The sequence below is a fragment of the Arcobacter sp. L genome, from assembly GCF_000284235.1.
Classification (GTDB): domain Bacteria; phylum Campylobacterota; class Campylobacteria; order Campylobacterales; family Arcobacteraceae; genus Aliarcobacter; species Aliarcobacter defluvii.
In genome coordinates this window covers 2,364,531-2,479,873 of record NC_017192.1, presented here as the reverse complement: position 1 = coordinate 2,479,873, position 115,343 = coordinate 2,364,531, and the positions used below count along the sequence as shown (strand labels likewise).

The 115,343-nt window shown below is 27.2% G+C and carries 99 protein-coding genes, 9 tRNA genes and 3 rRNA genes (2 of these 111 cut by a window edge); 83 read left to right on the top strand and 28 right to left on the bottom strand.

Going from position 1 to position 115,343, the window contains the following annotated elements; genetic code table 11:
• The 34 genes from fliF to ABLL_RS12045 all read left to right on the top strand — a co-directional run.
• Nucleotides 1-162 carry the final stretch of a flagellar basal-body MS-ring/collar protein FliF gene (gene fliF, locus ABLL_RS12210; protein WP_014475102.1) on the top strand. 1,557 nt of this gene lie to the left of the window's left edge, so 162 of the gene's 1,719 nt are visible here — the last part of the coding sequence; its start codon lies beyond the left edge, outside the window; it ends in the stop codon at nucleotides 160-162.
• Nucleotides 163-172: 10 nt separating this feature from the next.
• The gene (gene fliG, locus ABLL_RS12205) at nucleotides 173-1,177 is read left to right on the top strand and encodes a flagellar motor switch protein FliG (RefSeq protein ID WP_014475101.1); all 1,005 of its coding nucleotides are present in this window, start codon (nucleotides 173-175) and stop codon (nucleotides 1,175-1,177) included.
• Nucleotides 1,177-1,836 carry a FliH/SctL family protein gene (locus ABLL_RS12200; protein ID WP_014475100.1) on the top strand — a complete coding sequence of 220 codons (660 nt, stop codon included), beginning with the start codon at nucleotides 1,177-1,179 and terminating at the stop codon, nucleotides 1,834-1,836. Before fliG ends, ABLL_RS12200 begins: the two co-directional genes overlap by 1 nt.
• Nucleotides 1,837-1,911: 75 nt before the next feature.
• A complete protein-coding gene (locus ABLL_RS12195) occupies nucleotides 1,912-2,199 on the top strand; it encodes a FliM/FliN family flagellar motor switch protein (RefSeq protein WP_014475099.1) in 288 nt (95 codons plus the stop codon).
• Between the two features lie 9 nt (nucleotides 2,200-2,208).
• On the top strand, nucleotides 2,209-2,889 hold the full coding sequence (locus ABLL_RS12190; RefSeq protein WP_014475098.1) for a flagellar hook assembly protein FlgD: 681 nt from the start codon (nucleotides 2,209-2,211) through the stop codon (nucleotides 2,887-2,889).
• 9 nt (nucleotides 2,890-2,898) lie between these two features.
• Nucleotides 2,899-4,362, top strand: coding sequence for a flagellar hook-basal body complex protein (locus ABLL_RS12185; RefSeq protein WP_014475097.1), 1,464 nt, complete (start codon nucleotides 2,899-2,901; stop codon nucleotides 4,360-4,362).
• A 74-nt stretch (nucleotides 4,363-4,436) separates the two neighbouring features.
• The gene (locus ABLL_RS12180; protein WP_014475096.1) at nucleotides 4,437-6,539 is read left to right on the top strand and encodes a flagellar hook-basal body complex protein; all 2,103 of its coding nucleotides are present in this window, start codon (nucleotides 4,437-4,439) and stop codon (nucleotides 6,537-6,539) included.
• A gap of 50 nt (nucleotides 6,540-6,589) precedes the next feature.
• On the top strand, nucleotides 6,590-6,919 hold the full coding sequence (locus ABLL_RS12175) for a hypothetical protein (RefSeq protein WP_014475095.1): 330 nt from the start codon (nucleotides 6,590-6,592) through the stop codon (nucleotides 6,917-6,919).
• Between the two features lie 12 nt (nucleotides 6,920-6,931).
• Entirely contained in the window at nucleotides 6,932-8,923 is a 1,992-nt protein-coding gene (locus ABLL_RS12170) for a lipopolysaccharide assembly protein LapB (protein WP_014475094.1), read from the top strand.
• Nucleotides 8,924-9,000: 77 nt separating this feature from the next.
• Nucleotides 9,001-9,315 carry a hypothetical protein gene (locus tag ABLL_RS12165; protein ID WP_014475093.1) on the top strand — a complete coding sequence of 105 codons (315 nt, stop codon included), beginning with the start codon at nucleotides 9,001-9,003 and terminating at the stop codon, nucleotides 9,313-9,315.
• Nucleotides 9,316-9,325: 10 nt separating this feature from the next.
• Nucleotides 9,326-10,207 (top strand): FliM/FliN family flagellar motor switch protein, encoded by an 882-nt coding sequence (locus ABLL_RS12160; protein ID WP_014475092.1) that lies wholly within the window; start codon nucleotides 9,326-9,328, stop codon nucleotides 10,205-10,207.
• A gap of 3 nt (nucleotides 10,208-10,210) precedes the next feature.
• Nucleotides 10,211-10,966 (top strand): motility protein A, encoded by a 756-nt coding sequence (locus ABLL_RS12155; protein WP_014475091.1) that lies wholly within the window; start codon nucleotides 10,211-10,213, stop codon nucleotides 10,964-10,966.
• 9 nt (nucleotides 10,967-10,975) lie between these two features.
• Nucleotides 10,976-11,755 (top strand): flagellar motor protein MotB, encoded by a 780-nt coding sequence (locus tag ABLL_RS12150; RefSeq protein WP_014475090.1) that lies wholly within the window; start codon nucleotides 10,976-10,978, stop codon nucleotides 11,753-11,755.
• The gene (locus tag ABLL_RS12145) at nucleotides 11,755-12,054 is read left to right on the top strand and encodes a rod-binding protein (RefSeq protein ID WP_014475089.1); all 300 of its coding nucleotides are present in this window, start codon (nucleotides 11,755-11,757) and stop codon (nucleotides 12,052-12,054) included. Before ABLL_RS12150 ends, ABLL_RS12145 begins: the two co-directional genes overlap by 1 nt.
• A gap of 10 nt (nucleotides 12,055-12,064) precedes the next feature.
• The gene (locus ABLL_RS12140; protein WP_014475088.1) at nucleotides 12,065-12,442 is read left to right on the top strand and encodes a hypothetical protein; all 378 of its coding nucleotides are present in this window, start codon (nucleotides 12,065-12,067) and stop codon (nucleotides 12,440-12,442) included.
• The gene (locus tag ABLL_RS12135; RefSeq protein WP_014475087.1) at nucleotides 12,426-12,821 is read left to right on the top strand and encodes a hypothetical protein; all 396 of its coding nucleotides are present in this window, start codon (nucleotides 12,426-12,428) and stop codon (nucleotides 12,819-12,821) included. The genes ABLL_RS12140 and ABLL_RS12135 overlap by 17 nt, the downstream gene beginning before the upstream one ends.
• Nucleotides 12,818-13,969, top strand: coding sequence for a flagellar biosynthesis protein FlhF (flhF, locus tag ABLL_RS12130; RefSeq protein ID WP_014475086.1), 1,152 nt, complete (start codon nucleotides 12,818-12,820; stop codon nucleotides 13,967-13,969). The genes ABLL_RS12135 and flhF overlap by 4 nt, the downstream gene beginning before the upstream one ends.
• A gap of 2 nt (nucleotides 13,970-13,971) precedes the next feature.
• On the top strand, nucleotides 13,972-14,790 hold the full coding sequence (locus tag ABLL_RS12125; protein WP_014475085.1) for a P-loop NTPase: 819 nt from the start codon (nucleotides 13,972-13,974) through the stop codon (nucleotides 14,788-14,790).
• A 64-nt stretch (nucleotides 14,791-14,854) separates the two neighbouring features.
• Nucleotides 14,855-15,187: a hypothetical protein gene (locus ABLL_RS12120; RefSeq protein ID WP_014475084.1), complete on the top strand. Its 333-nt coding sequence runs from the start codon at nucleotides 14,855-14,857 to the stop codon at nucleotides 15,185-15,187.
• 10 nt (nucleotides 15,188-15,197) lie between these two features.
• Complete coding sequence (fliE, locus tag ABLL_RS12115; protein ID WP_014475083.1) at nucleotides 15,198-15,494, top strand: flagellar hook-basal body complex protein FliE; 297 nt, start codon at nucleotides 15,198-15,200, stop codon at nucleotides 15,492-15,494.
• Between the two features lie 14 nt (nucleotides 15,495-15,508).
• Nucleotides 15,509-15,973, top strand: coding sequence for a flagellar basal body rod protein FlgC (flgC, locus tag ABLL_RS12110; RefSeq protein ID WP_014475082.1), 465 nt, complete (start codon nucleotides 15,509-15,511; stop codon nucleotides 15,971-15,973).
• Between the two features lie 8 nt (nucleotides 15,974-15,981).
• A complete protein-coding gene (locus tag ABLL_RS12105; RefSeq protein WP_014475081.1) occupies nucleotides 15,982-18,120 on the top strand; it encodes a flagellar hook-length control protein FliK in 2,139 nt (712 codons plus the stop codon).
• Nucleotides 18,121-18,870, top strand: coding sequence for a flagellar biosynthetic protein FliR (locus ABLL_RS12100; RefSeq protein ID WP_014475080.1), 750 nt, complete (start codon nucleotides 18,121-18,123; stop codon nucleotides 18,868-18,870).
• 18 nt (nucleotides 18,871-18,888) lie between these two features.
• Nucleotides 18,889-19,938, top strand: a complete 1,050-nt coding sequence (flhB, locus tag ABLL_RS12095) for a flagellar biosynthesis protein FlhB (RefSeq protein WP_014475079.1) — start codon at nucleotides 18,889-18,891, stop codon at nucleotides 19,936-19,938.
• Between the two features lie 3 nt (nucleotides 19,939-19,941).
• On the top strand, nucleotides 19,942-21,936 hold the full coding sequence (locus ABLL_RS12090; protein ID WP_014475078.1) for a tol-pal system YbgF family protein: 1,995 nt from the start codon (nucleotides 19,942-19,944) through the stop codon (nucleotides 21,934-21,936).
• Nucleotides 21,936-23,240, top strand: a complete 1,305-nt coding sequence (gene fliI / locus ABLL_RS12085; RefSeq protein ID WP_014475077.1) for a flagellar protein export ATPase FliI — start codon at nucleotides 21,936-21,938, stop codon at nucleotides 23,238-23,240. Before ABLL_RS12090 ends, fliI begins: the two co-directional genes overlap by 1 nt.
• On the top strand, nucleotides 23,237-24,382 hold the full coding sequence (flgL, locus tag ABLL_RS12080; RefSeq protein WP_014475076.1) for a flagellar hook-associated protein FlgL: 1,146 nt from the start codon (nucleotides 23,237-23,239) through the stop codon (nucleotides 24,380-24,382). Before fliI ends, flgL begins: the two co-directional genes overlap by 4 nt.
• Before the next feature lie 19 nt (nucleotides 24,383-24,401).
• Nucleotides 24,402-26,513 (top strand): flagellar biosynthesis protein FlhA, encoded by a 2,112-nt coding sequence (gene flhA / locus ABLL_RS12075; RefSeq protein WP_014475075.1) that lies wholly within the window; start codon nucleotides 24,402-24,404, stop codon nucleotides 26,511-26,513.
• Nucleotides 26,514-26,515: 2 nt separating this feature from the next.
• The gene (locus tag ABLL_RS12070) at nucleotides 26,516-27,970 is read left to right on the top strand and encodes a BatD family protein (protein ID WP_014475074.1); all 1,455 of its coding nucleotides are present in this window, start codon (nucleotides 26,516-26,518) and stop codon (nucleotides 27,968-27,970) included.
• A gap of 8 nt (nucleotides 27,971-27,978) precedes the next feature.
• Nucleotides 27,979-28,686, top strand: a complete 708-nt coding sequence (locus tag ABLL_RS12065; RefSeq protein WP_014475073.1) for a hypothetical protein — start codon at nucleotides 27,979-27,981, stop codon at nucleotides 28,684-28,686.
• Nucleotides 28,673-30,379, top strand: a complete 1,707-nt coding sequence (locus ABLL_RS12060) for a molybdopterin-dependent oxidoreductase (protein WP_014475072.1) — start codon at nucleotides 28,673-28,675, stop codon at nucleotides 30,377-30,379. Before ABLL_RS12065 ends, ABLL_RS12060 begins: the two co-directional genes overlap by 14 nt.
• Nucleotides 30,366-31,547, top strand: a complete 1,182-nt coding sequence (locus ABLL_RS12055; protein ID WP_041654896.1) for an MFS transporter — start codon at nucleotides 30,366-30,368, stop codon at nucleotides 31,545-31,547. Before ABLL_RS12060 ends, ABLL_RS12055 begins: the two co-directional genes overlap by 14 nt.
• Nucleotides 31,538-31,762, top strand: coding sequence for a hypothetical protein (locus ABLL_RS12050; protein ID WP_041654893.1), 225 nt, complete (start codon nucleotides 31,538-31,540; stop codon nucleotides 31,760-31,762). The genes ABLL_RS12055 and ABLL_RS12050 overlap by 10 nt, the downstream gene beginning before the upstream one ends.
• 10 nt (nucleotides 31,763-31,772) lie before the next feature.
• Entirely contained in the window at nucleotides 31,773-32,336 is a 564-nt protein-coding gene (locus tag ABLL_RS12045; protein WP_014475070.1) for a flavin reductase family protein, read from the top strand.
• A gap of 33 nt (nucleotides 32,337-32,369) precedes the next feature.
• On the opposite strand, the gene mscL is transcribed toward ABLL_RS12045, so the two are convergent.
• Nucleotides 32,370-32,801, bottom strand: coding sequence for a large conductance mechanosensitive channel protein MscL (mscL, locus tag ABLL_RS12040; RefSeq protein WP_014475069.1), 432 nt, complete (start codon nucleotides 32,799-32,801; stop codon nucleotides 32,370-32,372).
• A 195-nt stretch (nucleotides 32,802-32,996) separates the two neighbouring features.
• Between mscL and ABLL_RS12035 the strand changes: the two genes are divergently transcribed.
• Nucleotides 32,997-35,912: a methyl-accepting chemotaxis protein gene (locus ABLL_RS12035; protein ID WP_041654892.1), complete on the top strand. Its 2,916-nt coding sequence runs from the start codon at nucleotides 32,997-32,999 to the stop codon at nucleotides 35,910-35,912.
• A gap of 12 nt (nucleotides 35,913-35,924) precedes the next feature.
• Here ABLL_RS12035 and ABLL_RS12030 read toward each other — a convergent pair whose 3' ends face one another.
• The 7 genes from ABLL_RS12030 to bioD all read right to left on the bottom strand — a co-directional run bounded on the left by ABLL_RS12030 (nucleotide 35,925) and on the right by bioD (nucleotide 45,271).
• The gene (locus tag ABLL_RS12030; RefSeq protein ID WP_014475067.1) at nucleotides 35,925-36,761 is read right to left on the bottom strand and encodes a DUF5718 family protein; all 837 of its coding nucleotides are present in this window, start codon (nucleotides 36,759-36,761) and stop codon (nucleotides 35,925-35,927) included.
• A gap of 135 nt (nucleotides 36,762-36,896) precedes the next feature.
• Entirely contained in the window at nucleotides 36,897-38,390 is a 1,494-nt protein-coding gene (locus tag ABLL_RS12025; protein ID WP_014475066.1) for a fumarate hydratase, read from the bottom strand.
• Nucleotides 38,391-38,574: 184 nt separating this feature from the next.
• Nucleotides 38,575-39,558, bottom strand: a complete 984-nt coding sequence (locus ABLL_RS12020; protein ID WP_014475065.1) for a CoA ester lyase — start codon at nucleotides 39,556-39,558, stop codon at nucleotides 38,575-38,577.
• Nucleotides 39,559-39,587: 29 nt separating this feature from the next.
• On the bottom strand, nucleotides 39,588-40,646 hold the full coding sequence (locus ABLL_RS12015; RefSeq protein ID WP_014475064.1) for a MaoC family dehydratase: 1,059 nt from the start codon (nucleotides 40,644-40,646) through the stop codon (nucleotides 39,588-39,590).
• A 10-nt stretch (nucleotides 40,647-40,656) separates the two neighbouring features.
• Nucleotides 40,657-43,176 (bottom strand): aldolase/citrate lyase family protein, encoded by a 2,520-nt coding sequence (locus ABLL_RS12010; RefSeq protein ID WP_014475063.1) that lies wholly within the window; start codon nucleotides 43,174-43,176, stop codon nucleotides 40,657-40,659.
• Between the two features lie 21 nt (nucleotides 43,177-43,197).
• Nucleotides 43,198-44,328: a CoA ester lyase gene (locus ABLL_RS12005; RefSeq protein WP_014475062.1), complete on the bottom strand. Its 1,131-nt coding sequence runs from the start codon at nucleotides 44,326-44,328 to the stop codon at nucleotides 43,198-43,200.
• A 307-nt stretch (nucleotides 44,329-44,635) separates the two neighbouring features.
• Nucleotides 44,636-45,271, bottom strand: a complete 636-nt coding sequence (bioD, locus tag ABLL_RS12000) for a dethiobiotin synthase (protein WP_014475061.1) — start codon at nucleotides 45,269-45,271, stop codon at nucleotides 44,636-44,638.
• 72 nt (nucleotides 45,272-45,343) lie between these two features.
• On the opposite strand from bioD, the gene ABLL_RS11995 reads away from it, so the two are divergent.
• From ABLL_RS11995 to rrf, 8 genes are all read left to right on the top strand, one after another.
• Complete coding sequence (locus tag ABLL_RS11995; protein ID WP_014475060.1) at nucleotides 45,344-45,643, top strand: ATP-dependent Clp protease adaptor ClpS; 300 nt, start codon at nucleotides 45,344-45,346, stop codon at nucleotides 45,641-45,643.
• A gap of 3 nt (nucleotides 45,644-45,646) precedes the next feature.
• Nucleotides 45,647-47,875 (top strand): ATP-dependent Clp protease ATP-binding subunit ClpA, encoded by a 2,229-nt coding sequence (gene clpA, locus ABLL_RS11990; protein WP_014475059.1) that lies wholly within the window; start codon nucleotides 45,647-45,649, stop codon nucleotides 47,873-47,875.
• Nucleotides 47,876-47,959: 84 nt separating this feature from the next.
• Complete coding sequence (locus ABLL_RS15225) at nucleotides 47,960-48,640, top strand: c-type cytochrome (protein WP_014475058.1); 681 nt, start codon at nucleotides 47,960-47,962, stop codon at nucleotides 48,638-48,640.
• A 505-nt stretch (nucleotides 48,641-49,145) separates the two neighbouring features.
• Nucleotides 49,146-50,663: ribosomal RNA gene (locus ABLL_RS11980) — 16S ribosomal RNA — on the top strand.
• Nucleotides 50,664-50,759: 96 nt separating this feature from the next.
• Nucleotides 50,760-50,836: transfer RNA gene (locus ABLL_RS11975), tRNA-Ile, on the top strand.
• Nucleotides 50,837-50,866: 30 nt separating this feature from the next.
• Nucleotides 50,867-50,942 (top strand) — tRNA-Ala (locus ABLL_RS11970).
• Nucleotides 50,943-51,254: 312 nt separating this feature from the next.
• Nucleotides 51,255-54,167 (top strand): 23S ribosomal RNA (locus ABLL_RS11965).
• 167 nt (nucleotides 54,168-54,334) lie between these two features.
• Nucleotides 54,335-54,450: ribosomal RNA gene (gene rrf, locus ABLL_RS11960) — 5S ribosomal RNA — on the top strand.
• Together the 16S, 23S and 5S rRNA genes with 2 tRNA genes alongside form the textbook arrangement of a ribosomal RNA operon.
• A gap of 107 nt (nucleotides 54,451-54,557) precedes the next feature.
• On the opposite strand, the gene ABLL_RS11955 is transcribed toward rrf, so the two are convergent.
• From ABLL_RS11955 to ABLL_RS11915, 9 genes are all read right to left on the bottom strand, one after another.
• The gene (locus ABLL_RS11955) at nucleotides 54,558-55,952 is read right to left on the bottom strand and encodes a hypothetical protein (RefSeq protein WP_014475057.1); all 1,395 of its coding nucleotides are present in this window, start codon (nucleotides 55,950-55,952) and stop codon (nucleotides 54,558-54,560) included.
• 11 nt (nucleotides 55,953-55,963) lie between these two features.
• The gene (locus ABLL_RS11950; protein ID WP_014475056.1) at nucleotides 55,964-60,955 is read right to left on the bottom strand and encodes a diguanylate cyclase; all 4,992 of its coding nucleotides are present in this window, start codon (nucleotides 60,953-60,955) and stop codon (nucleotides 55,964-55,966) included.
• Between the two features lie 79 nt (nucleotides 60,956-61,034).
• Nucleotides 61,035-61,832, bottom strand: a complete 798-nt coding sequence (locus ABLL_RS11945) for a YihY/virulence factor BrkB family protein (protein ID WP_014475055.1) — start codon at nucleotides 61,830-61,832, stop codon at nucleotides 61,035-61,037.
• A gap of 6 nt (nucleotides 61,833-61,838) precedes the next feature.
• Complete coding sequence (locus ABLL_RS11940; RefSeq protein WP_014475054.1) at nucleotides 61,839-63,227, bottom strand: FAD-binding oxidoreductase; 1,389 nt, start codon at nucleotides 63,225-63,227, stop codon at nucleotides 61,839-61,841.
• Nucleotides 63,227-64,225 carry a plasminogen-binding N-terminal domain-containing protein gene (locus tag ABLL_RS11935; protein ID WP_014475053.1) on the bottom strand — a complete coding sequence of 333 codons (999 nt, stop codon included), beginning with the start codon at nucleotides 64,223-64,225 and terminating at the stop codon, nucleotides 63,227-63,229. Before ABLL_RS11935 ends, ABLL_RS11940 begins: the two co-directional genes overlap by 1 nt.
• An 11-nt stretch (nucleotides 64,226-64,236) precedes the next feature.
• Complete coding sequence (bcp, locus tag ABLL_RS11930; RefSeq protein WP_014475052.1) at nucleotides 64,237-64,743, bottom strand: thioredoxin-dependent thiol peroxidase; 507 nt, start codon at nucleotides 64,741-64,743, stop codon at nucleotides 64,237-64,239.
• A 9-nt stretch (nucleotides 64,744-64,752) separates the two neighbouring features.
• Nucleotides 64,753-65,463 carry a carboxy-S-adenosyl-L-methionine synthase CmoA gene (gene cmoA, locus ABLL_RS11925; protein ID WP_014475051.1) on the bottom strand — a complete coding sequence of 237 codons (711 nt, stop codon included), beginning with the start codon at nucleotides 65,461-65,463 and terminating at the stop codon, nucleotides 64,753-64,755.
• A gap of 24 nt (nucleotides 65,464-65,487) precedes the next feature.
• Nucleotides 65,488-66,333: a bifunctional riboflavin kinase/FAD synthetase gene (locus ABLL_RS11920; RefSeq protein ID WP_014475050.1), complete on the bottom strand. Its 846-nt coding sequence runs from the start codon at nucleotides 66,331-66,333 to the stop codon at nucleotides 65,488-65,490.
• Nucleotides 66,302-67,012 (bottom strand): TlyA family RNA methyltransferase, encoded by a 711-nt coding sequence (locus ABLL_RS11915; RefSeq protein WP_014475049.1) that lies wholly within the window; start codon nucleotides 67,010-67,012, stop codon nucleotides 66,302-66,304. Before ABLL_RS11915 ends, ABLL_RS11920 begins: the two co-directional genes overlap by 32 nt.
• A 14-nt stretch (nucleotides 67,013-67,026) precedes the next feature.
• Here ABLL_RS11915 and ABLL_RS11910 point away from each other — a divergent pair, with 14 nt between their 5' ends.
• Nucleotides 67,027-67,599 carry a YigZ family protein gene (locus ABLL_RS11910; RefSeq protein ID WP_014475048.1) on the top strand — a complete coding sequence of 191 codons (573 nt, stop codon included), beginning with the start codon at nucleotides 67,027-67,029 and terminating at the stop codon, nucleotides 67,597-67,599.
• Nucleotides 67,600-67,635: 36 nt separating this feature from the next.
• Here ABLL_RS11910 and ABLL_RS14810 read toward each other — a convergent pair whose 3' ends face one another.
• Nucleotides 67,636-69,672, bottom strand: coding sequence for a di-heme oxidoredictase family protein (locus tag ABLL_RS14810; protein ID WP_014475047.1), 2,037 nt, complete (start codon nucleotides 69,670-69,672; stop codon nucleotides 67,636-67,638).
• A gap of 5 nt (nucleotides 69,673-69,677) precedes the next feature.
• Entirely contained in the window at nucleotides 69,678-71,930 is a 2,253-nt protein-coding gene (locus tag ABLL_RS14805) for a cadherin domain-containing protein (protein WP_014475046.1), read from the bottom strand.
• Nucleotides 71,931-72,292: 362 nt separating this feature from the next.
• Between ABLL_RS14805 and gspG the strand changes: the two genes are divergently transcribed.
• From gspG to ABLL_RS11840, 12 genes are read left to right on the top strand one after another with little or no spacing between them, the layout of a single operon-like run.
• The gene (gspG, locus tag ABLL_RS11895) at nucleotides 72,293-72,667 is read left to right on the top strand and encodes a type II secretion system major pseudopilin GspG (protein WP_041654891.1); all 375 of its coding nucleotides are present in this window, start codon (nucleotides 72,293-72,295) and stop codon (nucleotides 72,665-72,667) included.
• A 2-nt stretch (nucleotides 72,668-72,669) separates the two neighbouring features.
• Complete coding sequence (locus tag ABLL_RS11890) at nucleotides 72,670-73,212, top strand: hypothetical protein (RefSeq protein ID WP_014475044.1); 543 nt, start codon at nucleotides 72,670-72,672, stop codon at nucleotides 73,210-73,212.
• Complete coding sequence (locus ABLL_RS11885; protein WP_014475043.1) at nucleotides 73,202-74,416, top strand: type II secretion system F family protein; 1,215 nt, start codon at nucleotides 73,202-73,204, stop codon at nucleotides 74,414-74,416. The genes ABLL_RS11890 and ABLL_RS11885 overlap by 11 nt, the downstream gene beginning before the upstream one ends.
• A 3-nt stretch (nucleotides 74,417-74,419) precedes the next feature.
• Entirely contained in the window at nucleotides 74,420-75,082 is a 663-nt protein-coding gene (locus tag ABLL_RS11880; RefSeq protein ID WP_014475042.1) for a hypothetical protein, read from the top strand.
• On the top strand, nucleotides 75,063-75,977 hold the full coding sequence (locus ABLL_RS11875) for a hypothetical protein (protein WP_014475041.1): 915 nt from the start codon (nucleotides 75,063-75,065) through the stop codon (nucleotides 75,975-75,977). The genes ABLL_RS11880 and ABLL_RS11875 overlap by 20 nt, the downstream gene beginning before the upstream one ends.
• The gene (locus ABLL_RS11870) at nucleotides 75,974-76,369 is read left to right on the top strand and encodes a hypothetical protein (protein ID WP_014475040.1); all 396 of its coding nucleotides are present in this window, start codon (nucleotides 75,974-75,976) and stop codon (nucleotides 76,367-76,369) included. The genes ABLL_RS11875 and ABLL_RS11870 overlap by 4 nt, the downstream gene beginning before the upstream one ends.
• On the top strand, nucleotides 76,366-76,896 hold the full coding sequence (locus ABLL_RS11865; protein ID WP_014475039.1) for a hypothetical protein: 531 nt from the start codon (nucleotides 76,366-76,368) through the stop codon (nucleotides 76,894-76,896). The genes ABLL_RS11870 and ABLL_RS11865 overlap by 4 nt, the downstream gene beginning before the upstream one ends.
• Nucleotides 76,880-77,683 (top strand): PDZ domain-containing protein, encoded by an 804-nt coding sequence (locus ABLL_RS11860; protein ID WP_041654889.1) that lies wholly within the window; start codon nucleotides 76,880-76,882, stop codon nucleotides 77,681-77,683. Before ABLL_RS11865 ends, ABLL_RS11860 begins: the two co-directional genes overlap by 17 nt.
• Nucleotides 77,670-79,619, top strand: coding sequence for a secretin N-terminal domain-containing protein (locus ABLL_RS14800; protein ID WP_014475037.1), 1,950 nt, complete (start codon nucleotides 77,670-77,672; stop codon nucleotides 79,617-79,619). Before ABLL_RS11860 ends, ABLL_RS14800 begins: the two co-directional genes overlap by 14 nt.
• Before the next feature lies 1 nt (nucleotide 79,620).
• Nucleotides 79,621-81,126: a GspE/PulE family protein gene (locus ABLL_RS11850; RefSeq protein ID WP_014475036.1), complete on the top strand. Its 1,506-nt coding sequence runs from the start codon at nucleotides 79,621-79,623 to the stop codon at nucleotides 81,124-81,126.
• A 2-nt stretch (nucleotides 81,127-81,128) separates the two neighbouring features.
• Nucleotides 81,129-81,557 carry a prepilin-type N-terminal cleavage/methylation domain-containing protein gene (locus ABLL_RS11845; protein WP_014475035.1) on the top strand — a complete coding sequence of 143 codons (429 nt, stop codon included), beginning with the start codon at nucleotides 81,129-81,131 and terminating at the stop codon, nucleotides 81,555-81,557.
• Nucleotides 81,554-82,078: a type II secretion system protein J gene (locus tag ABLL_RS11840; RefSeq protein ID WP_014475034.1), complete on the top strand. Its 525-nt coding sequence runs from the start codon at nucleotides 81,554-81,556 to the stop codon at nucleotides 82,076-82,078. The genes ABLL_RS11845 and ABLL_RS11840 overlap by 4 nt, the downstream gene beginning before the upstream one ends.
• On the opposite strand, the gene ABLL_RS11835 is transcribed toward ABLL_RS11840, so the two are convergent.
• The 3 genes from ABLL_RS11835 to murA all read right to left on the bottom strand — a co-directional run bounded on the left by ABLL_RS11835 (nucleotide 82,070) and on the right by murA (nucleotide 85,151).
• On the bottom strand, nucleotides 82,070-82,684 hold the full coding sequence (locus ABLL_RS11835; RefSeq protein ID WP_014475033.1) for an HNH endonuclease: 615 nt from the start codon (nucleotides 82,682-82,684) through the stop codon (nucleotides 82,070-82,072). The genes ABLL_RS11840 and ABLL_RS11835 overlap by 9 nt on opposite strands.
• A gap of 9 nt (nucleotides 82,685-82,693) precedes the next feature.
• Nucleotides 82,694-83,788, bottom strand: a complete 1,095-nt coding sequence (locus ABLL_RS11830) for a hypothetical protein (RefSeq protein WP_014475032.1) — start codon at nucleotides 83,786-83,788, stop codon at nucleotides 82,694-82,696.
• Between the two features lie 97 nt (nucleotides 83,789-83,885).
• A complete protein-coding gene (gene murA, locus ABLL_RS11825; RefSeq protein WP_014475031.1) occupies nucleotides 83,886-85,151 on the bottom strand; it encodes a UDP-N-acetylglucosamine 1-carboxyvinyltransferase in 1,266 nt (421 codons plus the stop codon).
• A 126-nt stretch (nucleotides 85,152-85,277) separates the two neighbouring features.
• Here murA and ABLL_RS11820 point away from each other — a divergent pair, with 126 nt between their 5' ends.
• The 16 genes from ABLL_RS11820 (at nucleotide 85,278) to ABLL_RS11745 (ending at nucleotide 95,108) form a co-directional block, all read left to right on the top strand.
• On the top strand, nucleotides 85,278-86,162 hold the full coding sequence (locus ABLL_RS11820; protein ID WP_014475030.1) for a DMT family transporter: 885 nt from the start codon (nucleotides 85,278-85,280) through the stop codon (nucleotides 86,160-86,162).
• A gap of 1 nt (nucleotide 86,163) precedes the next feature.
• Complete coding sequence (locus ABLL_RS11815) at nucleotides 86,164-87,900, top strand: FMN-binding glutamate synthase family protein (protein ID WP_014475029.1); 1,737 nt, start codon at nucleotides 86,164-86,166, stop codon at nucleotides 87,898-87,900.
• Nucleotides 87,887-88,264 carry a DUF6394 family protein gene (locus ABLL_RS11810; RefSeq protein WP_014475028.1) on the top strand — a complete coding sequence of 126 codons (378 nt, stop codon included), beginning with the start codon at nucleotides 87,887-87,889 and terminating at the stop codon, nucleotides 88,262-88,264. Before ABLL_RS11815 ends, ABLL_RS11810 begins: the two co-directional genes overlap by 14 nt.
• Before the next feature lie 12 nt (nucleotides 88,265-88,276).
• Nucleotides 88,277-89,965 (top strand): TrkA family potassium uptake protein, encoded by a 1,689-nt coding sequence (locus ABLL_RS11805; RefSeq protein ID WP_014475027.1) that lies wholly within the window; start codon nucleotides 88,277-88,279, stop codon nucleotides 89,963-89,965.
• Nucleotides 89,962-90,765, top strand: coding sequence for a 3-deoxy-8-phosphooctulonate synthase (kdsA, locus tag ABLL_RS11800; protein WP_014475026.1), 804 nt, complete (start codon nucleotides 89,962-89,964; stop codon nucleotides 90,763-90,765). Before ABLL_RS11805 ends, kdsA begins: the two co-directional genes overlap by 4 nt.
• A gap of 118 nt (nucleotides 90,766-90,883) precedes the next feature.
• Nucleotides 90,884-92,722 carry a diguanylate cyclase gene (locus ABLL_RS11795; protein ID WP_014475025.1) on the top strand — a complete coding sequence of 613 codons (1,839 nt, stop codon included), beginning with the start codon at nucleotides 90,884-90,886 and terminating at the stop codon, nucleotides 92,720-92,722.
• A 92-nt stretch (nucleotides 92,723-92,814) separates the two neighbouring features.
• Nucleotides 92,815-93,285, top strand: coding sequence for a 6,7-dimethyl-8-ribityllumazine synthase (gene ribH, locus ABLL_RS11790; RefSeq protein WP_014475024.1), 471 nt, complete (start codon nucleotides 92,815-92,817; stop codon nucleotides 93,283-93,285).
• Between the two features lie 2 nt (nucleotides 93,286-93,287).
• The gene (nusB, locus tag ABLL_RS11785) at nucleotides 93,288-93,683 is read left to right on the top strand and encodes a transcription antitermination factor NusB (protein ID WP_014475023.1); all 396 of its coding nucleotides are present in this window, start codon (nucleotides 93,288-93,290) and stop codon (nucleotides 93,681-93,683) included.
• 14 nt (nucleotides 93,684-93,697) lie between these two features.
• Nucleotides 93,698-94,384 carry an orotidine-5'-phosphate decarboxylase gene (gene pyrF, locus ABLL_RS11780; RefSeq protein ID WP_041655308.1) on the top strand — a complete coding sequence of 229 codons (687 nt, stop codon included), beginning with the start codon at nucleotides 93,698-93,700 and terminating at the stop codon, nucleotides 94,382-94,384.
• An 86-nt stretch (nucleotides 94,385-94,470) separates the two neighbouring features.
• A tRNA-Ser gene (locus tag ABLL_RS11775) sits at nucleotides 94,471-94,561 on the top strand.
• Nucleotides 94,562-94,565: 4 nt separating this feature from the next.
• Nucleotides 94,566-94,642 (top strand) — tRNA-Ile (locus tag ABLL_RS11770).
• Between the two features lie 4 nt (nucleotides 94,643-94,646).
• Nucleotides 94,647-94,723, top strand: a tRNA-Gly gene (locus ABLL_RS11765).
• Between the two features lie 34 nt (nucleotides 94,724-94,757).
• Nucleotides 94,758-94,834: transfer RNA gene (locus ABLL_RS11760), tRNA-Met, on the top strand.
• 8 nt (nucleotides 94,835-94,842) lie between these two features.
• Nucleotides 94,843-94,919 (top strand) — tRNA-Met (locus tag ABLL_RS11755).
• Nucleotides 94,920-94,938: 19 nt separating this feature from the next.
• Nucleotides 94,939-95,015, top strand: a tRNA-Thr gene (locus ABLL_RS11750).
• An 18-nt stretch (nucleotides 95,016-95,033) separates the two neighbouring features.
• A tRNA-Gln gene (locus ABLL_RS11745) sits at nucleotides 95,034-95,108 on the top strand.
• A 2-nt stretch (nucleotides 95,109-95,110) separates the two neighbouring features.
• Here ABLL_RS11745 and ABLL_RS14795 read toward each other — a convergent pair.
• A complete protein-coding gene (locus ABLL_RS14795) occupies nucleotides 95,111-98,488 on the bottom strand; it encodes an ABC transporter substrate-binding protein (RefSeq protein ID WP_014475021.1) in 3,378 nt (1,125 codons plus the stop codon).
• Nucleotides 98,489-98,623: 135 nt separating this feature from the next.
• On the opposite strand from ABLL_RS14795, the gene ABLL_RS11735 reads away from it, so the two are divergent.
• Both ABLL_RS11735 and ABLL_RS11730 read left to right on the top strand, forming a co-directional pair.
• Nucleotides 98,624-99,160, top strand: coding sequence for a hypothetical protein (locus ABLL_RS11735; protein ID WP_014475020.1), 537 nt, complete (start codon nucleotides 98,624-98,626; stop codon nucleotides 99,158-99,160).
• A gap of 8 nt (nucleotides 99,161-99,168) precedes the next feature.
• Nucleotides 99,169-99,903 carry a hypothetical protein gene (locus ABLL_RS11730; RefSeq protein WP_014475019.1) on the top strand — a complete coding sequence of 245 codons (735 nt, stop codon included), beginning with the start codon at nucleotides 99,169-99,171 and terminating at the stop codon, nucleotides 99,901-99,903.
• A gap of 9 nt (nucleotides 99,904-99,912) precedes the next feature.
• Here ABLL_RS11730 and ABLL_RS11725 read toward each other — a convergent pair whose 3' ends face one another.
• Nucleotides 99,913-100,236: a hypothetical protein gene (locus ABLL_RS11725; protein ID WP_014475018.1), complete on the bottom strand. Its 324-nt coding sequence runs from the start codon at nucleotides 100,234-100,236 to the stop codon at nucleotides 99,913-99,915.
• A gap of 104 nt (nucleotides 100,237-100,340) precedes the next feature.
• Between ABLL_RS11725 and ABLL_RS11720 the strand changes: the two genes are divergently transcribed.
• Nucleotides 100,341-101,231, top strand: coding sequence for a radical SAM/SPASM domain-containing protein (locus ABLL_RS11720; protein ID WP_014475017.1), 891 nt, complete (start codon nucleotides 100,341-100,343; stop codon nucleotides 101,229-101,231).
• Complete coding sequence (locus ABLL_RS11715; protein WP_014475016.1) at nucleotides 101,232-102,059, top strand: EI24 domain-containing protein; 828 nt, start codon at nucleotides 101,232-101,234, stop codon at nucleotides 102,057-102,059.
• Here the strand turns inward: ABLL_RS11715 and ABLL_RS11710 are convergent.
• Nucleotides 102,045-102,731: a response regulator transcription factor gene (locus ABLL_RS11710; RefSeq protein WP_014475015.1), complete on the bottom strand. Its 687-nt coding sequence runs from the start codon at nucleotides 102,729-102,731 to the stop codon at nucleotides 102,045-102,047. The two genes, ABLL_RS11715 and ABLL_RS11710, sit on opposite strands and share 15 nt — an antisense overlap.
• 65 nt (nucleotides 102,732-102,796) lie before the next feature.
• Here ABLL_RS11710 and ABLL_RS11705 point away from each other — a divergent pair, with 65 nt between their 5' ends.
• Together ABLL_RS11705 and ABLL_RS11700 are read left to right on the top strand one after the other, a co-directional pair.
• Nucleotides 102,797-104,386 carry a cache domain-containing protein gene (locus ABLL_RS11705; protein WP_014475014.1) on the top strand — a complete coding sequence of 530 codons (1,590 nt, stop codon included), beginning with the start codon at nucleotides 102,797-102,799 and terminating at the stop codon, nucleotides 104,384-104,386.
• The gene (locus tag ABLL_RS11700; RefSeq protein WP_014475013.1) at nucleotides 104,373-105,080 is read left to right on the top strand and encodes a glycerophosphodiester phosphodiesterase family protein; all 708 of its coding nucleotides are present in this window, start codon (nucleotides 104,373-104,375) and stop codon (nucleotides 105,078-105,080) included. Before ABLL_RS11705 ends, ABLL_RS11700 begins: the two co-directional genes overlap by 14 nt.
• 27 nt (nucleotides 105,081-105,107) lie before the next feature.
• Here the strand turns inward: ABLL_RS11700 and ABLL_RS11695 are convergent, their stop codons facing one another.
• The 3 genes from ABLL_RS11695 to ABLL_RS11685 are packed head-to-tail and all read right to left on the bottom strand — an operon-like array spanning nucleotide 105,108 to nucleotide 107,950.
• Nucleotides 105,108-106,388 carry a TRAP transporter large permease gene (locus tag ABLL_RS11695; protein ID WP_014475012.1) on the bottom strand — a complete coding sequence of 427 codons (1,281 nt, stop codon included), beginning with the start codon at nucleotides 106,386-106,388 and terminating at the stop codon, nucleotides 105,108-105,110.
• Between the two features lies 1 nt (nucleotide 106,389).
• Entirely contained in the window at nucleotides 106,390-106,944 is a 555-nt protein-coding gene (locus ABLL_RS11690) for a TRAP transporter small permease (RefSeq protein ID WP_014475011.1), read from the bottom strand.
• Nucleotides 106,945-106,957: 13 nt separating this feature from the next.
• Entirely contained in the window at nucleotides 106,958-107,950 is a 993-nt protein-coding gene (locus tag ABLL_RS11685; RefSeq protein ID WP_014475010.1) for a DctP family TRAP transporter solute-binding subunit, read from the bottom strand.
• Nucleotides 107,951-108,239: 289 nt separating this feature from the next.
• Here ABLL_RS11685 and gltB point away from each other — a divergent pair, with 289 nt between their 5' ends.
• The 5 genes in view from gltB to ABLL_RS11660 are tightly spaced (at most 43 nt apart) and all read left to right on the top strand, a layout consistent with a single transcriptional unit that may run on beyond the window.
• Nucleotides 108,240-112,676: a glutamate synthase large subunit gene (gene gltB, locus ABLL_RS11680; protein ID WP_014475009.1), complete on the top strand. Its 4,437-nt coding sequence runs from the start codon at nucleotides 108,240-108,242 to the stop codon at nucleotides 112,674-112,676.
• Between the two features lie 5 nt (nucleotides 112,677-112,681).
• Nucleotides 112,682-114,058 carry a glutamate synthase subunit beta gene (locus ABLL_RS11675; protein ID WP_014475008.1) on the top strand — a complete coding sequence of 459 codons (1,377 nt, stop codon included), beginning with the start codon at nucleotides 112,682-112,684 and terminating at the stop codon, nucleotides 114,056-114,058.
• 2 nt (nucleotides 114,059-114,060) lie between these two features.
• A complete protein-coding gene (locus ABLL_RS11670; protein ID WP_014475007.1) occupies nucleotides 114,061-114,816 on the top strand; it encodes an inositol monophosphatase family protein in 756 nt (251 codons plus the stop codon).
• 43 nt (nucleotides 114,817-114,859) lie between these two features.
• Nucleotides 114,860-115,114 (top strand): YfhL family 4Fe-4S dicluster ferredoxin, encoded by a 255-nt coding sequence (locus ABLL_RS11665; RefSeq protein ID WP_014475006.1) that lies wholly within the window; start codon nucleotides 114,860-114,862, stop codon nucleotides 115,112-115,114.
• Nucleotides 115,114-115,343, top strand: the beginning of a protein-coding gene (locus ABLL_RS11660) for a Ppx/GppA phosphatase family protein (protein WP_014475005.1). It continues 1,240 nt past the right edge of the window; the window shows 230 of its 1,470 coding nt (coding positions 1-230); its start codon is at nucleotides 115,114-115,116; the stop codon falls past the right edge of the window. The genes ABLL_RS11665 and ABLL_RS11660 overlap by 1 nt, the downstream gene beginning before the upstream one ends.

Genomic DNA, 115,343 nt, shown 5'->3' with positions numbered 1-115,343 from the left:
AAAAGCCAAATATTAAATAATATTGAAGGTTTAGATGAAGAATCAGCTGCAAGATATGAAGTATTTATTGAAGAATTAGATAAAGAGATAAATAATAATCCTGCAGAAGTTGCAAGAATGATTGAATTATTGTTGAATGAGGGTAATAGTAATTTTAAATAAAGGCTAAAGAATGGCAGAGACAAAAGAAAATGATATTCTAAGAGGAATGTCTATGATAGAAAAAGTTGCAAGATTCTTTGTCTTAATTGGTGAAGATTCAACTGTTAAAATTTTTCAACATTTACCAAAAGAAATGGTAGAAAATATTTCTACATCAATTACTCAAATATCATCAATAAATAAAGATATTTCTTTAGCAATATTAGAGGAATTTCATTTATATGCAAGAACTAAAAGTTTTATAAGTTCTGGTGGTTATGATTTTGCAAGAGATATTTTATATAAATCTTTAGGGAAAGCTGAAGCAGATGAAGTTTTAGCAAAACTTTCAAGAATGAAGCTAGCTTCACAAGCATTTTCATATCTTGATGGTATAAATCCAAAACAATTAAGTGATTTCATTAAAGATGAATCTCCTCATACAATAGCAGTAATTTTATCACATATGGAACCTTCAAAATCAGCTGAAGTTCTAATGCAACTTGATGAAGAAATAAGAGTAAAAGTAACTATCCAGATTGCAACTATAAAAGATGTATCTCCTGATGTTGTAAGAACAATTTCTTTAGTCTTAGAGAAAAAACTTGAATCTTTATTATCATCAATTATTGATGTAGGTGGAGTAAAAGTTGTGGCTGATATGTTAAATAAATTGGGACCAAAAGCTCAGGATATACTTAAAAATATAAATGGTATAGATACTTCACTTGCAACAAAAATTAAAGAAAATATGTTTGTATTTGAAGACTTATTAAATTTAGATACAGAATATATTATGAAAATTTTACAAAATGTAGAAACAGCAGATGTTGTAATTGCAATGAAGAATGCAACTGAAGACGAAATGGAAAAAGTTACAAATTCTATGTCTCAAAGGGCTAGAGATAGATTTAAAGAAGAGTTTGAAATGTCAAATAAAGTTAAAATCAAAGATATTGAAGCCGCACAAAGAAAAATGTTAGATGTTGCTCAAAAAATGATTGAAGACGGATTAATTGATAGAGAGAATAACTAATGGCTGATAATGTATACTCAAGTGCAAGAATAATAAGTAAAAATGATGATGTTCAAAAATATGAATTGGGAAATTTTATTAACAATAATATTGAAACTAATACAGTAGGTAATTCTAATGCAATTTTGGATGATAGAGAAATAAATGGTAAAGTGGATCCTTTATTAATTGAAGTTAGAAATTTAAGTGCAAAATTAAATGAAATATCAGCAAAAGTTACAAATATAGAAAATGATGGAATTAAGGGCAAAGATATTGATGCACAAGTTGTTCAAGCAATAAAAGATCTAAAAAATTATGCTGCATTTTTCGAACAAGCAACTTTTCAAATGGAAACTAAATTATTGAAAACTTCTATTTCTATTGCACAAAAAATTATAAACATAGAAGTTGGAGAAAATTCAGCAAAAATTGCAAAACAAACAATAAATCATTTACTTGATAAAATAAAAACTGCATCAAAAGTACAAATACATCTAAACCCAAAAGATTATGAAATATTAAAATCACAATTAAATTTAGAACCTTTTATTGAACTACATCAAGATCCAAATGTCATAGCAGGTGGGGTAGTAATTGCAAGTGATTTAGGAAATTTTGATGGGAATATTGAATCAAAAGTCGCTTCAATGTTAGAGTCCTTAGATTTAGTTATATAATTAAAATTGTTTGATTAATAAAAATAGTACAACTTTATGATATAATTTAGTAAAATAATTTGGTAAAGTATTTAAATGGAAATTAGTGAAAGAGATTATGATTTATTAGTAGATACTGAGATAGTTGTTGATGTGATGTTAGGCAATACAAATATAACTATTTCAGAATTTCTTAAATTGACTGATGGAGATATAATTTCTTTACATAAACCAGCAGGTTCTGGTGGAGAAATATATGTAAATTCAAGAATCATAGGTACAGGTGATATAATAGTAATTGATGATAAATTAGCTGTTAGAGTTCAAGATTCTATGGATTCAGATAATGTTGTTAGATATTTCTTTGAAGAACATATGATATAGGAGAATAAAATGGCAGAAGTTTCAGTTAGTTCGGCAGTTGGAGTTGATGGTAATTCTTATACAACTTCAGTTAGTAATGATCAGTTGACAAGTAATGATTTTTTAAAATTAATGATACAAGAATTAAAATTACAAGATCCTACAAAACCTATGGATTCAGCACAGATGTTATCTACTCAAATGCAAATGTCAACATTGAATACGAATCAAGAAATGATAAAAGCAATGCAAGAGATGCAAACTGCATATTCTCAAACGGCATTATCAAATGCAACAGGAATTATAGGTAAAAATATAGAAAGTGGAAATGTTGGAGAAGATGGAGTAACTAAAGCATATACTGTAAGATCAATTGAAAATGTAGATGGTGAAATACAAGTAAAAGCTCAACAAATCTTATATCTAGAAGATAAAGTTATTTTAAAAGATCCAGCTGATTCTTCAAAAAATGAAGTAGTAAATTATAATATAAATGGTGAAATATTAGATGAAAATGGAGAAAAAACAGGTAAAAAAATAGTTTTAACTGCTCCAGGAACACCTTTAGTTAGTGATGGAAAATTAACATTACTTGATGAAAATAATGAAATAATAGCTGAACATAACTATGCATTAGCTGGAGTTTCTACAGCAGTTTATTCGGATGAATTAACAAGTTTACCTTTTTCATCAATAACAAAAATATTTTAAGGATTTTAAATGATAGGTGCATTATGGAATGGTATGTCAGGTATTTCAACTTATGACAAAGCAATATCTGTTGAATCAAATAATGTATCTAATGTTAATACTGTAGGTCATAAATTAGACAATATAACATTTGAAGATATGTTATATAAATCAGGATATGGAAAAGGTGTTGGAACTCAAAGTATTGATAAGCAATTTACACAAGGGAATATTAAACCAACTAATGTTAACTTAGATGTTGCTATAGAAGGAGATGGTTTTTTTGTAGTTTCGCAAAGAACAAATGGAGATATCTTTTATACAAGAGCTGGAGATTTCCAACAAGCAGAAGATGGTTTACTTGAAACTCAAGATCATATGAAAGTTTTAGGATTAACTCCACAAAATAGAACAGTAATTTCTTCTGATGTAGCTGATAATATATTTTCTAATGAATTTTCAAAAAATTTAGCATCAATTGATGTTAATTCAAATAAAACGGTTTATAATATAAATGCTCGTGCAACAGATTATTATACTTCAGCAGTTGATGATACTGAAAATGGTAATAATTATAAAACAGCAAGTTCAAAAATAAATGATGTTGAAATGATGATAAGTGATTATGTAGAAAAATTAAAACTTTTTCAATCTAATCCAGATGCTCAGTCTTTATCTTCAACTACACAATCTTCACAAGTAAATTTTTCTTCACAATTAACTCAATTAGTAGATGAAAATGATTATTTATCTGTAACAATAAATAATAGTCTAATAAGACAAAATTTTGATACTGATATTGAAACAACATTAAAAAAGTTATCAGATAAAATATCTAATATACAGGGATTAACTTCAAATGTTGATTTTAATTCAGGAGTTTTAAATATACAAGGAATGGTTCCAGGTAAAGAATTTAATTTAGTAGATGCAACAGTTAATAATGAATTTGTCAATGTAACAAAAGTTCAAAATGCAATTTTAGGATCTGGATTATCAATGGTTGAAAGTTCAAGAAACGCATTAAAAACAGCAATTGAAAATGCAGGAGCAAAATTTTTAGAAATTTCTAATATTTTAGCTTATGGAGATAATTCTGTAATAGGTAGTAATGAAATTAATCTTAGATTAAATGCATTAGGATTAGTTCAAGATGTAAAAGGAGATATTTCAATTTCTGATGATGGATTTGTCTATGTATCGAATAATAATAATGATTTTTTAGTAGGGAAAATAGATACAGCTGGTTTCAAAAATGTTCAAGGACTTAGTGCTGCTGGCGGTAATAATTATAGTGTGACAAAAGAATCAGGAGTTGCTTTTAATGCAAATGATTTAAATAAAGTTATACCTAATTCTTTAGAAAATGCAAATGTTAATTTTGGTAATACATTAAGTACTTTGTTAATCTATCAAAAAGCATTTGAAGCTAATTCTAAATCAATAACAACTTCTGATGATTTTATAAAAACTGCTATTGATATGATAAAGTAGTGTTTTTATATTAGTACTATTACTAGTATTAATATATGAACATAAGTTCATTAAACCTTAAAAAAGGATAAGATATGATAGGCGCATTATGGACAGGAATCTCAGGATTATCGTCACACCAACAAGCACTAGATAATGAAGCAAATAACATAGCAAATGTAAATACAATAGGATATAAAGCCTCAAGAATATCATTTGCAGATCAAATGTATCAAAATAAGATAGGTAAGGGATCAATCGTACTAGATGCAGAAAAATTGTATGTGCAAGGTGGGACAAAAACAACAGGCGTAGACTATGATATGATGTTAGAAGGTGATGGATTTTTTACAGTAATAAATAAAAATACGCTAGGAACAGCAGAAACCTTCTACACAAGAGCAGGAAACTTTAGAATGGGGGATAATGGAACCTTACAAGATTCTGGTGGATATGAAGTACAAGGTTGGATGATGAGTCCAATAGATAGCCAAAATGATGTAACAAGCACAAATCCAAATGTTAGTTTATTCACAAATGATTATACAAAATTATTGGGAACAAAAATCATAAGACATGGAACGTATATAGAGACAATAACTGCAAAATCAACAGATTATGATTTGACAGCAAAATCTGACTCAACAACAGTATTTAGTGGAGATGGAGCAAAAACAAAATCATCAAAATTATCAGATATTGAAGCAGCAATAAAAGATTATACAAGTTGGTTACAAAAATTAAAAGAAGAACCAGATGCTTTTTCTTCTGCATCTACAGCACAAGTTTCACAGGTAAACTTTAAATCAGGAACAGATTCTATAATTGGAAAAGAGAGTGACCAAGTATATGTAGTAATAAATGGTAATAAATGGTCACAAAATTTTATACAAACAAATTCAACACAAGCATTTAGAGAAGATTTATGGAATTCAATGAGTGCAGCAGATAGAACTGCAGAAGGATTAACTGATCCCGCAACATTAATTCCTGCACCATCTCCAACAACACCAGCATATGAAGCAGCAATAGCAGCATATGATAAAGCAGCAGGGAAAATAGCAACATATAAAGCATTAGCAGATGAAATTTCGAATAAAGAGCCAGGATTAGTAGCAACAATGGCAATAGATTCTGGGCATGCTGATGTGTTTAATACGACAGAGACATATACTGATTCTACAAATTTAGCAGATATGTTAAAAGGGATAATTCAAATAAAATCGTTGATACCTGGAGAAGAATTTAAAATAACAGAAATAGGAGAACAATCAGGAGAGACAACTATACAAGGTAATTTTCAATCAACTGGATTAGCAAAAAAAGGTTCAGGTATAGCAGGATTAGAAACATCAAAAGATGCATTATCAAGATTGATAACAGGAAAACAACAAGATGTTTATACTCCTCAAGATTTGAAAATAGGAACAGCAACAGATTTTACATATGGAATAACTATTTATGATAAAGAAATAGGACAAAATATACCTATTCCTAATGATGGTGCAACTCCTCCTCAATCTCTTCCAATAAACTTTACAGGTGTAGCTACTATTGATGATATTATTACTGGAATAAATTCTGATCCAAATTTATCAAAATATGTAGAAGCAAGAAATGTAAATGGAAATTTAGTAATACAAACGCTTGATTCTAATTATGATGTTGAATTTACAAGTATAATGAAATATGATAATGCAGGTACTTTAACACCAATAGATGTAAATGCAAATTATTCTGGAAGAGAAGGAGCTGGAGCAGAGTTTATAGAAATTATAAATAAAGTAGACCAGACAGCATCAAAGGGAAGTTTACAATTAAGACTTGACACATTGGGATTAACTGATTCAGCATTTGGTTCATTTTCTGTAGATAGTACAGGATTAATAACAATGAAACAAGATGGTGTAGAGTTTGCAATAGGACAAATTGCAATAGCAAGATTTAATAATAATCAAGGATTAGAATCAGTAGGTAACAATCTATTAGCAAAAACGAATGAATCAGGAGAGCCAGAGTATAATTTAAATAATAATAAAATGGCAGAAGTAAGAGGAAAAACATTAGAATTAAGTAAAGCAGATTTAAGTGAAAGTTTAGTAAATTTGATGGTATTTCAAAGAGCATTTGAAGCAAATGCAAAATCTATCACAACATCTGATGAGTTATTAAATACTTTAATCAATTTAAAAAGATAATTTCATAAATAGAGTAATTTTTTACTCTATTTATTTTTAGTAGGGTAAATTTGGAAAATTTTTTATTAATAGCAGTACTTGGAGTATTAGTACTTTATTTCTTTTCTAGTGCAAATGTTTATAAATCTTTGTATAAAAAAGTTAATGAAGAAAAAAATCTTATACAAGAAGATATGGCGAAATTAGAAAGTCTAATAGACAGATATGAAAAACAAGTAAAAATTAGCTCAAATACGTTAAAAACAAATCAAGGAAATTTACAAGTTGCAAGAGATGATTTACAAGAATTAAGACTTGAAAATATGAATTTAAAAAGTAGAGTTGATGATTTAGAAAAAAGAAATGAAGAGTTATATGCTCAAGTTAACGCAATGGTTTAGGCATAAATTTGTATGAAAATTTTAAATAAAGTATTTTTTCTTATTTCTATATTATCTGTTACTTATGCAAATGATTTGATTGAATCTCAACCCGAGATAATTTTTCAATTTGAAAAACTTCAAAAATCTCAAGAAAATTTAGCATTACAAATAGATTTTAATAAAGCTGTTTTACATTTAAGTAAAAATGAATACGAAGAAGCTATAGAACTTTTTAAAAAAACATCATCAGTACTTGAGGTGCCATCTTATTTAAATATGGGGATTGCTTATTATAAATTGGGTTCAATTGATAATGCAATTGTATATTTAAATAAGATTTATGAAAAAGATTCAAATATAAAGAATAATACTTTCTCTTATATGTCTGCTTGTTTTTATTTATATCAGATTTCAAAAGACAATAAATATCTTGATACTATTGTAAAAGTTTCTAAAAAATATAAAAATCTTTCTGAACATACAAAAAGAATGTTAGCTGATACTTATATTATTCTAAAAGAGTACGAAAATGCTTTGGAAGTTTTAAACTCTATGGATTATACTATGGATTTGAAAAAAGCTCTTATTTATATAAAATTAAAAGATTATGAAAAAGCTGCTTTGTTACTTAGAAAAGCAAAAGAACAAAATGTAAATCCAAATACATTAGATAAAATATTATGGATATTAAGTTTTACAGATCTGAAATCAAATAAATTGGATCAATTAAAAGAAACATTAGATTTAATAAATGAAAGAAGAAACACTTTTAAAGCAAATCTTGAGCTTCCTCTTGAAATATATTTTAATCAAAATAAATATACTTCAAAACAATATTTGGATTCTGTTTTAAAATTTGATGAATCAAGAAAAATCGATTTTATTTTTTACTTTGCTCCTTTTATATTTTCAGATTCTCAAGAAATAATTTATGATACTGTAAAAGGTTTTATTTATAATCAAAAAGAAAATATATTAAATTTAGAAGAGATGGTAGATTACAATTCAAAATTTCTTAAAATTGTAAAAGAAGATCCAATTATTAGAGTTACAGAATTGAAAAAAATGTTAACTAAAGATACTAAATCATATATTTATTATAATCTAGCACTTTCATGTGCACAAATAAATGACTTTCATAATGCATTTAAATATTTTGAAAAAGCTTACAAATTAAATCCTGGAAATAAACTTTATTCAACAATGTTTTTGATAACAGCAAATAGAATAAATGTAAAAATAAAAGATAAAGAATACATTGAAACAACTATAAAAACAAGTAATGGATTGTATAATTATTTTGGAAAAGAGATTTATAAACTTTTTTTAAATCCTCAGTTTACATCAGCTGATCAACCTTTGACTTATCAAAATACAATTTTTTATAAAGCATTAGATTTTTTAAAAACAATGAATGAAAATAAACCACTGCTAAATCATATGTTATTAGATGAATATATTAAAGATCCACTTACATTTTTAATTAGATTGGTTCAAAGAAGAGATAATGAAAATGATTATGCATATTATGCAAGATTACAAGATTCTATACCTTTAACATTGAATAACAATTTTTTAGAAGGTCCACTTATTATTACACGTTATTATATTGATATTTTAAAAGCTTTAGGGATTTTTTATAAAGCTGATTTAAAAATTACAGGTAAAAATACACCATCTTATCTTAGAACAAAAGCATTAAGAGATTTACATTTTAATTTACCCGATGAAACAATTAAAACTTTAGAATATTTACAAAGTGAATATAAATTAGAAGATAAATATACAATGTATTTAATGGTTGCAGCTTTACTTGAAGCTGGAAGATATAATGATGCTTCTATTCAAATATCTTTAATCAAAGCAATCTTAAATGATCCAGATGCAGATTTTTTAACTGCAATTCAGCTTATTCAAGAGCTAAAAATATCAAGTGCAAAACAATTTTTAAATCAACCTTATTGGGATTCTTTAATTGATTTTAAACTTGTTGGTTTTGATGAGTATCTAGAATCTCTATAGTTTATCCATAAAATCTTAAATAATTTAATTTTTTTCTGCTATAATAATCTATATTTGTTATTTTTCAGGAGGACACTATGGAAATTGGAAGAGTTGCTGAAATTGATAATTCAAAAATTAATAACATTGAAAAAGCTCAAAAAGTGAGTAATGTTGATGAAAAAAAAGAAGTAATACAAGAAGATGAATATAAAAAAAGTTTAGGTAATATTTCATCTTCTGAAAAAAATGAAGTAATCTTAGATAATGTAAAATTTGGCTATAACAAAAATTCAAAAGATTTTTTTGTAAAAGTTACAAGAGGTGATGCTGAATATAAGTATCCAACAGAGGATATGATGAAAGTAAAAGCTTACATTTTACAAGAATTAGAACAAAATAATAAAGCATAAGGTAATTTAATTGGCATCAGATTTATCAAATATATTTAAAGATGAACTTTCAAATACACTAGAACAGTTATTATCTAAAAATTCACAAATAGATGCTGTTACAAAATTGGTAAGTGAAAATTTTGATTCTACACAATTAGTAGAGTGTAGTGCAAGGTTTGATCTTAAAGGTGTATCTTCTGAAGTAAATTTTTACATTCCAACTCTTAGTGCAACTAAATTTGAATATTTAATGTTAGGTGGAATGGGAGATTTAAAGGAACATATTGATGATGAAATTACAGATGCAGTAAATGAAATTATTTCAAATATTTGTGGAAGTTTTTGTACTTCTGTAAATGCACAAGGACTTCCAGATATTGGAGCAATTAAATCGGAGATAAAAAGTTCTTCTATAGTCGAAGGTTCAAGTTTGTCTTCAAAAAAGAATGCGTATGAATTTATTATTTCATTAGGAAATGAAAAATTACCAATAATTATTAGTTTTGATGAATTAATTTTACCCTTTTTTTCTTCAATTACAGGAGTAATAGCTTCAGATGAAACTGAAGTTAAAGATAAAATCATCCCTTCTGTAAGTATACCAACTAATGTAAATACAACTTCTTCATCTTCAGTACATACATCAAAAAATCTTGAACTTTTATATAATGTGAAATTGAAATTGAGCGTTAGATTAGGAACAAAAGTAGTTTTATTAAAAGATATATTAAGATGGGATGTTGGTGAAATTATTGAACTTGAGCAGATGGTTAATGAACCTTTAGAAATTTTAGTAAATGGTGTGAGAATAGGTGAAGGTGAAGCAGTGATAGTTGAAGGAAAGTTTGGATTAAAAATAAAAAAAATTGGAAATGAAGATTTAAGATTAAATCAATTAGTAGGATTATAATTCATGGATAAGAGTACCGTAGGAGGATTAGGCGCAGGTTGGGCACTTGTTGCTCTTGCTATTATTTTAGGTGGAGTAGGTTTTGGTCCATATATTGATATTCCCTCTGTTGTAATAGTATTTGGTGGTACGATGGCTGTTACTGCAGGACAATTTGAAGGAAAAGATTTAAAAAGAATTATGCCAGCATTTAAAGTTGCAATGAATGAAGTAAAATCGGAACCTTTACCCGAATTGGTAGAAAAAATAATTTTTTATGCCACAGAAATAAAAAAACATGGTGTTATGCAAATTGAACAAAAAGTTTTGCAGGAGACTAATCCTTTTTTTAGAGAAGCTTTCCAATTGTTAGTTGATGGAACTAAGCCAGATGTTTTACAACCTTTAATGGAGTTAAAATTAGAGCATATTGAAAAAAGACATTCAACAATGATTAGTATTTTTGGAAATATTGGTGGAACAGCTGGTTCAATGGGAATGATCGGAACTTTAGTTGGATTAGTTGCAATGCTTGCAAATTTATCTGATCCTGCATCTGTTGGTCCTGCAATGGCAGTTGCTTTACTTACTACAATGTATGGTGCATTATTAGGAACTCTTTTTGCAGGTTTAGTTGAAAGTAAACTTTCTCAAAAACATAATGTTGAAGTAACAGCTTGCGAAGTTATTATTCATGGAGCAACAATGATTGCAGCGGAAGAATCAATCGGTAATATAAAAATGCAATTAAATTCGATTTTAGTTGAAGTTGTAGAATAAAGAATTAAGATGGCTAAAAATAAATGTCCTGAATGTCCAAAGTGTTTACCCGGTTGGTTAGTGCAATTTGGAGATTTAATGTCTTTGTTACTTACTTTTTTTATTCTTTTATTATCAATGGCAGTAATGGATAAAAAGAAAGTAGAAGAATATTTTGATATTATGAAAAAGGCAATGGGCTTCATTGATGCTTCAACTGATGTTGAAACTCAAACAGATGCATATTCTACAAAAGATAGTAGTTCGGATTCACAAGATAGTAGTGACTCCTCTACAGAGAGTTCATTTGATAATACAGCACAAGAAGTTTCTCAAATTGTACAAGAATTAAATTCAAATCAAAATATAGAGAGCCAAGAAATTAGTATAGAAAAAGGTAAAAATGAATTTACTTTAGATATTCCATCTACTATCATGTTTGAAGATGGTCAGTATGAATTAACAAATCAAAGTGCAAAAATTTTTATTTCTAAAATAGCAAGAGTTATAAGAACTATGCCACAGACATTTAATATAGAAATTATTGGACATACAGATACAAATAGAGTAATTAGTGATAAAATACCAAGAGATGCTTGGGATATTTCAGCATTAAGATCAATCTCTGTTGTAAAAGAATTAATAAAAAATAAAATTGACCCAGGAATTTTAAAGGTTTCAGCATTTGGTTCATATCATCCTAAAAGTGATGTTGCCGCTGATAATAGAAGAGTTGAAATGAGATTTTATTCTCAAGATAATCAGCAAGATATTTTAAATGAAGAAAATTTCTTTGATAGGTTGGAATAATGGAAATAAATAGTAACAATTTAATTAATACAGATATTTTACAAACAAAAAAACTTGATAATGTTAAACCTGAAGATATAAAAGATGCAGAAGAACTTAGAAAAGTTAGTAATGATTTTGAATCATTTTTTTTAAATCAAATAATGGATATTTCATTGCGTTCTACAAATATAGCAGGAGAAGGTGCAGGTTCTGATATAATTAAAAGTATGTATATTCAGTCTATTGCAGATAGTTCAAGTGGCTCTTTAGGCATAAGTGATATGCTATTTGACTTTTTAAGTAAGAATAATAAATAAAGGCTTAATCATGATAGAGAATATTATAAAAGAAATGTCTTCTTTAGTTAATGATTTAAAAGAATCAATAACTCAAGATATAAAAGATATAAAACTAGCAAAACATGAAGAACTTTTAAAAAGAAATGATAAAAAGCATATTATGATTGATGAAATTACAAATTTAAAAGCTCAGTTAAATCAAGAATTAATAAAAAAAATTCAAGAAGGAGTTGATGTAAATATCTATAGAAATAGTGTAGATTTACTTGAAATTCAATTAAAAGAATTATATGAATTAAATAGAAAGTTAGCATCAATTGTTTTACCTGTTCAACAGATGTATAAAGACTTAGTTTCTGAAATAAGTACAGCTAATGGAGGAAGAATTTTTGATATTAAAGCTTAGTTTTTTATCTTTAGTATTAAGTATTAATTTATTTGCAATAAGTGTATTAGTTGCAAAAGAAGCTATTAATTTTGAAGAAAAAATTGATAGTAAAAAAGTGCAAATAAAAAATGTATCTGAAATAGGGAAGTCTTGTATTCCTTTAAAATTATCTCAATTACAAAATGAAGAATATATATCAACTCATTATATAAATAAAAATACAATTATTTGTATAAAAGATGTAAAAAAGTATGAAAATGAAACTGTAATATTCAATTTTGGCGGCGTTAAAATAGAGAAAAGAGGTAAAATTATTTATGAAAATAGTGATTTTATTAGAATTAAAAATTTAGATGGTTCAATAGAACAAATATATAAAGATGGAAGAATTAAATGAATATGCTCTCTTTTTTAGGGGAAACACCTACTATAGCATTAAGATTAGCCCAAGAAGAGTGTGGTGAAGAAGCAATAGTAATTTCAACAAAAAAAATATCTAATGCAAAAGGCACAACAAAAGATATGTATGAAGTAGTTGTGGCTGTTGAAGATGAGGATAAAAAAAAGAATTTAATTTATACAAAATCAGCTATTAGTAAAATAAGTGAAAATTCAACACCTATAAAAACACATGTATATGATTTTAGAGAAGAAATTCTAAAAATGCAAGGAGTTTTAGAACAAGTTCAGAAATCTATTTGGAATCCAAAAAGTCAGCTTTATGATTTGACTATTCCTCCTGAATTTGCTTCAATGTATAATATTTTTGAACAAAATGAATTTGATCAAGAAATGACTTATACAATTATGAAAAAAACTATAAAACAATTACCAATTGCTTTAAAGTCAAATCCAAAAAAAGTGAATGATTTTTTTAAATTGATTTTACGAAGAGTAATACCAATTAAACATGAAGTTCCATTAAGAAAACATCAAAGAAAAATAATAATGATGGTTGGACCAACAGGTGTTGGTAAAACTACAACTATTTCAAAACTTGCTGCAAGATATGCTTATAAATTAGGACAAAATTATAAAGTAGGGATTGTAACTTTAGATTCTTTTAGAGTTGGAGCAATTGAGCAACTACAAGCATATACAAATATTATGAGATTACCCTTAGAAATAGTAAAAAAACCTGAAGGTTTGTCTGAAGCACTTTTAAGATTAAAAGATTGTAATTATATTTTTATAGATACAGCAGGTTCAAGTCAATATGATATTGATAAAATTGAACTAATAAATGAGTATCAAAAAAGAGTTGAAGAATTACCAATTGAAAAGATTTTAGTATTACCTGCAAATGTAAAACATAGTGATTTATTGGAGATATATAAAAACTATTCAAGATTATCAATAGATTATTTAACATTTACAAAGTTAGATGAAACGAAAAGTTTTGGAAATTTAATATCTTTTGCACATAAAACAAAAAAATCTATTACATATTTTTCAATAGGTCAAAATGTTCCAGATGATTTAATAGTTTCAGATTCTTCTTTTTTGATTGATTGTTTTATGAATAATCAGTGTGTTAGGAGATAACAGTGTTTGATACTATCTCTTCTCAGGCTAGTAAATTAGTAAAACTTACAAGCGGAGTAAAAAAAAACTACTCTAAAACAAAACTTTTAACAATTACTTCTGGAAAAGGTGGAGTTGGTAAATCAACAATTACAGCGAACATGGCATTTTTACTTGCTCGTAGAGGATTTAATGTAGCTGTATTAGATGCTGATATTGGACTTGCAAATATGCAAGTTTTGTTTGATATTAAACCGCAAAATACACTTTTCGAATATATAAATGGAATTAAAACTTTAGATGAAGTTATCACAAAAACTTCTTATGATAATATCTCTTTAATAGCGGGGAAAAGTGGGTATCAATATACTTCAAATAAAAATAGTTTTATATTCTCTCGAATTGTAAAAGATATTATTTCTTTAAATAAGTATGATATTTTGCTTATTGATACGGGTGCAGGACTAAATGATTATGTAAGAGAATTTTTATCAGTTTCTGATAATATCTTAGCAGTTACTACTACAGATCCAAGCGCCTTGACGGATGTATATTCTTTAATGAAAATGTTATCTTTAGATAAAAATAAATTAATGTTATGTTTTAATCATACAAGAAATCATCAAATTGGAGAGACGATCGCGAATTCTTTAGTAAATTTAGGGAAAAAAAATAGGCTAAAAGAAGATTTTATGGTAGAATATATAGGAAACATTTCAACTTCTGCAAATATTTCAACTACTGGACGTTTGAGAAAGTTGTTTACTAACGAATTTTCTACAGATGAAATAACGAAACAATTGCAGATTATTATCGATAAAATATTAATAAATATACATTAAAGGTTTGTTCTAAAGTGTTAAATTTAGGTTCAATTATTTTTATTTTTATTGTTAAAGAAATAATATGATAATAGAACGATTCTCACAAACAGTAATAAATAGTGGCATATTTAAACTCTATATAGCTATAGGTTTTTTTGCAACTTTAATATTTTTTACAATTAATGCTGATTTATTTACTCCAACAGAGATGATATTAGGTATAATTTTAGTAACGATAATTTTAAAAGGCATAAGTAATATGATGCTCTCTTTAATAATTAGTTTATTTAGTCTTGATAATAAAAGAAATGAATTTGATTTTAAATATAATGAAGAAAAAATACAAGTTATGCTTAATGAATTGGCTGTGCAAGATGTAATTGAGACTAATAAAAATTTGAAAAAAGCTAACTAAGGAGTAGATTTTGAATATATCATCTATAACAAATTCTCTAAATACTTTAGGAATAAATAATGATAAAACAGCAGATATTAGTGCTGATAAATCATTCCAAAATATGTTGAATGATGCAATTTCAAATGTTAATGACCAACAGATAAAAGGTTATGATTCAATGGAAGGAATAGCAACAGGAAAAGTTACAAACTTACAAGAAGCTGTTCAAAGAATAGAAGAAGCTGAATTGTCAATGAAATTAGCTTTAGAAGTTAAAAATAAAGCAGTTAGTGCATATAAAGAAATAATGAGAATGCAAATATAGAATAAGGATTCGTTATGGGTTTTTTTGATGGATATAATGTTGCAACTTCAGGAATGAGTGCACAAAGAACTCGAATTAATGTTGTAAGTGCAAATATTGCAAATGCAAAAACAACTCACACAGCAGAAGGTGGACCTTATAAAAAACAAGAAGTTGTTTTTGAAGATGTTTTGTTTGCTAATACAAATAAAAAAACTAATTCTAATGATATAGAAACAACAAATAATGTAAATTCAGATATAGCATTAAGAGGAGTTGGTGTAAAATCAATTGTTCAATCTGATGCAAAACCAGTAATGAGATATGAACCGTCTCATCCAGATGCAAATGAAGATGGATATGTTGCTTATCCAGATATTAATCCTGTAGTTGAAATGGTAGATTTAATAGAAGCTATGAGATCTTATGAAGCAAATGTTACTTCATTTAATACTCATAAAAATATTGATTCTAAAACTTTAGATATATTAAATATGTAAGAAAAATTATGGCAAATATAATAGATATTCTTCCTCAAGCTAAAACTACTTCTACGGAAACTTCAACAAAATCTGATAAAGAGAGTATAAAAGAAAAACCTTCTTTATTTGATTCTTTACTTCAAAATAGTGTTGAAAGCGAAGAAAAAGTAGAACCAAAAGTTGTTGATAAAAAAGAGAAAGAATTAAATAAAAATGAAAAACTTAATGTTAAAAAAGTTGCTGATAATGCTGATAATAATGAAGAAAAAGCTGAAGCAAAGAATACAACTTCATTGTTAGATAGATTGATTTTCGAAGCTAAAAATGAAGTTAAAGAAAATGTTGAAACAAAAAATATTTCTTCTTTACCTACTAAAGAAATAACATCACAAAATACTCAAACAAAAATTTCTTTAGACGAATTAATACAAGAAAATAAACCTGATAAAATAAATGAATCGACAAAAAAAGAATCTGTAATAGTTTCAGATAATTTAGATGATAAAAAAGATATTACTTTAACAACAGAATCAAAAGATAAAAATATAAAAGAAATAGTAGTTGATACTTCAATAAAAGAAGAATTATTAAATAGTGAAATAGAAGCTAATAGTGAAAAAAAAGATACTTCTTTAACAACAGAATCAAAAGATAAAAATATAAAAGAAGTACTAGTTGATACTTCAATAAAAGAAGAATTATTAAATAGTGAAAAAAAAGATACTTCTTTAACAACAGAATCAAAAGATAAAAATATAAAAGAAGTACTAGTTGACACTTCAATAAAAGAAGAATTATTAAGTAATCAGAACAATAAAACAGATATTAAAAAAGAAAGATCAATTGATGATGTATTAATTGCTGATAATAAGAATAATGCTAAGACAATTAATGATGCCATTGATGAGCAAGTAATTGATAAAAAAGAAAGTAAAGTTTTAAAAACAAATAATGAAAATTTAATAATAGAAAAATCAACAATAGAAATAAAAACAAGTGATAAATCAATTATTGAATCAACTGATGTTAAAGCTACGAAAGAAGATATAAATAATAATTTAACTATTAATTTAGAAGAAAATAATACAGAATCAGCAACAGAAAATTTATTAGCGAATATTGCAGATAAAAATCCAGAAAATTTATTATCTACAAATTTATCAGAAGAAGTGGACATAAAAACTTTAATTGAGGCTGAAAAAACACCTCAAAAGAAGAAAACATTAATGGATCTTTTGATCGAAAAAAATATGCAAAATGCAGGTTTAAAAGTTTTAAATGAAGGTGATAATTTAGTTAAAAATGAACTTGTATCAAAAGATTTTATATCAAATATGTATTTAAGTGAGCAAAAAAATTTGCTTAATAATCAGTTTTTATTTAATAAAAATGAAGCATTAAGTTTATTGAAAGATGGAGCATCACTAAAAGATATAGAAAAAAGTGCAAATATATTAGAATTAGGCTTAGATAATATTGATATTGAACAAAATATTGAACTTGAAAACTTAGGAATTGTTAAAAGACAAGATTTTGATTTATCGAATAAAAAAAATATTTTAGATAGTTTATTAAATGAAAAAAATATTAGAAGTGATGATATCAAAAATTTAATTACAAAATCAGTTGAAGCAAGTAGTGCTTTACTTGATAATAGTTTAAATGTTAGTGATGATACTGTTGTAAATGTTAATTCTCCAATAGCATATAATATTCACTCAAAAATTATTGGTGCAAAACAGCAAATGGCAACAATGATGTCAGATATTGCAAGACAAATGTATGAAAATTATAAACCTCCAGTTACAGTTTTTAGAATAAATCTAAATCCATTAGAATTGGGAAGTATTGCAATTATGATGAAAAATGATAAAAATAATGCTTTAACAATTAGTATGAATGTATCAAATAACACAACTTTAGATGCATTAGTCGATAATCAAAATGTGTTAAGAAATTCATTAAATAAAACATTTGATGAAAATACAAAATTCAATCTTGATTTTAGCTCTTCAAATCAAAATAATAATCAATCTTCAAACAATCAAAACAATCAAAATAGCCAATATCAAGAACGAAGATTCGAAAAACAGATGGATACACAATCTGTTTTACAATTAACAGAAGAGAATAAAGATAGAGAAGAAAAATTAGATTATATGTAAATGGAAGCTTTTTTATCTTTATTAAATGAAGAAGTTTTATTTCAATTCCTTCTTTTATTTGCTAGAATAGTTGCTTTCGTTGCTTTTATGCCAGTTTTTGGTCATGCTGCAATTAGTCCAACTATTAGAATTGCTTTTGCATTTTATATAAGTGTTTTTATTTTTCCTTTAGTGAATGTAGCAACAAATGTAAATCAAGATAATTTTATTGTAAGTTTAATATCTGAGTTGACTTTAGGACTAGTTGCTTCGATGCTTATAAATATAATTTTTTCTGCTGTAAAAATTATTGGAGAATTTGTTGAATATTCGACAGCTTTATCAATGGCTGCTATGTTTGATCCTACAACAGGTTCTCAAGAAGGGTTAATTGCAAAGTTACTTTATTGGATTGCATTAATGCTTTTTTTTCAAACAGGAATGTATGAGATGACTTTAGTAATTTTAGTTAAAAGTTTTTCTATGATACATTTAGGAAGCTTTGATATATTTTCATATAACGGAATTCAACTGGCAATAGATGAAATAAAAAGAATGTTTGCGTTTGCATTTGCGTTTGCACTTCCTTTATTTTTTATAGGTTTTATACTGGATATTTATTATGGATATGGAACTAAATCAATGCCATCTTTTTCACCATTTGTAATAACGTTTCAATTGAAATTTGCTTTAATATTTGTATTCTTAATATTAGGAATGGAAATTTTCTCAGAAGCATTTACTCAATATTTTATAGATAAATTTCAATAAATCAAAGGTTAATATAAAATGGCTGATGAAGAAGAAAAAACCGAAGAACCCACATCCAAAAAAATTGAAGATGCAAAAAAAGAGGGAAATGTAAATAAATCAATGGAAGTAACAGGAGCCACGATTTTATTTTTTGGTTCTATGTATTTACTGTTTTTTTCATCTTTTTCTTTATTGGAAATAAAAAAACTTATGATGTTTTCTTATGGATTTATCGGTCAAGAACTTGATAGTACTATTTTTTTTGCTATTACGTATAGCGTTGTAATTACTTTATTAAAAGCATTAGCTCCTTTATTCTTATTGATTATAATTTTGGCATTAGCAACAAATTGGATGCAATTTGGATTTGTTACAATCCCTTTAAAATTTGATTTGCAAAAATTAGATCCAATTAAAGGAATGAAAAATATTTTTGGTTTAAAAAAATTGATAGAAGCTTTCAAATTAACTTTAAAATTAATCATTATTATGGTTGTTATGTGTATTCTTTTTTTGTTAACAAATAAAGAGTTTTTAATGATGATGAGTCAAGAAACATCATCCACAATATCTACAATGTTTCAGCTATCAGTCTATTTTATTTTAGCAATTCTTCTTATTATCATTATTTTTGCTATAATAGATTTTTATTTTTCTAGACACTATTATATGAAATCTTTAAGAATGAGTAAACAAGAGATTAAAGATGAATTTAAAAATATGGAGGGAGATCCTCAAGTAAAAGGTAGAATTAGAAGAATTCAAATGCAAATGGCACAAAAAAGAATGATGAGTAATGTACCAAATGCAGATGTTGTTATTACAAATCCAACACATTATGCAATTGCTTTAAAATATGATAATAAAGTTAATTCTGCTCCGATAGTTGTTGGAAAAGGTGTTGATTTCCTTGCATTAAAAATCAAAGATATTGCAAGAGAAAATAAAATACCAATAATTGAGAATCCAGCTTTAGCTAGGTCTTTGTATGATCAAATTGATATTGACAAAGAAATACCAAGTGAATTTTATAAAGCAATGGCAGAAATTTTCTCTTATGTTTATGAATTAAAAAGAAAAAGGTAAACTTTGAAATTAATATTAACTCTGTTTTTATTAGTAAATATTTTAAATGCTAAAAAGGATTTTTATTATAGTTTTATAGATTCTTCAGGAGAACAAATTTCAGAGCAAAGAAAACAATCAATTACTGATGGTTTCGATATTTTACAAAATGCAAGAAATTTAGCTCGAGATGATAAAATAGATGAAGCATACTCTTTAGTGAAAGATTTTAAAGAAAAAAATAAAATAAAAGTTTTAACTTCAGATATTATGATTTTATATGCTGAATTAGCACTAAAAAAACAGACAAAGAGATTAATTTTAGAAGCTTCAACAGAACTTGAAAGTGCAATAAATTCATCCCTTATTAATCAAAATGATTTATCAAAAGCTTATATGCTATTAGTTGAATTAAAATTAGAAATAAATAAAATAGAAGATGCAAAATATTTTTCGCAAGTTATAATTGATAATTTTGATGATGAATTAACAAAAACTTACGGAAAAATTTCAATGGCAAAAGTTTATAAATATCAAAAAGATTATACAAAAGCTATTAAATATCTTTATGAAATTTTAACAGTAACAAAAGATAAAAATGTGGCTACATTAGTTGCAGATGAATTATTTGATGTATATGTTTTAGATGGAAAACTTGATAAAGCAAATGAATTGATAACTCAAGTATTAAAAACAAATATAGAGTTTTATGCAAATGATTCATATTTAGCAAATAAAAAAATTAATCGTTTAATAAAAGCAGGAATGCCAGAACACGCTGCAGAAATTTTAAGAGAATTATTAAAAAGAACAACAAAAGATGAGTCAATTGAAGATTTTAAATATAAATTAGCAAATACATATATGTTAATGTATGATAAAACAAATTATTATTTAGAAAAAGCAAAAGATTTATATAAAGATATAATAAATGATTATCCACAAGGTATTCATGCAAAAAATGCAAAAATGTTTATTGATGAAATCTTGATGCGACAAGGATTTTTAACTCCAAGTTCAGTTGCAGCAAAGTATCCAGATGTAGAAGCAATGCAACAAAAAGCACTTTTACAAGAGCTTATGAATGATAAAAATGATAAAAAATTTGAAATGATACTAAAAGCTGAAAGAGTTTATAGAAAAGTTTCAAATGAGATTGTAAAACGATTTGGATATAACAATATCGATGAAATTTTTGATGAAGTTAATATGGATTTGATTAAAGATTATTTAGCTCAAGGAAAATGTTTTGAATTGAATGATATTTTAAAAACTTCAAGAAGTGAAACTTTGGAGAAATTGATTCAAGATGAAACTGTAAAATTTAATTTTTTTGAATGTTTAGTTGAAGTTCCATATGAAAGAGCTTATCTTCAAATCAAAGAAACTTTTAATAAAACAAGAGATGCAAATATATACTTATACCTTGAAAGAATGGCTTTTTCCTTAGGTTTGATAAATGAAGCATTAGATTTTTCATCTAAAGTTGAAATGGTTGATGATAAAAATGTTTTAGCAAAAGAGTTTATTTATAGATACCAAATAAATAAAACAAAAGATGATGCAACAGCGATGGAAAAGTTTTTTATATATGCTTCTGAAAATCCAGAATATATTAAATTAAATGAATCAAATCCTGTAATAATAGATTTTTACCATGATTATTATCTATATTTAATAAAAAATGAAGAAAAGAAACAAGCTGATGATATATTAGTGAAACTTTATAATAAACAAAAAGATTTAAAAGCATTTATTTATTCTCCATTTGTTGAAACTGAATTATCAAGATTAGAAAAAGAGAAAGATAATTATCAGCAAGCTGTTGATTATTTACTTGAATCAATACCAAATACAAGAAAAATTAAACCTAATGATGAAGTTAAAATATATTATGATATTTTAAATTTATATGATAATTTAGGAAATAAAGATAAAAAAGCTGAATATATTTTGAAATGTAAAGAAGTAAAAGATACAACAGATAGTCTTTATAAAAAAATGTGTGATGAAATGTAATGAATATAGAAGATTTATTAAATAAAATTGACCCAACAAATTTATCTATTGCCTTTGGAAGAATTACAAACATTTCAACAACAACTTTAACAGCAACTGGTCTTGAAGTTGCTGTAGGAGATATTGTAAAAATTGAATCAGTTCAGCATCACTCTTCTGTTTTGGGAATGGTAGCTTCAATAAATGATATTTCTTTTACAATAGTTCCTTTTTCTTTTATTGATGGTTTTAGAATACATGATAAAGTTTTCTTACAAAAAGATGGATTAAGTGTAAAATGTGGTTATGGTTTATTAGGAAGAGTTATAAATGCATTGGGTGATCCAATAGATAGTAAAGGAAAGATTGTTAATTTAGAAGAAAATGCTTCAATAAATAAGATTTCTATGCCTGCGCTTGAAAGAGGAATTATTGATAAAAAGTTTTCAACGGGTGTAAAAGCAATTGATTCAATGCTTACTTGTGGAAAAGGACAAAAAGTTGGTATCTTTGCAGGTTCAGGAGTTGGAAAATCAACTCTAATGGGAATGATTGTAAAAGGTTGTGAAGCCCAAATAAAAGTTGTAGCATTAATTGGAGAAAGAGGTAGAGAAATACCTGAATTTATCCATTATAATTTAGATAATAATTTGGATAATACAGTAATAATAGCTGCAACATCTGATGAATCAGCATTAATGCGAAAATATGGTGCTTTTACAGCAATGAGTATCGCAGAATTTTTTAGAGATAAAGGTCATGATGTTTTATTAATGATGGATTCTGTTACAAGATTTGCAATGGCTCAAAGAGAAATTGGATTAAGTACGGGAGAACCACCTGTAAGTCGTGGTTATCCACCTTCTGTTTTTGCTCTTTTACCTCAATTAATGGAAAGAGCAGGAAATAATCAAAAAGGTTCAATTACAGCATTTTTTACGGTTTTAGTTGATGGAGATGATATGAATGATCCAATTGCTGATCAAAGTAGATCAATTCTTGATGGACATATTGTATTAACAAGAGAGTTAACTGAACAGGGATTTTATCCACCAATTAATCTTCTAAAATCAGCTTCAAGAGTAATGGATAAAGTAGTTACAAAAGAACATTATAATGATTTTTTAAAGTTAAAAAGAGTATTATCTTTGATAAAAGAGAATGAAGTTTTAGTAAGAGTTGGTGCATACAAACCAGGTATGGATCCGGAACTTGATAATGCAATGGCAAAAAAAGAAAAAATAAGAGAGTTCTTGACTCAAGATACTCAAAAAAATTTTAATTTTGATGAAACAGTTGCAATTTTTAGAAAGGTTTTACAATGATTAATCAAACAGACCAAATGATGTATAGATTAAATAATCTAGATACCTTACAACAAAAATTAAATTATCAATATGCAGGTAAAAAACTTGAATATGGAAGTGATGATTCAGTTTTATATTCTAGAATAATTTCAGTTGATGATAAAGTTAGAGTTTATGAGGGAATAAAAACTCAAGTAGAAAGAACAACAGTACAAAATAAAACATCAGATTCAAGTATGGCTGCAATTAAAAAGATCTTAGAATCTATTAATGCTGAATTGATTAAAGCAAACACAGATACAACAAGTGAAGATGGTTTAAAAGCAATTGCTACAAATCTTTCTGGTATGAAAGAAAATCTTCTTGATTTAGCTAATACTCAAGTTGAAGGAGAATATGTATTTGCAGGTTCTGATTCTTCTATTAAACCATTTGAAGTAAATGCAGATGGTTCAATCTCTTATAATGGAGATAATAAATTAAGAAGAGTTACAGTTGAAGAAGGTTCATATCGAGAAAGAGGAATCAACGGTTTTGATGTTATGATGTATTCTTCTGCAACAGCATATAAAAATGAATCTTTAACTTTTAGTGAAGGTGATAGAGTTCTTGATCAAGATGGAAATGAATGGGTTTTAGATAATACAACTGATCCTGCAAATCCTATTTTGGTTAAATATGATGTAGATGGAAATCTAACAACTGATACGATGCCAGTAACTTTTGATGCAACTACAAATACTTATGAAACACCTATTCTTACAGCTAATGGTACAAAATTTGAAGCAAAAACTTCTATTTTTACTCTAATTGATAATGTTGTTAATAGTTTAAATAAAGTAGATTCTAGTGGTAATCCAATTTCAATCTCAGAAGCAAAAGATTTAATTTCAAAAGGTGCTGAAGAGATAATGAAAGCTTATGATGGAGTAAATATTGCTCATGCTGACCTTGGAAGTAAGAATAAAATATTTGAAGTTTCTTTAGAAAATTTAACATCTAAAATAACTCAATATAATGTTTTGTCACAAGAATTAAGTGCTTCTGATTATACGGAAATTGCATTAAAAGCAAAAGCTTTAGAGTTGACTTATACAGCACTTTATTCAACAATAAATAAAACAAATCAACTGTCATTAGTTAATTTTTTGAATAACTAATAAAAATATAAATTAGTATATGAATATAAAAAATTTATTTTCGAAAGATTTAATTGTAGTTGCGCTTTTTGTCTCTATACTTGCAATTATAATTGTTCCATTACCAAAAGCAGTTTTAGACTTCTTTTTGGTAATATCTTTATCTTTATCTTTATTGATTTTATTAATTTCTTTGTATATTCAAAAACCATCAGATTTAACAACATTCCCAACGCTTATTTTAGTTTTAGCATTGTTTAGATTATCATTAAATATTGCAACAACAAGATCCATTTTAAGTGAAGGTCATAATGGACCAGATGCTGTAAGTTCAATAATATCTGCTTTTGGTGAGTTTGTTGTTGGCGGAAATATGGTTATTGGAGTAATAGTTTTTATTATTCTTGTATTAATTAATTTTATGGTTGTAACAAAAGGTGCAACAAGAGTTGCAGAAGTAACAGCAAGATTTACGCTTGACTCAATGCCTGGAAAACAAATGGCAATTGATGCTGATTTAAATGCTGGATTTATTGATGATAAACAAGCACAAGAACGAAGAAAATCTCTAATATCAGAAGCAAATTTTTATGGAGCAATGGACGGATCTTCAAAGTTCGTAAAAGGTGATGCTGTTGCAGGTATTATAATAACTATGGTAAATCTAGTTGGAGGTCTTCTAATAGGACTTTTTCAACACGATATGACAGTTGCACAATCAGGAGAAATTTATACAATTTTGACAATTGGTGATGGATTAGTAGCTCAAATTCCAGCACTTATTTTATCAACTGCAACTGCTATTATTATTACTCGTTCAAATATGGATGAAGATAAATTTGCTAGTCAGTCAGTTAATCAATTAATTAAAGATAGTAAATCATTAATTTTGGTTGGTGCTGGAATGGTTTTATTTGGTTTTGTTCCTGGTTTCCCAACTGGTATTTTAATGGTAATGGGATTATTAATGATGTTTATAGGATATGTAATAAGCATGATTGAAAAAGAACAAGATAATGCAATAACAAGATTCTTTAAAACACAACCTCTTAAACCTAAAATTGATGAAAATGTATCTTCATTAAAAGAAAAGAAAAAAAGTATGGCAGTTCCTGATGAAAATCAAACAATTGAAAACATTATGAAACTTGAAGTTTTAGAGTTAAAACTTGGAATTAGACTTTTGCAATTAGTTCAAGGAAATTCTGAATTATTAGATAAAATAAAAGCTATTAGAAAAACAATTGCTAGTGAATTAGGTTTTGTTATCCCTCAAATAAGAATTTCTGATGATGCAAATCTTGGACCAAATGAATATCAATTGTACTTAAAAAGAATCCCATTAGCAAAAGGAAGAATAGAAGTAGATAAATATCTTGCTATGGGTGGTTTAAGTAATGAAAAATTAAGTGGTTTACATGTGAAAGAACCTGTATTTAATCTTGATGCAACGTGGATAAATCCTGATTTAAAAGAAGAAGCATTGATGAAAGGTTTTACAGTTGTTGATGCTCCAACAATCATTTCAACGCATATTTCTGAGATTATTAAAAGACATGCTGAAGATATTATAACAAGACAAGATATTGTTGATATTGTAGATAGATTGAAAAAAGATTTCCCAATAGTTATTGATGAAGCGATGAAAGTTACTTCTTATGGAGCATTATTGAAAGTTTGTAAAGATTTATTACATGAGAAAATACCAATCGTTGATATGCTTACAATAATCGAAGCAATTGCAGATATAGCAGAGTTTACCAAAGCGCCTGAAATATTACTTGAGCATGTACGTGCTAAACTTTATAGATTAATCACTCAGAAATTTAAAGATACGGATAATATTTTACATATTATTACTATTAAACCAGAACTTGAACAACAGTTTATTGGAAAACTTCAAGAACATCATGGAGTTTCACAATTAATGCTTTCAATTGCTGAAATTAATAATTTAGTTACAAAAACAAAACAACTTTTAGATAATGTAGAAGCAAAAGGTTTCTCAAAAATTTGTATGGTTGTGGATCCAGTATTAAGAAAAAGAATTTCTGAAATTTATGAAAAATTTGGCCTTCAAGTTTCAGTTTTATCTCATGCTGAACTAGACTCTAAAGCAAATTTTGCAATAGAGGGAACTTTAGAGTTTTAAAAATGAAATTAGTTAAAATTTTTATTTTCTTTCAATTTTTTATCATAACTCTTTTTGCAGATGTAAATTTATATATTAAAGATAAAGTAGTAAAAGGTGAGCCTTTAGTTTTTACTCTTGAAATTTCTGGAAATGAAATAAAATTTCCTGATTTGTCATTGATTGAAGGAAATAGTGTTCAAGAAATTTCAAGTTCTATTTCAACAAATGTAATAAATTCTGAAATTACAAAAGTTATAAAAAAGAGTTATTCTTTTATTCCAACAAAAGATTTTATTTTTCCTTCATTAGAGTTTGAAATAGATGGAAAAAAATATCATACAGATGAAAAAAATATTATTCTTGAAAAAGCTTCAAAAACAAAATCTGATATTTTTGATTTAAGTATAAAAACTGATAAAAAAGAGTTTTATGTAGGAGAAAATTTTATACTTAAAATAGTTTTCAAACATAAAAAAGATTTACAAATAGTTGGATTAGCATTAGGAAAACCAAATTTTGAGAATTTTTGGTATAAACAAATAGATGATACAAAAAGATATGAAGAGAATGATTTTAGTGTTATAGAATTAAAGTTTTTAATGACACCTTTAAAAGAGGGTAATTTAACTATAAATCCTATGTTACTACAAGCTCAGGTTATGGATGATAGTTTTAGAAGCTTTTTTTCAACAACAAAAGATGTAAATATTTATTCAAATGAATTGAATTTTGATGTAAAAGCTTTACCTTCAAATATAAAACTTGTTGGTGATTTTGAAATTGAAACAACTATAGATAAACAAAAAGTAAAACATGGTGAAGCAATATCTTATAAACTTAAAATTAAAGGAACTGGAAATATTGATGATATTCCTGATATAAAACTTCCATTAAAAGATGTAACAATTTATGAAAATAAACCTGAAATAAAAACATATATATCAAATGATAAATATGAAGGAACTTATGAAAAAGTTTATTCAATTATTTCAAATAAATCATTTACAATACCTAGTATAAATTTTGAATTTTTTGATAAAGAACAACAAAAAGTTATCTCTAAAACAACAAAAAGTTATGATATAGAAGTTGAAGATGCTGAAAAAAGGGAAGAAGTTGTTTTAGAAAAAGCAAAGGATGAAAATAAAGTTTTAGAGTCTAAAGAGATAATTGTTGAAAAAATATCTTTTAAAGATAGGGTTATGTTTTTTATTTTTGGAGTGCTTTTTACAGTTTTAGTTTTTTCTATATATTTTTATATAAATAGATATAAAAATATAAAAAAAGAAGAACTTAAACCTTTAAGTAAAAAAGTAAAAGAAACAAAAACTAAAACTGAATTAATTAAGATTTTGGCAGTTTATATGAAAATAGATTCAAAATTAGATGAGTTAATTTATCAACTTGAAAAAGTAGAAGATGTTAATATGATAAAAAAACAGATTCTAAAAATCTTAAAAGAATTAAAATTATAAGGAAAAAGATGAGAGTATTTTTATTTGTAGTTATTATGATTACATCAACTTTCGCAAATGAATATTATGCAAAAATCGAACCAATAGAGAGTTATCAAGTAAAAGCTGCTACATCTGGAAAAGTGATATTCTCAAACTCTAAGATAGAAGGCTTACAAGCAAATAATACAACAATTATAGAGTTAGATTCAAATGTTGATAAAGTAGAGTTAGAACAATCAAAAAATAAATTGAAATTTATTAATGAAATGATAAAAATAGAACAAAATAATTATGATAGATTGAATCAAGTTAGTTCAAAATCAGCTTTTGAAAAAGATACTCAAAAGTTAAAAGTAATAAATCTTGAAACATCAAAAGCTGATATGATTATTAAAATAGAGAGTTTGAAAGATACTATTTCAAATAAAAAATTGGTTGAGAAATCAAATTATATTTTTAATATAGCAGTAAAAGAGGGAGATTATGTAACTTTAGGAACACTGCTTTATGAATCAAAAGATTTATCAAAAGGTAAATTAGAAATTTTTGTTCCTATTTTAGAAATTGAAGATTTAAAAAATAAAGATATATATTTAGATGGAATAAAAAGTGATATAAAAATATCAAAAATTTATGATGTGGCAGATAGTACAAATATTTCAGCTTATAAAGTTGAGTTGGTTGTATCAAATGTTCAAAATTTTTCAAGGTTGGTAAAAATTGAATTCAAATAATAAAGTAGCTTGTCCTTTAGATTGTTATGATGCATGTCAAGGACAAATAATTGAAGATAAAATAAAAGGTTCAAAAGAACATAAAACTACAAATGGAAAACTCTGTGTTAATTTTGCAAATTTGTTAAAAGAAAAAACTTTAGAAAAAGCTATTTATGAAAATAGTGAAATTTCTTTGGAAGAGTCTTTAAATATTTTAGTTGATAAATTAAAACAAACAACTCCAGCTAAAACACTATTTTACAAAGGAAGTGGAAATATTGGAGTTATGCAAAGTGTAACTAAAAATTTTTTTACTTTATATGGCTCAACTTTAACAAAAGGAAGTTTATGTGATGGAGGAGGAGGTGCTGGAATTGAAGCAGGGCGTACAAATGTTATAAATCCTCCTTTAGAAAAACTTATCAATGCTGATGTAATAGTTGTTTGGGGAAGAAATTTTAGTGTAACTTCATCTCATATGTATAATTTAGTTAAAGATAAAACTTTTGTGACAATAGATCCAGTTTGTACTGAAATTGCAAAAAAATCTAAAATTCATATGCAAATAAACCCAAAAACAGACTATGAATTAGCATTACTCTTAACTAGATTTGCATATATGCAAGATTTGGAAGATAAAGAGTTTATTGAAGAATTTACAAATAATGCTGATGAATTTTTTGATATTTCAAGGGGAAGACCAGTTGTATCTTATGAAGCAACAACAGGAGTTCCTCTTTCACAAGTGAATGATTTTTTTGATTTAATAGAAAATAAAAGTGTAGCAATAATGTTAGGACTTGGTGTTCAAAAATATTTTGAAGGAGCTCAAATTACAAGATGTATTGATTCTTTTGCTGCTTATATGGGATATCATAAAAAAGAAGCAGGTGGAGTTTGGTATTTGAGTGATTCTGCTTTTGGATATAAAAAACCTTTTGAAATAAAAGGAAACAATAAAAAAGTTTCAATTCCTAAAGTCGATTTTAGCTCTTTTGATTTAGTATTTATTCAAGGAGCAAATCCAGTTGTTTCTCATCCTAATACAAAAAAAGTGATAGAGGGTTTAAAGAACAGTTTTGTAGTATATTTTGGAACAACTTTAAATGATACTTGTGAATATGCAAATTTAATTATTCCCTCAACTTCATTTTTAAGCAAAAGAGATGTTAGATTATCTTATGGTCATGAATTAAAATCAATTTCCCAAATCGTAAAAGAGAAAACTCAAGATAGTTTGAGTGAATATGAACTAACAAACTTTTTATTAGAAAAATTTAGTTTTGAAAGATTAAAAGATGAAGATGAAATAATCTCTTATTTTGAAAATCATAAACCAAAATTAGAAGAGTTTGAAACATTTGAATTTTTAGACGAATTAGATATTGAACCACTTTATAAAGAAAAGACGCAAAATAACTTTTATTTTATAACTGCAAAAAATAAAAATTCATTAAATTCTCAATTTGCTAAAGATGATTTCGTTTATTTAAATTCTGCTACAAAGTTTAAAGATGGTGATATTGTAAATATTTCATCAAAATATGGAAATGCAAAATTTGAAGTAAAAATAGATGATGATATAAAAGAAAATTGTGCATTCTTTTTTGCTGGAAATAAAAATGCTAACTATTTAACACCTGCAAATGAAGATGAAGACTCATTTTCTGCAATGTATCAAGAGGTCTTAGTAGAAATTGAATTATCGTAAATTATTTCGTGAACATAAGATAATAAGAGATTTATCTTTAGTTCAATTTATAGCATATTTTGGTGCTTGGTTCTCAAATGTAGCAATATATACAATGCTTGTTGATTTTGGTTCAACTGAAATGGCAATTTCAGTTGTAACAGCTATGCATTTTATTCCTGCAATATTAATTGCTCCACTTTCAGGGGCAATTATAGATAGAGTAAAAATCAAACCTTTAATGATTTTTTTATTATCAACAGAGTTATTGATGACAATTTTATTTTTAACCATTGATAATAAAGAACAAATTTGGTTTTTGATGATTTTGATATTTATTAGAATGAGTGCAGCTTCTATGTTTTTTTCAACGGAGATGTCACTTTTAGCAAAACTTTTAAATGGAAAACCACTTCAAATGGCAAATGAAATTCACTCTATTATTTGGTCATTTACTTATGCTGTTGGTATGGCTGTTAGTGGATTTGTTGTAAACTCTTTTGGACATAAAACAGCTTTTATTATTGATGCTGTAATTTTTGCAATTGCTTTATTTGTTTTTATTAGAATTGATTTTGTTGTAAAAGCTAGTCAAACAACAGATAAAATATTTCAACTAATAAAAGATGGATTTATTTACATAAAAAATCATAAATTGATACTTCATCTAATATTTTTACATTCAAGTGTTGGACTTACATCTTTTGATGCACTAATAACTATTTTGGCAAAAAATGAATATAAATATATCATTTCTGTTCCACTTGCTATTGGACTTTCAAATGCAGTAAGAGCAGTTGCTCTTATGTTTGGACCTATGTTTATCTCAAAATATGTTACCAAAGAGAACTTACACTATTTATTAGTTTTTCAAGGATTATCGATAATTTTATGGAGTTTAACACAAAGTAGTTTTTATATTTCATTAATCTCTTTATTTATTGTTGGGCTTAGTACAACGACTTTATGGTCATTTACTTATGCTTTATTACAAAATAATTGTGATGAAAAATATATAGGACGTGTGATTTCATATAATGATATGTTTTTTATGCTTTCATGTGTAGTTACTACTTTATTTATTGGATTAATGGCAAGTTTAATTTCAACTGATATAATTACTATACTTTTAGGAATTGGTTTTTTAGCCTTTGCTTTTTATTACACAAGGATTTTAAAATGGATATAAATGAAAAAATTTTACTACTAGCAATTTTGAAAAAAGAGTCAAATGAATCTTTGAATGATGTAGTTTTAAAATTAGAAAATACAGGATTATTCACTTTAAAAGAGGGTAAAAAATTATTGAAAAAACTAAAAACTGAAGAGTTTGTTAGTGATTCATTTTTGACTTTAAAAGGTGAGTTAATAGCAAAAAATGTAGAACAAGAATTTAAAATATAAAAGGGAAAAAATGATTTTAGATTATAAAAATATTGATGACTTAAATAGATATAAAATAATGTCAGGAACTGTAATTCCAAGACCTATTGCTTGGATTGTTACAGAAGATGAAGGTGTATTAAATGCAGCACCATTTTCATATTTTATTCCTATTTCTTCAAATCCTGCTTTATTGATTGTATCAATTGGAAAAAAAGATGATGGAACTCCAAAAGATTCCCTTGCAAATATTTTAAAAACAAAAAAAGCAACTATTTGTTTTGTAAATAAAGATAATGTTGATAAAGTTCAAAAATGTGCAACACCACTTGGAAAAGAAGTAAGCGAAATCAAAGAGTTTGAAATTGATGTTAAAAATGTGATGGAAGGTTTTCCTCCAATGATTGCTTCTTCACAAAGTGCACTGTTTTGTGAATATTATGATACTTATAAAATCCCAGGAGATACTACACCTGTTGTTTTAGAGTTAAAATATCAATTCATTGAAGATGATAGAATTAATGAAAGAAATCATATAAATGTAGAAAACATTGGTAGATGTGGAGTAACATTTAAGGCTTTAGTAGATTTATAATTAAAAGGCTTTTGCCTTTTAATTTCTAGTTTTTTATACTGCTGTATTTCCACAGTGTCCGCATTTTTTTGCAGCAACTGGAATTTCCATTGCACATTCACTACAAACTTTTGTTGTAGGTGCTGGTTTTACTTCTTCATTTTTTAATTTATTATATGATTTTATAAACATAAACATCACAAAACCTAAAATAATAAAAGAGATAGTATCATTTAAAAATAGACCAAATTTTATTGCAGGAGCTCCAGCTTTTTCTAAATCTGCAAGTGTCGCATATGAATTTCCATCTAAAGAGATAAATAGTTGAGAAAAATCAACTCTTCCTAATAATAATCCAATTGGAGGCATAATCACATTTGTAACAAGTGATTTTATTAATGTAGCAAATGCAGCTCCAAAAATAAAACCAACTGCCATATCAACTACATTTCCTTTTATAAGAAAATCTCTAAATTCTTTTAGCATGGTATTCCTTTTTGTTTTTTCGAATTATATAAAAAAGAACTTTGTAAATAATAAAATCAAAATTAATATAATTTTTTTATAAAAAATAATTTCAAAATAACGTGAATATTACAGCTTGGTTACAAGAAATAATCATATAAACTCTTATTTAAATAAGAAAGAATATATTACATAAAACATTATTCTGGAGTAAAAATGAATAACTTAAAGCTGAAAAATAAGATATTTTTGATATTGGTTTTACCCTTAATTGCAATATTTATTTTATCTTCGATTTTGATTTTTGGAAAAATTGAAAAAGAAAATAGTATGACAAGAACTTCAAGTTATGTAAATTTTACAGTGAAGTTATCAGCCTTACTGACAAATCTTCAAAAGGAGAGAGAATTATCAATTTTATATCTAAATAGTTATGGAAAAATTAATAAAAATGAATTAGAAGTTCAAATAAAAAATAGTGATATAAATTTAAAAATTTTAAATGATTTTATAGAAAATTTTAAACTTATAAAAGATGATAATAATTTATTAGAAAAAATTGATTTATATAAAAAAGATATAAAAAATATAAATGAGATTAGGAAAAAAGCTTTAGATTTAAAAATTGATACAAAAGATTTGTTAACTTATTATAATAAAAATTGTTCAAATTTAATATCATTTTTCGATGATTTATTGATGTATTCAAATAGTAAAGAACTATCAAAAAGTTCACAAGCTTATGTTTCTTTAATAAATGTAATAGAAAAAGCATATAGTGAAAAAAATATTGTAAAAAATATTTTTGAAAGAAGTTATATCTCAAATAGTGAATATAAAGATTTTATATCCTTGGTTGCTTCTGAAAACTCATATTTAGAAGTATTTACAAAAAATTTATCAAAACAACAAAGTGAATTTTATAAAAAAGAGATAGAAACAAATAGTTTTAAAGAAGTTGATAATTTTAGAAAGATTATAAGTTTAAAAATAGAGAAAGAAACTTTAATATCTTCAATAAAAGAAGGCTTTGGTTATGGAGGTTTAATACATTTTTATAAAGATTATATGATAAATCAAGAAGAAAACTATTTAAATAAAATTCAAAAAAGTCATACAAAAATTTTAAGAGCTATAAAAGATTATAAAAGATTAGAAGTAAATAAGGAAGAGGGTGATTTACTAAATATTATACAATCTGCGATTGATACATATATGTCAAAAGCTTATGATAATAATGAATTAAATGAAACAAAAGAAATAGATTTAAAAACATTAAAAGCAATAGAGACTTTATCAAAAAATATTTATGGTTCAGACAGTTTAAAATGGGAAGAAGCATCTTCTAAAAGATTAGAATCTTTAGAAAAAATAAAAGACAAAATTGTAGAAGATATTATTTATGATATTAATACAAATGTTTCAAATTTGGATAATCAAGTGATTTTATTTGTCTCTTTTTTAATTCTAATTATTATCATTTTGTTTGTTGTAATTACTTTTATGACTAATAAAATCTCAAAATCGATTAATAAATTCCAAGATAATTTAGATGAATTTTTCTCTTATTCAATGAGAGAAAAAGATGAAATTGTTCTAAATGAGATAAAAGGAAAAGACGAGTTTGCTTTAATGACTCAAAATATGAATGTTCAAATTGAAAAGATTGAGAAAATCATAGAAAATGACAAAAAAGTTGTTCTTGAAATAACTGATATTATAGAAAAAGTTAATAATGGTTTCTTTGAATATTCAATAAAAACAAAAGCTTCAACAAAAGAATTGGAATCTTTAGTTGAAATAATAAATAAAATGTTAGATAGAACTAAACTAAAAATTAGTAGTTTAAATCTTTTATTAAATAGTTATAGTAATGGAGATTATAAATTTAGACTTGATGAAGTTCATACAAAAGGAATGTATGGTGATTTCGGAACATTATGCTCTTCAACTATTCTTTTAGGACAATCTTCATCTGAACTTATTGCTATGATTACAAATGCTGGAATTAATTTAGAAAAAAATACAAAAATTTTGACAAATTCTTCAAATGAATTAGCAATCTCATCGACTGAACAAGCAAGTTCTTTAGAACAAAGTTCTGCTGCACTTGAAGAAATAACAGCGAATATAAAAAACAATAATGAAAATATGAATAAAATGTCTCAAATTGCAGATGAATTAAATGAAGCTTCAAGTATTGGAAGTAAAGCTGCAAAAGAGACTTCTTTATCAATGGATGAAATAAATGAAAAAGTAAAAGCAATAAATGAAGCTATAACAGTTATTGATCAAATAGCATTTCAAACAAATATTCTATCTTTAAATGCTGCTGTTGAAGCTGCAACTGCTGGTGAAGCTGGAAAAGGGTTTGCTGTTGTTGCAGCTGAAGTAAGAAACTTAGCAAGCAGAAGTGCAGATGCTGCAAGAGAGATAAAAAACTTAGTTGAAAGTGCAAGTTTAAAATCAAATGAGGGAAAAGTTATAGCTGATGATATGATAAAAGGTTATGAAAATCTTACATCAAAAATTTCTCAAACAAAAGAGATTATAGATAATGTTACACAATTTAGTAAAGAACAAGAAAGAGGTATTATTCAAATAAATGACACCATTTCAAGATTAGATACTGCAACACAAAAAAATGCTACAACAGCATCTAATATAGATATTTTATCAAATGAAGTTTCAAAACTTTCAAGTAGATTGTTAGAAATTACATCTCAATCTAAAATTGATGAGAAATATTATGATATGGTAGAAAATATAACTTTGATAAAAGAGTTTTCTAAATATAAAAATGACCATATAAATTTGAAAAAAAGATATTTTAAAATTTTAGATAAATTTGAAAATTGTGAAGTGGTTGATCCTAAAACTTCAAATATGGGAAAATGGATAAGTTCTTGTGAAGTAGAAAATAAAGCATTTATTAAATCAAATGAATGGAAAACTTTAAAACAAAATCATGAGGATGTTTATAAAAAAATCCAACAATATGTAAATGAAAATGCTAAAAAAACACAGAATCAGCTTCTAAGAAAAACAGCCAGTGAAATCGAAGAGGTTACTGTAAAAGTTTTTGATAGTTTAAATGATATTTTGTATGTGGAATCAAAAAATAAAAGATAGAAAATCTATCTTTTATTGAACTACTTGGTGAAGTTTTGAACATTGACCTAAATAAGTATCCATTCCACACATATCATTCATAATATCATTAAAACTATGTGCGTGTGCATTGTAAACATAAACAAATATTTCATCACCTTTTTTTAAAAAATTATGTTTTCCAAATTCTGTATATGCCGTAGCTCCTGCCGCAATTAGCATACCTTTTGCTTCTTTTGCATTTTTCATAAATTGAGTCAATTCTTCAAGTGGACCACAATCTTCTTGTGTATTTAGTTTTTCAATCATCCAATCTTTTAGTTGAGTGAAAAAATAACTATATGATTTAACAGCGCTTGTTGTTCCATAATCATAAACAATTCCATCTCTTTTAATAAATGAAGAGATATGATATTTACTCAAAATTCCTTTTTCAGTAAAATTATCAATTGCTATAATATCTTGAGAAATACCTTTTGTATTTGTTCCCCAATTTTTTTTAGTGCTTAGTTTATTTCCATCTTGTATTCTTATTGAACAGTCATTAAAAGCACTAAAATATTTTGGAATAATGTCAATTACTTTATCATTTTCATATACAAAATCACATATTAAAGCTACTTCTGCTTCAACTTGTAAATTATCATTTTCTCTTCCATGAGTTAAAATTATTTCATCACAAATTGGATAATTCCCTAAAAAGCTATTATGTCCTTTGATATAAAAAGGGAATATTCCTTTTGGTGCATCTTTTTCTTTAGTCTCAATTACAGAAAATTCATCGGCTTCTCCTGCTTCACCTAAGTGATTTGCAAAGTTACCTGCAACTGCAAAGCCTAAATAGTCTTTTAAATCTTCTAATAAATTCATATTATTTCCTATAATATTTTCTTTGGTTGGAACAATAGCATAAAAATTGTCTTGAAAAAGTCAAAAAAGAAATATAGTTTAGTAGCCTAAGGATTATTTTAGGAAAGTGTTACAAAAGGCAAAGCCTTTTGTAAATTAGATAGTTCTCCATTTAGCTGGACCTGTTGTATGAATAGAATTTCCTTCTGTATCAACAGCAACAGTAACTGGCATATCTTCAACTTCAAATTCATAAATTGCTTCCATACCAAGTTCTTCAAATGCTAAAGTTTTTGCACCTTTGATTGATTGAGAAATTAAGTAAGCTGCTCCACCAGTTGCAATTAAATAAATAGATTTGTATTCTTTAATTAAATCAATTGTTGGTTGTTTTCTTTCAGCTTTACCAATCATACCCATGATACCGATTTCCATCATATCTTTTGTAAATTTATCCATTCTTGTAGATGTTGTTGGTCCGGCTGGTCCCACTACTTCATCTCTAACTGGATCAACTGGTCCTACATAATAGATGAATCTGTCTTTTAAGTCAACACCATTTGGAAGTGGTTTTCCCGCATTTTTGTACTCAACAATTTTTTTATGAGCAGCATCACGTGCAGTTAAAATTTTTCCAGATAATAATAAAGTATCACCTGATTTAAATTGAGATAATTTTTCTTTTGTTAAATCAGCAATGTTAACTCTTTTTATAGTATCCATTGGAAGTTTAATATCTGGCCATAAATCTAAAGATGGTTTTTTGAATACAGCTGGTCCATCACCTTTTAATTTAAAGTGAATATGTCTTGTTGCTGCACAGTTTGGAATCATAGCTACTGGTAATGAAGCAGCATGACAAGGATAATCTAAGATTTTAACATCTAAAACAGTTGTTAATCCTCCTAAACCTTGTGCACCAATTCCAACTTTATTAATATCTTCATAAAGTTTTAATCTTAATTCTTCTAAAGCATTTTGAGGACCTCTTGCTTGAAGTTCATGAATATCAACATGATCCATTAAAGACTCTTTAGCTAAAAGCATTGCTTTTTCTGGATTTCCACCAATCCCGATTCCTAAGATTCCTGGAGGACACCATCCAGCTCCCATTTGTCTAACATTATCCATAACCCAGTCGTAAACTGAATCAGATGGATTTAATACAGTAAATTTAGATTTGTTTTCAGAACCTCCACCTTTAGCTGCAACTGTAATATCTAATTCATCAGAATTATCAACAGTAACATGAATAACTGCTGGAGTATTGTTTTTTGTATTTGTTCTTTTCCCTGCTGGATCTGCAACAACTGAATATCTTAAAGTGTTATCAGGATCTGTATAACCTTTTGCAACACCTTCATTTAATAAATCAACTAATTCTTTTTTAATATCTAAGTTGGCTTTTAATCCAACTCTTACAAAAATATTAACACTTCCTGTATCTTGACAAAGCGGTCTATGACCCATTGCACACATTTTAGAGTTAATTAAAATTTGTCCGATTGCATTTTTAGCTGATTCAGATTGTTCTTTTTCATACGCTTCAACCATTCCTTTTACGAAATCTTCTGGATGGTAAAACGAAATGTATTGACAGGCAGAAGCAACTGAGTCGATAATATCTTGTTCTGTAATTTTTTTGCTCATTTTTTTCCTTTTTGCTTAGAAATTCAATTATTATACCAATGCACTTATGAAAATACTCTTTTTTAATCCATTGAAAAAGCGAATATTTATAAAAAGTGTTTAGTTTTGACATAGTAAAAAATTTATGTAGAAATTGTTTGTTTAAAAAAGAAACAAAAGCCCAAAAGGGCTAATGTTTAAAATATTAAGCGAAGAATCTTTTTTCAGTTTCATCAAATAATTTTGCACCTGAAAATTTAGCTCTTTGAACTAATTCCCAGAAGTATCTATAAGTTGCTCTGTCGTGTAATTCACCATCATATTGAATTGGTCCCCACTCAGCATCTTGTGCTTTAATTAAGATATTTTGTGCAGCTTCTAACTCAGTAAAATCTGGTTTCATAGCATCAACAATAGCTTGAACTTGAGTTGGGTAAATTGACCACATTCTCATGAATCCGAACTCATTTCTTGCTCTTTCAGCATCTTTATAAGTTTGGTATGGATTTTTTAAATCTAAAGTTACATTATGACAAGGAATAACTTTATTTTGAATAGCAGCTTGTGCAACTCTAGCTTTTGCAGCACCAATTAATCTATGATCAAATTGACCAGGGCTTCTCATATTAATAGCTGGAATTGCTCCTTGGTATCCTGAAACAAAGTCCATTAATCCAAAATCTAAAACTTGTAACCAAGGTAATGTAGCAATTTTTTCTACATCTTGTAATGCACCATGCGTTTCAATTAAAACGTGAATTGGAATTTCTCTACTAATTCCAGCTTCACGAGCCACTTTTTGAATATACTCAATTTGAGTTTTTGCATCTTCATAACAAGTTGATTTTGGTAATGTAATATATGCCAATTTCTCACCTGCTCCTGGAACTAAAATATCAATATCTTGTCTCCAATCTGGGTGACCATGGTCATGAATTCTAGTTCCAGCCATTGCATAAGGATTTTCAGCAGAATTAACAACTCTAACGATCATTTGAGCATGTTCAACTTCTTTACCAGTTTCAGCACCATCTTCGCAGTCACAAGTAATATCAAAAACTGGACCTAATTTTTTTTGCATTTCAAAACCTTTTAGGATTAGCTTTTCGCTTCCTGCAAAGTGTTCACAAGTTGGGATAATTGGTAAAGATTTACCATTTTCAAATAAAGCTTCGCTTGGGTGTGTCATATTTTTTCCTTTTTATTAAAATTAAATTTTTATTTTTTTTCTGTAATTTTTTTTGGGATTACAATAGTGTAATCTAAATCTAAAACAACATTTGGTAAATATTTACCATCTTCACCTTTTGGATTAGGAGTCTCTTTAGGAGTTTGATTTTTTAAACCAATAGTTCTAACTCTTAATAATCCAATATCATCTCTATTTACTTCAATTTTTTCTAAAACTTCAGTATAAGCATAAATAGTATCACCTGCATACGTTGGGTTAGCATGAGCTCCACTGTTTATTGCACATACCCATTGAGCATTCTGTAAACCATTAAATGAAATAGCTCTTGCCATTGAAATAATGATTCCTCCATACATTAATCTTTGACCCATTGGTGTGCTTTTCATCATATGGTCATTGAAATGTACTTTTGCATTGTTTTGGTATAACTTAGTTGCAAGTGTATGGTCACTATTATCAACTGTAATTCCCTCTGGATGGTCTAATCTTTCACCCGTTTCATAATCTTCAAAGAAATATTTTCCACCAGTTGAATCTGTATCAACAGTTTTTATAGTTGGAATATTGATTTGCGAAATTGGTGTTGTTTTTGCAAAAGTTGGTACTTCATTGATTCCACTTAAAGTTTCTTTGTCTTTTTTGTGAACCATAACCCATCTTTTGAAGTTTAATATTTCATCTCCATTTTGATTTACACCAATAGAATGAACATAAACAACTCCACTTTTACCATTTGAATTCTCTTTTAATCCAATAACTGTTGAAGTCATAGAAACTGTATCTCCAACATATACAGGATTAGGAAAAGACATCTCAGCATATCCTAAATTTGCGATAGCATTTAAAGAAATATCTTGAACAGATTTCCCAAATGTTAAGTGAAACATTAAAATATCATCAAGTGGTCTTTTTTCATAACCCATTTCCTTTGCTACTAAATCAGAAGAGTGTAGCGCAAATCTAGAGCCAGTAAAAGCGATGTATAAAGATACATCTCCTTCACTGATTGTTCTTGGAAGTGGATGAACAATTTTTTGACCAATTGAAAAATCTTCAAAAAAGTTACCCATATTGATTTTAGACAAATTAAACTCCTTATTTACCAAATAAATTTTGACCTAATGATTTGTATGTTTCATACAATGTTATCATTTTTTTAGCCCATTTGATTTTTGAAGAATCAACTAATTTATCATTATGTAAAATTACTTCTTTACCTTCTTTAGCTGCTTCTTCATATTTTAAAATCATTGCTTCATAATCTTCAACTTCAGATTGTTTTGGAGTGAAAATATCATTGATATATTCAATTTGAACTGGATGAATAAGTGATTTACCATCAAATCCTAGATTAAATGCATCTTTTGTTGAATCTTCACAAGCAAACTCATCATGTACGTCAAAGTGTGGTCCATCAATTACAGTTTTTCCATATGCTTTTGATGCAAGTGCAATTTGCGATAAGTAATTAAACATCGCTTTTGAACCTTTTTTAATATCAATTTGAAGTCTATTTGCAAGTTTGTTTGAACCAACAACAACAACTTCAACTTTAGGGCTTGCTGCACAAATTTCATGTATATTTAAAACAGCTAAAGGAGTTTCAATCATAATCATTAAAGATAAATTAGGGTTTACTTCTTCAATTAATCTTACTGCTTCTAAAACATCCTCTTTAGATTGAATTTTTGAAAATAATAACGCATCAAGTTCAATCTCTTTTGCTAATGCTAAATCTTTTGTTGCATCTTCACTTCCAAGATTATTTATTCTTAAAATTCTTTCACTTTCACCAAATTTTGCACCACTTTCTTTATAAACTTCTCTTATTGTTTGTCTAGCTGGTTCTCTTTGTTCTTGTAAAATTGCTTCTAAATCAAAAATTACACTATCTGCTAAAACTGTTTTTGCTTTTTCAACATTGTGTTTGTTGTAAGCTGGAACAAATAACATAGAACGTCTAGCTTTGTATTCAACAACTTTTGTTCCTGTTTCAATTGCATGATATTGTTCATGTAATTGTTTTACAAGTTGTTTTCTTAAAACTTTTCCATTTTTTGTTCTTGGATAATCAAGCATTGCAAAAATCTCTTTTGGAGCTTTATATTTTGCAAGATTTGCTTGAGCAAATGCTAAAATTTCTGCTTGTTTTTCAGCTGATAATTCTTCATGCCCAATAACAGCAATTGCAACTATTGTTTTATCTTTTCCAATATCAAGTCCAAATGCAACACAATCTGCAACTGCATCATGAGTTTTTACAACTCTTTCAATTTCATGTGGAGATACTCTAAATCCAAATGTATTGATAATATCATCTTTTCTACCGATAAACCAGATATATCCATCTTTATCTTTTCTCGCATAATCTCCTGTAAAGAAGTATCCATCATGTCTTGATTTTGCAGTCTCTTCTTCTAATTGCCAATATTCTAAGAATAATCCTGGATCATCTTCACCAATACAAATCATTCCTTCTTCTTCAACTCCAACTTCTTCTAAAGTTTCAGGGTCTAAAAGTTTTACGATATGTCCTGGTTGTGGGAATCCTGCACTTCCTGGTCTAATTGGATTATATTTAGAGTGAGAAATATAGTAAGAACACTCAGACATTCCAATTGCCTCATAAATATCTTGCTTAAATCTATCTCTCCATAATCCTAACATCTCATCTGATAAATGCTCACCCGCAGACATACAATATCTTAATGATGGACAATCATCAAGTGTAAAATCTGTTTTTTGAATAATTTGTCTATAAATTGTTGGAACTCCAATGAAAATTGTACATTGGTGTTTTTTAATTAAATTAATCCAAGTTGAAGCATCATTTGCACCTTCATATGCAATAACTGTATGACCATTAAATAATGGATCCATAAGTGCTGATCCTAAAACATAAGTCCAGTTAAATTTACCAGAGTGCATGATTCTGTCATTTTCTTTAAAATCAAACCAATAATCAGTTGCTGGTTTTCTTCCAATTAGTGATCTATGTGAATGTAAAACACCTTTTGGATAACCAGTTGTTCCTGATGTATATACTAAATACGCAGGTTCACCTGATTTTGAATTATAATGATTTGGTGTTGCATCTGTATTTTTGAAAATTTCATTTAATGAATAAACATTAATATCTTTTGGTTTTTTAAGATTTTCAACACTATCAATTCCTGCAACAACTATAGTTTTTAAATTATCTAAATTTTCTAAATATGGAACTAAGTTTTCATACATAGTAGCACTTAATACAATCGCTCTTGCTTGAGAATCTTCAGCAAGATATTTAACTTCACTACCACTTAAAAGTGTTGAAGTTGGAACTGCAATAATTCCAGCTTTCATAGTTCCAAAAAATGAAATAGGGTATGCTAAAGAGTTTTTTAAACAAACTAATACTCTATCTCTTGGCTCTAGTCCAATTCCTGTAAAGAAATTACAAACTTGGTCAGATTTTTTTGCTAACTCTTTATAAGTTATCTCATCAGTTCCTAGTTTATCATCTTCAATAATCATCGCAATATTGTTTTCTTTTACTGTTCCAACATGTGCTGATGTACAAGCTACCCCAATATTTAAAAATTCTGGTACTTCTATTTTAATTGTATTACTCATAATATAAATCTCCTTACGAAATTACAGTTGACCGTATGGCCAGTTTTCTTTAAATGTATGAATTGGCATTTTGTTTAATACAGATAATGCAAATAATTCATCTTCTTTTGATAAACTTCTTAACGCATAAGCTCTTAAGATGTTTTGTAAAGATTTCCCAAACATTGGTGGATCTAACATTTCACCTTCATATCTAATAGCACCACTTAAAAGTGCATCTGCTTCAATTGCAGCTTTTAAGATAGATACATCTTTTGCAATTTCATTTGGACTTGGAGTAAATGCAACTTTACAAACATTGATATGGTTTGGAGTAATAACTTGTTTACCTGTTAATCCCATTGCATTTTCTCTAATAGCATGAGAATAAACATGTCTTGAAGCCTCATCACCATGTAAATCTAACCATCTTCTAATATCTTTTTTCTCAACACAATTATCAGGTAATGAATGTGGTGTAAGCATAACTTCAACTCCACCAATAACTCCTTTACCTTTAATTCTTGCTTCCATTGTAAGCATATTAAAGAAAGTTTCTAATTCATCAATCCATCCTTTTGGTGTGATTTTATAAGCCATTGCTTTTGAAAAATCGTGAATACCAAATACGATATGTTTAACAGTAGAATGATCCATTAATCTATCAGCAATTTGTAATGACTTTGGATGTTCAACAATTGGTTGAATTGTTAAATTACTTCCAATAGAAATTAACCAAGAAGATAAATCTCTGATTTCAGCACTTCCATAAACTTCTCCTGCTTTTGCTAAAACAATAACGTCGATATATTTATGAATTTGTTTTAACATTTTTAAATCTTCTTCATACTCTTCAGTTCTAAAAGGATTTATTCTTACAGCTATTTGAAAGTTTCTTTCAGGAAATTTTGGTAATTCTTGAATTAATAATTCTCTACTCATAGCTTTTTGTCTACAACCATCTTCTAAGTCAAATAAAACTGTATGAGCTTTTGTTTTATAAGCATGTTTTTGTAATCTTAATTTTGCTTGTTCCATACTTTCATATGTTCCATCTAATGGATTAAATTTTATTGGTGGGTAATAAATTTGAATACCAGGCCAATATCCACCTAAAATTGGTGTTAAATCATCATTTGCTGTTAATTTAGATAAATCTATTGCAGAAGTCATTTTTTATCTACCTTTCATTATTTGATTTTTATACTATTTTGTTTCATGTTTGTAAAAATATTATTATACATAAAACCAACGGGAAAGTTATACACCATTTAAAATGAATTGTTTTTATGTCTTTTGAAATAGTAAATAAATTTAAGTTTAGAATTTAAAAATGGCTTCTAAAGCCTATAATAAGGGAAAGAAAACTTAAACTTATGTATAAAAAATGTTAAATTTTGATAAAAAGCTAGTAAAAATTAAGAGTAAAAAAATCGTAAATTAAAAAAAAATTGGAAAAATTTTCCAATTTTTTTATTTTTTACAGATTTTGTAAAAAATTTAACTCTCCAAAATAGTCAAGTAAAAATGGTTTTGAAACTTCATCAAATGTATCAATATCTTGAAATAAATTTATAAAAAATTCAAAATCAATATTTCTATTTTTTAAAGCTTCAATTGAAAGTAGGGTGTCATTTATACAACCTAATTTTGAAGGAGTAATCAAAAAAGCCTCACTTTGAAATATATTTATTAAATCTATCATAAATATATTTTCTTTTATTGGAACCATAAGTCCACCAGCTCCTTCAATTATTAACACATCACAAAAAGATTGTAAATACTTTTTTTTATCTTTTAAAAGTTCTATATCAATAATTGTATCTTTTGAAGCTACATAAGGAGCAGCAGGAAGTCTGAATTGATATGGAACAACATCATTTAAAGTAACATTTTTAAAATCATTATTTAACTCTTTTGTTAGTTCAAACATTTTTGAACCATCAAGTGGTTTATCAATTACTCCTGTTTCACATGGTTTAAAATAACCAACTTTTAAACCAGCATTTGCAAAAAATCTTAAAAATTTTTCACAGGCATAAGTTTTACCTACATCAGTATTTGTAGCACTTATAAATATAGATTTGTTTAAATAATAATTAACATCTTTTTTCATTATTCTCTCTTTTTTGTTATAATAGTTCGTTTTTTTAATAAAAAAGAAATTTTATCAAAATAAAGGTTTGATGTGAGTAATGAAATAGAAATAGAATTAAATGATGATTTAGATTTACAAGAGCCAAAAAAATATAATGTGTATCTTTTAAATGATGATTTTTCTACAATGGATTTTGTAATTGATGTATTAGTAAAAGTATTTAGAAAAAGTGTAGATGAAGCTTCAACAATAATGTTGAATATTCACAATAATGGGAAAGAGTTATGTGGAACTTATACTCATGAAATAGCATCAACAAAAGTTGCACAAGTAAAAACAATGGCTAGAGAAAAAGGCTTTCCTTTAAAAGCTATTATGGAAGAAGAATAAAAAATGATAAGTAAAGAATTAAGAAATATTTTTGCACAAGCTGTAGGTTATGCAAAAAGTAGTAAACATGAATATTTAACAGTTGAACACGTTTTTTTGATGTTAATACATGACCAAACAATAGAAAATCTTTTTATTGATTTAGGTGTAGATACATCAAAACTTTTTGATGAATTAAAAAAATATATTGATGAAAATACACCTAGATTTCCAACTGAACAAAATATAAACGAAGAACCAATGGAAACATTGTCTTTAGCTTCAACTATTGAATATATGGTTTCACATACACAAAGTAGTGGAAAAACAAATGCAAATGTTGAAGATATGTTTGTTGCAATTTTAAAAGATGAAAACTCTTATGCAACATATTTATTGAAAAAATTAGGAATACAAAGAGTTGATATTCTAGAAGAGATTTCACATAAAGATAATGATGATGAAGAAGAGAGTTCAGAAAATAGTACAGATAATGATAATAAAGTTTTAGATAAAAATTCTACTGAACTTGTTGCCTTAGCAAAAAAAGGTGAAATAGACCCAGTTATTGGAAGAGAAAAAGAAGTTTCAAGAGTAATTGAGATTTTAAGTAGAAGAAAGAAAAATAATCCTATTTTAGTTGGAGAACCTGGAGTTGGAAAAACTGCAATTGCAGAAGGATTAGCTTTGCAAATTGCTCAAGAGAAAGTTCCAGAGTTTTTATTAAAATCAAAAGTATTTTCTTTAGATATGGGTTCAATGTTAGCTGGAACTAAATATAGAGGAGATTTTGAGAAAAAATTAAAAACTCTTTTAAAAGAAGTATCAAAAATTAAAAATGCAATTTTATTTATAGATGAAATTCATACAATTGTAGGAGCTGGAAGTGTTGGTGGAAGTGCGATGGATGCTTCAAATATTTTAAAACCAATGCTTGCAAATGGAAAATTAAGATGTATTGGTGCAACAACTTTTAGTGAATTTAGAAATGATTTTGCAAAAGATAAAGCACTTAGTAGAAGATTTGCAAAAGTAGATGTTGATGAACCAAGTATTGAAGATTCTATTTTAATTTTAGAAGGTTTAAAATCAAAATATGAAGAATACCATGGAGTTAAGTATTCAAAAAGTGCAATTTCTAGCGCAGTTGAACTAAGTAAAAAATATATTACAGATAGATTTTTACCTGATTGTGCTATTGATGTTATTGATGAGGTTGGAGCTTCTAAAAAAATTAGTTTATCAACAAGTTTAAAAACAAAATCTGAAACTAATATAACTATTACTTCAAAAGATGTAGAAACAACAATAGCAAAAATGGCGCATATTCCTGAAAGAAGTGCTACAAAATCAGATTTAACATTACTTAAATCTTTAGAAAAAAATATGCAAAAAAGAGTTTTTGGTCAAGATAAAGCAATTACAACTATTGTTCAATCAATAAAAAGAAATAAAGCAGGTCTTGGACTTGATAAAAAACCAATTGGAAGTTTCTTATTTAGTGGACCAACTGGAGTTGGAAAAACAGAAGTTGCTAAAGAGTTATCAACTCAATTAGGTATTCATTTTGAAAGATTTGATATGAGTGAATATATGGAAGCTCATACTGTTTCAAGACTTATTGGAGCACCAGCTGGTTATGTTGGATTTGAACAAGGTGGACTTTTAACTGAAGCTATTAGAAAACATCCTCATACGGTTTTATTATTAGATGAGATTGAAAAAGCTCATCCTGATTTGATGTCTATTTTACTTCAAGTTATGGATAATGCTGAACTTACAGATAATAGTGGAAATAAAGCAGATTTTCAAAATGTAGTTTTAATTATGACATCAAATCTCGGTGCAACAGAAGCAAATGTGATGGGATTTGCAAAAAATGAAAAACTAAATGAGAATAAAGCAATAAATAAATTCTTTGCACCTGAGTTTAGAAATAGACTTGATGCAGTTGTGACATTTGATTCATTAAGTATGGATATTGTTGCAAAAGTTGCTGGTAAATTTATTGAAGATTTAGAAAAACAATTAGTTGATAAAAAAATAAAAATTGAAATTAGTGCAAAAGCGAAAAAAGAGTTAGCAACACTAGGTTATGATAAAGCAATGGGTGCAAGACCATTAAATAGAGTTATTTCAGATAAGATAAAAAATCCTTTAACAGATGAGATATTATTTGGAAAACTTAAAAAAGGTGGAATTGTAAAAATTGATTTTGATAAAGAATTTACTTTTTCATATGAAAGTTTGTAACACAATTTTTATACAAAAGTTTAGTTATAATGAAAAAAGTTGTTTTTAACGATTAAAGAAAATTATATTGATAAGGATTTTAAAATGAATAAAATTTTATTAGGTTCAGCTGTAACTGTGCTATTATTAGCAGGATGTGGAGAAGAAAAAAAAAGTACTTCTCAAGAAACTACTACAGCTGAAGTTACTACTAAACAAGAAGCACAAACTAAAGAGGTAGTAAATGAAGCTCTTAAAGATGTAGCACAAACAGTTTCAACAGCAGCAAATGAAGTTTCAAATACAGTTGCAGAAACTACTAATAAAGTTATAGAAAATAGTGCAAATACAGTGAATGAAACTACGACAGAAGCTGTTGAAACTGCAAAAAATATTGTTTCAGCTGGAACAGCAGAGATAAAAGAGACATTAAATAATACTGTAGCAATAACTGATGAAAAAGTTAATGATGTAAAAAATGTAATTAAAGAATCTGTATCAAATGCAGAAACAGCAATATCTAATGAAGAAGTAGTTCATGATGGTCCAAATGGAGAATTATTATTTAAAGCATGTGCTTCATGCCATGGTCAAAAAGCTGAAAAAGAAGCTTTAGGTAAATCTCAAATTATTGCTGGCTGGGATAAAGAAAAAATAATAAATGCATTACATGGGTATAAAGATGGAACTTATGGTGGAATTATGAAAAATATTATGAAAGGGCAAGTTGATTCAAAAACTGATGCAGAAATTGATGCATTAGCTACATTCATATCTAATTTATAATCTACAAATTAAAATAAACGTAAATATAAAAGGTTTTTTACCTTTTATATAATACTTCCAAATCACTTTTCATCAAAAAATTTACAAAAACCCAAGAAAAAGCGATAAAAAGATAGTAAAAAGAAGTAAAAGTGATAAAAAGAGGATAAATTTAAAAATTTAAGCTACATTTCAGCGTTAAGGTATTGACAAGCTAATAAAAATCTATTATAATTCCCGTCCAATTTGACTGGAACGCTTCAAACGAAAAGTGAGAAGAGAGACGCTTCAATCGAGAGGGAATGATCTTTAAAAATAATTATAAACGTTTGTAAAGTAATCTTTATAAACCGAATATGAGACTCTTATAAAAATCTATGTTTGTTTAGATTAAAAATAAGAATAAATGTTAAATAAAAATATAAAAACAAGAGAATTTGGTAAAACAAATACTTGTCTATAAAATTTGAGTGATAATTTTGTAATTGAAGAGTTATAAAATTTGTCAGTTTCAAAAGCTCTATAATTTATGGAGAGTTTGATCCTGGCTCAGAGTGAACGCTGGCGGCGTGCTTAACACATGCAAGTCGAACGAGAACGGATTATAGCTTGCTATAATTGTCAGCTAAGTGGCGCACGGGTGAGTAATGTATAGATAACCTGCCCTCTAGAAAGGAATAACAGATGGAAACGTCTGCTAATGCCCTATATGCCTTTAATACATAAGTATGCAAGGGAAACGCTTTAGTGCTAGAGGATGGGTCTGTATGGTATCAGCTTGTTGGTGAGGTAATGGCTCACCAAGGCAATGACGCCTAACTGGTTTGAGAGGATGATCAGTCACACTGGAACTGAGACACGGTCCAGACTCCTACGGGAGGCAGCAGTGGGGAATATTGCACAATGGACGAAAGTCTGATGCAGCAACGCCGCGTGGAGGATGACACATTTCGGTGCGTAAACTCCTTTTATATAGGAAGATAATGACGGTACTATATGAATAAGCACCGGCTAACTCCGTGCCAGCAGCCGCGGTAATACGGAGGGTGCAAGCGTTACTCGGAATCACTGGGCGTAAAGAGCGTGTAGGCGGGTATATAAGTCAGAAGTGAAATCCAATAGCTTAACTATTGAACTGCTTTTGAAACTGTATACCTAGAATGTGGGAGAGGTAGATGGAATTTCTGGTGTAGGGGTAAAATCCGTAGAGATCAGAAGGAATACCGATTGCGAAGGCGATCTACTGGAACATTATTGACGCTGAGACGCGAAAGCGTGGGGAGCAAACAGGATTAGATACCCTGGTAGTCCACGCCCTAAACGATGTACACTAGTTGTTGTGAGGCTCGACCTTGCAGTAATGCAGTTAACACATTAAGTGTACCGCCTGGGGAGTACGGTCGCAAGATTAAAACTCAAAGGAATAGACGGGGACCCGCACAAGCGGTGGAGCATGTGGTTTAATTCGACGATACACGAAGAACCTTACCTGGACTTGACATAGTAAGAACTTTCTAGAGATAGATTGGTGTCTGCTTGCAGAAACTTATATACAGGTGCTGCACGGCTGTCGTCAGCTCGTGTCGTGAGATGTTGGGTTAAGTCCCGCAACGAGCGCAACCCTCGTCATTAGTTGCTAACAGTTCGGCTGAGAACTCTAATGAGACTGCCTACGCAAGTAGGAGGAAGGTGAGGACGACGTCAAGTCATCATGGCCCTTACGTCCAGGGCTACACACGTGCTACAATGGGGTATACAAAGAGCAGCAATACAGTGATGTGGAGCAAATCTCAAAAATATCTCCCAGTTCGGATTGTAGTCTGCAACTCGACTACATGAAGTTGGAATCGCTAGTAATCGTAGATCAGCTATGCTACGGTGAATACGTTCCCGGGTCTTGTACTCACCGCCCGTCACACCATGGGAGTTGAACTCATTCGAAGCGGGGATGCTAAAGTAGCTACCTTCCACAGTGGATTCAGCGACTGGGGTGAAGTCGTAACAAGGTAACCGTAGGAGAACCTGCGGTTGGATCACCTCCTTTCAGAGAATTAAGTTAAGATTCGATTCTTAACTTAAAACTAAAAAGAAAGAGTTTTTATATTCGGTTTATAAAGATTATTTAAATAGGTAGTAAAAGGGGCCTATAGCTCAGCTGGCTAGAGCGCTCGACTGATAATCGTGAGGTCTCAGGTTCAAGTCCTGATAGGCCCACCATTAAATAATCTAGAAAGATTAATTTAGGTTGGGGAATTAGCTCAGCTGGGAGAGCGCCTGCTTTGCACGCAGGAGGTCAGCGGTTCGATCCCGCTATTCTCCACCACCTATTAAGAGTAAATGCGTAATAATTAATTTATAGAGTGATAAAGAAGTTAAATATAAGTTCAAAGGATATTGAATTTATATTTGATTTTCGAATCAAAATGATATTTAAAAATATAATGTTAAAGTCTTTAATTTTTTCGTAAGAATTAGATAACAGAAATGTTAAATAATTTAAAACAAAAAAAATTTCATATCTAAGAAATTAGATAGAACACAACATTATTTTATTGGATATATTTTAAATAATATGTTTAATAAGATAGTAGCCAAAGAATATTATCAAAAAGCGATAGAGTTTAACTCTATTTATTAATAAGCTATTAAGGGCTAATGGTGGATGCCTAGACTGTAAGAGGCGATGAAAGACGTATTAGGCTGCGATAAGCCTCGGGGAGCTGCCAAAGAGCTTTGATCCGGGGATTTCTGAATGGGGCAACCCAGTATATAGAGATATATATTACCCTACGGGGAGCTAACCTGGTGAAGTGAAACATCTCAGTAGCCAGAGGAAGAGAAATCAAACGAGATTCCGTCAGTAGCGGCGAGCGAAAGCGGATTAGGACAAACCCAATGCTTGCATTGGGGGTTGTAGGACCATAATGTGAGACTAAAGAGGATAGATGAAATACTTGGAAAAGTGTAGCATAGAAGGTGAAACTCCTGTAATTTAAATTCTCAATAGCTCTAATGGTATCCTGAGTAGGTCGGAACACGTGATATTTTGACTGAAACTGGGGGGACCACCCTCCAATCCTAAATACTACTTACAGATCGATAGTGAACAAGTACCGTGAGGGAAAGGTGAAAAGTACTCCAGCGAGGAGAGTGAAATAGAACCTGAAACCATTAGCTTACAATCATTCAGAGCCCTATGATTTATCAGGGTGATGGACTGCCTTTTGCATAATGAGCCTGCGAGTTGTGGTATCTGGCAAGGTTAAGTCAAGTACGAAGCCGTAGCGAAAGCGAGTCTTAATAGGGCGAATTAGTCAGATGCTGCAGACCCGAAACGAAGTGATCTATCCATGAGCAGGTTGAAGCTGGTGTAAGAGCCAGTGGAGGACCGAACCGATAGGCGTTGAAAAGTCTCCGGATGACTTGTGGATAGGGGTGAAAGGCCAATCAAACTTCGTGATAGCTGGTTCTCTCCGAAATATATTTAGGTATAGCCTTGTGTTGTAGCATATGGGGGTAGAGCACTGAATGGGCTAGGGCTGCTTACCGCGGTACCAAACCCTATCAAACTATGAATACCATATGTGGAATCACAGGAGTCAGGCGGTGGGTGATAAAATCAATCGTCGAGAGGGGAACAACCCAGACTAACAGCTAAGGTCCCTAAGTTACATCTAAGTGGAAAACGATGTGGAGTTACTGTGACAACCAGGAGGTTGGCTTAGAAGCAGCCATCCTTTAAAGAAAGCGTAACAGCTCACTGGTCTAGTGATTCTGCGCGGAAAATATAACGGGGCTAAGATGTACACCGAAGCTTTAGATTCAATTTTAATTGAGTGGTAGGAGAGCGTTCTATTCAGCGTAGAAGATGTACCGGTAAGGAGCGTTGGAGCGGATAGAAGTGAGCATGCAGGCATGAGTAGCGATAATTGAGGTGAGAATCCTCAACGCCGAAAACCCAAGGTTTCCTACGCGATGCTCGTCATCGTAGGGTTAGTCGGGACCTAAGTCGAGTCCGAAAGGGGTAGACGATGGCAAATTGATTAATATTTCAATACCAACATATAAGCGCGATGTGGGGACGCATAGAGTTAATCGAGGTCACTGATGGAATAGTGGCTCGAAGGACGTAGGCTGTTACTTAGGCAAATCCGGGTAACGTTAGGCCGAGATCTTACAGGCTCTTGACACTCTTCGGAGGAGATGGAGAATCGATGATACTGTCGTGCCAAGAAAAGCCACTAAGTATATTATATGTTGCCCGTACCGTAAACCGACACAGGTGGGTGGGATGAGTATTCTAAGGCGCGTGGAAGAACCCTGGTTAAGGAACTCTGCAAACTAGCACCGTATCTTCGGTATAAGGTGTGCCTACTATTGTATATGGACTTGCTCCAAAAAGCGATAGAGGTTGCAACAAAGAGTCCCTCCCGACTGTTTACCAAAAACACAGCACTTTGCTAACACGTAAGTGGATGTATAAGGTGTGACGCCTGCCCGGTGCTCGAAGGTTAACTGATGATGTCAGCGCAAGCGAAGCATTTGATTGAAGCCCGAGTAAACGGCGGCCGTAACTATAACGGTCCTAAGGTAGCGAAATTCCTTGTCGGTTAAATACCGACCTGCATGAATGGCGTAACGAGATGGGAGCTGTCTCAACCAGGGATCCAGTGAAATTGTAGTGGAGGTGAAAATTCCTCCTACCCGCGGAAAGACGGAAAGACCCCGTGCACCTTTACTACAGCTTGACACTGTAGCTTGGATATTCATGTGCAGGATAGGTGGGAGGCTATGATATATGGACGCAAGTACATATGGAGCCATCCTTGAGATACCACCCTTGAATATTTGAGTTACTAACTGCGTACAATTATCTTGTATCAGGACAATGTCTGGTGGGTAGTTTGACTGGGGCGGTCGCCTCCTAAAAAGTAACGGAGGCTTACAAAGGTTAGTTCATGGCGGATGGAAATCGCCAGTTGAGTATAATGGCATAAACTAGCTTGACTGTGAGACATACAAGTCGAACAGAGACGAAAGTCGGTCATAGTGATCCGGTGGTTCTGTGTGGAAGGGCCATCGCTCAAAGGATAAAAGGTACGCCGGGGATAACAGGCTGATCTCCCCCAAGAGCTCACATCGACGGGGAGGTTTGGCACCTCGATGTCGGCTCATCGCATCCTGGGGCTGAAGTAGGTCCCAAGGGTATGGCTGTTCGCCATTTAAAGCGGTACGCGAGCTGGGTTCAGAACGTCGTGAGACAGTTCGGTCCCTATCTTCCGTGGGCGTAGGAAAGTTGAAGAGATTTGTCCCTAGTACGAGAGGACCGGGATGAACGTACCACTGGTGTACCAATTGTTCTGCCAAGAGCATCGTTGGGTAGCTACGTACGGATGTGATAAGAGCTGAAAGCATCTAAGCTCGAAGCCAACTCTAAGATTAACTTTCCCTGAAGTTCCCAGCAAGACTAGCTGGTTGATAGGCTGGATGTGTAAGCGTTGTAAGGCGTTTAGCTGACCAGTACTAATAGAACGTTTGGCTTATTTTAAACAATTCTTTGGTTTACTATCTTATTAAATATATTTCTTATATTTAATATATATTGTGAAAAGACTTTAACATTATTTTTCTTAACTCCTAAACGAGTTGAGTGTAAAGAGTATTTACATATTGAATCTTTCTTTATGTTTCTTCTTACTTTTTTCACTCAACTTTGCTGGTGGCTATAGAGAAGTGGAAATACCCAGTCCCATTCCGAACCTGGAAGTCAAGCACTTCATCGCCGATAATACTGCCGGGTCCCCTGGTGGAAACGTAGGCCGCTGCCAGCTCTTGAGTTTTTTATTTACCAAGCTTTTACTAATTTGAACTTCTTTACAGTTCCTCTTAGCAAAAGCTTTTTTTTTACCCCTCTATCCTTCCACCCCTTTGTTGCTTTTTAATGCTTCCTAGATTCTTTTTTATATTTTTTCCATTCTTCAAAGAATTTTGCATTATTTAGTTTATTATCTTGACTATATTTAGCTGCATAATTCATTAATACTTGTTCTAAAAAAGTACTATAATCAAGCGCAATTACACCTTTTTTTTGACTTTGAGGTATATTCCCCCATCTATTTTGAAACCATTCGTTCCATTGAATATTTCCTGGAGTATACATATCCCATATATTATTATGTATAGATTTAACAGGATAAAAAAATGTAATCATATTATAATCATTTAATTTAAAACTTGAAGTTCCATGACAACTTAGACAAGATGAACTTCTTAGCGATTCTACAGTTGTATCATCAACTTTTACATTATATTTTACTGCAATATCAAAAGGTCCTGATAATCTTAATCCATAACCTAGTGTAACTTTTGCATATTCTGGTGCATTTGGATTAATATAAGTCTCTTTAAGTTCTTTTTTTGGATTTTTTGCTGAATTAACTTTTGGGTCATTTCCCCACATTGCACCAAGTGGAACCATTTTTTCCCAAGCATTTTCACCTTTTGCATTTTTATCATATACTAAAGTAGCAAATACCCATCCTGTTTGTGGAGAAGCAATAGAATCTTTAACAATAATATCAAAAATTGTCACTCTTGTATCTGTAACAACTGTTGGTTTATCATTTATTGTTCCATTTAAATCAAAAGGTTTTCTATATACTTGCCATTTTGCAGCGCCTTCTAGTAATGGCCATTCTTCTGGAGTTGCAGAAGCAGAAGCAGCTTTTATTATAATTGCACCTTCTTCAAATTGTGCTTCATTATTTTGTATTAGGGGAATACACTCATTTTTACTTTTATTACAATTTCTGAATACTTTATAAAGAGTATAAGCTGCAGTTTCATCATAATAAATTGCTGCATAATTTCTTACTGGAACAGTTAATCCATAATCTTTATAAACAGATGCTGGTTGAATTTGTCCTGTATAAGTTCCATAAATTGATTCTCTCCCTTCCCATCCAGTTAAAGATACATCTTCTCCTGCCCAAAGCATACTATACCAACCTTCTTGAGAACTGTTATTCCATGTATTTTGATCAAGTATAAATGTTTTCATTGATGGTTCAACATATTTTTTTAAAGCCATTATGTAATCATAAGCATTTTCTTTAGTAAGTGGTTTGTTATTTAAAACTTTACTCCATGGAGTATTTTCAGGTTTTTTATACTCTTTTGGATAATTGTAATTAAATTTAAACAAACTTCCTGAATATTCACTTTTTGTTGGAATTTCCCCATTATTTATCGCAAATGGATCTATATCTTGATTTTGTGCAAAAAGCGCAACTGATGAACTTAAAATAACTACTGCTAAATAATTCTTAATCATATTTTCTCTCCTTATAAAATTTGATTTCTCCCATTTTCTTTTGCTTTATAAAGGTTATTATCTGCATATCTTATTAAATTTTTAGGTGTTATTTCTTCTATATCATTAGTTGTTGCTAATCCCATACTAATAGTTATTTTTTTACTATCAATTTGTGATTTTTCATGAATAATATTTAGTTTATAAATAGCTTTATGTATATTATTTGCAATTTTTAAGGCAGCTTCTCTTTTTGTATTTGGCATAATTATTCCAAACTCTTCTCCTCCATATCTTGCAACAATATCAGTTGATCTTTTTAAATTTGATTGAATACACTGTGCAACTTCTTTTAAACATTCATCACCTTGAAGATGTCCATAATAATCATTATAAAGTTTAAAATAATCAATGTCGCATATAATAAGTGATAAGCACTCTTTTGATCTATTTATTTTTGCACATTCTTGTTCTAATATAATATCAAAAACTCTTCTATTTTTTATATTTGTTAAAGAGTCAGTTGTTGCTAGTAAATCAAGTTGTTCAACAACTTCTTGAAGTTTTTTTTCTGCTTTTTTTCTTTTTTCATTCTCTTTTATAATACTTGTATTAAGTTCTATAATTTTATTATTTTGTTCTTGAAGTTGGATATTTTGTTTTTTTAATTCTTCATTTTTTTTATCTAAATCTTGTGTACGTTGTTGTACTTTTTTTTCTAAATTATTATAAATAATTGCATTTTCAATTGAAATTGCAATTTGTCCACTTAAATGCTTTAATAAATTCATTTTATTTTTAGAAAATATTCCTGAAATAGAGTTGTTTTCTAAATATATAATTCCTTTAATTGAGTTATGCAGAATTAGAGGTAAACATAAAATTGATTTTACACCTCTATTGATGGTCTCTTTTTCTTGTAAAAAGTTTGCATCATTTTTTATATCATCTATAATCAAAGGTTTTTTTGTTCTTATTACATAATTAACAACATTTTTAGCAATATTTTTATAATTTGCAAGTTCAATATTTTGCATAACTTCAACTCTATTTGATTTATATGAAGCAGTTGCTTCTACAAAATATTTATTTTCATCTTTCAAAAGAACAATTGCATATTGTGCTCCTGCATTTTCTAAAATAATATTTAATAAAGTGTTTAAAAGATTAGGTAATTTTTGTTCTTTTATTATAGCTTCTGATGAATTTATGAGTGTGTTTAAATCAAATGAATTTTCAAAAATATGCTTATTTTCTTCTTTAGAATGTTTGTTTATATCCATTCCCCAATTTATTAATGATTCATACATCTCTTTTTTTAAAAGTTCTGATATTTTTAATTGATTTGAACTTTTATAAATCTCTATTAGAATTTTATTTGCTATAGCTTTTAAATGTATTTGAGAATAAATTTCAGCTGATTCAATTGCTTTTCCTAAATATTCTGACGCTTCAGTGAATTTATTTTTGAGTTTATATAACTCTGCTTTTAAAATATTTTTTCTAACAATAAAATTTTCAGGACAATCTACACTATAATTTTCAAAAAGAGTAATATTTTTATGTAAAATTTTTAAATATCTTTTTTTATTTAAATTATTTGCACTTTCATATAGTTGGGCTAAAATTAGTGATTCATAAAAAAAGTGTTCACTTCCATGAATCGTTCCTTTTGAATCATTTAAAAATTTTTTACTTTCTAAATATATAGAATATGCTTCTTTATAATTTTCATGAAAATATAAAACTATCATTTTATTTATATAGTAATAATGAGCAAAATGTAAAGAGTTGTAATTTTTTAGATTTTTCTCAAAAATATTTTCTTTAAATGATTCATCACTAAAACTCTTTTCAGTTATTGTTTTCCCTTGAAGATTTTTTATTGCTTGTTTTACACTAAGTATTGCACCTATTTGTTCTTTTGCATTAATTCTTTCTAAATTTTTTTCAAATATTTCAATTTGAGAAAGGATATTATGAAAATTCACTCCTCTTAAAAACATACTTTGTATGATTCCAGCTGCTGCACAACCACTATGAAACAAATCCCCAACTATTAGGCCATTATTATATGATTCAAACCATTTTTGTTCAGTTAATTCTGTTGGTAATATCCAAGATAAACCAAAATATCCACAAACAAAATTTACTTCAGGAAATAGAATATTGTTATTGTACTTTTCTATCATTTTCATTGAGAGTAATGCATACTTATATCCTAATTTATGATTACTCAAAATTGCACCTTGGAAAATAACTCCATACACCATAAATCCAATTACAGCATCTTTTGTATCACCATATTTTAAACATAATTTTACTAATTCCATTGAGGTTAAAACACAAAGTTTTGGATCGATTTGATAGGCATTTTTCAATACTGCTGATAGAAGTTTTATTGATATAATTATTTGTTCATCTTTTACTGTTGGTAGGTTTAATAATTCTTCTGGATTTTTATTTTTTAATTTATATTTCAAATATAATAAATTTTTTGCAAAAATAAAATTATTGAATTTTTTAGGAATTTTTACATTAAATAATTCTAATGCTTTTACTCCTACATTATAAGCTTCATTGAAATCTGAGAAATCAGCATATAATTTAATGATTAGTTCATATATATAAGCTTTTTCTAAATCTGAATTACTATTTTCTATTGCTTTTTTATAATATATTAATGCATTTTCTTTATTTAAAATCAGATGTTCGCAAATTGCATAATTCTTTAATATCTCAACATAATTTTCTTTAATTTCAAGATTTTGAAATAAAGAAAAAGCATTTTTCATATAATGATAAGACATAGGAAAATCCCCATTTTTTCTTGCAAGTAATGAGGCTTCATAATTTAAATCTGCTAAAAACTCTTTTTCTTTTTCACCTATAAAGAGATTTTTTGCTTTATTATAGTGATTTATAAAGGTTAAAGAATCTTTATTTTCTATATGAAGATTTAATTTTAAAATATTTTGTGCAATGCTTTTATGATATTTTTCAAGTTCTTCTTCTTTAATAGAAGAATAAATAACTTGTTGTATTCTATCGTGAGAAAAATGATATATTTGATTTGCACTTTTTATATTATCTTTTACAATCCATTCTTCAGTAATAATATTTTTTAATAAATTTTTAAAATTTTTTGGATTATTTAAAACCTCTCTTAATAGATTTTCTTCAAATTTATTACCAATACAAGATGCAATTTTTAAAAGTTGGTTTTCATCAACAGATAGTTGATTTACTCTATTTTCTAAAAGTTCAAGAATATTTTGTGTTGCTGAAATAGTTGATAACTTTTCAAAATCACATATCCACCTAAAAGTTTCATAATCAAAATATAAAATATTTTCATTTAGTAGTTGTTTTATAAATTGAACAACAAAAAACGAATTTCCAGATGTTTTATTGAAAATAATTTCTGCAATTTCTTTATTGTTTTCAATCTTTATATTACTGTTAATTAGATTTTGAATATCTATTACTTTTAATGGTTCCAAACTTATGAAATAGTTTTTTATATCACTATTTCTGAATTTTTCGAGTAATTTTGATAAATTAGAATCTTCATCTACCTCATTATTTCTATAAGTTAGTAGTATAGTAATATTATTGAGTTTATATAATGCATCATCTAGCCAATTGATAGTTACATTATCGCTCCATTGCATATCATCTAAAAATATTATTAAAGGTTCTTCTTTTGTTGCAAAAAGTTGTAAATATTTAAATAAATAGTTATCAAATCTTATTTTTGCATCATTTGGGCTTAATTCTTCTAAATCAAATTTTTCACCTAAAATTATCTCTAATTCAGGGATCATTTCATAAAGAACTTTTGCTTCATCTCCTAAAACTGAATCAATTTTCTCTTTCCAAACTTTGAGTTTTTCTTCATCTTTTGTTAGAAGTTGTTTTGTTAATTCTCTCAACTTATAATATAAAATTTTATAAGGTGTATTTTGTTTATAATTATCAAGTTTTACTTCTAAAATTTGACTTTTATTTGAAAGTTCTAAGATTTTTTTTACAAAAGTTGTTTTTCCAACTCCTGAATGCCCTGCTATTATAAAAAGAGTATTTTCATCTTGTGAATTAAATAAATTTGTAAAATAATTTAAGTCTTTTTCTCTTCCAAATAGAGTTTTATTTTTGTGTAATAAAAAATCCTTTTTAAATTGGTCTATTTCAAATAATTCAATATTTTGATTTTCTTTAAGTAAATTTTGAATGTTCTTTAAATCAATTAATAGTGATAAAATACTGCTATATCTTTCCAAAGGATTTTTAACTATCATTTTATCTATAATATTTGAAAGAATTTTTGGAATAGAAGAATCAATTTCATAAAGAGAAAGAAAATCTTTTGTAACAATACTATGAGATAAAGAAGTTAAATCTTCTAAATCATATGGAATTGAACCCGAAAGCATTTCATAAAAAATAATTCCTAAAGAATAAATATCTGTTGCTTCTGAAATCTTTGCATTAATTCTATTTGTTTGTTCAGGTGCTTTATAAACATCTGTAAAATCAAACTGAAATGTATTTAAATCAATTTCATTTTTAAATTTTGAATAACAAAGATTTAAAAGTTTTATTTCATTTTTTTTATTTATTAAAAAAGAGTGCGATGAAAGATTTGTGTGAATAATATTTTGTTTATGTAAATATAAAATTGTCTCAGAAATTTTTATAGCTAAATCAATAAAAGAGTTTAATTTAAATTTTTTATCTTCGATAATTTTTTTGAGAGTTTCTCCTTCAAAATATTCAAATATTAAAAAATATTTATTATTGAATCGTTCAAGTTTTTTTGCTTTTAATATTCTTTCATAATCACATAGAGATAATTTTTTCAATTCATTTTGTAATTTTTTTAAAATTTCTTCATTTGTATAAAATTCTTTTGAAGTTTTTATAATGATATTTTGCTCAGTCTTAAGTTCTTGTGCAAAAAACAATTCAAAAGAGTAATCTATATCTATTTTTCTTAAAAGTTTATAGTTTTCAATTATCAATAATTTACCTTATTTAGAATAATTTTGATTATATAATAATTTTTTTTATCCTTTATAAAGTTTAAGTATAAAAAATAAATTATTCAGCTAATTCTTTAGCATATTCTTGAATATTTAATCTATGACACATTTTTATTCCATATAAATAAATTATCCAAGAGATATAAATCCAAAAAAATGTAAATAATAATGTTGCTAACGAACCATAAATAGTTGTATATGTTTTGTTATAAATTACATAGTAAATAAATAAGTTTTTTGTAATAGATAATATTACGAATGTTACGAATGAAGAGATAAGTGCTGCTTTATTGTGAATTTTACGATTAACACTTAGTTTAAATAAGCTAAAAAATATTAGCCAAGTAAAAATATATGATAATAATTCTTCTAAAATTGTATTATCAGATAAAGACATCAAAATATTTGTAGCTGTAAAAAACAGAGCTAAAACTATAAGATATAAAGTGTAAAAAATAAAAGAAAATTGTATAGATTTTCTTTTAGCTCTATGAATTTTATTAACTATATATTCATAATCTTTAAAAAACATAACAAATACAAAAGTCATGTAAACAAGCCCCAATAATCCTAATTGATTTGAATTTGAAATGTATCTTTTTAAAGTTTCTACTATTTCACTTGAATGAGTTGGATTAATAAGATTAAATATATAATTTGTAAATATGTCTATATAATTATCAAATTCAGAAAAATTTGAGATAATTGCAATAATAAGTGCAATTATAGGTAAAATAGAGAAGATTGTAAAAAAGCTTAAAGATGCAGCATAGTAAGTTGTATCATCATTAAAAAATGAATCTAAACTTTCTATGAATCTTTTTAAAAAGCTTTTTTTTTCTTCTATATTATTCATTTATCATTAAAGTCCCATTTTGAATGGATTTAAAATGTTATTTGGGTCAAATGCATTTTTGATGCTTCTAAATAGATTCATTTCAGCTTCTGTAAAAGCTATATGCATAAATGGAGCTTTTGAAGTTCCAATTCCATGTTCACCACTTAAAGTTCCACCTAAATCAACAACGTATTGGAAAATCTCTTCAATTGCTTTGTGTCCATCTTCCATCTCTTTTTCATTTGTTTTATCTTTAACCATAACATTTACGTGAATATTTCCATCCCCCGCATGACCAAAACAAGGAACATTAAATCCATATTTTTCACCAATTTTATAGATTCCTTCAAGTGCTACAGGTAATTTACTTCTAGGAACAGAAATATCTTCATTTAATTTTTTAGTTCCATAAATCATAGTTGCTGGACTTGCATTACGTCTAGCAAACCAAAGTTTTTTACCTTCTTCTTCATCACGTGCTATGATAAAATCAATAGAACCATTTGCAGCAAATGACTCTTTTAAAGTTTGAAGTTGTGATTCAATTTCAGCTTCACTACTTGCATCAACATCACCAACTAAAATTCCTCCTGCATGTTCAGGTAGACTTATTTGAGGGAATTTTTGTCTTAAAGCCTTAATTACAAGTGCATCTAAAAATTCCATAGCAACTGGATTCGCTCCAGCTGCAAGTGATTTAAATACTGCTGTCATTGCACTATCAACGCTAGGAAAAACACCCATATATGTTTTTTTGAATTTTGGTTTTGGAATTAATTTTAAAGTAATTTCAGTGATAACTGCTAAAGTTCCTTCACTTGCTATTAAAATTCCTGCTGTGTTATATCCTGCAACATCTTTAATAGTTTTTTTACCAGCAACTATAATATCTCCATTTGGAAGAACTGCTCTTAACGCCATTACATAATCTTTTGTAATACCATATTTAGCAGCTCTCATTCCACCTGCATTTTCACTAACATTTCCACCAAGTGTTGAATACTCTTCACTTGCTGGATCTGGTGGATAAAATAATCCAACTTCTTCCACAGCTTTTTGAAATTGCATATTTATAAGTCCTGGTTGAACAACACCAACCATATTTTCCATATCAATTTCAAGAAGTTTATTCATATGTCGCTCAAGACTTAGAATAATTCCACCATTTGCAGGAAGTGCCCCACCAGTAAATCCAGAACCTGCACCTCTTGGAACGATGATAATTTGATGTTCATTGCAATATTTTAAAATATCACTTACATCTTGCTCATGTCTTGGAAAAACAACAGCATCTGGTTCAAATCTTGTTCTTGTTGCATCATAACAAAAAGCGATTAAATGGGCTTTATCACTTTTTATATTTTCAATACCTACAATAGAAGTTAAGTAATCTAAATGTTTTTTATCAATCATTATTTTAATCCTAAAACTTTTTCATAATATTCATCATAAGTTAAACTTTCATTACTTGAAAAGAATGAGAAATCAAAAATTGAACCTTCAATCTCTTCAACTCTTGTATAAAATGGCATTTGTTTTTCACCATTTTCATAAGCAAATGCATACGTTGCTAAAATTGTAAATGTTTTTGTATCTACTATAAATACTTTATTATCTAAAACAAAGAAAATTGTTCCTAAATTTTGAGATATTGCAAAATTTTGAATATCTTCTTTTGTTGGGAAAGGTTTGTTTTCAACTTTTAATTTTGCTGCAAAAATATCTGAATGTATGAAGTTATTTGACTTAAAATTACTTCTTACTGCTTGAAAAGAGTCAAGTGATGGCGCAATTAAAAGTGAAGAGTTATACATATAATTTAAAACTAAAACATCATTTATAGAAACTTGTCTATTTGAAGTAGGAAGAGCTTCTTGAAGTAAGTCATCAAATGAGAAAAATTCAACTACTGAAGAGTTTGCATTTGAGCTTATTACTTTAGCATTTGAAATAATTTGTCTTTTGTCATTATCATAAATATGAACAACAATTCCTGTTTGTCCAACTATCAAATTTCCTATATTAATGGTACTTTTATTATCTTGTAAATTTGTTATTTTCGAACCAATTGGTTTAATAGAAAAATCAGCTGTAATATTTGTTTGTAAAGTTGCATTAGAAGTTGTGCTTACAGGTTTTGCACTAGAGTGATTTTCTTTATAAAAATAGTATGAATAATTAAATTTATTTTGAGAAGATGTTATTTTTATATCTAAAACATCCCACCCATTGCTTTTCATATCATTTACTGTTAGCTTTCCTTTACAAATATCACCTTCTAAAGCAGTATCTTCAATTGTTGAAGGCTTATCTACACCATTTTTAAAACAAATTGTCTCTTCTGCCATTAGATTGCAAGATATTAAAGAAACTGCACCTAATAATAAAACTTTATTAAATATCTTTCCCATTTTTATTCCTATTAATTTGATTGTAATTCTTGAAGTTTTTCTTTTACTTCATCTACATGTAAAATCTCTATTTTTTCACCTTTTACACTCTTTTTCTTTCTAACACTTACTTTATCCCAAATTGCAGCAATTTTTCCTTCAGGATTAATAATGAATGTACTTCTTACTACACCCATAAACTCTTTACCCATAAATTGTTTTAATTGCCAAACTCCATAATCTTCACACATTTTTTTATTTGTATCAGATAAAAGAGTAATAGTTAAATCATATTTATCAATAAATTTTCTATGTTTTAGCGTATCATCGGCACTAACACCTAAAATTACTGCATCTAAATCATCGAAAAATGAGTGTTTATCAGTAAAATCACAAGCTTCTGTTGTACAACCTGGAGTTAAATCTTTTGGATAAAAGTATAAAACTATCCATTTTCCTGCTAAATCTCTTGAGCAGATTTCTACATCGTCTTGATTTGGTGCACAAAAACTAGGTGCTATATCTCCAACTTTTAACATCTTAATCCTTTAATTTTTTATTGCTATAAATGTTGCAAAATTTACCCATTTGAAAATAGTTTCACAATGGCTAAATCCAGCATCTAAAATCATCTTTTTATTTTCTTCTTCTGTATATGGAATCAATACATTTTCTAAAGCTTCTCTTTTTTGAGATATTTCAAATTCACTATATCCTTGAGTTTTCTTAAACTCATAATATTCATCAATAGATTGTTTATTTAGTGTTGAATTTGAAGAGATAACTTTTTCACTAAAGATAAAAATACCTTTTTCTTCTAATGAATCATATATTTTTTTTACTAATTTTTCTCTTTGTAGAGGTCTTATGAATTGTAAAGTGTAGTTTGAAAGAATAAGTTTTGCATTTTCATAATTTACATCATGTAAATCAGCATTTATAAGTTTTATTTCAACACCAAAAGCTTTTGCTTTTTTTGCTGCTCTATTTAACATCGCACTAGAGTTATCAATTCCAATAAGTTTTAGTTCATGTTTACAGTGTTTACTTAACTCAATTAAAGTTGAGGCAGTTGAACATCCTAAATCATAAACTTTATCATTTTCATTTAAAAAATTACAAGCAAAGTTAATAGATAATCTTTGCATTTCTTTATAAAAAGGAACTGATCTGTTTAACATATCGTCAAAAACTGATGCTACTTCTTCATCAAATTCGAACTGTTTTGTAATTGATTTATTAAATACTTTATCTATCATCTTAATATTTTATCTAAATGCATATTAATAAATATTGATAAAATATTTTTTAGTAGTTTCTATATCTTCTAATATCTGATTTTTTAACTTTTCAAAACTATCGAATTTTAAGTTTTCTCTTAATTTTTTGATAAATTTTATTTGAGTTGTATAGTTATTATTTTTTATATCTTCATTTAAAATATGTGTTTCAACTGCAAAACTTCCATCTGTACTAACTCTATGCCCCAAAAAAGTAATCGAGTTGTACTCTTTTTCTTCTAAAATAGTTTTTGTGATATAAACTCCTTCTTTTGGAAGTAAAAATTCATTCACTTTTAGATTTATTGTTGGAACAAAACTTTTTGAGCCTAAACCTTGCCCTTTTATCTGGTGTCCATAAATTTTATATTCTTTGCCTAAAAGTTTATTTGCAACTTCGATTTCACCATCTTTTAGATATTCTCTAATAACTCTTGAATGCACAGCAATATCATCTAGTTTTATTTCATCTATAATTTTTACATCACCGTGAAAAAGTTCTTTTAAATCTTTAGTACAATATTTTCTATTTTTACCAAAACAAAAATCATAACCTACAACTATTTTTTTCAAATTTGGAAATTCTTCATTTAATAACTTTATAAATTGATCACCTTCAAGATGTTTTATATTATCAAGTACATAATAATAAATAGGATAATTACTATATTCTTGTCTATATCTTTTGGGAGTTAGATTTGCAAAACCTGATTCTATAGATACAATAGCACCATTTTCATCAAGATTTTTGAAAAGTTCTTGATGGGCAATATGCATACCATCAAATCCACCAATAGCTATTGAAGTGATTGTTTTTTTATTTACTAAAGTAGAAGAGTTCTTCTGCATTTCCATCTTTCCCTTGTAATTTACTATAATTTGAATAGATTAATTTCCAATTTAATTGTATAGTTTTTGCTAAAAAATTTTCTCTTGCAATATTTATTGCATTAAGGTCTTTTACTACACCTTTTTTATCTCTTTTTACATTTGTTCCGACTTCAAATTGGGGTTTAAAAAGTATGATAATATCTTTAAAAGCGAGTCTATTTATATCTTCAATAATATTTAAAATAGAGATAAATGAAACATCGCAAGTTACAACTTCAAATAAATCAGAACTTGTAAAATCTCTTATATCTGTGTTTTCAAAAAAAGATATTTTTGGATTATGTTTTATTCTTTCATGAAGTTGATTACTTCCAACATCAACACAAGTTACTTTTTTCACTTCATTTTCAAGTAAAATTTGTGTAAAACCACCTGTGCTACTCCCTATATCTAAACAGTTTTTATCTTTTAAATGAAATTTTTTTAATTCTTCTAAAAAATATTTTAGTTTATAAGCAGCTCTTGAAACATAAAAATCTTCTTCTAAAAGTTCTATTTTGTGAAATTCTTCAACATTAAAAGATGGTTTTGTTATAATTTGCCCATCACATTTAACTTTGTTTGATTTTATTAATTCACTTGCTTTGTTTCGGCTTTGTATATTGAAATTTGTAGTTAAGTATAAATCTAATCTCATGGGAGAAATTATAGTTGAAGTTTGTTCAAAAAGAGTTTAGTTGTTCAATTGAAGAAAAAAAATCGAAATTTATGGCTTTTTTAATGCCTTATGAAATATTTGATGAGGTGATGATAAGATTAAGAAAAGAACATCCAAAAGCGGTACATTTTGTTTATGCTTATAGATATTTAAATGAGTTTGACCAAATAGTAGAAAATAGTAGTGATGATGGAGAACCAAAAGGAACAAGTGGAAAACCATCACTTGCTGTTTTAAGTGGAGCTGAAATCATAAATAGTGCAGTGATAATTGTGCGATATTTTGGTGGTGTAAAACTTGGAACTGGTGGATTAGTACGAGCTTATGGTGATAGTGTAAATGAGGCTATAAAAATAGCGACTTTTAAAGAGTATAAAAAATTAATTTCTAAAACTTTAGAGTGTGAATATAGTGAACTCTCACAACTTGAATATCTTTTAAATCAAGAAGATATAAATATAAAATCAAAAGATTTCTCAACAAATGTAAGTTTACAAATTGAACTTACAAATGAACAATTTGAACAGCTTTTACCTTTACTTTCTAGAAATATTAAAATATTTTAATTTCTAGAGTTTTTTTAACTCTAGAAATCAAGAAAATCATATTCCTCTTAAAAATGTTAATAGATTTTCTTTATCTGTTGAATCTAAATCAACAAATTTTTCTTTAATTTTTTGTGCTTCTCCACTATGTTCTAAAATAGCTTCTTGAATAGTTGAAGCTCTTCCATCATGTAAAAATCTTGCACCTTCTTTTTGTTCAACAATTCCTATCCCCCACAAAGGTGGTGTTCTCCATTCACTTGCATTTGCATCTTTTTCTTTTACCCCATCACTTAAATTTTCACCCATATCATGAAGTAGTAAATCAGTATAAGGATAAATTTTTTGATTACTTAAACTTTTGAATTTTGTATTTTCTCCTGTAATCATTGTTGGTCTATGACAAGAAGCACAACCAATTGAATTGAATAGTATTGCACCTTTATCAAAATTTTCTTGATTTTCAATTCTTCTTTGTGGCACTCCTACTGTTGTCATAAAATTTACAATAGCTTGTAAAGAATCTTCACTAACTTCAGGGTATCCTCCATTTGGCTCAGAAGAACATATTTCTTGATTTGAAGTACAATTTTCTTCACTATTAACTGAAGAAGTTAATCCCATATCTTGGTGAAAAGCACCAGCATTTTGAGTTCTTAAAGTAGAATTTATTGCTTTCCATCCAAATCTTCCTAATCTTGTCTCATTTTCTTCAAAAACCCAATGAGCTCTACCTGAAATTCCATCATTATTTTCATCATTTTCATCTTCATACTCTAAAATTGTTTCTTGAGGAACTAAATCTAAAAGCCCCATTCCTAATAAATGTGGAGCTATTCTAGGTCCAAGATTAAATCCATCAGTTTTTACATTTGGAATTGAAGAAAATTCAATTTTTCCTGTTGTTTCATTTTTTGTTAAACTAATACTTGCTTCTGCTTCTCCTACAGTTGAATGAGTTTGGAATTGTCCTCCATAAATAGGATGAGTATTCCCATTTTTATCTCCAACTCTAAATAAGAATGAATCATCTAATCCCCCATTAGTATTAAAAGGAGCTACTCTGCCATCAGATACATGACAAGCTGTACATGCATCAGCATTAAACATTGGTCCTAGTCCATCTAATGTACTTCTCGTCCCTGGCGCTGCTTGCCATTGAGCTATAAATAGTTCTCTTCCTTGAGAAACAGAACCAATTTCATTAGCTTCAATATTTATAATAGTTTTCATAAAAGGTTCTAATTTATCATAATCTACAGTAGCACTTCCAGCAGGAGTACTCCAAATACCATAATTTACTAGGCTATTTTCCAAATGTTCCATAACACTATTTTCAGGTTTAGGAGAGAAAGCATTGTTGATAAGAATAGTGTCAATATCAATATTTTCAATGTTATCAGAAATAGACTCAAATTTTTTAAAGGTTTCTTCAGTAATGAGGATTTTGTCAGTTTCATCAGAATCAATAGATTGTAATAGTTTAGCAATTTTTATTACTTTTTCATCAGAAGTATTGTTTCTGTCAACACCAACTAAATCTTGAATAAATACTTTATTGTCAGAAGGGAGTTGTTCAATTTCACCAATTTTAATATTTCCAATATAAAATGAAATAGGACTTCCCGCAATGTATTGAAAATTACCATTGATGTCAGTGAAAGCAGTAATAGAACCATTTATGTATTTAATACCAGAAACAATGTCGTCAATAAAAGTACCATTTTCATCAACGTCTAAAATGTTAATAGTAACTTCTTGGCTAGAACTATTGTTAGAAGAATCAGAAGCAATAGCAGTAAATGAATAACTGTTTTTAGCTTCAAAATCAGGAGCTACTTTGAAAGTAATAACACCAGATGAACTATCAATATCAAAAAAAGAGCTGTCAGTACCACTTAAAGAGTAAGTAATAGAAGAAGAATCAGTTGCAACTAAAGTAATAGCAGATGTTTGATTTTCATTTACACTAGCACTATTTGAAGATGTAAAAGTTGGTGCCGAAGTATCTGAAGATGATGAACTCCCTCCTCCACATCCAACTAGGGCAAAAGTGCAAAGACTTAAGCCCATTAAACGAATATTTTTTCTCATATTAATCACTCTGGAAATACTGGGATTATTGGATTGTTATACATCCATGTATCAGCAGTAGTTTCTCCTCCTCCTAAAGATCCTTCAAAACTCCATCCCCAAGTAAATATAGTTCCATCTTTTTGAATAGCAACTTGATGTAAAATACCAACAGCAATATCTCTCACAGAAGTTAAAAGAGGAAGTTTATCTTCTGGTTCATCTAAATTTGCATAAGTTGTTTTTCCTGAAGAGTCAGTTGCCCCAAACATTCCCCATGGATATACTTTATTATCACTTCTTAAAATATAACTAATATTACCATTTGCAAAAACTTCTGTTGCAGGGTTTGTTTGAGTTGATGGGATAATTGTAGGAGATGTTACTGGACTTGCCCAAGCATTTGCATTTCCTTTATAATTAATTCCATTAAATCCAACTTGACTACTTGCATTTAATCCCCAAGCATAAACTACTCCTGACTTATCTAAAGCTACAACGTGATCTCTTCCTGCATCTATAGATACAATTTCAACTTCTTGAGAAAATGGAACTAAAATAGGTGTAGTTTGTGCAGTTGAACTAGCGCTTCCTTGTCCTAAATTTGAATAAGAATTACTTCCCCAAGCCCATACTCTTCCTAAATTATCAATAGCATAAGAAGAATTTGAAGAACCAGCAACTTGTACTACTTTTACATTATCACTTTCATTAAATAAAACTTTTACAGGAGTTGACTGATTAGTTGTAGTTCCATCTCCTAATTGTCCTTTATCATTTTTACCAAAAGTCCAAACCGTTCCATCATTTTTTAGAGCAATAGTATGATTATATCCTGTTGCAACAGATATGATATTTGTTAAATTATCAACTTTTTCAATAGTTTTTCTGCAATCTTCAGTTCTGCTACAACTATCTTTTTCTAAATCACCTCTTCCTAATTGACCTGATTTATCTTCTCCCCAAGTCCATAGATTACCATTTTCATCAATTGCTGTTGAAAAGTTTTGGTTAAATGAAAGTGATACAAATTTTACATCATTTACTGCTATATATTTTGGACTAATTGGATGTGGATATTCTGTAGTTGATGTTGATAAAGTTGAAGTATAACCTATACCTGTTTGAGCATAATTATTTCTTCCCCAAGTATAAAGTTTTCCTCCTTTTATTGCTCCTGAATGAGCATTTGCACCAGCTGTTGTATGTCCTAAATAAACACTTCCTCTAACTTCAGCTTTATTCCCATTTTTATCTGTTGCAATAATTTTATAGATATTTTCTCCTGCTTTTAGACTTAAAGAAGCAGTATACTCTCCATTTGTAACTTCTATAGGTGTAATAGTTCCATTTATTTCTAAATTAACATTTTCTAATGCAACATTATCACTTGCAGTTCCTTTTATTTTATATAAACTAGAGTGAGATACAACTTCTTCTTCAGACTTATCATAAGTTAATGTTGGATTTACTGTATCATATTTAATATTTGTATTTTCCAAATGTTCCATAACACTATTTTCAGGTTTAGGAGAGAAAGCATTGTTGATAAGAATAGTGTCAATATCAATATTTTCAATGTTATCAGAAATAGACTCAAATTTTTTAAAGGTTTCTTCAGTAATGAGGATTTTGTCAGTTTCATCAGAATCAATAGATTGTAATAGTTTAGCAATTTTTATTACTTTTTCATCAGAAGTATTGTTTCTGTCAACACCAACTAAATCTTGAATAAATACTTTATTGTCAGAAGGGAGTTGTTCAATTTCACCAATTTTAATATTTCCAATATAAAATGAAATAGGACTTCCCGCAATGTATTGAAAATTACCATTGATGTCAGTGAAAGCAGTAATAGAACCATTTATGTATTTAATACCAGAAACAATGTCGTCAATAAAAGTACCATTTTCATCAACGTCTAAAATGTTAATAGTAACTTCTTGGCTAGAACTATTGTTAGAAGAATCAGAAGCAATAGCAGTAAATGAATAACTGTTTTTAGCTTCAAAATCAGGAGCTACTTTGAAAGTAATAACACCAGATGAACTATCAATATCAAAAAAAGAGCTGTCAGTACCACTTAAAGAGTAAGTAATAGAAGAAGAATCAGTTGCAACTAAAGTAATAGCAGATGTTTGATTTTCATTTACACTAGCACTATTTGAAGATGTAAAAGTTGGTGCCGAAGTATCTGAAGATGATGAACTCCCTCCTCCACATCCTGTGAATAATAATGCGGATAAGAGTATCGCATATTTTGTCATTTTTTTATGCATATTTTTTCCTTGATTTTTTTTTGAAATTTTAGAATAAGTATAATTAATATAATATTAATAACAATTATCGATATTGTATAATATTAAAAAAATATTAAAAAATTTGATTTAAAATTGTAAAATATCGATTTAATTAAAGATGCACATAACTTCTGTGTTAAGATATGATAAATCCCATAATTATGGATTTTGTAATATAAAAGAAACTTTTAGATATAATTTATAAGATTATTAGTATTGAAAAATGATTTAGAAATTACAATAATAAAGTGAAAGAAATAAAATGTAACCAATTAGTAATAATTAGACATAATTTAAAATTTTTTATGTATAATAGTCCAAAATTTAAAAAGGTATAAGTATTGAAAAAGGCATTCTCTTTAATGGAATTAATGGTAGTGATTATCATTTTAGGACTTTTAGCTGCATTTGTTTTACCAAATTTAACAGGTAAAAGTGATGAGGCTAAAGACAAACTTGTATGTATTCAAATGAAAAGTATAGCTCAAACTCTAAAAATGTTTAAATTGGATACTTCTGCATATCCAACAACAGAAGAGGGTTTAAAAATCTTAGTTGAAAAGAAATATTTTGAAGATGGAAAGTCTCCAAAAGATGCTTGGGGAAATGAGTTTGTTTATATAGCAACTGATGATGGTTTTGATTTAGTATCATTTGGTGCAGATAAAAAAGAAAATAGTGAAGATGATATTTATTTATCAAAATGTAGCAAATAAAAATGAAATTAATTAGAGTAAAAAAGAGTTTTACTCTAATTGAATTAATAATTGTTATTTTGATAATGTCTGCAACATATCTTTTAGTTTTTTCAACAAATAGCTTTAATATAAAAGAACAAAATCAAAAGTTAGAGTTAGATAATCTTAAAGATTTTTTACTAAAAAAATTTTCTTTTAAAAAAGAGCTATCTTTTTTATGTATAGATGAAGATTTCAGTTGTTATGTAAAAGTTGATGGTAAGTTAGATAAAGATTTTAAGATAGAAAAGTTTTTTAAAATTAAACCTGAAGTTTATGAATATGATAAAAATGAAAGAAAAATGGAATTTAAAGAGTTAAGAGTTGATAATTTTAATTATGATGTAATTTTTGAATTGAAAATAAATAGTGATTTTAAAACAAATGAGTTTATTGTAGATACTTTTGAAAATAAAGTTTATGTTTTTAATTCAATTTTTACAAAACCAAAAATATACAACTCTTTAAATGAAAGTTTTGAAACTTTTAATATTCAAGAAATTGAGGTAAAAGATGCTTTTTAGATATAGTGGTTTTGATTCAAATGGTTTAAAAGTAAAATCAAAACTAGAAGCATCAACACTTGAAGAAGCAAAAGTAAAACTAAAAGCAAAGGGAATTTTATATACTTTTTTGCAAGAAGAAAATTTTTCTATTTCAAAAATCTCTTTTAAGAGAAAAAGAAATATAACTCTTGCTGATTTGTCTTATCTTAGTAGAGATTTAAGTATATATTTAAACTCAGGAATTTCACTTATTCAGGCAATTGATTTATTAAAACAACGATATAAAAATGATAGAGTTTTAGGTTCTTTTTTTGAGTCAATTTCTACATATTTAGATGAAGGAAAAACCTTTTATCAAGCTCTTGATTCTCAAAATGTTTTAAAACTTCCAGAATTTTATAAACAATCTATTAAAATCAGTGAAAATGGTGGATTATTAGAATCTGTTTTATTAGAATTATCTGTTTTTTTAAAAGAGCAAGATAGAATCAAAAAACAAGTTGGAAGTGCTATGGCTTACCCACTTTTTATCCTATTTATCTCTTTTTTTATGGTTGGTTTTATGCTTAGTTTTATAGTTCCAAAAATTACTGGAATTTTTACTCAAATAAATCAAGAATTACCAACAAGTACAAAAATAGTTATAACTTTAGGGGACTTCTTTTCAAATAATTATGGTTATATAATTTTATTTTTTGTTGTTTTAATTGGTGGATTTATTTTTTTATTAAAAAAATCAAAACCATTTAAATATGCTTTTGACAAATTTTGTTTAAGAGTTCCATTTTTTTCAAAGATGATAGAACAAGGTGAATTATCTCGTTTTTCATATATGAATTCAATCCTTATAAAATCAGGTATTCCAATAGTTCAAGCTATAAACTTAAGTGCAAATATTTTAAAAAATTCTGTAATAAAAAGAGTATTTATTGATGCTTCAAAGAGTGTAGTTGAAGGGAAAAAGCTCTCAGTTTTATTGGCAAATAATAAGATATATAAAATTGATGAAGCTTTTATTCATTCTATTGCAATTGGGGAAGATACAAGTAGATTATCACAAATTTTGAATAATTTGGCATCACTTTATAATGAAGCAAATAAGGATAAAACAGATATTTTTTTATCTTTATTAGAACCTATTTTTATGTTATTTGTTGGAAGTATCATAGGTTTTATTGTTATTTCTATGCTTTTACCAATTTTTTCTATGAATTTAGGTTAATTTGTGAAAAAATCTATCGTTTTACTAATTTCTCTTCTTTTTATAGCTGTTATTTCTCTTTTGATATTGAAAAATTTACAAGATACAGATTCTTATCTTGCTGAACAAAATGCAAAATTTAGTAAAACACAAATTATGTTTTATATAAATAATGCAAAAGATGAAATATCAAATATTCTTTCAAAAAAATTGGATGAAGATATATTAAAAGAGTATATAGGAGTTGAATATCCTATTTTAGTTCAAGATGCAAAAATCAGTATAAAACTAGAAGAGTATGATAAATACAATATAAATTTATTGAATGAAAAAGATGACAAAAAATATGAATATTTAAAAGACTTTTTACAAAGAAATGAGATTTATGATATTTATACTTTGCAAGCTATATTAAAAGAAAATGACAACATCAAAAATAATAAACAATTAGATAATTTATTTGAAAAATTCGAAAAAGAGAGTTACAACATAGATATCTCAAAAGTGAAAGATTATATTGGATTTATGGATTATGATAAAAAAGAGATAACTCAAAATGAAAAAGAAAAAGAGATTTTATTTTATGAATTATTTGTAAATGTTGATTATTTAAAGCAATTTGCAAAAGCTTATTATATTTTAAATAAAAATGGAGGAGTAGAGTATTTTGAATTTAGTTTCAAGTAAAAGTAAAAAAATATTTTTATGTTCAGATACAAAGATAAATGAGACTTCAAAGGTTGATATTATTTTATCTCCTGAATTTTATTGGGTTAGAATATTTGATATTCCAGTAAAAAACATTTCACAAGCAAGGGCTGTTGTTCCTACTTTATTTGAAGATTTACTTCATGATATAACTGATTTATCTTATCAAGTCATAAAACTTGAAACAAATAAATATTTATGTTTTGCATATATAAATCAAAAAATTTATGAAGCAATTAAACAAAGTGGAATAAATCTATCTTTAGTAAATTCTATATATTTTGCTCAAAATGAATGTAAAAACTTCAAGCAGTTTTATGTTGATGACAAAAGTTTTTTATATACGCAAGATGAGATTTTAGTAAAAATACCAAAAGAACTTTTGAGTGTAAAAGTAGATTTGAAAAATTATATTGATAATATAAATTTATCTGCAAATAGAGTTGATATTAAACTTTATAGTAATTTCTTGACTTCAAAACAAATCAATATGATTTTGGCTTTTTGTTTGATTTTTATAGTTATAAATTTTTCAAAATATTTTATTTATTCAAATGAAATATCAAATTTAGATAAAAAAATGCAAGATATAAAAATATCAAATAATCTTCCAAATAGTATGATACAAATTGATTCAATAATTTCATCAAATAAAAAGATTGCTCAAAAAGAGATAAATAAACGTGAAGCGATTTATTATATTTTATCAAATAACGATTTTGAAATAAAAAATATAGAGTTGCAAAATGATATTTTAAATATAGATTTTTTAAATGTAAATGGAAAAAAACTAGAAGAATACATATCAAAAAAATATAAAATCATTTCAACAAATTCTTCAAATCTTATTTCAAATATAAAGGTTCAATTATGACTAGAATAAACCCTTTATATATAATTTTACTTTTTTTGACACTTTTTTTTATATCTTTTTATTTAGTCTCAAATCAAAAAAAACTTTATTTGGAAAAAAGTTTGGAAACAATTCAATTAGAAATAAAAGCAAAAGAGTATAAAGATTTATCAAACTCTTGGAAAAACGAAAAATATATAAATAAAACTTTAGATGAGATTTTAAAAAATTCAATATTTAAAAATGAAAAAATTGTAAAAACAGCAACAAAAGAGAGTATCAAAATAAAAATTGAAACGACAGATTCTCGTGTTTTAGATAATTTTTTAAATAGAGTTTTAAATAAACAACTAATCATAAAAAAATTAGAGCTAGATAAAAATTTTATAATTCTTGAAGTAGGAACTAAATGATGAAAAAGATTTTGAAATTTTTTATGTATTTATTTGCCTTTATCCTATTTTTTATGATTTTTTTACCTAAAGAATCCCTTTATAATTTATTGGAAAAAGAGTTAGAACAAAAACAAATAATAATCTCTGATGAAATAAGAGATGAGAAATTATTGAGTTTAAACGTATCAAATGCAAATATATTTTTTGAAGGTATAAATATAGCAAGAGTTGATAGTTTTAATTTTATGAGTCTATTTTTATATACAAAAATTGAGTTAACAAATATAAGTTTAATAGATAGTTTTACCTCTTTTGCTCCAAGTCCAATAGATAAAATAGATATAAAACACTCTATTTTAAATCCAAATAAAATTTATATGGAAGCTTTTGGACTTTTTGGTGAAATGAAAGCAGAAATAAATATCTTAAATAGAGTATTAAAAGTTGAATTAAATGCTTCAAAACAGATGAAAAACTCATATTCTAAACTCTTAAGATATTTTAAATATGAAAATGAAAGGTATGTATATGAATATAAATTTTAGTAAATTATTTCAAAAATTGATACCTTTTATTTATATCATATTAATAACATATATGTTGAACTCAATTTTATTTTTCTTTCTTCCTAAAGATGGAGTTTCATATATAAAAGATTCTTCTTCAACTTTAGATTATAAAAAGTATGATTTTTATTCTAATATTAAAAAAATTGAAGATAGAAGTTTTGAGCAAATAAAAGATAAACCTCTTCAAACTTTAGAAAAGTATGATTTAAAAGCAATCTATTACACAGCTTTTGATAAAGGCTGGATAACAATAGAAGAAAAATCTAGAACACAAAGTTATATATTAGCTTATGGTGAAGAAATAGATGGTTATGTACTTTTTAAACTTTTTAAAAATTATGTACTTTTCAAAAAAAATAATAAAGAATATAAATTGGAAATAAAAGAGAAAGAGATTTCAAATTTTGATATGAACCAAAGTAATCAACAAATAGAAGAAAAAGAAAATGGAGCTGTTGTAAAGAGAGAATATTTAAATTCTTATATTTCAAATGTGGAAAAAATATGGAGTAATATTTCTATACAAGAGTTAAAAAATGGAGATAAAATTGAAGGTTTTAAGATTGAAAATATAAATAAAGATTCTGTTTTTGAGAAACTTGGTTTAAAAAAAGGAGATGTTATAAAATCAGTTAATAACAATGTTTTAAGTTCTTATGCTGAAGCATTTAAAGTTTATAACAATATTGAAAATACAAAATATTTAAATATAGAGATTCTAAGAAATAATGAAGTAGTGGAGTTAAATTATGAGATTGATTAATAAAATTTTAGTTGTAAGTTTGATAGTTTTACAATTAAATGGTGCTGATGATAAAGTAAATATAAATTTCAAAGATTTAAAAGTTATGGATTTGATAAAAATAACTTCAAAAATCATAGATAAAAATATTTTAATAACAGAAGATATAAAAGGTAATGTTGATTTTGTTTCTAATAAACCAGTAAATAAAGATGAATTAATCAAAATCTTAGGATATGTTCTTGAAGACAAAGGTTATTCTTTGGTTCAAACCGATGAAATTTTAAGAATTGTAAAACTAAATGAAAGTGCAAATAGCAATGTCCCAATCGCAAATAATAATTCATCAAATGATTTATATTGGATGGTAACAGAAGTTTTTACTGTAAAAGATGCTGATGTTGATTATGTCGCTTCAAAAATAAGACATCTTATTTCAAAAGATGCGAAAATGGTTACAAATAAAGATTCAAATGCTTTAGTAATAACTGATTTCAAAGACAATATTGATACAGTAAAAGAAGTAGTTAAAATCATGACAAGTGGTGCAAATAAAAATAGTGTTATAGTTGAACTTAAAAATATAGATGCAAGTGAAGCTAAAAAAAATCTAGATGCAATTGCAAAATCAAAATTTAATGAAAAAGTAGAAACTCAAAAAGTTTCAGTTGTTGAGAATAAAGATAATAATTCTGTTGTAATTATTGGAGAAGCAGGAAATATCAACTATCTAGCACGTTATATTAAAAATGTCGATGAAGGAAGTTCTCTAATAAAAAGAGAAGTAAAAGTTTTTTCTTTAAAAAACGTAGAAGCTATAAATGTTATAAAAATACTTGATTCTGTTGTTGGTAAAAAAACATATAGTGATCCAAATAGAAAGCCATTGATTTCAGCTGATGAAGAAACAAATACAATAATTGTTATGGGACCAGCTGATGAGCTTGAATATATTCAAACATTAATGGATGAATTAGATAAAGAAAAAGCACAAGTTTATGTACAAGCTAGAATTATCGAAGTAAATGATGAATTAGTAAATAATATTGGAGTTCAATATGGTATTTTTGGAGGAACAGCAGGAAGCAATGGACTTGCTACTTTTTCTTCAAGTTTAAATGGTGGTTCGGATTCAATTTCTTTAGTAAAAGAAGCAATTGGTTTAGATATTCCTGATATAAAATCGGGACTTGCCCTTGGAGCTTCACTTAATCTTTTAAAACAAAATGGAGCTTTAGATGTGGTTTCTGAACCATCTATTTTAGCTGTAAATAATAAAGAGAGTTCAATTTATGTTGGTGAAAAAATTTCTGTTGAAACTTCAAGTAGTGTAACTGATGGTGGAACTGAAAGAACAAATTATCAAAGAGAAGATGTAGGACTTACACTTAAAGTAAAACCTAGAATTTCAAGTGAATCAAAAGTGACATTGGAAATAAATGCTTTATTAGAGGGAATTAAATCTACAAAAGTATCAGCAGGTCAAAATCCTGATACACTTAAAAAAGAGATAAAAACTACAGCTATTTTAAATAATGGTGAAAGTGTGATAATTGGTGGATTAATAGAAAATAAAAGTGAATCTACTGTTCAAAAAGTTCCCGTTTTAGGAGATATTCCTTTATTTGGTAATTTATTTACAAATGATTCAACTACAACTAAAAAGAATAATTTAGTTGTAATTGTAACTCCATATATGATACCAAAAGCAAAAGATATTACTTATGTAAGAAATCAATTAGCAGAACTTAAAGGTATGGAAGATAGATATCTAGAAGATTCGTTGATTAGATTAAAAGAAGAAGCAATTAAGAAAAAAGTTGAAACAAAACATCGAGAAGAAAAAATTAAAGAGTTAAATGAGCAATTAAAAGATTTAAATAATGAAAAAATAATTCAAACAAGTGATGATAAAACAGAACATGAAAAAAGAGTTAAAGAGATTTTAGGGCAATAAAATGAATATAAATGAAATCCATAATTTAAATCTTATAGCTTTTGAAGAAGTTGAAGATTATGTAACAGCTTTAAAAAATTATGTTTTATATACAAAAATTGATGATAAGGTTGTAATTGCAATATCAAAAGAGTATATTAGTATTTCACTTGATTATCTTTCAAAAATAAAAACAAATGAAGAGATAATCTTTTTAGATGAAATCTCTTTTGAAAAACTTTATAATAGATTTTTAGAGATAAAAACTGATAAAGAGATGAGTGCAATTCAACAAGAACAAGAAGATGCAACCTTAAGTGATGATGATTTTTCAGTTAGTGAGTTTCTAAAAGTTGGAAGTGATATTTTAACTTCTGAAGAATCAGCTCCAATTATCAAATTTGTAAATTCACTTTTTTATCAAGCAATAAAGAAAAAATCTTCAGATATTCATATAGAAATGCATGAATTTAAAGCAGAAGTAAAATATAGAGTTGACGGAGTTTTAGTAAAACATATTGAACTTGATAAAAATATTATGTCTTTAGTTATTTCAAGAATCAAAGTTATTTCAAATCTTGATATTTCTGAAAAAAGAGTTCCACAAGACGGAAGAACTCAAATAAAAATTGCTGGACGTACTTTGGATATTAGGGTTTCAATTCTTCCTACTTTTTATGGGGAAAGAGTTGTTATGAGAATCTTGATGCAAAGTGAAGATATCAAAAGTGTAAAAGAATTAGGATTTCCCACTTATATAACTGATGAATTAGAAAAAACTTTACAAAACTCTTATGGTATGGTTTTAGTAACTGGTCCAACAGGAAGTGGGAAATCAACAACTTTGCACTCGCTTTTACACCAAGTTGTAAGTGTTGAAAAAAATATCATAACTGTTGAAGACCCAGTTGAGTATAAATCAAATGCTTTTTCTCAAATTCAAGTAAATACAAAAGTAGGGCTTACATTTGCAAGTGGTTTGAGATCGATTTTAAGACAAGATCCAGATATTATAATGGTTGGAGAGATAAGAGATAGTGAAACAGCTTCAATTGCTGTTCAATCAGCTTTGACTGGACACTTACTCTTTTCAACACTTCATACAAATAGAGCGCCAGCAGCAATTACAAGACTTATAGATATGGGAGTTGAAAGGTTTTTAATCTCTTCCTCTTTACTTGCAGTTCTTGCTCAAAGGTTAGTAAGAAAACTTTGTCCTATTTGTAAAGTAGAAGATGACTCAATGGCTTCACATAAATTTTTTGGTTTGGATGTAAACAAAACTATTTATAAAGCAAATGGTTGCAAAGCTTGTAATTTCACAGGTTATAGTGGAAGAGTTGCAATTGGGGAACTTTTTATTATTGATGATGAGATAAAAGAGTATTTAAAGGGTGAAGTTGATGATAATACTTTGATGAAGTTAGCCACAAAAAATGGAATGATAAGTTTAGATAAACAACTTAAATCAATGCTAGGAAATGGTGAAACTTCAGTTGATGAAGTAATAAGAATAGGTATAAAATAGTGATGAATCAAAGCAAAATTTTATTTCCACATAAAAAAGCTTTTACTTTGATGGAAGTTATTATTTCAGTAGTTTTGCTTAGTGTTGTGATGATTTCTTTGCTTCAGATAAAAAGTGAAAATATTTTTATGGTTTCAAAAAGTGATGAAAGAGCAAAAACAAATGATTATATTTTGATGGCTATAAATTTTGATGATAAAATTTTAAATAAAAATGAAAATATTTTTTTGCAGAAAAAATATAATTATGAAAATGAAGAGATAAAAACAGAGTTAAAAGATATAAAAATATCTATTAAAGATGAAAAATTAGAATCAGATTCGATAAAATCAGATTTTAATAGTGTAAATATTACTACTTTATATAGAACATTTTCTTTAGAAAATAGTGATATAAAGAAAAAAATATATACTTTTAAAATTGAACTATGAAAAAATCTTTTACACTTTTAGAACTTCTTATTTCTATCACACTATTTTTGATAATAATAGTTTTTTTATATAAAACTTTAGACCAAACAAAATATTCAAATAATTTATTTGTAAAAAAAGAGGAAACTTTAAAAGAGATTAATCATCTTCATAATATTTTTTTAGAAGATGTAGCTGAAGCTTTAAGTATAACTATTTCAACAGATAAAGAGAAAAATTCAATAGTAAAAATTGTTACATATAACACTTATCATAATCCATTCTTTACAAATGTTACATATCTTGTTGGAACATCAAAAAAACTTTTACGAATAGAGAGTTTAGAAGTTTTTAATGAATTAGAACCATTTACTGTTAGTTTTTTTGATAATTCATATATAGATGTTTTAGTAGAAAATATAGACTATTTTGAACTAAAGAATAGTGGAATAAATTATAATTTTTTAATAAAAGAAAAAGATAAAGAAAGAGAGTTTTTTAATACTTATAAATTAGGCTTAAAGATGAAATCATCAAATTAATTTTAATAATTTATCATTTAAAATTAAAGAGTGAAGTGTATCTTTTGGATTTGTTGAATTTAAAATTTTATTACAATCAACACATAAAATTATAATATTTTCAAAATTGTAATTTCCTCCATCTTTTATATCTTTTACAAAAGATGTATATGCTTCATTTAAATTCATTATATTATTTCCACATCTATTACAACATCTATTATCTCTTCTATAAGCAAACTCTTTTCTTTGTTGCCAATCGCTTGGGAATTTTGGATTTGAAATAGATTTTTCAGCATAAGTTGCCCAAAGTTTATCTCTTAGAATAGATTTTTGTGTAGTCTTTTTATATTCAAAATTAAAAAATTGTTCTACAACATTTTCAATTATTATTGTTTCTCTTGAGTGTAAATTTTGTTCATTTTTCGTTTTTTCAACGATTGAATAATCAATATGAATTTTTGGGTGAAATTTATGCATATGAAATTTTAAATCTTTTAAAAAATTATTGAAATCACCATTTGATTCAAAATCTTTTTTAAAAATCTTTTTTCTGTAAATATAAAGTGGTAATAAACAAGCAATTAAAATACTTGCATATATTACAAACTCTATATCTAATCTCATTTTTTTTCCTTAAATAATTTCAGGATTAATTTGATGTTTATCTAAAGTTTTTTTAGCTTCGTTATGATTTCCTGTTGCTAGTTTTTGTAATTCATTTTTATGAATGATTGGAAGAATAATCTCTCTACCACAAAGTTTTTCTAACTCTTTTCTATTATAATCAAAAATATAAAAATCTTCATTTGTATCAACAACTAAGAAATCAGCATTATTATCAAAAGCATCAAGTAAAATAGTTGAAGCAACATGATATGTGATTAAAGGATTATGATTGAAACTATTTTTTGCCAAATCAAGTTTCATAGTATCAAGTTTTAAAATATTTGCTTTTAATTTTTTTAATAATTCTAATGTTTGTTCTGAATCTTTTGAAGGATAGTAGCTAATATTAAAATCTTTGAAATCATGCGAAATTTCATAATTATCTTTAAATGTATCAAAATCAAGAATTAAAGTTTTATTTACTCTAAAGTTTTGTTTTTCAATTTCTTCAAATATATTTAATTTTTTTTGAATATTTTGAATTTTATCTTCAATTGAAGTATCAAAATTATAGATTCTTTTTTCTAAACTTGTATGAAATGATGCGCCAATTTCTTCTTCATTTAATGTTGATAAAATAAAATTTTCTAAATTTGGATTTTTTTGAATTAAGTCATAAGCAAGAAGCAAAATAGCATCACCAATATAATCACTTCTATAATTTAAAGTATTTGAAGCATAAAAATATTGTTTAAGAGTTAAATAGTATTCTTTATCTTCATCTTTTAATAAATCTTTGAAAATAACAAGTTTATCATTGAAATCATTATCATCAATTAATAAGTCATTATAAGCTCTTCTAACAGAAATTGGTTCAATTGTAAGTTCTTTACCAAAATTTTCAACAATTTCTTTTAAATTTAAAGAAGCTTTTACATAAACTCCATTTACAACTAAATCAAAATTTTCACAATCATTAAAACCTAGTTTTGCTGATTTATTAATTGTTTTTAAAATATCTAATATGTTTTTTTCATCTTCAATTTTTAAAAAGTGTTTAGTATAGTATGGTAGATAGTCTGAATTTTTATCAAATTTAAATAAAGAAATTTCTAGTTTCATAAATAATACCTTTTTTGTAGTTCCTTGGATTTTAGTAAATTTATACTTAAATAAAATGATAAGTGAATGATTTTTTCACTTATCATAAAAAGATGTGCTATTCTGTAAACCTTTTTACATCTGCACCAATTTTCGAAAGTTTTCCTTCAAGATTTTCATAGCCTCTATCAAGATGGTAGATTCTATGAATATTTGTTTCTCCAATAGCAACAAGTGCAGCTAAAACTAAAGCAGAAGATGCTCTTAAATCTGTTGCCATAACATCTGTACCATTTAGTGTTCCTGTTTTTCCATTTATCGTGGCTATATTTCCATTTAAATGAATATCTGCTCCAAGTCTTAACAACTCACTAACATGCATAAATCTATTTTCAAATAATCTTTCATCAATAGTACTTGTTCCATTTGCTTGAGTAGCTAGTGCCATAAATTGTGCTTGCATATCAGTTGGGAAACCTGGATATTCTGTTGTAATAATATTTACAGGTTTTATTTCAGTTGTTGGAAGAATTGTAACACTATTTTCATCTTGTAAAATTTCAAAATTCATCTCTTCAAGTTTTGAAATAATAGCTTCTAAATGTAGAGGAATAACTTTATTTATTGTTAATTTTTGGTTCATAATAGCTGCTGCACACATATAAGTTCCAGCTTCAATTCTATCAGGGATTACATCAAATGGTTTTATATCAAGAAGTTTTTGTCCTGTACCTTCTATAATAATCTTAGAAGTTCCTATCCCTTCTATTTTAACACCACTGTTTGCTAGGACTTCACAAAGTTGAACTATTTCAGGTTCTTTTGCTGCATTTATTATTGTAGTAGTTCCATATGCTAAAGCAGCAGCCATAACTGTATTTTCTGTTCCACCAACAGTTACTTTGTCAAATACAATTTTTGCACCTTTTAATCCATTTGGTGCAGTAGCTTTTATATAACCATGATGAATTTCAATATTTGCTCCCATTTGTTCCATTGCTTTTAGATGTAAATCAACAGGTCTTTGACCTATTGCACAACCACCTGGAAGTGAAACTTCACAATGTCCAAATCTAGCTAATATTGGTCCTAAAACTAAAATAGAAGCTCTCATTGTTTTTACAATATCATAAGTAGCTTTTGTATTATTAATAGTTGAAGTATTTATTTTTACGTTATTTTTATCTTTTACAAAATCTCCACCAAGGATTTTAATTAGTTTTAAAAAAGTATTAATATCTACTACATTTGGTAGATTTCCAATAGTTATTTCATTTTTTCCTAAAATAGTACAAGCAATTAAAGGTAAGGCTGCATTTTTAGCACCAGATATTTCAACACTTCCTGAAATATTTTTCCCCCCAACAATTTTTAAGTATTCCATGTTTCCCCTATAAATATAGTGATATAAAGCGATTATATTATCTAAAATAAGCTTTAAATTTTGAATGTAATAATCTTTTTTTAATTGGATAATAAATACAATCTTTCTTTAGTTATAAGGAATTAGATGGAAGATCAAGTTAATAAAGGTATAAAATATATGCTTTTTGCTTCACTTCTTTTTGCACTTATGGGAGCAGTTGCTAAAGAACTTAGCGATTCTATGAGTTCAGTTGAAGTTGTTTTTTTTAGAAATGTTTTTGGAGTTTTTTTTATTTTAATATCAATTTATAACTCTCCTTTAAAACAAATTGGTGGCAAATTTTGGTTATTAGTTTTTAGAGGAGTTGCTGGTTTTGTTGCTTTATTATTTTTCTTTTACAATATTGCTCAAATATCTTTGGGTGAAGCTATGACTTTTTCAAAAACTTCGACAATTTTTACAGCAATTCTTGCATATTTATTTTTAAAAGAGAAATTAGGTTTTAAAGGTTGGTTAGGTGTTTTTGTAGGATTTATAGGAATAGTTTTTATTACTGAGTTTGATGGAAGTAACCTAGAAAAAACTGATTATTTAGGAATCTTATCAGGAGTTGGAGCAGCACTTGCTTATACATCGGTTAGAGAATTAAGAAAAAATTATGAATCAAGAGCAATAGTATTATCATTTATGACAATAGGAACAATTGGTCCTATGATTTTAATGATAATTGGAAATTTTTACACAAATCCTAATTTAGATTTTATGTTAGCATCTTTTATTATGCCACAATTAAATGATTGGTTTTACATTATTTTATTAGGAATTTTTGCAACACTTGCTCAAATATATATGACAAAAGCATATTCTTGTGCAAAAGCTGGAATTATTGGAACTATTTCTTATAGTAATATAGCTTTTTCAATAATTTTAGGACTTATTTTAGGGGATACATTTCCCTCAATTTTAGTAGTTTTAGGTATACTATTGATTATTTTAAGTGGTTTATTAGTATCAAGTAAAAAGGAATAAAATGGAATTCACAATAGAAGAAATTCTTACTATAATTTTTGTTATAGTAATGATTGCATGGTATGTTCATGATAAATATGTACAGAGGAAACATCAACTTTTAGTTAATTATCCAATAATTGGAAGATTAAGATATTTGTTTGAAGAGGTAAGAGAACCTTTTAGACAATATTTTGGAGATGAAAAATTTTATGAATCAAAAGATAAATTAGATTGGGTTTATAAAGCAGCACGTGATTTACCTAACTATGCATCATTTTCTCCTTCTCAACCTTTGCCAAAACCAAAATTTATGATACGTCATTCAAATATTGTTTTAAATGATAATGAAGTTGATGATAAATTTGAAGTTGTATTTGGTGAAAATAGAAAAAAACCTTTTGTTGCAAAAAGTATAATTGCAAGATCAGCTATGAGTGATGGTTCTATTTCTCCTGAAGGAACAAGAGCTTTTGTTCAAGGTTCTTATCTTGGTGGATTTCCAATAAATTCAGGTGAGGGTGGGGTAACATCAAACTTTTTTTCAACACATATGCATTATGATTCATCATATATGAAAATAGTAGATAGTTCATCTGTTAATAAAGTTTTAAAAGGTATCGCAAAATTCTTTTTTAATGGTGCTTTAGCAGCTGATGTGTATAGAAAATTAGTTTTTAGAAATGATCCCGAAGCAGAAACATATATGCTTGATATGAAGAAAAAACAATTTTATAGACCAAATTGGGATGCTCCTTTGGAAAATTTCCCCAAAGAAGTACCTTCTGATATGCCAGATATTGTTTTTCAAATTAGTTCAGGACTTTATGGAGCTAGGGATAAAGAAGGGAAATTTGATCCTTTAAGATACCAAAAGGTTATGAGTTTTTGTAAAATGACTGAGATAAAAATAGCTCAAGGTGCAAAACAAACAGGAGGAAAACTTGCAGGTCATAAAGTTACACCTGCAATTGCATATTATAGAAATGTTGAAGCCTATAAAGATGTATTTTCTCCAAATAGATTTCCTTATGGAAATAGTATAGAAGAGTTATTTGATTTTATTGGAGAGTTACAAAAACTTTCAGAAAAACCAGTAGGTATGAAAATTGTAATATCAGATATAGAAAATATTGAACCTTATGCTAAAGAAATAAAAAGAAGAATGGATATAAATAATAATGCGTATCCAGATTTTATAACTGTTGATGCTGGAAGTGGTGGAAGTGCTACAGCTCCTCTTGAGATGATGGAAAGAGTAGGTTTAGAATTAAGAGATTCAATTTATTTGGTAAATAAAGTTTTAACAGATTATGATATTAGAGATAAAATAAAAATAATTGCAAGTGGTAAAATATTAACTCCAGATGATATAGTTATAACAATGAGTTTAGGAGCAGATTTTGTTCAAATTGCACGTGGTTTTATGATGAGTGCAGGATGTATTCGAGCAAGATATTGTTCTGGAACAACTGGACGAGAATGTCCTGTAGGATTAGCTACACAAAATAAAAATAAAAGAAGAAAATATTTTGTATTTAAACATGCAAATTATGTAGCTAATTATCATAAAAATTTATTAAAGAATGTTAGAGGTTTACTTGCAATAATGGGACTTAAAAATATTAATCAGTTAAATAAACATAGACTTTTATTTTTAGATAAAGATTCAAGAGTACATGATAACATTGATGAGGTATTTAGAAGAAAATTGAATATTGGAAAAGATATGGAGGATGAATATCATGAATTTAGATAAGGTAATTTCAGGGTTTTTTATAATCCTAGCTATGACACTAAATTTTGGATTTTTTTATGGTGAAATTTATGTTATGGAAAGTCATAGCAAATATGAATTATTTGCAGCAATAGTTATAAATTTAATTGCAACAATATTAAAACTTGGAGATAAAACACAAGTTGGTTCAGTTTTATTAGCTACATCTTTAGTAGCTGATATTCAGTTAATAGCAGCAGCTCTTGTTTGGACTATTGCTGTTTATTCTTCAGGTATGAATTCTGAAATAATGGCTGCAATTGTCTCTTTATCAGGAGGTGCTTTACTCGCAAATATCACTTCTGTTGCCCTTTATGTAGGTGATACTTTAAAATCAAAAAGATAAAAAGAAGAAACTTTGAGAAATAATTCATTATTTATTATTTTGCAAAAAATGAGGAGACCTTTTTTAGTAATATTAATAACATATACAATTGCAATATTAGGATTAATACTAATTGATGGGATTGATGCAAATGGGAATCCTTATAAAATGTCTATTTTTGATGCTTTTTATTTTATTTCATATACTGCAACAACTATTGGATTTGGAGAAACACCATTTACCTTTTCATATCCTCAAAGAATGTGGGTGACTTTTTCAATTTATTTAACGGTTCTTGGATGGTTTTATAGTATAGGCTCTTTAATTTCTTTATTTCAAGATAAACTTTTTTTACAAGAGATAGAAAAAGCAAAATTTTTAAGACAAATAAAAAATTTAAATGAAAAATTTATAGTAATTTTAGGATATAACCAAATTACTAGAAAAATTATAATAAAAGCTATGGAACAAGGATTTAGAACTGTTGTAATAGAACGAGATAAGATGAAAATTCATAATCTTATATTAGAAAATTTTACACCAACTGTTCCTGTTTTATATAGTGAAAATTATTCTATAAGAGTTTTAGAAACAGCAGGATTAAAAAAAAGAAATTGTAAAGCTATTGTTTCTTTGTTTGAAGATGATGCTCTAAATTTAAAGATAACTCTTATGGCAAAAGCTTTAAATAAAAATATAAAAATTGCTGTTAAATCAACAACAACAAATCATACAGAAAATTTAAAAGATTTAGATGCTGAAGTTGTTGTTAATCCTTTTTCTATAATATCTTCTGAGATAAATTTAGCTCTTTGTTCACCAAATTTATTTAAACTTGAAAAATGGATATATGGTTTAGATAGTTTAAATATAACTTCACCAATTTTTCCAAAAGGTTTATATATTGTTTGTGGATATGGAAGAATGGGAAGAAAAATTTTTGAGAAATTAAATGAAAATGATATTGGAATGAAATTAGTTGAAATTGATAAAAATAAAAATCATGAACTTTCAAAAGATGAAATTTCTAATATAGTTTTTGGTAATGCAGATGATAAAGAGTTATTATTAGATATTGGTATTAAAGATGCAGTAGCAATTGCTGCTGTTACAGATGATGATACAACAAACTTATCTATTTTAGCAACCGCGAAAAAATTAAATCCAAAGATTATAACAATTGTTAGAGAAAATGATATGGTAGATGATTTTTTATTTAAAAATGCAAAAATAAATCATATTTTTACTCCATCAAAAATATTAGTTAACAAAGTTACAAATGCTTTAGTTATGCCATTAAGTGATAAATTTATTAAACAGATAATTAAAAAAGACAATGAATGGGCTTCAAAATTAGTGAGTAGATTGATTAAAGATATAAATGAAAAACCTTTACTTATGGAATTTGAAATCAACGAAGCTTTGACTCCTCAAATTTATAAACATTTATTAGCTAATGAAACTCTTTTTTTTAGTTTATTTTCAATATCTTTATATAATAAAGAATTAAAAAATAATGTTGTTCCTTTACTCCTTCAACGAGAAGATGATATAATACTACTTCCTGAATGGAAAGAAGAGATAAAAATTGGTGATAAAATTTTATTAGCATGTGATGAACATGCAAAAAATGATATAGAATACATCTGCCAGAATGTTTATGAATTTTATTATGTAATAACTGGCAAAGAAAAACAAATAATTTTTAAAGGGAATAAATGAAAGTAATAACTGGACCTTGTGTACTTGAAGATAGAGATACAGTATTTAAAATAGCAGAAAAATTAAAACCTTTGAGTGAAGATAAAAGAGTTGAATTTTATTTTAAAGCTTCATTTGATAAAGCAAATAGAACGAGTTTAAGTTCTTTTAGAGGACCAGGACTTGATGAAGGATTAAAAATATTTCAAGAAATAAAGGAACAATTTGGCTATAAAGTTGTAACTGATATTCATGAATCATATCAAGCTGCACCAGCAGGTGAAGTTATTGATATTTTACAAATCCCAGCATTCTTATGTAGACAAACAGATTTACTTGTAGCAGCAGCAAAAACAAATGCAATAATAAATATTAAAAAAGGTCAATTCCTAGCAGCTGACGCAATGAAACATCCTGTTGAAAAGATTTTAAATACAAGAGGTATTTCAGAAGTAAATTTTGAAAATTCTGAAAAAACTGGTGTATGGCTTTGTGAAAGAGGAAATACTTTTGGTTATGGTGCTTTAGTTGTAGATATGAGGAATTTAATTTTATTAAGACAATATGCTCCAGTAATTTTTGATGCAACACATAGTGTTCAAATTCCAAGTACAGGTGGAACAACAGGTGGAAATTCTGCTTTTGTTCCTTATATGGCAAGAGCAGCAGCTGCAGTTGGTGTTGATGGATTCTTCTTTGAAACTCACATTGATCCAAGTGTTGCAAAAAGTGATGGTCCAAATATGCTAAAAGTTGAAGATTTATATAAAACTATAAATGATATTTTTGCAATCAAAGATGCACTGGGGCAAAACTTCTAAAAACTTAGTAAGATGAATGATATAAAAATTATATCATTCATCTTTTATTCTTATATTGGTATAGTCAATTTAAAGTTCTGTTTTGATACAATTCCCGCTTTTAAGGTAGGTGTTTGTATTGAATCAACAAAACTTTCATAAATTTTTCACTTTATATTTTATTGTTTTTGGTATTATCATTTCTTGCTTTAGTGTAATAGTAGCTTATACTTTTGAAATTAAAGATATTGAAATAGATTTAAATAGAAAAGCAAAAGAAATATTTCAAATTAAAAATGAAACTATTTTAAAACCAACTTTTGAAAATATTGATAATATCGCTAAATCTTTAGCTTATGATAATTTAACAAAGAAATTTTTGATTGAAAGAAATTCTTTAAATAAAGAAAATCTAAATAATATTTTTTTAGCTGTGGCAAATAGCAATAGTATCATTATGCAAGCAAGACTTATTGATAAATCTGGGCAAGAATTGGTAAGAGTTGATAGAAATAAAGAAAACCAACAAGCCTTTATTGTTGGAGAAAAAGATCTTCAAAATAAATATCATAGAGATTATTTCCAAAGTATATCTAAACTGAATGAAAAAGAGATTTGGCATTCAAAATTAGATTTAAATATTGAACATGGAAAAATTGAAATTCCATATAGACCGACAATTAGAGTTGGAATAGCTTTATTTGAAAATAATCAATTTAGTGCAATGGTTGTAATAAATTTATTAACTAATAATTTATTTAAATCTTTAGCTTCTTCTTCTATATTTGATTGTTATATTATTGATGAAAATAAGAATTATATATTACATCCAAATCAAGAATTTGCTTTTAATAAATATAAAAATATAGCAAGAGATATATCTATAGATTTTCCAGATGGTTTAAATAATGGAATTTTTACTTTTTCTTTAAAAGATTCCTTGAAAAATGAAGATAATGCCATATTAATTTTAAAAACGAAGAAAGATTATAAAAAAGAATTATTAAAAGAACGAACAAATGTTGCAGTAATAGTTTTTTTATTGACAGTTGCATTAAGTTTTATAATGGCGATTTTTGTTTCAAAAACTCCTAGAATATTGCAAGAAAAACTTTTGAAAGCTAATAAAAAATTAAATGAATTTACATTAATTATTGATAAATATGTAATTACTGTAACGACTAAAATTGATAGTACAATAGTAGAAGCAAGCAAAGCTTTTGAACAAATAAGTGGTTACTCAAAAGAGGAATTAATTGGGAAAAAGATTTCTATTATATCAAATCCAAAACAAGATAAAATGATTATAAAAGAGTTATGGAAAACTATTTTAGATAAGAAAATTTGGGAAGGTGAAATACAAAATAAAAGTAAAGATGGAAAAGATTATTGGTTAAATCAATATATTATTCCCAAAAAAAATGCTAAAAATGACTCTATTGAACAATTTATTTCAGTAGGAGTTGATATTACTGCAAAAAAAGAGTTGGAAAAATTTGCATCAATAGATAAATTAACAGGAATCTATAATAGAAGAATGTTAGATACTTTTTTACAAAAAGAGATAGAAGTTGCAAAAAGGCATAAAGATAATCTCTCTCTAATTATAATTGATATTGATTTTTTTAAGTTAGTAAATGATACTTATGGTCATCTAGTTGGTGATAATGTTTTAAAACAGTTATCAAAAATAATTTCAGAAAATATAAGAATTTCAGATATCTTTGGAAGATATGGTGGTGAAGAGTTTCTAATTATTTGTACAAAAACATCTGAAGATAGTGCTTTTATACTTGCAGAAAAATTAAGAAAAGAAATTGAGAATTTTAGATTTGAAAAAGTAGGCTATAAAACAATATCTTTAGGTATATCAAGTTTAAAGAAAGATGATAATATTGAATTATTGTTTAAAAAAGCAGATGAAGCCTTATACGAAGCAAAAAAATCTGGAAGAAATAAATCAATTATTTATAGATAAAAAATTATATTTTTGACACTTGATTGTTCAACAGATATAAAGAGGCTTTTTTATATAATAAAAACTTAACACATAATCTTTGGAGAAAATAAATGAAAATAATTGAAGGTGTTTTAAGACTAAAAGGTACGGAAAAAGTTGCAATTATAAATGGTAGATTTAATCATATTATAACTGATAGATTAGTTGAAGGTGCCAAAGATGCATTTAAAAGACATGGTGGAAATGAAGAAAACTTAGATTTAATTTTAGTACCAGGTGCTTTTGAAATTCCTTTTGCTTTAGAAAAAGCATTATCAAGTGGTAAATATGATGCAGTATGTTGTGTAGGAGCTGTTATAAGAGGCGCTACTCCTCATTTTGATTATATTTCTGCTGAAGCTACTAAAGGAATTGCTACTGTTGGTTTAAAATATGGGAAACCTGTATCAAATGGTGTTTTAACAACTGATACGATAGAGCAAGCAATTGAAAGAGCAGGTTCAAAAGTTGGTAACAAAGGTGCTGAAGCAATGGTTACAATTATTGAAATGCTAGATTTATATACTGAAATGGGGAAATAGTTTTGGCAACTAGAACACAAGCAAGAGAGTCTGTAATTGGTTTATTATATGCTTATGATTTAGGAAATGAAGGTATAGCAAAATTTGTTGATGAAATTTTAGAAGAAAAAAAAATTAGAAATAAACAAAAAGATTTTGCACTAAAATTATTTAATGGATCAATTGAAAATTTGGAAAAAATTGATACTGAAATAATATCTCATTTAAATCAAGGAACTTTAGAAGATATTGGTTCTGTTGAAAAATCAATTTTAAGATTAGCTATTTATGAAATATTATTTGAAGATTTACCAAAAGCAGTAGTAATAAATGAAGCTATAGAATTATCTAAAAAATTAGCAAGTGATGGGGCACCAAAATTTGTAAATGGTTTACTAGATAAAGTTGTAAAGGCATAATTGTGAGTAGAGCTATGAAATTATGTGTCTCTTTAGATTTGCCAACTGCTGAAGAAAATCTTAGATTAGTAAAACAAATAAAAGATTTTGATGTTTGGTTAAAAGTTGGATTTAGAAGTTATATTAGAGATGGTAAAAAGTTTTTAGAAGATTTAAAAGCAATAAATCCAAATTTTAAAATATTTTTAGATTTAAAACTTTATGATATTCCAAATACAATGGCAGATGCTGCTGAAGAAATAGCAAATTTTGGATTAGTGGATATGTTTAATGTTCATGCAAGTTCAGGTGTAGAAGCTATGAAAACAGTTATGAATAGGATAAAAGATATTCCTAATAAACCTTTAGTTTTAGCTGTAACTGCTCTTACTTCTTTTGATAATGATAGTTTTAAAGCTATTTACAATGAAGATATAAGTACAAAAGCAACACAATTTGCAATTGATACATTTGAATCAGGAATAGATGGAGTTGTTTGTTCTGCATTTGAAAGCTTAGATATTAAAAATAATACTTCGAAAGATTTTATAACTCTATGTCCTGGAATTAGACCTTTTGGTGAGGATAGTGGTGACCAAAAAAGAGTGGCAGATCTTCCTTTTTCAAAAGAAAATTTAGTAGATTTTATTGTTGTTGGTAGACCAATATACAAATCTGAAAATCCAAAAGAGGTTGTTGAAGAGATATTGAAAAATATTTAATATCCCTTCAAATTTTAAGTATGCTTTAAGTGATATACTATTATAATTTCCGTCCTGATTTTATGATAGTAAAATTAGCGCAAAAAGGACAGTTGGGTGAGTTGGCTGAAACCACCTCCCTGCTAAGGAGACGTACTGGTAACGGTACCGAGGGTTCAAATCCCTCACTGTCCGCCATTGTGGGTCATTAGCTCAGCTGGTTAGAGCACTCGGCTCATAACCGAGTGGTCGAAGGTTCGAGTCCTTCATGACCCACCATTTTGCGGGAGTAGCTCAGTTGGCTAGAGCTTCTGCCTTCCAAGCAGACTGTCGCGAGTTCGAGTCTCGTCTCCCGCTCCATTTAACTTTTAAAGTTATTTGTTCTTTTATTTATCGCGGAATAGAGCAGCTAGGTAGCTCGTCGGGCTCATAACCCGAAGGTCATAGGTTCAAATCCTATTTCCGCAACCAATTTTTGTGTCAAGGTAGCTCAGCTGGTTAGAGCGCTGGTCTCATAAGCCGGAGGTCGAGGGTTCGAGTCCCTCTCTTGACACCATTTCTAAAAGAAATACGGCGCTGGTGTAGCTCAGTTGGCTAGAGCAGCTGATTTGTAATCAGCAGGTCGGGGGTTCGACTCCCTTCACCAGCTCCATTTTTTCAATCTTCATTTTGGGGTATCGCCAAGCGGTAAGGCAACGGTTTTTGGTACCGTCACTCGAAGGTTCGAATCCTTCTACCCCATCCACTTTATATTTCAATTATTATTTTAAATTCTACGCCTTTATACAGTTTATTTTTATACATATATTTCACATTCGTAGCATCTATTTTACCATGTGCACCTTCGGTTACAAGTTTATAAGTCATATTTAAACCAAGTCCTGTTCCTTGTGATTTATGTTTTGTTGTAAAATATGGGTCATATATTTTAGAAATAATATTTTCAGGAATCCCTCCACCATTATCTTTTATTATTATATAAATTTGATTATCTTCCTTTTTTGTTTGAATGAAGAATAGTGGTTCTTTTTCTTTTATCTCTTCATATGCATCTTTAGAATTATTAAAAATATTAATTAAACATTGAATTAATTCATTTGGATAACCCTCTACATAAATTGTTTTATCTAAATCTAGAACTAACTGAATATTGGAATTTTTTATTGAAGAATGAACTATATGTATAAAATGTTGTATAGTATTATATAAATTGTAATTTTGGATTTTTCTATCACCTTTTATAAAATTTTTGAAATCATCAATAGTTTCTGATAAATATTGAGCATTTTTATTTATTAAGTCCATATTTTCAATTAATTCTTCTTCTTTTAATGTATTAATCTCTTTTTGAAGTTTAGTTCCTGTTGCAATAGTCGAAATTATAGATAAAGGCTGTCTCCATTGATGGGCAATATTACTAATCATTTCTCCCATAGAAGCTAATTTATCTGCTTTAAAAAGCTTTTCTTGTATAAGTCTATTTTTTTCAACCTCTTTTTTTATTTTTTCTTCAAGAGTTTTATTTAAAGTTGAGAGTTCATCTTTTTTTTGTTCCAAAATCAAGTTTGAATTTTCTAGCTGAGTGGTTCTTTTTATAACTTCATCTTTTAAATATTTATTTGTAAGTTTTAGCAGATATTGTCTGTATAAAATAAATATGATAAATATTATAATTATTGCAGATACTATCCAAAAATATGTATAATCTGTTGTTTTTTCATATTTTATTACAACCCATTTTGTTACTATATTTTCAATATCTTTTTTATCTATATTTTCAATAGCTTTATTTAAAATATTTAAAAGAGTAATGTTGTTTTTTTCTACTCCAATTCTTAAATAATTTTCATAACCTTTTGGTTGGTTTACAATTTTAAGATTAAATATATTGTCTTTTTTTATTGTGTATGCTGCTATAATCATTGAACGTATAGTTAAATCAGCTTTTTTATCTTCAACTAATTTAAAAGCTTCATCTTCTGAATTTGTGGGAATGATTATTAAATTTGGAAAATCTTTAGCAAATAATTCTGCCATTGCAGTACCTTTTGGTAAAGCAATAGATGCTTTTATTTTAGATAAATCCTTGATTTCTTTGGTTTCAAGTCTAGCAACTATTACATTTGGATCTTCAAATATTGGTTCAGTAAAGTTTAACCACTCTTTTTTTTTTGGTGTTTCATTTAAAAAACTTAAAATATCACATTTCTTTTCTTGTGAAAATTCTATACTCTCTTCCCATGATTTTGTTGGAACAAGTTCAATGTTGATATTCAAAGATGAAGATATAATTTTTATAATATCAGCTGCAATCCCTTCATGTTGCCCTTTTTCATTAATCTTTTCAAATGGTTCCCATTCTGGGTCAACACACATTGTAATTACTTTTTTATTATTTAAGTAAGCTTTTTCTTCTTTGCTTAAATAGATATTTGAATTTTTATCATTTTCTTTTGGATTAATCCATTTTCTTTTTAATTCTAAAATATCTTCTTCGTTTATTTTGTCTTTACCTTTTTGTAAAATATTTCTTAATATTTCATTGTTTTTATTTGTTGCAATAAACATATCTAAATTAAATCTTTCATCATTTATAGAAAAAGCAGGTTTTAAATTTGAAATATGGTTACTTTCAATTTGATAATTTCCAACTGCAAAATTATCAATAGAACCATCAGCATCTCCAAAAGCAACTTTTTCTAATGCTTCAATTGAATCATTTACTAATAATAGTTTTATATTCGGGTAATATCTTTTTAAAAGTTCTTCTTCATAAAAACCTTTTATAACTGCAAGTGTTTTTCCTTCAAAATCTTCAATATTTTTTAAATTACTATTTTTTCTAGTAAATATTGTATCAATTGCTTTTGTATAGCTAGTTGTAAATATAAAATCTTTTTCTCTATCTTTTGTTTTTGACATATTTAACATAACATCAATTTCTTGTTTTTTTAATTTTTCAATATATTCATTCCATGTAAAACCAGAAATATATTCAATATGCATTTTTAATTTAGATGCTAAAAGATTCATATAATCGATTGAAAATCCAGTTGGTATTCCATTTACATTATAATTAAAAGGAGGCCAATTCATTTCATTGTGAATTTTTATTATGGGATGACTTTCTAAATAAGCTTTTTCTTCTTCCGTAAATGATATCAAATCTTTATTTTCATTAGAAATATAATAAGAATTTAAAAGAGCTGTAATATCAAAGTTTTTATCAACTAATCCAAGATTTGAGTATAAATCAGCATTTAGTTTTATAAGTTCAGGTGCAACAGCACCTATTTTAAAAATATTTGTTTTAAATATTTCTTCTGTTTTATTTGCTTCATATAGTAAAGATTCTTTAGTTTTTCTTTTTGTATATTTATTATAAATTAAATCAACAATCTCTTTTTTGTTTTTAAAAGCATATTCCCATCCCTTATTTGAAGCATTAATAAAGTTTTCAACCATTTTTGGATTTTTATAAATAATATTTTCACTTGTAAAAAGTTCTTCATCATAAGAATAAATTCCAAAATTTGCAGGATTTAAAATATTGTATTCAACTCCTAATTTATTTAATTCAAAAGGTTGAGAAGTTATAAAAATACTCATTGCATCAATTTCATTATTTATAAATTTATCAATTTTAAAATCATGAGGTATTAAAGTATAATCATCTTTTTCTATTCCAAAATCTTTTAACATAACTCCTAAACTTGTATGACCCATTTCCCAATCTAAAGCCATGATTTTTTTGTTTTTTAAATCAGCAGGAGTTTTTATATTTGGTTTTGTAACTAATGCTAAAGCATTTTGTTTAAAATAAGAAGCAATTAAGACAACTGGTCTATTTTTTAGTTTTTCTAAAATCAATGCCGAAGAACTAAGCCCAAAAGTTGATTTTCCATCAATAACATCTTGGCTTATATTAATTCCATCTTCAAACTCTTTTATTTCTACATCTAAGCCAACGTCTTTATAATAACCCTTTTCTAAAGCTGTATAAAATCCTGCAAATTCAAATTGATGTTTCCATTCTAGTTGTAAAGAGACCTTTTCTAAATTCCCATATAGGCTCGTTGTTAGAAATATTATGATTAATATTATCTCTTTTATTCTTTTTGACATTGAAATCTTCTTGATAAATGATATTTTAAATCTTTAATTTTGTGATTTAATTATTATAGGGCTTATAATAGCATATTTTATAATATTTTTAAAATCTATTTTGGATACAATATATAAAATTGTATAAGGAAATTAATGAGTGATAGACTACATGAAATTATTGGAGAAATAGGTGTCCTTCATAATATTTTACTTGAAAATGGGAAAATAAATAATGCAAATGAAGTTTTTGAATTTATAGAAAGTTATGATAAAGATGTTCAAGAACATTATTTAAATCTTTTATTGCAATATTATTTCCAAAAAAATGATTTAGAAAATCTAAAAGAAACCTTGTTAGTTGGAGCTAAATTTGATATGAGATTTGAAGATGTAAAAGAGGCATTTTTAAATATAAAATCAAAAGAAGAGAGTGTTCTTGAGTTTATGCAAGAAAATGTGATTTTCTTAAAAGATAATGATCTTGAAAAAAATTTAGAAGAAATGTATCTTTTTTATGAAAACAATCCATCTTTACAAGAAATTTTAATGCCAAGTATCGAATTAATTAAAAAAAATAGGTATGTCTGTGCTTTTTGCTACAAAAATCCTGAAAAGAAATATTCAAAATTTTTTTTAAATGAGGATTTATTGGAATCATTAAAAAGAGATTTACCTTATTTGTTAAATTAGAAGTTTAAATGCCATCTTTTGAATTAGTCGTACCTGAAAGCTTTTTATTTATTCCAGCAAATTTATCTTTTATATCTTTTTGTTTTTTTATAAGTTTTATATTATCAAAAATTTTTAAAAGTGTAATTTTGTTTTTTGTTTTATTAGTATCTTTGTTGAGTTTAGTTTATTATGATATTTTTATAAAATATGCTATAAAAAATTATTATTCTTTAACTCAAATGGATTCAAAAGTTTATTTACAACCTACAAAAAATAGTGAGTCAAAAATTGATAGTTTATCTATGATAGGTGTTTATATTTATCCTTTAAAATATTCTACAGATTTAACACAAAGTGAAAGAGAAGAGATAAAAGTATTACATGAAAGTTATATTGATAAATTTATTGATATATCAACTTATGCCCACAAATACAATAGATATATTTATAATACACAAAGAGTTTATTTAAATTCAAATGTTTATGAAAATACTAAAAATGAAGAAATAAATCCAAGATTTGAAATTTTAAAAAAAATACAAGATACCTTTTTACCTAAAATTTATGGAAAATATGAGTATAAATTTATAGATAAAAAGACAAATGTTGTTTTTGCTACAGCTTTTAATATTTTCTTTGTAAATAGTTATAATAAATTTAGAAATAAATATCTCTTTTGGACGCATGAAAAAGAGGATGAATTTAATCCTGACCCAATTCAGAATTTTGATATTATTTATAAAAAAGTTTTTATTGACTAATAGATTTATTTAGATAAAGTTTCCTATTTCATCACCTAAATATTCATCTATTTTGTTTGCAAATTCATTAAAAGCAATATTACCATTTTTATTAAAGATTACTATTTCTTCACCAAAATCGTCTTGTATAAAATGTTCTTCATTTAAAACTTTTTTATAAAGTTTTTGAAGATCATCTTCACTTTCGTCTTTATTAAATAAGAACCAATTTGCAGTTGTATTTTCAATTCTAATAAGACCATAAATTTTTTTATCATCTATATAATCTTGTATTGTTCCATTTTCAAATCTTGCACCAACTACTAAATCATTTTCATTTAAAATCATTTCCATGTTATTACCTTTTTTAATAGTAGCTATATTATAGTCAAACTCATTTTAGTAATTGATTATTTTTTAATAACTATTAGATACAATTTAAAAAATTAAAATAAGGAATGAATATAAAAAAATTTAAAAAAGTACATATAGAAATAACTAATATATGTAATTTAAAATGTACATTTTGCCCTCCAAAAATTTTACCAAATGGAATAATGAGTTTAGAACAATTTGATAGTTTAAATTTTCAATTAAAGCCATATACAAAAGAGTTGGCTTATCATGTTGTTGGCGATCCACTTGTTTTGACAAATTTAAATGAATATCTAAATATTAGTTTAAAGCATGGATTAAAAGTAAATATTACAACAACAGCAAATAATATAAATGAAAAACATTATGAAACACTTTTAAATTCAACAATAAAGCAAATAAATTTTTCAATAAATTCATATAATGCAAATTCGCATAAGAAATCTTTAGATGAATATTTAGAACCAATTATAAATTTTGTAAAATTTGCTCAAAGTAGAAAACATGAATATTTTATAAATTTTAGAATTTGGAATTTGGATGAAGAAAAAAGTGCAAAAGAGTTTAATACTAAAGTTTTTGATAAAATAAATGAAGCATTTAATACAGAAATAAATATAGAAGAAGTTTATAAACAAAGACCTAAAAATATAAGAATAGATAGAAAAATATTTTTTAATTTTGATGAATATTTTAACTGGCCATCTTTAAATAATGAGATTGTTTCTACAAAAGGTTTTTGTTATGGTTTAGATTCACATTTTGGGATTTTAACAAATGGTGATGTCATTCCTTGTTGCTTAGACCAAAATGCAGTTGTAAATTTAGGGAATACAAACAATACACAAATAGAAGATATATTAAAATCAAAAAAAGTTTTAGATATTCAAAAGGGATTTAAAAAAAATATTTTAGTTGAAGAACTTTGTCAAAAGTGTGAGTATCGAACAAGATTTGATGAAAAAAGGATTTAAATGGATGAAATAGAAATTATATTTAAAAGTATAAAAGATTTTTTTACAAGTTCAATGTTAAGAATTGCATTAATTCCGTTGATTATAACGATGATTATTTTATATGCAATATTTTTTGCAGCAGCAGATTTTGGAATTTCAAGTTTACAAGAAATAGCAGCAGCTTCTCAAAATGGACAAGAAGTTGTTATTGATGAAAATGCTCCTTTTTATTTTATTTGGGCAACTTATTTGATAGTATTTTTGTTTAAATATTCTTTTACTTCTTGGATTGCAGGATTTTTACTTTATTCAATTGGAACAGTTATTGTTTTACAAGCTTCAGTGATTTTATCAATTATTATTATTGGATTTTTAACACCAATGATTTTAGGAATATTGCATAAAAGATATTATTCTCATTTAGTTTTAAATGGTTATGGAACCTTATTTTCTTCTTTATGGGTATTATTTAAAAGTGCAATAATGATGATAATTTTATTTTTAGTGTTAATTCCAGTTTATTTTGTTCCTGTTTTAAATATAATAGCCTTTTCTTTACCTCTTTATTATTTCTTTCATAAACTTCTAAATTTTGATGTAAGCTCAACAATTTTAAGTAAAGAAGAGTATAAAACAATTTATAAAACTCAAGGGAATAATTTTAGACTTAGAACATTGTTTTTATATATTATTTCTATGATCCCATTTGCAACGCTTTTTAGCGCAGTTTATTATGTTATTTATTTAGGACATTCATATTTTATACAACTTGATAAATTACAAAAAGTTTCTGTTTATGAAGAAGAGGAAGAACAAAAAGAGGATATAAAACTAATCTCTAACTAGTTTATATCCAACACCTTGTATATTTTTCAAAAAATCTTTAGGAAGTTTTTTTCTAAAGTTTTTGATAAAAAGTCTCATAGCATTTGCAGTCATGATAGAATCTTCATCCCAAATATTTGTTTCAAGTTCTTCATATGTAATAATTCTATTTTTACTAATTAAAAGCTTTAAAAAAATATTTTCTTTTTTTGTAAGAGTAAATTCTTCTTTACTATTTGATATAGTTGCTTTACTAAAATTAAAAATCCAATTTGGTATTAAATTATAAATTTTTGTTGTGTCATAACTATTTATAAAAGCTTCAAGTGCTTCCATAAGTTTATCTTGAGTTATTGGTTTTATAATATATTTAATCAAATGAAGCTCTGTTGCTTGAAGTAAATATTCTAAATCTGTATATGCTGAAGTTATTATAATTCTTGTTTTTGAATCTGATTTTCTTATCTTTTTTAATAAATCTATTCCTGTTTCATTTCCCATTTTTATGTCAGTTATAATTAAATCTGGATTATATTCAAGATATTTCATATATGCATCACTTGCATTTTTCACACAAATAACTTCTTTAAACAGATGAGTTAAAATCTCTTGAATATTATTTCTAATTCCATCTTCATCTTCTGCATATAAAACGGTATAAGCGTTAAGTTTATTTATAAAATCATTTTTCATATTCTAAGAATCCTTATTATAAAAATTATGTTATCATAGCGAAATTAGGTTAAGAAGGTTTTATTTTGGGATTGGTTACTGAAAAAAATTTATCAAAAATAATTATTTTTACTTTTATTGTCATAATGTCATCAATGGTTTTTGCAATGTCATATTTTTATGTAAAAAATACATATAATGATTTTGATATTGAAATGGAAAAATTTGTAAATGAATATTATTCTGATAAAAAAATGACTCTGAAAAAAGAGATAAATACGATTATTGATATTTTAAATTACAATATTGTTAAATCAAATTTAGATGATGAAGAACAAAAAATGGATGCGGTAAGATTATTAAATAATATTACCTTTGAAGAGAATACAAGTAACTATTTTTTTGTTTATGAAGTTGAAAATATGCAAGGTGGAGATAATTTTGCAAAGTTAATAGTAAATCCAAATAGATTAGATATTGTTGGACAATATATCTCAACAAATTACAAAGATGAAGATGGTAAAAAATTTAGAGAAGATTTTTTAAGAGATATTCGATATAAAGGTGAATCTTTTACTAAATATGCTTATAAAAAACCTGATACGAAAGAGATAAAACAAAAAATTTCATATTTTAAATATTATGAAAAATGGAATTGGATTATAGCTGTTGGTGTTTATACTGACGATATGGAAAATGAGATTGCTCTTAAAACAAAAGATTTAAAAAAAAGAGTTAAAAATCAAGTAGTACAAAATGTGGTTCTTTTTATAATGTTTTTGTCTATTGCAATTTTAATTTCAATTGTAATCTCTCAAAAAATTGATAAAGTTCTAAAGGATTATGAAAATAAAGTTCTTTTTAATGCAAAAGAATTAGAAGTTTTAAATCAATCCTTAGAAGAAAAAGTAAGAAAAGAGATTGAAAAAAATAGAGAAAAAGAACAATTATTAGTACAAAAATCCAAATTTATAGCATTGGGTGAGATGATTTCTCATATTGCTCATCAATGGAGGCAACCATTAAGTGAATTATCTTCAATTCTTATGTATATAAGATTTAAATATAGTATTGATGCACTTGATTCAAAAACTATGGAACAAAAATCTCAAGAAGCAGATAAAGTTTTGGAATTTATGTCTCAAACAATTGATGATTTTAGAAATTTTTTTATGCCTAAAAAAGAAAAAGAAGAGTTTTATTTATATAAAGTTGTTGATTTAGTTATAAATATAATTTCGAGTACATTAAAAAACTATAATATAGATTTACAAATAGATATAGATAAAAATATTACTTTAAAGACGTATTTAAATGAATATGAACAAGTTTTATTAAATATTTTAAATAATGCAAAAGATGTTTTAATAGAAAAAAATATAAAAAATCCAACAATAAAAATAACAGCTTATGAAGAAGATACTTATGTAGTTTTATATGTAGAAGACAATGGTGGAGGAGTTTTAGTCGAACCTAAAGGAAAAATTTTTGAACCATATTTTACTACGAAAGAAGATAGTAAAGGTACAGGAATAGGTTTATATATGTCGAAAATCATTGTGGATAAAAATATGAAAGGAAAACTAAGAGTTAGAAATACAAAAGTAGGTGCAAAGTTTGGTATTTTTGTACCAAAAGATAGTTTAGTTAAAGACATAAATTATGAGTTTATTTAAAAATAAATATATTGCTCATAGGGGATTTCATCATAATAAATTAATTCCTGAAAATTCCTTATTAGCCTTTAAAAAGGCTATTGAAAATAATTATTCAGTTGAGTTTGATATCAATATTACAAATGATAACAAAATAGTAGTTTTTCATGATGAGAATTTATATCGTTTGTGTAATAAAAAAGAGAATATTGAAGAAGTAAAATACTCTTTTTTAAAAGATTTAAATTTATATGAAACAGATGAAAAAATACCATTATTAGAAGAAGTTTTGTCTTTAGTAAATGGAAAAATTACATTGATTATCGAAATAAAAAAACATAAAAATATAGGTTTATTAGAAGAGATTGTATTTCAATTATTGGGAAAATATAAGGGTGAATATTTTTTGTGTTCTTTTGAAAAAGATATTTTAATTTATCTAAAAACGAGTAGATTAAATCATAAAATAGGATTAATTTTTGAAAGTCTTCCTAATAATTTTAGGAAATATGAAAAAATTCTTTTTTTATATAGATTTTTCAAAGTAAAGCCTGATTTTGTCTCTTTAGATGAAAAGTTATTAGATAGTTCAATCTATATTTTTTGTAAAAAAAAAGGTATAGAGATTATAACTTGGACTATAAAAAATAAAAATAGATACGAAGAAATAGCTAAAAAAGTTGATGGGATAATTTTTGAGAATTTTTTAATTTGAAAAAAGAAGAGAAAGTCTCTCTTCTTTTTATCCATACATTAAAGTTGGTAACCACAATGAAATTGCAGGTATATAAGTAATTAATAATAAGCCTATAATCAAAATTGTCGTCATAGGTAATGAAGCGATAATTACTTGTTTTAAACTAAGTCCGGTAATACCACTTGCAACGAATAAATTGAGTCCGACCGGTGGGGTAATCATACCAATTTCCATATTTACAACCATAATAACTCCAAGATGAATAGGATCAATTCCTAAAGCAACTCCAATTGGAAGTAATAATGGTACTGTAATCATAACCACTGAACTTGGTTCCATGAATTGTCCCATTAATAAAAGTAAAATATTTACAATTAATAAGAACATTAAAGGTCCCATATTTGCATCAGTTATCATTTGAGTAATATGTTGTGGAATTTGCTCATCTGTTAAGAAATGGGCAAAAAGCATAGCATTTGCAATGATAAAGAAAATCATTGAACTTGTTTGTGCTGAGTCTAGAATAATTTTATATAAATCTTTGTATTTTGTATCTTTGTAAATAAAGAATGAAACAAAAAAAGCATACATTACACTAAATGCACCAGCTTCAGTTGGAGTAAAAATACCTCCGTAAATTCCACCAATTACAATTACAATAATTAATAATGCCCAAAATGCATTTTTAAATGCTAAAAATCTTTCTTTAAAAGTTGCCTTTTGAGTTGCTTTAAAACCACTTTTTTTAGCTAAAAAATATGTTGCGATCATCATCATTGCACCAATCATAAGTCCAGGAATAACTCCTGCCATAAAAAGTTTTCCAATAGATTGATCAGCAGTTACCCCAAAAACAATGAAAACAATTGATGGTGGAATAAGAATACCTAATGTTCCAGATGTAGCAATTGTTCCGATGGCGAATTGTTCATTGTAACCAGCTTGTTTAATTGCTCCATACATAACAGAACCAATTGCCGCAACAGTTGCAGGTGAACTTCCACTTACTGCTGCAAATATAACAGAAGCTAAAATTGCTGCAATTGGAAGTCCTCCTGGAAGGTGCCCAACTAAACTTTTTGCAAATTCGATTATTCTTGTAGCTGAAGAACCTCTTGATAATAAAGAACCAGCTAAAATAAACATAGGAATAGCCATAAGTGTATATTTATTTAATCCATCAAAAACTTTAGAAGGAATTCCCATTAAATCCATATCTGTAAAAAAGAATGAAGTTATAAGTGTAGTTGTTCCCAATGCGACAGCAACAGGTACTCCTAAAAGCATAAGTGCAAATAATAAGATAAATAAAGTTGCAATTACCATATTATTTTTCTCCTTTATTTGATGTAACTTCATGTATTACATTTTCATGTTCATTAAATAATTCAATATCTTTTGCATCAGTATTATAAATTTCAACTAATTTTTCAGCAGCTCTATATGCGGCTAATGCAAAAGCAATAGGAAGTACAAGGTGTGGGATCCATAAAGGAATTTCTAAATCAACACTCATTTCTCCAAAATCTGCTAACATAAGGATAAGTTCATATCCAAAATATGATAGTATAGCAAGATATGCGATTGAAATAAAATTTGCAAAAATTAGAAGACATTTGGTAATAAACGGAGGAAACTTTTCAATAAGTAAAGTTACAGAGATATGTGCTCCTTGTTTAAAACCATATGCAGCACCAAAAAGTGCAGACCAAATAAAAAGATAGTTTGTAAGTTCAGCAGCCCAAGTAAGACTCATATCAAAAACATATCTTAATATTACATTGATAAATGCTAATAAAACACCAATTGACAGTCCTAAGACTGCCATTGTTTTATTGATTGTACCTACAATTAAGTCGATAATTTCAAAAAATTTTTTCATATTTTAAACTTTACTACTTTGTATCAATTGCTTTTTTAATCAAATCTTCACCTATTACATCATAAAACTTAGGATAAACAACTGACATAGCTTTTTTCCATTCTTGTTTTTGTTCAGGTGTTAATTCTATAATTTCAAGTTTTCCTGTTTCTTTTGAATATTTTCTTAATTCATCCATAATTTTTGCATCTTCAACTGCTGATTCTTTTCTTTCAAGTTCAGTAGCTTCTTTCATAGCTTGAGAAACTTTTTCTTGTAAATCTTTTGGTAATTTATTCCAAAATTGCTCATTCATAACAACAAGGTAACCTAAGTATCCGTGGTTACTTAAAGTAAGACTAGATTGAACTTCATGGAATTTTTTTGTATAGAAGTTAGATAATGGATTTTCAGTTCCATCTACAACACCTTGTTGTAATGCTGAATATACTTCTGAAAATGGTAAAACTTGTGGATTTCCACCAACAGCTTTAAATTGTGCTTCTAAAACTTTTGAACTTTGAATTCTAAATTTCATTCCTTTTGCATCTTCTGGTACAATTAAAGGTTTTTTGCTACTAGAAAAATCTTTAAATCCAGCATCCCAGTAATCCATAGCAATCATTTGTTTTTTTGCATCAACTTTTGATTTTAAAATTGCTCCAACTTCTCCATCCATTACATTATAAAGATGTGCTTTATCTCTAAAAATGAAAGGTAAATCAAATAATTGCATTTGTGGTGCAACACTTGTAAATTTAGATAAACTTGGCATAATTACTTGTACATTATTCATAACAAGTGCTTTAATTTCTTCACCATCACCGTATAATTGAGAATTTGGGAATACTTGAACATCAATTTTTCCACCTGTTAATTCTTCAACTCTTTTTTCAAAAAAGTCTGCTGCTTTACCTTTTGGTGTACTTGCACTTACAACGTGACTTACTTTCATTGTATAATCTGCTGCTAATCCCGATGTTGCTAACATTGCTGCTGCAATTGTTCCTAAAACTAATTTTCTCATATCTTACTCTCCTTAAATTTTGATATAAAAAATTATAGTTAAAAGTTATGTAACTATTATGTAATTATTAACAATTGTCTATTTTTTGATACTTTATACAAATTGTATAAAAAATATCTGTTGTATAAAAAATATATAATTTATACTTTTTTATATGAAATAATTGTTGTATAATTAGCGGTTGTAAAGATTCAATATTTCAAGTGTTTAACTACAATTTAAACTAATTTATAGTATATTATTATCCAACTTTACTACGGAATATGAAAGATTAATATAAAGGAAAATGATGGGGTGTAATTTAGACTTACTAACTTCTTTTAAAGATAATTGTGGGTTTGGTTTAGTAGCAGATATGAAAAATCGACCAAGTCATAAAAATTTAGAAGATGCAATAACTTCACTTGAAAGAATGATGCACAGAGGTGCAGTAGCAGCAGATGGTAAAACAGGAGATGGTTCTGGTTTATTATTATCTATGCCTGATTCTTTCATGAGAAAGGTAGCAGCACAAAAAGGTGTTGATTTACCAGAAATTTACGCAGTTGCGATGATTTTTGCAAAAGAACTTGAAGATATAGATACTTTTAAAGAATATTGTGAAAAAAATGATTTAAAAGTTATTTTGACAAGAGAAGTTCCTGTTGATACGGATGCTTTAGGTCAACAAGCTTTAGAGAGTTTACCGCATATTATTCAAGTATTTGTTATCCCAAGTACTTTAATGTCATCTAAAAGATTTGAAGCAATGCTTTACTTAACAAGAAAAGAGTGTGAGCATAAATTAATAGAAAAGAAAGATTTTTATATTCCTACATTTTCATCTAAGGTAATTGCGTATAAAGGGCTTATTATGCCTACGCACATTAAGCATTTTTATATAGATTTAAGAGATGAAGATTTTAAAATTTCTTTTTCTTTATTTCATCAAAGATTTTCAACAAATACTCTTCCTTTATGGAGATTAGCGCAACCTTTTAGAGCAATAGCTCATAATGGAGAGATAAATTCTGTTGAAGCTAATAGATTTAATGTTGAAGTAAAATCAGAACAGTTAAAATCAGATGTTTTTTCAGAAGAAGAGATGAAAAGATTATTGCCAATTTTACAAAATGTTGGTTCAGACTCAACATCTTTAGACAATATGTTTGAATTTTTACTTGCAAATGGAGTGGATTTTTTTAAAGCTGCACGTGCATTAGTACCAGCTCCTTGGCAAAATGCTCCTCATATGGATTCAAACTTAAGAGCATTTTACGAATATACTGCAACTACTATGGAAGCTTGGGATGGACCAGCAGCTGTTTCATTAACAGATGGAAGACATATCGGATGCTTAATTGATAGAAATGGATTAAGACCATCTAAATATGTTATTACAAAAGATGATAAATTATATATTACATCTGAATATGGAACTTTAAATATAGAAGATGATAATGTTCTTGAAAGAGGAAGATTACAATCAGGTCAAATGATTGCACTTGATCTTAAACATGGAAAAATATTAAAAGAAGATGACATCAATAATTATTTAAAATCATCTCAACACTATTCAAAATGGTTAAATGATGATATGGATTATGTTCAAGAATATATAGAAGATACTTTTTTAAATGTAAAAGACTATAAATTTGAAAATTTAGAGAAAAAACAAAAGTATTTTAATATTACTTATGAAGTATTGGATCAAGTTATTGAGCCAATGGCAAAAGATGGAAAAGAACCAGTTGGTTCTATGGGTGATGATACTCCGTTAGCCTGTTTTTCAAAAGTAAATAGAAATTTTACAGATTTTTTTAGACAAAAATTTGCACAAGTTACAAATCCACCAATTGATCCATATAGAGAAAAAGTAGTTATGTCTTTAGAAACTGGATTTGGTAGAGTTCACAATGTTTTAGATGAAAAACCAGAATATGCTAGAAGATTAAAAGTAACAAGTCCTATTTTAATGAAAGAAAAATATGATGTTTTATATTCTTTTGGTGATGAAAAATCTCCAAGATATGACGCATATTATAAAAATAGAGTTTTCTCAACAAGCTTTAAATCAAATTTAAAAGAATCTTTAGAAACTTTAGCTACATATGTTATAAAAGCAGTTAGAGAAGATGGTGTTGCTGTTGTGATTCTAGATGATAGAGCTGTAAATGATAATGAAAAGATTATTCCTGCAGCAATGGCAGTTGGTTTTTTAAATCAAAAATTATTAAAAGAAGGGATTAGACATAATGTTTCACTTGTAACTATTACAGGAGAAGTTTATGATCCTCATATGGCAGCTGTATTAATTGCTTTTGGATGTACAGCAATCTATCCATATATGATGTATGCATCAACAGTTGCTTTTTTCCAAAGAGAGAAACCAACTAAATATGAAATGCAAAAATATTTAAAAAATACTCAAAAATCTGTAAATGCAGGTATCTTGAAAATTATGTCAAAAATGGGTATTTGTACAATTGCATCATATAGAAATTCTGGTTTATTTGATATTGTTGGTTTAGATGATGAAATTATTAATAGCTGTTTTACTGGTGCTCATAGTGAATTATCAGGTTTAACATTTACTGATATTGAAGAAAGAATTAATAAATCTCACCATAATGCATTTAAAGAAGAACATTCTATTTTTCCTCTTGATTTAGGTGGATTTTATAAATATTCAAATGGTGGTGAATATCATGATTATGGTCCAGCTACAACAAAAGCTATGCACAATAAACATGCTTCTTCAAAAGAAGATATTACTGATTTTGAAGGATTAAGAGAGTTAGTTGCTAATAGAGATAAAAAATTTATTAGAGACTTTTTAGAATTTAATTCAGATAGAAAACCTATAGATATTAGTGAAGTTGAATCAAAAGAAACTATTTTCAAAAGATTTGCAACTGCTGCTATGTCATTAGGTTCAATTTCTCCAGAGGCTCATGAAGCAATGGCAACTGCTATGAATACTATTGGTGGTATGTCAAATTCAGGTGAGGGTGGAGAAGATGCAAAAAGATTTGGGACTATTAGAAATTCTAAAATCAAACAAGTTGCATCAGGAAGATTTGGGGTAACACCTGCATATTTAAGAAGTGCTGAAGAGTTACAAATTAAAGTTGCACAAGGTGCAAAACCAGGTGAGGGTGGACAATTACCAGGACATAAAGTAACGGGTCTTATTGCTACATTAAGACATACAGTTCCAGGTGTTACTTTAATTTCACCACCACCACACCATGATATTTATTCAATTGAAGATTTAGCTCAATTAATTTTTGACTTAAAACAAATTAATCCATTGGCTAAAATCACAGTAAAACTTGTATCATCAATTGGTGTTGGAACAATTGCAGCAGGAGTTGCAAAAGCTTATGCTGATAAGATTATTATTTCAGGTGGAGATGGTGGAACAGGAGCTGCTCCTTTAACATCAATTAAACATGCAGGAAATCCATGGGAAATGGGGCTTTCTGAAGCTCATAATGCTTTAAAAGCAAATCATTTAAGAGAGTTTGTTCATGTTCAAACAGATGGTGGATTGAAAACAGGTCTTGATGTTGTTAAAGCTGCAATGTTAGGTGCTGAATCTTACGCATTTGGAACAGCATCTTTAACACTACTTGGATGTAAAATTTTAAGAATTTGTCATACAAATAAATGCTCAGTTGGAGTTGCAACACAAGATGAAACTTTAAGAGATTATTTTACAGGAACAGTTGAAAGACTAATTTCTTACTTTACATTTATCGCTGAAGATGTTAGAAATATTCTTGCAAGTTTAGGTTATAAAACGATTGAAGAGATTGTTGGAAGATCTGATTTATTAAAAGTTATTGATGATAAATTTGCACAAAAATTTGATTTTCAAAATATTTTAAGAAGAGTTGAAGGAATTGATACTTGTCAAAAAGAGACTAATGCTCCTTTTGATGATAATAAATTTGAAAAAGAATTATTAAAAAAAGTTCATAGAACAATCGAAAATCCAAGTTCACCTGTAAAAGTAAATGCAGATATTTCAAATTTAAATAGATCATTTGGTGCTTTAATATCAGGAGAAATTGCAAGATTTTATGGAGATAAAGGCTTACCTGAAAATTCTATAAATATTAATTTAAAAGGAATTGCAGGTCAATCATTTGGAGCATTTTTATCAAAAGGTATGAACTTATATCTTGATGGTGCAGCAAATGATTATGTTGGAAAAGGTATGAATGGTGGTAAAATCATTATTAATCCAGCTCATCAAGGTCCAAAATTTGCAGGTGCAGGTAATACTTGTTTATATGGAGCAACAGGTGGTAAATTATATATTAGAGCAGCTGTGGGTGAAAGATTTGCAGTTAGAAATTCTGGATGTATAACTGTTGTAGAAGGAACAGGTGATAATCCATGTGAATATATGACAGGTGGAATAGCTGTAATTTTAGGTAACACTGGAATTAATTTTGGAGCAGGTATGACAGGTGGTTTGGCATTTGTTTATGATCCAGAAAAAACATTTGTTGATAAAATGAATCAAGAATTAATTGAACCAGTTAGAGTTGATACAGATGATACTGAAAGAGAAAGATTATATTTAAAAAGATTATTATTAGATTATTTACACGAAACACAAAGTGAAATAGCTGAACATATATTACAAAATTTTAGAGCTGAAATTAGAAATTTCTGGATGGTAAAACCAAAAAATATGACAGTGCTACCACTGGATCCGGACAAGGGAGATTAAGAAAAATGTTAAATTTTACAAAATTTGAAAGAGTAAATCCAGAAAAAAGAGATGTTCTTCAAAGATTAAAAGATTTTGATGAAGTATATCAAGTATTTACAAAACAAAGAGCAACAGAACAAGCAGATAGATGTATGCAATGTGGTGATCCATATTGTCATACAGGATGTCCATTAGGAAATTATATTCCAGCATGGTTAAAACAAACAGCAACAAAAAATCCAGATTTGGCTTTTGCTTTATCAAATGAAACATCTCCTTTTCCTGAAATCTTAGGAAGAATTTGTCCACAAGATGTACTTTGTGAAGGTGCATGTTCTTTAAATACAGGTCATGGAGCAATTTCTATTGGAGCAATTGAAACATATATTTCAGAAAATGCTTTTGAAAATGGATTGAAACCTCAATTTACTACTAAAAAAAATAATAAACGAGTTGCGATTATTGGTTCTGGACCATCTGGAATTTCAGCTGCAACATTTCTTCTTAGACGTGGATTTGATGTTGAAATGTTTGAAAGAGCAGATAGAGCTGGTGGACTTTTAATGTATGGAATCCCAGGATTTAAGCTAGATAAAACAACTGTTGATAGAAGAATTAACTGGTTACTTGAAGCAGGAATGAAACTTCATACTAATTGTGAAATAGGAAAAGATAAATCAATATCAGATTTAGAAAAAGAGTTTGATGCAATTTATTTAGCTATTGGTGCAACTTCAAGTAATAAAGTAAGAGTTGATGGTGAGAATGCATCAAATGTATACTTTGCGATTGATTTTTTAACAGGGATTCAAAAAAGAAATCTTGGAAACAAAAATATAAATTATATTGATGTAAAAGATAAAAACGTTGTAGTTATTGGTGGTGGAGATACAGCTATGGATTGTGTTCGAACATCTGTTAGAGAAGGTGCTGAAACTGTAAAATGTCTTTACAGAAGAGATGAAAAAAATATGCCTGGATCTAAAAAAGAAGTTGTAAATGCAAAAGAAGAAGGTGTTGAATTTGTATTTAATGTTGCTCCAAAATCTATAAAAGTTGAAAATAATTTAGCAGTTGCAGTTGAATTACTTGAAACTTCAATGAGTGAACCAGATGCAAGCGGAAGACAGAAAGTAGTTATTAATGAAGGATCTGAATATTTAGAAGAGGCAGATGTTGTGATTTTAGCACTTGGTTTCTCTCCTGAAGTTCCTGCATTTTTAAAAGAACTAAATGTTGAAACAAATTCTTGGGGTGGAATTGTAATTAATTCAGATTACAAAACTTCAAATAAAAAAGTTTATGCAGGTGGGGATTGCAGAAGAGGTGCTCATTTAGCTGTAACTGCAGCTGTTGATGGAAGAGAAGCAGCAAAAGCAATAATAAAAGATTTATTGTAAAAATGAATAAAAATATTACAGCCTTTCATAAAAGAGATTTTATAGAGGCTGTAAAATTAGCTAATAAAGAAATATATACATATATAAATGAAAATCTATCTTTAAATGATTATTCCTACACAAATAGTGTTGGATTTGGCGGAGATAATTCTTTAAAAATGGATTTAATTGCTGAAAAAATATTTATTAAGTATTTAGATAAATTTGGAAATATTTATTCAGAAGAATGTGGATTATTAACAACTAATAAAGATTATACTCTAGTAATAGATCCTTTGGATGGGAGTAATAATTTTTATTCTGATTTACCATATTATGGTACATCTGTAGCATTAAAATATAATGAAGAAATAGTTGCTGGTTTTGTAACAAATTTAGTTTCAGGAATCATGACTTATAGAGTATTTGATGAAGAAAAGAAATATTTTTCATTAATTACAATGGACTATAAAGATAAAATTAAAGTTGTAAAAACAAAACTTGCAATTTTTGAAAGAGCTTATACATATCCAAAAATTTGTGATAAATTAAGTTTACTACATATCAAATTTAGAACTTTAGGTGCAGTTGCTCTTAGTTTATGCAGTGCAATTGATTATGAATTTGTATTATATGGTGGCAATATAAGAGAATTTGATATTGCGGCAGCTTTATATATTTGTAAAGATTTATATATTTATAGGTCAAATGAATATTTATTTATAACAAAAAATAAAGAAAAATATGACTTACTTAAAGAAATTATTAATCAATTTTAGGTTATAACTCCAAGACAATTAAATTACAATAGGAAGAAATTATATGTCTTTAATGATTACTGATGAATGTATTGCATGTGATGCATGTAGAGAAGAGTGCCCAAATTATGCTATTGAAGAGGGTGACCCAATTTATGTAATTGATCCAGATAGATGTACAGAGTGTGTTGGTCATTATGAAGAACCACAATGTGTTGAAGTTTGTCCTGTTGACTGTATTATTATTGATCCAGATAACGAAGAGACAATGGAAGAGTTAAAGTTCAAATATGAACAATTAATGGAAGAAGAGAATTAATGTCTAAAGTAACGACAATCATTGACATTGGTTCCAATTCAATGAGAATGGTTGTATTACAAAAAAGTAGCAGATTTGCATTTAGTTTAATAAATGAGACTAAAAGTAGGGTGAAAATATCTGAAGGTTGTTATGAAAATGATGGTAATCTTCAAGATATACCCATGCAAAGAGCTTATGAATCCTTAAAATCTTTTTTAAATATATCAAATGCATTAAAATCAAGAAA

Excerpts from the sequence above, each read along its gene's own strand:
- ABLL_RS11685 (WP_014475010.1), bottom strand. The coding sequence starts at position 107,950 with ATGAGAAAATTAGTTTTAGGAACAATTGCAGCAGCAATGTTAGCAACA.
- bioD (WP_014475061.1), bottom strand. The coding sequence starts at position 45,271 with ATGAAAAAAGATGTTAATTATTATTTAAACAAATCTATATTTATAAGT.
- fliI (WP_014475077.1), top strand. The coding sequence starts at position 21,936 with ATGAATATAGAAGATTTATTAAATAAAATTGACCCAACAAATTTATCT.
- ABLL_RS12045 (WP_014475070.1), top strand. The coding sequence starts at position 31,773 with ATGATTTTAGATTATAAAAATATTGATGACTTAAATAGATATAAAATA.
- ABLL_RS12200 (WP_014475100.1), top strand. The coding sequence starts at position 1,177 with ATGGCTGATAATGTATACTCAAGTGCAAGAATAATAAGTAAAAATGAT.
- ABLL_RS11720 (WP_014475017.1), top strand. The coding sequence starts at position 100,341 with ATGAATATAAAAAAATTTAAAAAAGTACATATAGAAATAACTAATATA.
- ABLL_RS11860 (WP_041654889.1), top strand. The coding sequence starts at position 76,880 with ATGAATATAAATTTTAGTAAATTATTTCAAAAATTGATACCTTTTATT.
- murA (WP_014475031.1), bottom strand. The coding sequence starts at position 85,151 with ATGGAATACTTAAAAATTGTTGGGGGGAAAAATATTTCAGGAAGTGTT.
- ABLL_RS12020 (WP_014475065.1), bottom strand. The coding sequence starts at position 39,558 with ATGACACACCCAAGCGAAGCTTTATTTGAAAATGGTAAATCTTTACCA.
- ABLL_RS11935 (WP_014475053.1), bottom strand. The coding sequence starts at position 64,225 with ATGGGAAAGATATTTAATAAAGTTTTATTATTAGGTGCAGTTTCTTTA.
- ABLL_RS11920 (WP_014475050.1), bottom strand. The coding sequence starts at position 66,333 with ATGCAGAAGAACTCTTCTACTTTAGTAAATAAAAAAACAATCACTTCA.
- ABLL_RS11730 (WP_014475019.1), top strand. The coding sequence starts at position 99,169 with ATGCCATCTTTTGAATTAGTCGTACCTGAAAGCTTTTTATTTATTCCA.
- fliG (WP_014475101.1), top strand. The coding sequence starts at position 173 with ATGGCAGAGACAAAAGAAAATGATATTCTAAGAGGAATGTCTATGATA.
- flhF (WP_014475086.1), top strand. The coding sequence starts at position 12,818 with ATGAATATGCTCTCTTTTTTAGGGGAAACACCTACTATAGCATTAAGA.
- ABLL_RS11850 (WP_014475036.1), top strand. The coding sequence starts at position 79,621 with ATGAATATAAATGAAATCCATAATTTAAATCTTATAGCTTTTGAAGAA.
- ABLL_RS11845 (WP_014475035.1), top strand. The coding sequence starts at position 81,129 with ATGAATCAAAGCAAAATTTTATTTCCACATAAAAAAGCTTTTACTTTG.
- ABLL_RS12155 (WP_014475091.1), top strand. The coding sequence starts at position 10,211 with ATGGATAAGAGTACCGTAGGAGGATTAGGCGCAGGTTGGGCACTTGTT.
- ribH (WP_014475024.1), top strand. The coding sequence starts at position 92,815 with ATGAAAATAATTGAAGGTGTTTTAAGACTAAAAGGTACGGAAAAAGTT.
- ABLL_RS12050 (WP_041654893.1), top strand. The coding sequence starts at position 31,538 with ATGGATATAAATGAAAAAATTTTACTACTAGCAATTTTGAAAAAAGAG.
- ABLL_RS11890 (WP_014475044.1), top strand. The coding sequence starts at position 72,670 with ATGAAATTAATTAGAGTAAAAAAGAGTTTTACTCTAATTGAATTAATA.
- ABLL_RS11665 (WP_014475006.1), top strand. The coding sequence starts at position 114,860 with ATGTCTTTAATGATTACTGATGAATGTATTGCATGTGATGCATGTAGA.
- flhB (WP_014475079.1), top strand. The coding sequence starts at position 18,889 with ATGGCTGATGAAGAAGAAAAAACCGAAGAACCCACATCCAAAAAAATT.
- ABLL_RS11870 (WP_014475040.1), top strand. The coding sequence starts at position 75,974 with ATGACTAGAATAAACCCTTTATATATAATTTTACTTTTTTTGACACTT.
- kdsA (WP_014475026.1), top strand. The coding sequence starts at position 89,962 with ATGAAAGTAATAACTGGACCTTGTGTACTTGAAGATAGAGATACAGTA.
- ABLL_RS11830 (WP_014475032.1), bottom strand. The coding sequence starts at position 83,788 with ATGAAACTAGAAATTTCTTTATTTAAATTTGATAAAAATTCAGACTAT.
- ABLL_RS11700 (WP_014475013.1), top strand. The coding sequence starts at position 104,373 with ATGAGTTTATTTAAAAATAAATATATTGCTCATAGGGGATTTCATCAT.
- ABLL_RS12165 (WP_014475093.1), top strand. The coding sequence starts at position 9,001 with ATGGAAATTGGAAGAGTTGCTGAAATTGATAATTCAAAAATTAATAAC.
- ABLL_RS11885 (WP_014475043.1), top strand. The coding sequence starts at position 73,202 with ATGCTTTTTAGATATAGTGGTTTTGATTCAAATGGTTTAAAAGTAAAA.
- ABLL_RS11715 (WP_014475016.1), top strand. The coding sequence starts at position 101,232 with ATGGATGAAATAGAAATTATATTTAAAAGTATAAAAGATTTTTTTACA.
- ABLL_RS11840 (WP_014475034.1), top strand. The coding sequence starts at position 81,554 with ATGAAAAAATCTTTTACACTTTTAGAACTTCTTATTTCTATCACACTA.
- ABLL_RS12010 (WP_014475063.1), bottom strand. The coding sequence starts at position 43,176 with ATGAGTAATACAATTAAAATAGAAGTACCAGAATTTTTAAATATTGGG.
- flgL (WP_014475076.1), top strand. The coding sequence starts at position 23,237 with ATGATTAATCAAACAGACCAAATGATGTATAGATTAAATAATCTAGAT.
- ABLL_RS14810 (WP_014475047.1), bottom strand. The coding sequence starts at position 69,672 with ATGAGAAAAAATATTCGTTTAATGGGCTTAAGTCTTTGCACTTTTGCC.
- cmoA (WP_014475051.1), bottom strand. The coding sequence starts at position 65,463 with ATGATAGATAAAGTATTTAATAAATCAATTACAAAACAGTTCGAATTT.
- ABLL_RS12025 (WP_014475066.1), bottom strand. The coding sequence starts at position 38,390 with ATGAGCAAAAAAATTACAGAACAAGATATTATCGACTCAGTTGCTTCT.
- ABLL_RS12070 (WP_014475074.1), top strand. The coding sequence starts at position 26,516 with ATGAAATTAGTTAAAATTTTTATTTTCTTTCAATTTTTTATCATAACT.
- ABLL_RS12105 (WP_014475081.1), top strand. The coding sequence starts at position 15,982 with ATGGCAAATATAATAGATATTCTTCCTCAAGCTAAAACTACTTCTACG.
- bcp (WP_014475052.1), bottom strand. The coding sequence starts at position 64,743 with ATGTTAAAAGTTGGAGATATAGCACCTAGTTTTTGTGCACCAAATCAA.
- ABLL_RS12120 (WP_014475084.1), top strand. The coding sequence starts at position 14,855 with ATGATAATAGAACGATTCTCACAAACAGTAATAAATAGTGGCATATTT.
- ABLL_RS11675 (WP_014475008.1), top strand. The coding sequence starts at position 112,682 with ATGTTAAATTTTACAAAATTTGAAAGAGTAAATCCAGAAAAAAGAGAT.
- ABLL_RS12030 (WP_014475067.1), bottom strand. The coding sequence starts at position 36,761 with ATGAATTTATTAGAAGATTTAAAAGACTATTTAGGCTTTGCAGTTGCA.
- gltB (WP_014475009.1), top strand. The coding sequence starts at position 108,240 with ATGGGGTGTAATTTAGACTTACTAACTTCTTTTAAAGATAATTGTGGG.
- ABLL_RS11735 (WP_014475020.1), top strand. The coding sequence starts at position 98,624 with ATGAGTGATAGACTACATGAAATTATTGGAGAAATAGGTGTCCTTCAT.
- ABLL_RS12100 (WP_014475080.1), top strand. The coding sequence starts at position 18,121 with ATGGAAGCTTTTTTATCTTTATTAAATGAAGAAGTTTTATTTCAATTC.
- ABLL_RS11810 (WP_014475028.1), top strand. The coding sequence starts at position 87,887 with ATGAATTTAGATAAGGTAATTTCAGGGTTTTTTATAATCCTAGCTATG.
- ABLL_RS11670 (WP_014475007.1), top strand. The coding sequence starts at position 114,061 with ATGAATAAAAATATTACAGCCTTTCATAAAAGAGATTTTATAGAGGCT.
- ABLL_RS12190 (WP_014475098.1), top strand. The coding sequence starts at position 2,209 with ATGGCAGAAGTTTCAGTTAGTTCGGCAGTTGGAGTTGATGGTAATTCT.
- ABLL_RS11945 (WP_014475055.1), bottom strand. The coding sequence starts at position 61,832 with ATGAATAATATAGAAGAAAAAAAAAGCTTTTTAAAAAGATTCATAGAA.
- ABLL_RS11835 (WP_014475033.1), bottom strand. The coding sequence starts at position 82,684 with ATGAGATTAGATATAGAGTTTGTAATATATGCAAGTATTTTAATTGCT.
- ABLL_RS12170 (WP_014475094.1), top strand. The coding sequence starts at position 6,932 with ATGAAAATTTTAAATAAAGTATTTTTTCTTATTTCTATATTATCTGTT.
- ABLL_RS12005 (WP_014475062.1), bottom strand. The coding sequence starts at position 44,328 with ATGACTTCTGCAATAGATTTATCTAAATTAACAGCAAATGATGATTTA.
- ABLL_RS12140 (WP_014475088.1), top strand. The coding sequence starts at position 12,065 with ATGATAGAGAATATTATAAAAGAAATGTCTTCTTTAGTTAATGATTTA.
- ABLL_RS14800 (WP_014475037.1), top strand. The coding sequence starts at position 77,670 with ATGAGATTGATTAATAAAATTTTAGTTGTAAGTTTGATAGTTTTACAA.
- ABLL_RS12145 (WP_014475089.1), top strand. The coding sequence starts at position 11,755 with ATGGAAATAAATAGTAACAATTTAATTAATACAGATATTTTACAAACA.
- ABLL_RS12195 (WP_014475099.1), top strand. The coding sequence starts at position 1,912 with ATGGAAATTAGTGAAAGAGATTATGATTTATTAGTAGATACTGAGATA.
- clpA (WP_014475059.1), top strand. The coding sequence starts at position 45,647 with ATGATAAGTAAAGAATTAAGAAATATTTTTGCACAAGCTGTAGGTTAT.
- ABLL_RS14795 (WP_014475021.1), bottom strand. The coding sequence starts at position 98,488 with ATGTCAAAAAGAATAAAAGAGATAATATTAATCATAATATTTCTAACA.
- ABLL_RS11690 (WP_014475011.1), bottom strand. The coding sequence starts at position 106,944 with ATGAAAAAATTTTTTGAAATTATCGACTTAATTGTAGGTACAATCAAT.
- ABLL_RS11695 (WP_014475012.1), bottom strand. The coding sequence starts at position 106,388 with ATGGTAATTGCAACTTTATTTATCTTATTATTTGCACTTATGCTTTTA.
- flhA (WP_014475075.1), top strand. The coding sequence starts at position 24,402 with ATGAATATAAAAAATTTATTTTCGAAAGATTTAATTGTAGTTGCGCTT.
- ABLL_RS11815 (WP_014475029.1), top strand. The coding sequence starts at position 86,164 with ATGGAATTCACAATAGAAGAAATTCTTACTATAATTTTTGTTATAGTA.
- flgC (WP_014475082.1), top strand. The coding sequence starts at position 15,509 with ATGGGTTTTTTTGATGGATATAATGTTGCAACTTCAGGAATGAGTGCA.
- ABLL_RS11725 (WP_014475018.1), bottom strand. The coding sequence starts at position 100,236 with ATGGAAATGATTTTAAATGAAAATGATTTAGTAGTTGGTGCAAGATTT.
- ABLL_RS12180 (WP_014475096.1), top strand. The coding sequence starts at position 4,437 with ATGATAGGCGCATTATGGACAGGAATCTCAGGATTATCGTCACACCAA.
- ABLL_RS12185 (WP_014475097.1), top strand. The coding sequence starts at position 2,899 with ATGATAGGTGCATTATGGAATGGTATGTCAGGTATTTCAACTTATGAC.
- ABLL_RS12150 (WP_014475090.1), top strand. The coding sequence starts at position 10,976 with ATGGCTAAAAATAAATGTCCTGAATGTCCAAAGTGTTTACCCGGTTGG.
- ABLL_RS11915 (WP_014475049.1), bottom strand. The coding sequence starts at position 67,012 with ATGAGATTAGATTTATACTTAACTACAAATTTCAATATACAAAGCCGA.
- ABLL_RS12035 (WP_041654892.1), top strand. The coding sequence starts at position 32,997 with ATGAATAACTTAAAGCTGAAAAATAAGATATTTTTGATATTGGTTTTA.
- ABLL_RS14805 (WP_014475046.1), bottom strand. The coding sequence starts at position 71,930 with ATGCATAAAAAAATGACAAAATATGCGATACTCTTATCCGCATTATTA.
- ABLL_RS11820 (WP_014475030.1), top strand. The coding sequence starts at position 85,278 with ATGGAAGATCAAGTTAATAAAGGTATAAAATATATGCTTTTTGCTTCA.
- ABLL_RS12065 (WP_014475073.1), top strand. The coding sequence starts at position 27,979 with ATGAGAGTATTTTTATTTGTAGTTATTATGATTACATCAACTTTCGCA.
- ABLL_RS11710 (WP_014475015.1), bottom strand. The coding sequence starts at position 102,731 with ATGAAAAATGATTTTATAAATAAACTTAACGCTTATACCGTTTTATAT.
- pyrF (WP_041655308.1), top strand. The coding sequence starts at position 93,698 with ATGAAATTATGTGTCTCTTTAGATTTGCCAACTGCTGAAGAAAATCTT.
- ABLL_RS11955 (WP_014475057.1), bottom strand. The coding sequence starts at position 55,952 with ATGATTAAGAATTATTTAGCAGTAGTTATTTTAAGTTCATCAGTTGCG.
- ABLL_RS11865 (WP_014475039.1), top strand. The coding sequence starts at position 76,366 with ATGATGAAAAAGATTTTGAAATTTTTTATGTATTTATTTGCCTTTATC.
- ABLL_RS11940 (WP_014475054.1), bottom strand. The coding sequence starts at position 63,227 with ATGATTGATAAAAAACATTTAGATTACTTAACTTCTATTGTAGGTATT.
- ABLL_RS15225 (WP_014475058.1), top strand. The coding sequence starts at position 47,960 with ATGAATAAAATTTTATTAGGTTCAGCTGTAACTGTGCTATTATTAGCA.
- mscL (WP_014475069.1), bottom strand. The coding sequence starts at position 32,801 with ATGCTAAAAGAATTTAGAGATTTTCTTATAAAAGGAAATGTAGTTGAT.